This is a genomic window from Streptomyces sp. NPDC032745 (assembly GCF_055579465.1).
Map to the genome: position 1 here is coordinate 405,431 of NZ_JBVING010000004.1, position 109,655 is coordinate 515,085.

Annotated in this window: 107 protein-coding genes, 5 tRNA genes, 3 pseudogenes and 1 riboswitch (1 of these 116 cut by a window edge); of the genes and pseudogenes, 40 read left to right on the top strand and 75 right to left on the bottom strand. The window is 71.8% G+C overall.

Going from position 1 to position 109,655, the window contains the following annotated elements; all coding sequences use genetic code 11:
- On the bottom strand, window positions 1-648 hold the start of the coding sequence (locus tag ACZ5WG_RS13090; RefSeq protein WP_468722798.1) for a beta-N-acetylhexosaminidase. 930 nt of this gene lie to the left of the window's left edge; only the first 648 of its 1,578 coding nucleotides appear in the window; the start codon lies at window positions 646-648; the stop codon falls past the left edge of the window.
- Between the two features lie 51 nt (window positions 649-699).
- Here ACZ5WG_RS13090 and ACZ5WG_RS13095 point away from each other — a divergent pair, with 51 nt between their 5' ends.
- The 3 genes from ACZ5WG_RS13095 to glmS all read left to right on the top strand — a co-directional run bounded on the left by ACZ5WG_RS13095 (window position 700) and on the right by glmS (window position 3,884).
- Complete coding sequence (locus ACZ5WG_RS13095; RefSeq protein ID WP_468722800.1) at window positions 700-1,605, top strand: DUF4429 domain-containing protein; 906 nt, start codon at window positions 700-702, stop codon at window positions 1,603-1,605.
- A gap of 108 nt (window positions 1,606-1,713) precedes the next feature.
- Window positions 1,714-1,989 carry a hypothetical protein gene (locus ACZ5WG_RS13100; protein WP_030008735.1) on the top strand — a complete coding sequence of 92 codons (276 nt, stop codon included), beginning with the start codon at window positions 1,714-1,716 and terminating at the stop codon, window positions 1,987-1,989.
- 77 nt (window positions 1,990-2,066) lie between these two features.
- Window positions 2,067-3,884, top strand: a complete 1,818-nt coding sequence (gene glmS / locus ACZ5WG_RS13105; protein ID WP_468722802.1) for a glutamine--fructose-6-phosphate transaminase (isomerizing) — start codon at window positions 2,067-2,069, stop codon at window positions 3,882-3,884.
- A gap of 123 nt (window positions 3,885-4,007) precedes the next feature.
- Here glmS and ACZ5WG_RS13110 read toward each other — a convergent pair whose 3' ends face one another.
- A complete protein-coding gene (locus ACZ5WG_RS13110; protein ID WP_468722804.1) occupies window positions 4,008-4,577 on the bottom strand; it encodes a GPR1/FUN34/YaaH family transporter in 570 nt (189 codons plus the stop codon).
- Window positions 4,578-4,676: 99 nt separating this feature from the next.
- Window positions 4,677-5,207, bottom strand: a complete 531-nt coding sequence (locus tag ACZ5WG_RS13115; protein ID WP_366101580.1) for a universal stress protein — start codon at window positions 5,205-5,207, stop codon at window positions 4,677-4,679.
- 355 nt (window positions 5,208-5,562) lie between these two features.
- Between ACZ5WG_RS13115 and ACZ5WG_RS13120 the strand changes: the two genes are divergently transcribed.
- From ACZ5WG_RS13120 to ACZ5WG_RS13135, 4 genes are all read left to right on the top strand, one after another.
- Complete coding sequence (locus ACZ5WG_RS13120) at window positions 5,563-6,015, top strand: hypothetical protein (protein ID WP_468722805.1); 453 nt, start codon at window positions 5,563-5,565, stop codon at window positions 6,013-6,015.
- 374 nt (window positions 6,016-6,389) lie between these two features.
- Window positions 6,390-7,562 carry a helix-turn-helix domain-containing protein gene (locus ACZ5WG_RS13125; protein WP_468722806.1) on the top strand — a complete coding sequence of 391 codons (1,173 nt, stop codon included), beginning with the start codon at window positions 6,390-6,392 and terminating at the stop codon, window positions 7,560-7,562.
- A gap of 92 nt (window positions 7,563-7,654) precedes the next feature.
- Window positions 7,655-8,257, top strand: a complete 603-nt coding sequence (orn, locus tag ACZ5WG_RS13130) for an oligoribonuclease (RefSeq protein ID WP_468722808.1) — start codon at window positions 7,655-7,657, stop codon at window positions 8,255-8,257.
- A gap of 106 nt (window positions 8,258-8,363) precedes the next feature.
- Window positions 8,364-8,436: transfer RNA gene (locus ACZ5WG_RS13135), tRNA-His, on the top strand.
- A 67-nt stretch (window positions 8,437-8,503) separates the two neighbouring features.
- On the opposite strand, the gene ACZ5WG_RS13140 is transcribed toward ACZ5WG_RS13135, so the two are convergent.
- The 5 genes from ACZ5WG_RS13140 to ACZ5WG_RS13160 form a co-directional block, all read right to left on the bottom strand.
- Entirely contained in the window at window positions 8,504-11,038 is a 2,535-nt protein-coding gene (locus tag ACZ5WG_RS13140) for an FG-GAP-like repeat-containing protein (protein WP_468722810.1), read from the bottom strand.
- Between the two features lie 105 nt (window positions 11,039-11,143).
- Window positions 11,144-12,271: an FG-GAP-like repeat-containing protein gene (locus tag ACZ5WG_RS13145; RefSeq protein ID WP_468722812.1), complete on the bottom strand. Its 1,128-nt coding sequence runs from the start codon at window positions 12,269-12,271 to the stop codon at window positions 11,144-11,146.
- A 189-nt stretch (window positions 12,272-12,460) separates the two neighbouring features.
- The gene (locus ACZ5WG_RS13150; protein WP_468722814.1) at window positions 12,461-13,930 is read right to left on the bottom strand and encodes a C40 family peptidase; all 1,470 of its coding nucleotides are present in this window, start codon (window positions 13,928-13,930) and stop codon (window positions 12,461-12,463) included.
- Between the two features lie 128 nt (window positions 13,931-14,058).
- Entirely contained in the window at window positions 14,059-14,307 is a 249-nt protein-coding gene (locus ACZ5WG_RS13155) for a hypothetical protein (RefSeq protein ID WP_468722816.1), read from the bottom strand.
- 27 nt (window positions 14,308-14,334) lie between these two features.
- Window positions 14,335-14,535, bottom strand: a complete 201-nt coding sequence (locus ACZ5WG_RS13160; protein ID WP_468722817.1) for a hypothetical protein — start codon at window positions 14,533-14,535, stop codon at window positions 14,335-14,337.
- A 277-nt stretch (window positions 14,536-14,812) separates the two neighbouring features.
- Here ACZ5WG_RS13160 and ACZ5WG_RS13165 point away from each other — a divergent pair, with 277 nt between their 5' ends.
- Entirely contained in the window at window positions 14,813-15,799 is a 987-nt protein-coding gene (locus tag ACZ5WG_RS13165) for a helix-turn-helix transcriptional regulator (RefSeq protein WP_468722819.1), read from the top strand.
- A 112-nt stretch (window positions 15,800-15,911) separates the two neighbouring features.
- Here the strand turns inward: ACZ5WG_RS13165 and ACZ5WG_RS13170 are convergent, their stop codons facing one another.
- A complete protein-coding gene (locus tag ACZ5WG_RS13170; RefSeq protein WP_468722820.1) occupies window positions 15,912-16,733 on the bottom strand; it encodes an NAD(P)H-binding protein in 822 nt (273 codons plus the stop codon).
- A 117-nt stretch (window positions 16,734-16,850) separates the two neighbouring features.
- Here ACZ5WG_RS13170 and ACZ5WG_RS13175 point away from each other — a divergent pair, with 117 nt between their 5' ends.
- Window positions 16,851-17,354: a MarR family winged helix-turn-helix transcriptional regulator gene (locus ACZ5WG_RS13175; protein ID WP_468722822.1), complete on the top strand. Its 504-nt coding sequence runs from the start codon at window positions 16,851-16,853 to the stop codon at window positions 17,352-17,354.
- Between the two features lie 133 nt (window positions 17,355-17,487).
- On the top strand, window positions 17,488-18,786 hold the full coding sequence (locus tag ACZ5WG_RS13180; RefSeq protein ID WP_468722824.1) for an MFS transporter: 1,299 nt from the start codon (window positions 17,488-17,490) through the stop codon (window positions 18,784-18,786).
- Here the strand turns inward: ACZ5WG_RS13180 and ACZ5WG_RS13185 are convergent.
- The 4 genes from ACZ5WG_RS13185 to ACZ5WG_RS13200 form a co-directional block, all read right to left on the bottom strand.
- Entirely contained in the window at window positions 18,710-19,003 is a 294-nt protein-coding gene (locus tag ACZ5WG_RS13185) for a hypothetical protein (RefSeq protein WP_468722825.1), read from the bottom strand. The genes ACZ5WG_RS13180 and ACZ5WG_RS13185 overlap by 77 nt on opposite strands.
- Before the next feature lie 80 nt (window positions 19,004-19,083).
- Window positions 19,084-19,770: an NADPH-dependent F420 reductase gene (locus ACZ5WG_RS13190; protein ID WP_468722826.1), complete on the bottom strand. Its 687-nt coding sequence runs from the start codon at window positions 19,768-19,770 to the stop codon at window positions 19,084-19,086.
- A 119-nt stretch (window positions 19,771-19,889) separates the two neighbouring features.
- Complete coding sequence (locus ACZ5WG_RS13195) at window positions 19,890-21,275, bottom strand: sensor histidine kinase (RefSeq protein ID WP_468722828.1); 1,386 nt, start codon at window positions 21,273-21,275, stop codon at window positions 19,890-19,892.
- A gap of 43 nt (window positions 21,276-21,318) precedes the next feature.
- Window positions 21,319-22,008: a response regulator transcription factor gene (locus tag ACZ5WG_RS13200; RefSeq protein ID WP_362628139.1), complete on the bottom strand. Its 690-nt coding sequence runs from the start codon at window positions 22,006-22,008 to the stop codon at window positions 21,319-21,321.
- Window positions 22,009-22,087: 79 nt separating this feature from the next.
- Here ACZ5WG_RS13200 and ACZ5WG_RS13205 point away from each other — a divergent pair, with 79 nt between their 5' ends.
- Entirely contained in the window at window positions 22,088-22,630 is a 543-nt protein-coding gene (locus ACZ5WG_RS13205) for a hypothetical protein (RefSeq protein WP_468722830.1), read from the top strand.
- Between the two features lie 42 nt (window positions 22,631-22,672).
- Here the strand turns inward: ACZ5WG_RS13205 and ACZ5WG_RS13210 are convergent, their stop codons facing one another.
- From ACZ5WG_RS13210 to ACZ5WG_RS13220, 3 genes are all read right to left on the bottom strand, one after another.
- Window positions 22,673-22,879: a cold-shock protein gene (locus ACZ5WG_RS13210; protein WP_468722832.1), complete on the bottom strand. Its 207-nt coding sequence runs from the start codon at window positions 22,877-22,879 to the stop codon at window positions 22,673-22,675.
- 130 nt (window positions 22,880-23,009) lie between these two features.
- Window positions 23,010-23,915, bottom strand: a complete 906-nt coding sequence (locus ACZ5WG_RS13215; protein ID WP_468723055.1) for a spermidine synthase — start codon at window positions 23,913-23,915, stop codon at window positions 23,010-23,012.
- Complete coding sequence (locus ACZ5WG_RS13220) at window positions 23,906-24,367, bottom strand: hypothetical protein (RefSeq protein ID WP_468722834.1); 462 nt, start codon at window positions 24,365-24,367, stop codon at window positions 23,906-23,908. Before ACZ5WG_RS13220 ends, ACZ5WG_RS13215 begins: the two co-directional genes overlap by 10 nt.
- Before the next feature lie 275 nt (window positions 24,368-24,642).
- Here ACZ5WG_RS13220 and ACZ5WG_RS13225 point away from each other — a divergent pair, with 275 nt between their 5' ends.
- Window positions 24,643-25,938: a tetratricopeptide repeat protein gene (locus ACZ5WG_RS13225; protein ID WP_468722836.1), complete on the top strand. Its 1,296-nt coding sequence runs from the start codon at window positions 24,643-24,645 to the stop codon at window positions 25,936-25,938.
- A gap of 48 nt (window positions 25,939-25,986) precedes the next feature.
- On the opposite strand, the gene ACZ5WG_RS13230 is transcribed toward ACZ5WG_RS13225, so the two are convergent.
- Window positions 25,987-26,328, bottom strand: a complete 342-nt coding sequence (locus ACZ5WG_RS13230) for a VOC family protein (protein ID WP_468722838.1) — start codon at window positions 26,326-26,328, stop codon at window positions 25,987-25,989.
- A gap of 66 nt (window positions 26,329-26,394) precedes the next feature.
- The gene (locus ACZ5WG_RS13235) at window positions 26,395-26,991 is read right to left on the bottom strand and encodes a histidine phosphatase family protein (protein WP_468722840.1); all 597 of its coding nucleotides are present in this window, start codon (window positions 26,989-26,991) and stop codon (window positions 26,395-26,397) included.
- 143 nt (window positions 26,992-27,134) lie between these two features.
- Between ACZ5WG_RS13235 and ACZ5WG_RS13240 the strand changes: the two genes are divergently transcribed.
- From ACZ5WG_RS13240 to ACZ5WG_RS13255, 4 genes are read left to right on the top strand one after another with little or no spacing between them, the layout of a single operon-like run.
- On the top strand, window positions 27,135-27,971 hold the full coding sequence (locus ACZ5WG_RS13240) for a phosphatase PAP2 family protein (RefSeq protein ID WP_468722842.1): 837 nt from the start codon (window positions 27,135-27,137) through the stop codon (window positions 27,969-27,971).
- Entirely contained in the window at window positions 27,910-29,055 is a 1,146-nt protein-coding gene (locus tag ACZ5WG_RS13245) for a hypothetical protein (protein WP_468722844.1), read from the top strand. The genes ACZ5WG_RS13240 and ACZ5WG_RS13245 overlap by 62 nt, the downstream gene beginning before the upstream one ends.
- Window positions 29,043-30,620, top strand: coding sequence for a hypothetical protein (locus tag ACZ5WG_RS13250; RefSeq protein ID WP_468722845.1), 1,578 nt, complete (start codon window positions 29,043-29,045; stop codon window positions 30,618-30,620). The genes ACZ5WG_RS13245 and ACZ5WG_RS13250 overlap by 13 nt, the downstream gene beginning before the upstream one ends.
- Complete coding sequence (locus ACZ5WG_RS13255; protein ID WP_468722847.1) at window positions 30,617-31,948, top strand: AAA domain-containing protein; 1,332 nt, start codon at window positions 30,617-30,619, stop codon at window positions 31,946-31,948. Before ACZ5WG_RS13250 ends, ACZ5WG_RS13255 begins: the two co-directional genes overlap by 4 nt.
- Window positions 31,949-31,961: 13 nt before the next feature.
- On the opposite strand, the gene ACZ5WG_RS13260 is transcribed toward ACZ5WG_RS13255, so the two are convergent.
- Both ACZ5WG_RS13260 and ACZ5WG_RS13265 read right to left on the bottom strand, forming a co-directional pair.
- The gene (locus tag ACZ5WG_RS13260; protein ID WP_468722848.1) at window positions 31,962-32,327 is read right to left on the bottom strand and encodes a hypothetical protein; all 366 of its coding nucleotides are present in this window, start codon (window positions 32,325-32,327) and stop codon (window positions 31,962-31,964) included.
- Window positions 32,312-33,484 (bottom strand): recombinase family protein, encoded by a 1,173-nt coding sequence (locus tag ACZ5WG_RS13265; protein ID WP_468722849.1) that lies wholly within the window; start codon window positions 33,482-33,484, stop codon window positions 32,312-32,314. Before ACZ5WG_RS13265 ends, ACZ5WG_RS13260 begins: the two co-directional genes overlap by 16 nt.
- A 196-nt stretch (window positions 33,485-33,680) precedes the next feature.
- On the opposite strand from ACZ5WG_RS13265, the gene ACZ5WG_RS13270 reads away from it, so the two are divergent.
- On the top strand, window positions 33,681-34,031 hold the full coding sequence (locus tag ACZ5WG_RS13270; RefSeq protein WP_468306945.1) for a hypothetical protein: 351 nt from the start codon (window positions 33,681-33,683) through the stop codon (window positions 34,029-34,031).
- 48 nt (window positions 34,032-34,079) lie between these two features.
- Here ACZ5WG_RS13270 and ACZ5WG_RS13275 read toward each other — a convergent pair whose 3' ends face one another.
- Window positions 34,080-34,346 (bottom strand): hypothetical protein, encoded by a 267-nt coding sequence (locus ACZ5WG_RS13275; protein WP_468722851.1) that lies wholly within the window; start codon window positions 34,344-34,346, stop codon window positions 34,080-34,082.
- A gap of 395 nt (window positions 34,347-34,741) precedes the next feature.
- Between ACZ5WG_RS13275 and ACZ5WG_RS13280 the strand changes: the two are divergent.
- Window positions 34,742-35,321 (top strand): annotated as a pseudogene (locus tag ACZ5WG_RS13280) (bifunctional DNA primase/polymerase).
- Window positions 35,312-35,385 (top strand) — tRNA-Lys (locus ACZ5WG_RS13285). Before ACZ5WG_RS13280 ends, ACZ5WG_RS13285 begins: the two are co-directional and overlap by 10 nt.
- Window positions 35,386-35,444: 59 nt before the next feature.
- Here ACZ5WG_RS13285 and ACZ5WG_RS13290 read toward each other — a convergent pair.
- The gene (locus ACZ5WG_RS13290; protein ID WP_468722853.1) at window positions 35,445-36,638 is read right to left on the bottom strand and encodes a M6 family metalloprotease domain-containing protein; all 1,194 of its coding nucleotides are present in this window, start codon (window positions 36,636-36,638) and stop codon (window positions 35,445-35,447) included.
- Window positions 36,639-37,026: 388 nt separating this feature from the next.
- On the opposite strand from ACZ5WG_RS13290, the gene ACZ5WG_RS13295 reads away from it, so the two are divergent.
- A complete protein-coding gene (locus tag ACZ5WG_RS13295; protein WP_468722855.1) occupies window positions 37,027-38,856 on the top strand; it encodes a putative bifunctional diguanylate cyclase/phosphodiesterase in 1,830 nt (609 codons plus the stop codon).
- Window positions 38,857-38,942: 86 nt separating this feature from the next.
- Here ACZ5WG_RS13295 and ACZ5WG_RS13300 read toward each other — a convergent pair whose 3' ends face one another.
- From ACZ5WG_RS13300 to ACZ5WG_RS13315, 4 genes are all read right to left on the bottom strand, one after another.
- On the bottom strand, window positions 38,943-39,203 hold the full coding sequence (locus ACZ5WG_RS13300) for a DUF397 domain-containing protein (protein WP_468722857.1): 261 nt from the start codon (window positions 39,201-39,203) through the stop codon (window positions 38,943-38,945).
- Window positions 39,163-40,011, bottom strand: coding sequence for a helix-turn-helix domain-containing protein (locus ACZ5WG_RS13305; protein ID WP_468722859.1), 849 nt, complete (start codon window positions 40,009-40,011; stop codon window positions 39,163-39,165). Before ACZ5WG_RS13305 ends, ACZ5WG_RS13300 begins: the two co-directional genes overlap by 41 nt.
- Window positions 40,012-40,179: 168 nt before the next feature.
- Complete coding sequence (locus ACZ5WG_RS13310) at window positions 40,180-41,865, bottom strand: glycosyl hydrolase family 18 protein (RefSeq protein WP_468722861.1); 1,686 nt, start codon at window positions 41,863-41,865, stop codon at window positions 40,180-40,182.
- Window positions 41,866-42,119: 254 nt separating this feature from the next.
- Window positions 42,120-43,244, bottom strand: coding sequence for an LLM class flavin-dependent oxidoreductase (locus ACZ5WG_RS13315; RefSeq protein WP_468722862.1), 1,125 nt, complete (start codon window positions 43,242-43,244; stop codon window positions 42,120-42,122).
- A 230-nt stretch (window positions 43,245-43,474) separates the two neighbouring features.
- On the opposite strand from ACZ5WG_RS13315, the gene ACZ5WG_RS13320 reads away from it, so the two are divergent.
- On the top strand, window positions 43,475-44,233 hold the full coding sequence (locus ACZ5WG_RS13320; RefSeq protein ID WP_468722864.1) for an IclR family transcriptional regulator: 759 nt from the start codon (window positions 43,475-43,477) through the stop codon (window positions 44,231-44,233).
- A gap of 129 nt (window positions 44,234-44,362) precedes the next feature.
- On the opposite strand, the gene ACZ5WG_RS13325 is transcribed toward ACZ5WG_RS13320, so the two are convergent.
- The 5 genes from ACZ5WG_RS13325 to ACZ5WG_RS13345 form a co-directional block, all read right to left on the bottom strand.
- Window positions 44,363-44,436 (bottom strand) — tRNA-Lys (locus ACZ5WG_RS13325).
- A 63-nt stretch (window positions 44,437-44,499) separates the two neighbouring features.
- Complete coding sequence (locus ACZ5WG_RS13330) at window positions 44,500-46,179, bottom strand: AMP-binding protein (RefSeq protein ID WP_468722866.1); 1,680 nt, start codon at window positions 46,177-46,179, stop codon at window positions 44,500-44,502.
- Between the two features lie 39 nt (window positions 46,180-46,218).
- On the bottom strand, window positions 46,219-46,839 hold the full coding sequence (locus tag ACZ5WG_RS13335) for a lytic polysaccharide monooxygenase auxiliary activity family 9 protein (protein ID WP_468722868.1): 621 nt from the start codon (window positions 46,837-46,839) through the stop codon (window positions 46,219-46,221).
- Between the two features lie 184 nt (window positions 46,840-47,023).
- The gene (locus tag ACZ5WG_RS13340) at window positions 47,024-49,852 is read right to left on the bottom strand and encodes an SPFH domain-containing protein (protein ID WP_468722869.1); all 2,829 of its coding nucleotides are present in this window, start codon (window positions 49,850-49,852) and stop codon (window positions 47,024-47,026) included.
- The gene (locus tag ACZ5WG_RS13345; protein WP_468722871.1) at window positions 49,849-51,177 is read right to left on the bottom strand and encodes a peptidoglycan-binding protein; all 1,329 of its coding nucleotides are present in this window, start codon (window positions 51,175-51,177) and stop codon (window positions 49,849-49,851) included. The genes ACZ5WG_RS13340 and ACZ5WG_RS13345 overlap by 4 nt, the downstream gene beginning before the upstream one ends.
- Window positions 51,178-51,405: 228 nt before the next feature.
- Here ACZ5WG_RS13345 and ACZ5WG_RS13350 point away from each other — a divergent pair.
- Window positions 51,406-51,479 (top strand) — tRNA-Lys (locus ACZ5WG_RS13350).
- Between the two features lie 64 nt (window positions 51,480-51,543).
- Here the strand turns inward: ACZ5WG_RS13350 and ACZ5WG_RS13355 are convergent.
- The 13 genes from ACZ5WG_RS13355 to ACZ5WG_RS13415 all read right to left on the bottom strand — a co-directional run bounded on the left by ACZ5WG_RS13355 (window position 51,544) and on the right by ACZ5WG_RS13415 (window position 64,987).
- Entirely contained in the window at window positions 51,544-52,257 is a 714-nt protein-coding gene (locus ACZ5WG_RS13355; protein WP_468722873.1) for a class F sortase, read from the bottom strand.
- Between the two features lie 10 nt (window positions 52,258-52,267).
- Window positions 52,268-52,921: a hypothetical protein gene (locus ACZ5WG_RS13360; protein WP_468722874.1), complete on the bottom strand. Its 654-nt coding sequence runs from the start codon at window positions 52,919-52,921 to the stop codon at window positions 52,268-52,270.
- Between the two features lie 79 nt (window positions 52,922-53,000).
- Window positions 53,001-53,780, bottom strand: a complete 780-nt coding sequence (locus ACZ5WG_RS13365) for an HAD-IIA family hydrolase (protein ID WP_468722875.1) — start codon at window positions 53,778-53,780, stop codon at window positions 53,001-53,003.
- Window positions 53,781-53,914: 134 nt separating this feature from the next.
- On the bottom strand, window positions 53,915-55,450 hold the full coding sequence (locus ACZ5WG_RS13370; RefSeq protein ID WP_468722876.1) for an alkaline phosphatase family protein: 1,536 nt from the start codon (window positions 55,448-55,450) through the stop codon (window positions 53,915-53,917).
- 182 nt (window positions 55,451-55,632) lie between these two features.
- Window positions 55,633-56,733, bottom strand: coding sequence for a 2-aminoethylphosphonate ABC transporter substrate-binding protein (locus tag ACZ5WG_RS13375; protein WP_468722877.1), 1,101 nt, complete (start codon window positions 56,731-56,733; stop codon window positions 55,633-55,635).
- Between the two features lie 26 nt (window positions 56,734-56,759).
- On the bottom strand, window positions 56,760-57,557 hold the full coding sequence (locus ACZ5WG_RS13380; RefSeq protein ID WP_468722878.1) for an ABC transporter permease: 798 nt from the start codon (window positions 57,555-57,557) through the stop codon (window positions 56,760-56,762).
- Window positions 57,544-58,629 carry a 2-aminoethylphosphonate ABC transporter permease subunit gene (locus tag ACZ5WG_RS13385; RefSeq protein WP_468722880.1) on the bottom strand — a complete coding sequence of 362 codons (1,086 nt, stop codon included), beginning with the start codon at window positions 58,627-58,629 and terminating at the stop codon, window positions 57,544-57,546. The genes ACZ5WG_RS13380 and ACZ5WG_RS13385 overlap by 14 nt, the downstream gene beginning before the upstream one ends.
- Window positions 58,626-59,699: an ABC transporter ATP-binding protein gene (locus ACZ5WG_RS13390; RefSeq protein WP_468722881.1), complete on the bottom strand. Its 1,074-nt coding sequence runs from the start codon at window positions 59,697-59,699 to the stop codon at window positions 58,626-58,628. The genes ACZ5WG_RS13385 and ACZ5WG_RS13390 overlap by 4 nt, the downstream gene beginning before the upstream one ends.
- Entirely contained in the window at window positions 59,696-60,397 is a 702-nt protein-coding gene (locus ACZ5WG_RS13395) for a phosphonatase-like hydrolase (protein ID WP_468722882.1), read from the bottom strand. The genes ACZ5WG_RS13390 and ACZ5WG_RS13395 overlap by 4 nt, the downstream gene beginning before the upstream one ends.
- A gap of 5 nt (window positions 60,398-60,402) precedes the next feature.
- The gene (locus tag ACZ5WG_RS13400; RefSeq protein ID WP_468722884.1) at window positions 60,403-61,524 is read right to left on the bottom strand and encodes a TIGR03364 family FAD-dependent oxidoreductase; all 1,122 of its coding nucleotides are present in this window, start codon (window positions 61,522-61,524) and stop codon (window positions 60,403-60,405) included.
- Between the two features lie 159 nt (window positions 61,525-61,683).
- Window positions 61,684-62,448, bottom strand: coding sequence for a GntR family transcriptional regulator (locus tag ACZ5WG_RS13405; RefSeq protein ID WP_468722885.1), 765 nt, complete (start codon window positions 62,446-62,448; stop codon window positions 61,684-61,686).
- A gap of 267 nt (window positions 62,449-62,715) precedes the next feature.
- Window positions 62,716-63,456, bottom strand: a complete 741-nt coding sequence (locus tag ACZ5WG_RS13410; RefSeq protein ID WP_468722886.1) for a hypothetical protein — start codon at window positions 63,454-63,456, stop codon at window positions 62,716-62,718.
- Between the two features lie 385 nt (window positions 63,457-63,841).
- Window positions 63,842-64,987: an ROK family transcriptional regulator gene (locus ACZ5WG_RS13415; protein WP_468722888.1), complete on the bottom strand. Its 1,146-nt coding sequence runs from the start codon at window positions 64,985-64,987 to the stop codon at window positions 63,842-63,844.
- On the opposite strand from ACZ5WG_RS13415, the gene ACZ5WG_RS13420 reads away from it, so the two are divergent.
- Window positions 64,986-66,119 (top strand): Gfo/Idh/MocA family oxidoreductase, encoded by a 1,134-nt coding sequence (locus tag ACZ5WG_RS13420; RefSeq protein ID WP_468722890.1) that lies wholly within the window; start codon window positions 64,986-64,988, stop codon window positions 66,117-66,119. The genes ACZ5WG_RS13415 and ACZ5WG_RS13420 overlap by 2 nt on opposite strands.
- Window positions 66,120-66,200: 81 nt before the next feature.
- Complete coding sequence (locus ACZ5WG_RS13425; RefSeq protein WP_468722892.1) at window positions 66,201-67,427, top strand: ALF repeat-containing protein; 1,227 nt, start codon at window positions 66,201-66,203, stop codon at window positions 67,425-67,427.
- A gap of 130 nt (window positions 67,428-67,557) precedes the next feature.
- Here ACZ5WG_RS13425 and ACZ5WG_RS13430 read toward each other — a convergent pair whose 3' ends face one another.
- The 4 genes from ACZ5WG_RS13430 to ACZ5WG_RS13445 form a co-directional block, all read right to left on the bottom strand.
- Entirely contained in the window at window positions 67,558-68,415 is an 858-nt protein-coding gene (locus ACZ5WG_RS13430) for a fumarylacetoacetate hydrolase family protein (RefSeq protein WP_468722893.1), read from the bottom strand.
- A 121-nt stretch (window positions 68,416-68,536) separates the two neighbouring features.
- Window positions 68,537-69,217 (bottom strand): YidC/Oxa1 family membrane protein insertase, encoded by a 681-nt coding sequence (locus ACZ5WG_RS13435; protein ID WP_468722894.1) that lies wholly within the window; start codon window positions 69,215-69,217, stop codon window positions 68,537-68,539.
- 108 nt (window positions 69,218-69,325) lie between these two features.
- The gene (locus ACZ5WG_RS13440) at window positions 69,326-69,652 is read right to left on the bottom strand and encodes a DUF6412 domain-containing protein (protein WP_468722896.1); all 327 of its coding nucleotides are present in this window, start codon (window positions 69,650-69,652) and stop codon (window positions 69,326-69,328) included.
- Between the two features lie 51 nt (window positions 69,653-69,703).
- A complete protein-coding gene (locus ACZ5WG_RS13445) occupies window positions 69,704-70,492 on the bottom strand; it encodes a class E sortase (protein WP_468723057.1) in 789 nt (262 codons plus the stop codon).
- Window positions 70,493-70,560: 68 nt separating this feature from the next.
- Between ACZ5WG_RS13445 and ACZ5WG_RS13450 the strand changes: the two genes are divergently transcribed.
- Entirely contained in the window at window positions 70,561-71,562 is a 1,002-nt protein-coding gene (locus ACZ5WG_RS13450) for a tetratricopeptide repeat protein (protein ID WP_468722898.1), read from the top strand.
- A 126-nt stretch (window positions 71,563-71,688) separates the two neighbouring features.
- Complete coding sequence (locus tag ACZ5WG_RS13455; RefSeq protein WP_468722900.1) at window positions 71,689-74,832, top strand: DEAD/DEAH box helicase; 3,144 nt, start codon at window positions 71,689-71,691, stop codon at window positions 74,830-74,832.
- An 89-nt stretch (window positions 74,833-74,921) separates the two neighbouring features.
- Here ACZ5WG_RS13455 and ACZ5WG_RS13460 read toward each other — a convergent pair whose 3' ends face one another.
- Both ACZ5WG_RS13460 and ACZ5WG_RS13465 read right to left on the bottom strand, forming a co-directional pair.
- Window positions 74,922-76,052: a hypothetical protein gene (locus tag ACZ5WG_RS13460; protein WP_468722902.1), complete on the bottom strand. Its 1,131-nt coding sequence runs from the start codon at window positions 76,050-76,052 to the stop codon at window positions 74,922-74,924.
- Between the two features lie 50 nt (window positions 76,053-76,102).
- On the bottom strand, window positions 76,103-76,639 hold the full coding sequence (locus ACZ5WG_RS13465) for a GNAT family N-acetyltransferase (RefSeq protein ID WP_468722904.1): 537 nt from the start codon (window positions 76,637-76,639) through the stop codon (window positions 76,103-76,105).
- A 154-nt stretch (window positions 76,640-76,793) separates the two neighbouring features.
- Here ACZ5WG_RS13465 and ACZ5WG_RS13470 point away from each other — a divergent pair, with 154 nt between their 5' ends.
- Entirely contained in the window at window positions 76,794-76,970 is a 177-nt protein-coding gene (locus ACZ5WG_RS13470; protein WP_468722906.1) for a hypothetical protein, read from the top strand.
- Window positions 76,971-77,055: 85 nt separating this feature from the next.
- The gene (locus ACZ5WG_RS13475; RefSeq protein WP_030297991.1) at window positions 77,056-77,355 is read left to right on the top strand and encodes a hypothetical protein; all 300 of its coding nucleotides are present in this window, start codon (window positions 77,056-77,058) and stop codon (window positions 77,353-77,355) included.
- A gap of 522 nt (window positions 77,356-77,877) precedes the next feature.
- On the opposite strand, the gene ACZ5WG_RS13480 is transcribed toward ACZ5WG_RS13475, so the two are convergent.
- The 5 genes and pseudogenes from ACZ5WG_RS13480 to ACZ5WG_RS13500 form a co-directional block, all read right to left on the bottom strand.
- Window positions 77,878-79,242: a DUF445 domain-containing protein gene (locus ACZ5WG_RS13480; protein ID WP_468722907.1), complete on the bottom strand. Its 1,365-nt coding sequence runs from the start codon at window positions 79,240-79,242 to the stop codon at window positions 77,878-77,880.
- Window positions 79,243-79,341: 99 nt separating this feature from the next.
- A complete protein-coding gene (locus ACZ5WG_RS13485; protein WP_468723058.1) occupies window positions 79,342-80,235 on the bottom strand; it encodes a DUF1707 SHOCT-like domain-containing protein in 894 nt (297 codons plus the stop codon).
- A pseudogene (locus tag ACZ5WG_RS13490) lies at window positions 80,212-81,183 on the bottom strand (ABC transporter ATP-binding protein); the annotation flags it as partial. The gene ACZ5WG_RS13485 and the pseudogene ACZ5WG_RS13490, both read right to left, overlap by 24 nt.
- Window positions 81,184-81,189: 6 nt before the next feature.
- Window positions 81,190-82,062, bottom strand: coding sequence for an ABC transporter permease (locus tag ACZ5WG_RS13495; protein ID WP_468722909.1), 873 nt, complete (start codon window positions 82,060-82,062; stop codon window positions 81,190-81,192).
- Entirely contained in the window at window positions 82,055-82,882 is an 828-nt protein-coding gene (locus ACZ5WG_RS13500) for an ABC transporter permease (RefSeq protein WP_468722910.1), read from the bottom strand. Before ACZ5WG_RS13500 ends, ACZ5WG_RS13495 begins: the two co-directional genes overlap by 8 nt.
- Before the next feature lie 175 nt (window positions 82,883-83,057).
- On the opposite strand from ACZ5WG_RS13500, the gene ACZ5WG_RS13505 reads away from it, so the two are divergent.
- Window positions 83,058-85,478 carry a transglycosylase domain-containing protein gene (locus tag ACZ5WG_RS13505; RefSeq protein ID WP_468722911.1) on the top strand — a complete coding sequence of 807 codons (2,421 nt, stop codon included), beginning with the start codon at window positions 83,058-83,060 and terminating at the stop codon, window positions 85,476-85,478.
- A gap of 38 nt (window positions 85,479-85,516) precedes the next feature.
- Here the strand turns inward: ACZ5WG_RS13505 and ACZ5WG_RS13510 are convergent, their stop codons facing one another.
- The 3 genes from ACZ5WG_RS13510 to ACZ5WG_RS13520 all read right to left on the bottom strand — a co-directional run bounded on the left by ACZ5WG_RS13510 (window position 85,517) and on the right by ACZ5WG_RS13520 (window position 86,732).
- Window positions 85,517-85,837 (bottom strand): DMT family transporter, encoded by a 321-nt coding sequence (locus ACZ5WG_RS13510; RefSeq protein ID WP_030158619.1) that lies wholly within the window; start codon window positions 85,835-85,837, stop codon window positions 85,517-85,519.
- A gap of 30 nt (window positions 85,838-85,867) precedes the next feature.
- Window positions 85,868-85,938, bottom strand: a riboswitch (guanidine-III (ykkC-III) riboswitch).
- A gap of 82 nt (window positions 85,939-86,020) precedes the next feature.
- On the bottom strand, window positions 86,021-86,323 hold the full coding sequence (locus ACZ5WG_RS13515; protein ID WP_048475576.1) for a GroES family chaperonin: 303 nt from the start codon (window positions 86,321-86,323) through the stop codon (window positions 86,021-86,023).
- A gap of 88 nt (window positions 86,324-86,411) precedes the next feature.
- Complete coding sequence (locus ACZ5WG_RS13520) at window positions 86,412-86,732, bottom strand: DUF3618 domain-containing protein (protein ID WP_468723059.1); 321 nt, start codon at window positions 86,730-86,732, stop codon at window positions 86,412-86,414.
- 110 nt (window positions 86,733-86,842) lie between these two features.
- Between ACZ5WG_RS13520 and bcp the strand changes: the two genes are divergently transcribed.
- The 4 genes from bcp to ACZ5WG_RS13540 all read left to right on the top strand — a co-directional run bounded on the left by bcp (window position 86,843) and on the right by ACZ5WG_RS13540 (window position 88,897).
- The gene (gene bcp, locus ACZ5WG_RS13525; RefSeq protein WP_053784832.1) at window positions 86,843-87,310 is read left to right on the top strand and encodes a thioredoxin-dependent thiol peroxidase; all 468 of its coding nucleotides are present in this window, start codon (window positions 86,843-86,845) and stop codon (window positions 87,308-87,310) included.
- 142 nt (window positions 87,311-87,452) lie between these two features.
- On the top strand, window positions 87,453-88,091 hold the full coding sequence (locus tag ACZ5WG_RS13530) for an HNH endonuclease signature motif containing protein (RefSeq protein ID WP_468722912.1): 639 nt from the start codon (window positions 87,453-87,455) through the stop codon (window positions 88,089-88,091).
- A complete protein-coding gene (locus ACZ5WG_RS13535) occupies window positions 88,088-88,771 on the top strand; it encodes an HNH endonuclease (protein ID WP_468722914.1) in 684 nt (227 codons plus the stop codon). Before ACZ5WG_RS13530 ends, ACZ5WG_RS13535 begins: the two co-directional genes overlap by 4 nt.
- Before the next feature lie 42 nt (window positions 88,772-88,813).
- Window positions 88,814-88,897, top strand: a tRNA-Leu gene (locus ACZ5WG_RS13540).
- 64 nt (window positions 88,898-88,961) lie between these two features.
- On the opposite strand, the gene rdgB is transcribed toward ACZ5WG_RS13540, so the two are convergent.
- From rdgB to ACZ5WG_RS13560, 4 genes are all read right to left on the bottom strand, one after another.
- On the bottom strand, window positions 88,962-89,567 hold the full coding sequence (gene rdgB / locus ACZ5WG_RS13545; RefSeq protein ID WP_468722915.1) for an RdgB/HAM1 family non-canonical purine NTP pyrophosphatase: 606 nt from the start codon (window positions 89,565-89,567) through the stop codon (window positions 88,962-88,964).
- A 38-nt stretch (window positions 89,568-89,605) separates the two neighbouring features.
- Window positions 89,606-89,992: a hypothetical protein gene (locus ACZ5WG_RS13550; RefSeq protein WP_266666685.1), complete on the bottom strand. Its 387-nt coding sequence runs from the start codon at window positions 89,990-89,992 to the stop codon at window positions 89,606-89,608.
- A 118-nt stretch (window positions 89,993-90,110) separates the two neighbouring features.
- Window positions 90,111-90,836, bottom strand: coding sequence for a ribonuclease PH (gene rph, locus ACZ5WG_RS13555; RefSeq protein WP_030299875.1), 726 nt, complete (start codon window positions 90,834-90,836; stop codon window positions 90,111-90,113).
- Window positions 90,837-90,939: 103 nt separating this feature from the next.
- Window positions 90,940-91,224, bottom strand: coding sequence for a PTS sugar transporter subunit IIB (locus ACZ5WG_RS13560; RefSeq protein WP_078987119.1), 285 nt, complete (start codon window positions 91,222-91,224; stop codon window positions 90,940-90,942).
- Window positions 91,225-91,418: 194 nt separating this feature from the next.
- Between ACZ5WG_RS13560 and ACZ5WG_RS13565 the strand changes: the two genes are divergently transcribed.
- Together ACZ5WG_RS13565 and ACZ5WG_RS13570 are read left to right on the top strand one after the other, a co-directional pair.
- Entirely contained in the window at window positions 91,419-92,720 is a 1,302-nt protein-coding gene (locus tag ACZ5WG_RS13565) for a PTS transporter subunit EIIC (RefSeq protein ID WP_468722917.1), read from the top strand.
- A 298-nt stretch (window positions 92,721-93,018) separates the two neighbouring features.
- Window positions 93,019-94,275, top strand: coding sequence for a PTS transporter subunit EIIC (locus ACZ5WG_RS13570; RefSeq protein WP_383513470.1), 1,257 nt, complete (start codon window positions 93,019-93,021; stop codon window positions 94,273-94,275).
- A gap of 69 nt (window positions 94,276-94,344) precedes the next feature.
- Here ACZ5WG_RS13570 and ACZ5WG_RS13575 read toward each other — a convergent pair whose 3' ends face one another.
- Entirely contained in the window at window positions 94,345-95,097 is a 753-nt protein-coding gene (locus ACZ5WG_RS13575; protein ID WP_468722919.1) for an MBL fold metallo-hydrolase, read from the bottom strand.
- 205 nt (window positions 95,098-95,302) lie between these two features.
- On the opposite strand from ACZ5WG_RS13575, the gene ACZ5WG_RS13580 reads away from it, so the two are divergent.
- Together ACZ5WG_RS13580 and ACZ5WG_RS13585 are read left to right on the top strand one after the other, a co-directional pair.
- Window positions 95,303-95,722 (top strand): hypothetical protein, encoded by a 420-nt coding sequence (locus tag ACZ5WG_RS13580; RefSeq protein WP_266628930.1) that lies wholly within the window; start codon window positions 95,303-95,305, stop codon window positions 95,720-95,722.
- Window positions 95,722-96,081 carry a DUF488 domain-containing protein gene (locus ACZ5WG_RS13585; protein ID WP_468722920.1) on the top strand — a complete coding sequence of 120 codons (360 nt, stop codon included), beginning with the start codon at window positions 95,722-95,724 and terminating at the stop codon, window positions 96,079-96,081. The genes ACZ5WG_RS13580 and ACZ5WG_RS13585 overlap by 1 nt, the downstream gene beginning before the upstream one ends.
- Window positions 96,082-96,293: 212 nt before the next feature.
- Here ACZ5WG_RS13585 and ACZ5WG_RS13590 read toward each other — a convergent pair whose 3' ends face one another.
- The 8 genes and pseudogenes from ACZ5WG_RS13590 to clpS all read right to left on the bottom strand — a co-directional run bounded on the left by ACZ5WG_RS13590 (window position 96,294) and on the right by clpS (window position 101,055).
- Entirely contained in the window at window positions 96,294-97,244 is a 951-nt protein-coding gene (locus ACZ5WG_RS13590) for a PLP-dependent cysteine synthase family protein (RefSeq protein WP_468722921.1), read from the bottom strand.
- On the bottom strand, window positions 97,244-97,522 hold the full coding sequence (locus ACZ5WG_RS13595; RefSeq protein WP_136225447.1) for a MoaD/ThiS family protein: 279 nt from the start codon (window positions 97,520-97,522) through the stop codon (window positions 97,244-97,246). The genes ACZ5WG_RS13590 and ACZ5WG_RS13595 overlap by 1 nt, the downstream gene beginning before the upstream one ends.
- Before the next feature lie 81 nt (window positions 97,523-97,603).
- Window positions 97,604-97,711 carry a putative leader peptide gene (locus ACZ5WG_RS13600; RefSeq protein WP_311318620.1) on the bottom strand — a complete coding sequence of 36 codons (108 nt, stop codon included), beginning with the start codon at window positions 97,709-97,711 and terminating at the stop codon, window positions 97,604-97,606.
- Between the two features lie 77 nt (window positions 97,712-97,788).
- Entirely contained in the window at window positions 97,789-98,211 is a 423-nt protein-coding gene (locus tag ACZ5WG_RS13605; RefSeq protein ID WP_468722922.1) for a M67 family metallopeptidase, read from the bottom strand.
- Window positions 98,212-98,313: 102 nt separating this feature from the next.
- On the bottom strand, window positions 98,314-99,774 hold the full coding sequence (locus ACZ5WG_RS13610) for an amino acid permease (RefSeq protein WP_468722923.1): 1,461 nt from the start codon (window positions 99,772-99,774) through the stop codon (window positions 98,314-98,316).
- A gap of 105 nt (window positions 99,775-99,879) precedes the next feature.
- Window positions 99,880-100,083 (bottom strand): annotated as a pseudogene (locus tag ACZ5WG_RS13615) (hypothetical protein); the annotation flags it as partial.
- 40 nt (window positions 100,084-100,123) lie between these two features.
- A complete protein-coding gene (locus tag ACZ5WG_RS13620; RefSeq protein ID WP_468722925.1) occupies window positions 100,124-100,741 on the bottom strand; it encodes a DUF2017 domain-containing protein in 618 nt (205 codons plus the stop codon).
- Window positions 100,741-101,055, bottom strand: coding sequence for an ATP-dependent Clp protease adapter ClpS (gene clpS, locus ACZ5WG_RS13625; RefSeq protein WP_030866534.1), 315 nt, complete (start codon window positions 101,053-101,055; stop codon window positions 100,741-100,743). The genes ACZ5WG_RS13620 and clpS overlap by 1 nt, the downstream gene beginning before the upstream one ends.
- Window positions 101,056-101,136: 81 nt before the next feature.
- Here clpS and ACZ5WG_RS13630 point away from each other — a divergent pair, with 81 nt between their 5' ends.
- Both ACZ5WG_RS13630 and ACZ5WG_RS13635 read left to right on the top strand, forming a co-directional pair.
- Window positions 101,137-102,465, top strand: a complete 1,329-nt coding sequence (locus ACZ5WG_RS13630; protein ID WP_468722927.1) for a nicotinate phosphoribosyltransferase — start codon at window positions 101,137-101,139, stop codon at window positions 102,463-102,465.
- Between the two features lie 152 nt (window positions 102,466-102,617).
- The gene (locus ACZ5WG_RS13635; protein ID WP_468722928.1) at window positions 102,618-103,220 is read left to right on the top strand and encodes an isochorismatase family protein; all 603 of its coding nucleotides are present in this window, start codon (window positions 102,618-102,620) and stop codon (window positions 103,218-103,220) included.
- 67 nt (window positions 103,221-103,287) lie between these two features.
- Here the strand turns inward: ACZ5WG_RS13635 and ACZ5WG_RS13640 are convergent, their stop codons facing one another.
- Both ACZ5WG_RS13640 and ACZ5WG_RS13645 read right to left on the bottom strand, forming a co-directional pair.
- Entirely contained in the window at window positions 103,288-103,590 is a 303-nt protein-coding gene (locus ACZ5WG_RS13640; protein ID WP_132754886.1) for a hypothetical protein, read from the bottom strand.
- Between the two features lie 112 nt (window positions 103,591-103,702).
- A complete protein-coding gene (locus tag ACZ5WG_RS13645; RefSeq protein WP_468722929.1) occupies window positions 103,703-106,114 on the bottom strand; it encodes an immune inhibitor A domain-containing protein in 2,412 nt (803 codons plus the stop codon).
- Window positions 106,115-106,498: 384 nt separating this feature from the next.
- On the opposite strand from ACZ5WG_RS13645, the gene ACZ5WG_RS13650 reads away from it, so the two are divergent.
- Entirely contained in the window at window positions 106,499-106,846 is a 348-nt protein-coding gene (locus ACZ5WG_RS13650) for a hypothetical protein (protein ID WP_468722931.1), read from the top strand.
- Between the two features lie 39 nt (window positions 106,847-106,885).
- Here the strand turns inward: ACZ5WG_RS13650 and ACZ5WG_RS13655 are convergent, their stop codons facing one another.
- Entirely contained in the window at window positions 106,886-107,635 is a 750-nt protein-coding gene (locus ACZ5WG_RS13655) for an RDD family protein (protein ID WP_468722933.1), read from the bottom strand.
- 343 nt (window positions 107,636-107,978) lie between these two features.
- Complete coding sequence (locus ACZ5WG_RS13660; RefSeq protein WP_468722934.1) at window positions 107,979-109,568, bottom strand: RDD family protein; 1,590 nt, start codon at window positions 109,566-109,568, stop codon at window positions 107,979-107,981.
- Window positions 109,569-109,655 lie beyond the last annotated feature (87 nt).

Consider the following 109,655-nt stretch of genomic DNA (forward strand, 5'->3'; position numbering starts at 1 on the left):
CCGCCAGCCCTGGTCGTCGGTCAGGTGCAGGTGCAGCGTGTTGACCTTGTACTGGGCGAGCTGGTCGACGTACCGCTTGACCTGCTCGGCCGTGAAGTGGTGGCGGGCGATGTCGAGCATGGCGCCCCGGTACGCGAAGCGGGGCGCGTCGGTGATCTCGCCGCCGGGCACCGTGCCCGGGCCGGCCACCGGCAGCAGCTGGCGCAGCGTCTGCCCCGCGTGGAAGAGCCCCGCCGGGGTCCGGGCGGTCAGCGTGACCCCGCTCGGGCCGGACTCCAGCCGGTACCCCTCGGCGCCGACGCCCTCGGCCTGCTCGTCCAGGCGCAGCCGGATCCCGTCGCCGCCGGCCCCGTCGACCACCGGCAGCGGGAGCCCGCTGGGGCCCCGGAGCTGCTGCGCGAGGAGCTCGCCGACCCGGCGGACCTCCTCGCCGCCGCTCGCGCCGGTACGGATGACCGTGCCCGCCCCGACGCCGTACCCGGGGCCTTCGGCGCGTACGGATGCGGGCGCCGGCAGGAGCTGTTCGTAGGGGGCGAGGACGGCGGGGCGCTCGTCCCCGGGTCTGGCGTCGTCGCCGGGGGACGTGGCGCAGGAGGCGGCTGCGCCGAGGAAGAGGAGGGTGCCGAGCGTGCGTCGCAGGACTCTCATAAGGCAGGTATAGGCCAACTGGCCTGCTGTGGCCGGTGCGAGAATCGGTGGATGGCGGAAATCATCCAGAAGGACGGCACATGGACCTTCGACGGGGACGCGGTGCGTATCGTGCCCGGCCGCGACAAGGGGGTGGGGCTGCTGCGCCAGACGCTGGGCGAAGTGGTCGTACCGCTGCGCGCGCTCGCCGGGGTCAGTTACGAACCGGGCCGCAAGACGGGCCGGTTGAGGCTGAAGCTGCGTGACGGCGCCGACCCGCTGCTCCAGGTGACGGGCGGGCGGCTGCCGGAGGCCTCCGACCCGTACCGGCTGACCGTGGAGGCGGACCGGACGGGGGTGGCGGAGTACTTCGTGGACGAGGTCCGCAATGCGCTGCTGCTGGACCAGGTGGACCCCGGCCCGGCGGACGTGTACCTGCTGCCGGGGCCGGCCGTACCGATCACGGTGGCCGCGGGGGACGGGACCGTGGCCTTCGACGGGGACCGGGTGGCGCTGGACTGGAACTGGACGACGGAGGAGGCCAAGAGTTCCGGCGGTCCGCGCGAGTTCCGGGTCGCGGACCTGCGGGTGGTGGAGTGGTCCCCCTCGAAGGGGCTGGACAACGGGTGGATCCGGTTCACGCTGGCGGGCGCCCCGGCGGCTCCGGCGCCCAAGTACGACCCGTACACGGTGGAGCTGTTCGGTTTCAAGAAGGATCCGCTGATGGCGCTGGTCGCGGCGGCCGTGGCGGTGCGGATGCCCCATCCCCGCGGTGCCTCGGCGCCGGCCGAGGCCCCCACGGTCCGGTCCGCGGCGCCGGTGCCGGAGCTCGCGGCCTCGGCCCCCGAGCCGACGGCCCCCGAGGACCACGACGCCCTGCTGCGCCGGCTGCGCGAGCTCGGCGATCTGCATCAGGGGGGCATCCTCACGGCCGAGGAGTTCGCCGCAGCCAAGCAGGCCATTTTGCGCCGTTTCTAACCGCTTCATGAGTGGATTTACGCATTCCGCTGGTCTGGACCAGATGGATCCTGCCCGGTTTCGGGCAGGATCTTTGCGTTCGCGGCCGCAGCCCGTCAGTATCTACGAGTGCTCGACCGCCGCCCGTCTCATGACGATCTTGTCGACCACCTGGTGCGCAGCACCGCGCTGCAGCGCGGCGAGGCCGCCCGGGTGGTGCTCGACGTCCTCGCGTACTTCGACGAGACGACCGAGGAATTCGTGCGCCGCCGCCACCGGGAGCTCCAGTCCGGCGGTGCGGTCAACGCGGAGATCTTCGAACGGATCGCGGCCGAGCTGCCGCACCGCGCCGTGGCGCCACCGGAGCTCTCGCTCCGGCAGCTGCGCCGCATCGTCTACGGCTGAGCGACAGGGCCTGCCGACGGCAGGGCGCGGCGACAACAGCGGCAAGAGCAACCGAACTTCAGGAGGGGCAAGACTTTATGTGCGGAATCGTGGGTTACATCGGCAAGCGTGACGTGGCACCGCTGCTGCTGGAAGGCCTGCAGCGACTGGAGTACCGCGGATACGACTCCGCGGGCATCGTCGTCAACAGCCCGAAGTCCCCCGCTCTGAAGGTGGTCAAGGCCAAGGGTCGCGTCCGCGAGCTGGAGTCCCGGGTACCCAAGCGCTTCACCGGCACCACCGGTATCGCCCACACCCGCTGGGCCACCCACGGCGCGCCGAGCGACATCAACTCGCACCCGCACCTGGACGCCGAGAGCAAGGTCGCGGTCGTCCACAACGGCATCGTCGACAACGCCGACGAGCTCCGCGCCAAGCTGGAGTCCGAGGGCGTCGTCTTCGTCTCGGAGACCGACACCGAGGTGATCGTCCACCTCGTCGCCCGCTCCCAGGCCGACACCCTCGAGGAGAAGGTCCGCGAGGCCGTCAAGGCCCTCGAGGGCACCTACGGCATCGCCGTCATGCACGCCGACTTCGCCGACCGCATCGTCGTGGCCCGCAACGGCTCGCCGGTCGTCCTCGGCATCGGCGAGAAGGAGATGTTCGTCGCCTCGGACGTCGCCGCGCTCGTCGCCCACACCCGCCAGGTCGTCACCCTCGACGACGGCGAGATGGCGACCCTCAAGGCCGACGACTTCCGCACCTACACCACCAGCGGTGCCACCACCACGGCCACGCCGGAGACCGTGGAGTGGGAGGCCGCCTCGTACGACATGGGCGGCCACGACACGTACATGCACAAGGAGATCTCCGAGCAGCCCGACGCGGTCGACCGCGTGCTGCGCGGCCGGATCGACGACCGCTTCAACACCGTGCACCTGGGCGGCCTGAACCTGGACCCGCGCGAGGCGCGCGGCATCCGCCGGGTCAAGATCCTGGGCTGCGGCACCTCGTACCACGCGGGCCTCATCGGCGCCGGCCTCATCGAGAGCCTGGCCCGCATCCCCGCCGACGCCGAGCCGGCCTCCGAGTTCCGCTACCGCAACCCGGTCGTGGACCCCGACACCCTCTACATCGCCGTCTCGCAGTCCGGTGAGACGTACGACGTGCTCGCCGCCGTGCAGGAGCTCAAGCGCAAGGGCGCCCGCGTCCTCGGCGTCGTCAACGTGGTGGGCTCCGCGATCGCCCGCGAGGCCGACGGCGGTGTGTACGTGCACGCCGGTCCCGAGGTCTGCGTCGTCTCCACCAAGTGCTTCACCAACACGGTCGTGGCCTTCGCGCTGCTCGCCGTGCACCTGGGCCGGATCCGGGACCTGTCGGTCACCGACGGCAAGCGGATCATCGAGGGCCTGCGCAAGCTGCCCGCGCAGATCCAGGAGATCCTCGAGGGCGAAGAGGACATCAAGAAGCTCGCGGCCGAGTACGCCGAGGCCAAGTCGATGATGTTCATCGGCCGGGTCCGCGGCTACCCGGTGGCCCTGGAGGCCTCCCTCAAGCTGAAGGAGATCTCCTACATCCACGCCGAGGCCTACCCGGCCTCCGAGCTCAAGCACGGTCCGCTCGCGCTCATCGAGCCGGCGATGCCGACGGTCGCGATCGTCCCGGACGACGACCTGCTGGAGAAGAACCGCGCGGCGCTCGAGGAGATCAAGGCCCGCAGCGGCCGGATCCTCGCGGTCGCCCACCGCGAGCAGGAGAAGGCCGACCACACCATCCTCGTGCCCAAGAACGAGGACGAGCTGGACCCGATCCTGATGGGCATCCCGCTCCAGCTGCTGGCGTACCACACGGCCCTGGCCCTGGGCCGGGACATCGACAAGCCGCGCAACCTGGCGAAGTCGGTCACCGTCGAGTAGTCGCACCGAGCACGCGGAACGGCCCCCGGGGGATCCCCCGGGGGCCGTTCTGCGTGCTTCCGCTTCCGTGCTTCCGCTCCCGTGCTTCCGCTCCCGTACGCCGGCCGCCCCGGCCGGCCGCGCTCAGCCCGCGGCGACCGCGCCGCTGCCGGAGGCCTTGCCCAGTGCGGTGGGCCAGTGGGCCAGCGCCGCGGTGGCGCCGTACCAGAACAGCAGCCCGGAGACCGCGGCCACCCAGCCGGCGGCCTTGGCGAGCCCGCCGCTGTCGGCGAAGGAGCCGACTGCGAGGAGCAGCAGGGAGAGGGTGAGCAGGGCGTACGTGCCCTGACCGAACAGTCCGCCCGAGGCACTGACCGTGAGGGTCAGCGCGAGCAGGGCGAAGAGGACCAGGAACAGTCCGGCGGCGTGTGCCGAAACCTTTCCGTCCGCCCCCGAGGCCCAGGTGAACCAGAAGGCGCCGAGGCCCGCGTACGCCGTGCCGTTGAAGCCGTTGCCGCCGCGGAACTCGAGGATTCCGAGGACGAACAGGGCGAGACCGCCGACGTAGGTCGCGAGTGACACGGAGTTGGCCGCGGACACGCCGCTGACGATGCCCGTGTGGCCGATACCGAATGCGAGAAGGGTGAGACCCAGGGCTATGTTCCCGAGGGTCGAAGTCGAGGCCGTGCTTCCCGCAGAGACACCATTGTCCACGGCGGGCTCCCTTCGATCTGCAGTTGTTTGCTGCGTCCCAGCAGCATTTATCTACCCTTTACATGCGGGTTCACAACCGCACAACCGACGTACAGTGGGTTACGGAATGACAACGACCGGTCGCTGTGCGCGCTTGGCCAGCCGGCCCGCCACCGACCCGAAGATCCGGCCCACGATCCCGTGCGTGGAGCCGACCACGATGGCGTCCGCCGAGTACTCCCGGCCGACCTCCTCCAGCTCGTGGCAGATGTCCCCGCCCCGCTCGACCAGGATCCAGGGCACCTCGGCCAGGTAGTCCGCGCAGGCGAGCTCCAGCCCCAGCACCTCGGTGCGGTGGTCCGGTACGTCCACGAAGACGGGCGGCTCGCAGCCGGCCCACACGGTGGTGGGCAGCCGGTTGGCCACGTGCACGATGATCAGACCGGATCCGGACCTGCGCGCCATCCCGATCGCGTACGCCAGGGCGCGCTCACTGGACGTGGAGCCGTCGAACCCCACCACGACCCCGTGCCGGAAGGCCGGGTCGCAGGGATGACGTGTCTGTTCCGCCGCGCGCAGGTCGCTCGACGCGTGATCGGCGAGGGGTTTGCGCTTGCGGTCCGCGGGTTCGGGGAATTCGTGACCGGCCATGGATGTCTCGGCGAAGGGGTCCTCGGGGGAAGGGACAGGGCGACGGGGCGACATTGGGCGGAAGCGACGATTGAAAAATCGACGACTCAGGGTGACGGAGCTCTGTCCGGGAAGTATCTTCCCAAGCCCATACCCACCAGGGTACGGCGACACTCCTGTCCTGCACAGGGCATGCCGCCCTTGAAGAGCGTCCCAGGGAGCATGCCGGAGCGAGGGCTCCTTGGCAATGGCCGCTGCCCCCTACAGCCAGTGACGAGCGGCAGCGCGCGCCACCCGTGCGCGCAGTGACCGAGCGCAGCCGCGCACCGTTGGACAGGCGTCCGACCGTCCAGGAAGAGCCCGCAGGGAGCACGCCGTGCCCGGCCATCCGGTCCACCCCGTCCAGCCCGCTCAGCCGACCCAGTCCGTCCGCTCCGTCCGGACCGCGCAGCACGCCGGCACCACCCCGCATTTCACCCCCGCCGCCGTTCACCCGTCCGTGCGCCCCGGCAGACGCCCCCATGACGACCCCGCGGGTGACGTGGTGCGCTGGGCCGCCTTCAGCTGCCTGCTCGTCCCCGTGGTCCTCGTCGTCTACGGGACCTCCTTCGGCGGGGCCGCCGTCGCGACCCTCGGGCTGGTCGCCGTCACGGCCGCGTGCCGGGCGATGCTGCGGTACTCGGAGAAGGCGGAGCGGACCTCCCCGGTCCTCGCGGAGGACCGGCTGCCGCCGGGCGGACACCGCCGGCGTTCGCGCGCCGGGGCCGGCTCCGGGGGCCGTGCGCGCCGCGGCTGTCACTCCTCTGGTGGAATCTCCCCTGAGGACTGACTGATTCGCACACCCACACCCGCATGTTTTCAGCCAACTTCCCGGCACAGTGGGGTTCTTGCCGGAATGCCCCATCAACCCCCCTACCACCAGCGACTACACCGCCAAGGGGGCTCCGAGACCCTACGGGTACTGGCCATGGCCGGACGGCGAGCTTCCCACTCCGGTAGCGGAGTGGAACGCTTCCTGATCGAATGCTTTTCGCCAAGTTGCCAAGTCGACATAGCGCTGCGTGCTGAACTTGTCACGCCGACACCACGGGACGCAGTAGATTCGATCATGTATTTACGGCGGGGGATCCACGTGCAAGGCCGAGGGGAAACGTGCAGGTGCGACCAGACCAAGGAGTCGCGACACCCAAGGGGGGCTTAGCCATGAGCCAGGATTCCACCGCCGTCGTCGCGGACGCCGGCAGGAAGCTCGCGGGGCGTCGCCGCAGGGAGATCGTCGCGGTGCTGCTGTTCAGCGGCGGGCCGATCTTCGAGAGCTCCATTCCACTTTCCGTGTTCGGCATCGACCGGCAGGACGCGGGAGTTCCACGCTATCGACTGCTCGTGTGCGCCGGGGAGGACGGTCCTCTGCGGACCACCGGCGGACTCGAGCTCACCGCGCCGTACGGGTTGGAGGCGATCGCCCGGGCAGGCACGGTCGTCGTTCCCGCCTGGCGCTCGATCACTTCACCGCCGCCTCCGGAAGCGCTCGACGCACTGCGTCTGGCGCACGAGGAGGGCGCCCGGATCGTCGGACTGTGCACGGGAGCCTTCGTGCTCGCCGCCGCCGGTCTGCTGGACGGCCGGCCCGCGACGACGCACTGGATGTACGCGCCGACGCTGGCCAAGCGGTACCCGTCCGTCCATGTCGATCCGCGCGAGCTGTTCGTCGACGACGGCGACGTGCTGACGTCCGCGGGCACCGCGGCCGGAATCGACCTGTGCCTGCACATCGTGCGCACGGACCACGGCAGCGAGGCGGCCGGGGCACTGGCCCGCCGGCTCGTCGTCCCGCCGCGCCGCACGGGCGGCCAGGAGCGCTATCTCGACCGGTCGCTGCCGGAGGAGATCGGCGCCGACCCGCTGGCCGAGGTCGTCGCATGGGCGCTGGAGCACCTCCACGAGCAGTTCGACGTGGAGACCCTCGCCGCCCGGGCGTACATGAGCCGGCGCACGTTCGACCGGCGCTTCCGCTCGCTGACCGGCAGCGCGCCGCTGCAGTGGCTGATCACCCAGCGGGTGCTCCAGGCACAGCGGCTGCTGGAGACCTCCGACTACTCGGTCGACGAGGTCGCCGGGCGCTGCGGGTTCCGCTCGCCGGTCGCCCTGCGCGGGCACTTCCGGCGGCAGCTGGGGTCCTCCCCGGCCGCCTACCGCTCGGCCTACCGGGCGCGCCGGCCGCAGGCCGACGTGTCCCAGGTGGCCGAGATCCAGGGGAACCCGGTACCGCACCAGCGCACTCCGCAGCCCCAGCGGGCCGCGGCGGCCCTGGCCGCGGCCGGCCCGACGGTGACCGAGCTGTACGCCCCGAGCCGGGCCCTGCGCGAGCACGCGTAGCTCCCGCGACGGGCACTGCCTGACGAAGGTCCCCCTCATCGGTCGTCACCGATGCGGGGGACCTTCCGCGTAATCCGCATAAGCTGGGCCGCATGAACGATCGCATGGTGTGGATCGACTGCGAGATGACCGGGCTCTCGTTGACGGACGACGCACTTATCGAGGTGGCCGCACTGGTCACCGACTCGGAGCTCAACGTGCTCGGCGAAGGCGTGGACCTCGTGATCCGCCCGCCGGACGCGGCCCTGGAGACCATGCCCGACGTGGTGCGCGAGATGCACACCGCCTCCGGACTGCTCGAGGAGCTGGCCGGCGGGATCACCCTTGCGGACGCCGAGGCGCAGGTCCTGGCGTACGTACGGGAACACGTGAAGGAGCCCCGCAAGGCTCCGCTCTGCGGGAACTCGGTCGGCACCGACCGCGGCTTCCTGCTGCGTGACATGCCCGCGCTGGAAAGCCACCTGCACTACCGGATCGTGGACGTGTCCTCGGTCAAGGAGCTGGCCCGCCGCTGGTACCCGCGGGCCTACTTCAACAGTCCGCCGAAGACCGGCAACCACCGGGCGCTCGCGGACATCAAGGAATCCATCGCCGAGCTGCGCTACTACCGGGAGGCGGTCTTCGTGCCGCAGCCCGGGCCCGACTCGGACACCGCCCGGGCCATCGCCGCCAAGCACACCCTGTCCGCCGAATAGGACCCGGCAGGACCCTCCGGAGACGGGTCGGGGAAAAGGGGGGCGCGAGCACCCTCCCGGACCCTGTACCCTTTTCTTCGGCCGGTCGGTTTTCCGACCGGACATGGTGGGTGTAGCTCAGCTGGTAGAGCACCTGGTTGTGGTCCAGGTGGCCGCGGGTTCAAGTCCCGTCACTCACCCTGCGAGAGGGCCCCGGTCCGCGAAAGCGGACCGGGGCCCTCTGCGTTTCCGGGCAGCCCTGACCGGTTACCAGCCGCCGGTCAGGGTCGTGGAGCCGGCGAACGAGGCGTCGCCGCGACCGGCCCAGCTGCGGAGCTCGCCGGTGCTGTCGTCGCGGGCGATCAGGTCGCTCCTGCCGTCGCCGGTGAAGTCGGCCGCCACGGTCTGGGTGAAGTTCCAGCCGCCGGTGACGGTGACCGGGGCGTTGAAGTAGCCGCCGGCGTTGTGGGTCCACATCTTGAGGTTGCCGGAGCCGTCACGGGCGATGATGTCGGCCTGGTGGTCGCCGTTGAAGTCGGCCGCGGCGGTCTGGGTGAAGTTCCATCCGGCGGTCAGGACCACACCGGCGCCGAAGGTGCCGTCGCCGTGGCCGGCCCAGATCTTCAGGTTCCCGGAGGCATCCCGGGCGATCAGGTCGGTCCTGCCGTCGCCGTCGAAGTCGGCGGCCGCGGTCTGCGTGAAGTCCCAGCCGCCCGTCACCGTGGTGCCCGAGCCGAACGTGCCGTCGCCACGGCCGTTCCAGAGCTTCAGGTCGCCGGAGGAATCGCGGGCGATGAGGTCGGCCTTGCCGTCGCCGGTGAAGTCGGCCGCCACGGTCTGGGAGAACGGGCGCCAGCCGCCCGTCACGTCGACGGCGGAGGCGAAGGTGCCGTTGCCGCGCCCGAGCCACATCTTGAGGTTGCCCGTGGAGTCCTGGCGCGCCACGAGGTCCCGGACCCCGTCGCCGTTGAAGTCCGCCGCCGCGGTCTGGGACATGTTCACGCTGGGGCCGTCAGCCCCCCGGAGCAGTGTGTCGGCAAGGACCTTGGTGCCCGCGTCGCCGAAGTGGAGATGGTCGTCGCCGCCCGGCTTGAGCATGCTCGCCAGGAGCTGGGAGGGCATGTCGGGGTCCCGGGTGGCGAGGTCGAAGTCGGTGCGGGCGTCGGCCTCGCTCGTCGTCCTGATGAAGGCGTTGACCTGCTGGCGGGCGTTCTCCTTGGCGTCGCTGTAGGCCGAGTACCCGCCGAATGCAGGGATGGTGGCGACGACCACCCGGATGCCGCGCGCCTTCGCCTGGGCGCAGATGCGGCGGATGGCGTCCTTCACGGACTCCGCGGACGCGCTGTCGTGGGCGAGGTCGTTGATGCCTTCGTAGAGGACGAGCGTACGGACGTTGCTCTGGGCGAAGACGTCGCGGTCCAGCCTGCTCAGTGCGCCGGGTCCCGCGGTGTCCGCGCGGTCGCCCAGCAGACGGTTCGCGCTGATGCCGGCGTTGACGACGCCGGCCGTCTGGGAGGTGCTGTTCAGGGCCGCCGCATAGTGGTCGGGCCAGCGCTGGTTCCTGTCCGGGGTGGAGTGCGCCCCGTCGGTCTGGGAGTCGCCCAGGGCGACGACCGTTCCGATGTTCTCGGCCGCGGCGACGTCGACACCGCTGACCAGGGTCCCGTACGAGAGGGTGCCGGGGAACGCGGTCGCGCCCGTGTCCGCGGTGTGGTCGCCCGCCTGGCGGCCGCTGACGAAGGAGGTCGTCAGGGCGTAGTCGTGCGTGGGGACCACGGTGACCGGGTCGGGGAGGTAGATGCTGACCAGGAGGTTCTTCCCGGCGGTGACGGGGAAGGCGACGGGGTCGCTGTAGATTTCGCCGCCGGCCGGGAGGAGCGTCTCCTGGTCACCTGCGAACGTCAGGGAGACGGGTGCCTGGGCTGCGGCCGCGCCGCCGGCCTGGACCTGGGAGGCCACGGTCACGTGGCCGAGCCGGATCGGCTGCGGCGAGAAGGTGTTGGCGAACCGGATCCGGGCCGTGCCGCCGCTGGTGTGCGGGTTCACGACCATGCGCAGGGTCTGCTGTGCCCAGCCCTGCGGGGCCGGCGGCTGGGCCGAGCCGAAGGCCGTGCCCCAGCTGCCCGCCCAGAACTTTCCGCCCGGCGCGGCGGGTGTGCTACGTACCGCGATGTCGAACACGTGCAGGGCGGCGGCCCCCGGGGCGGCGGCGCTGCCGGTCTTGGGCAGGGTCACCGACGTGACGGTCTTCTTCGGGTCGAGCGGCACGGTGACCGCGTAGAGGCGGGCCGGGGCCGCCTGCTGTCCGGATGCGGTGTTGCGGTGGTCCAGGCTGAGTGCCGCGGTCGCCGTTCCTCCCGCGCTCCAGTCGCCGACCTCCAGGGTCTGCTGCGCCGAAGTGCCGTCGCTGTAGGTCACGGTGACGGGGGCGGCGACGGCGCCTGAGGTCGCCGATGCCAGAAATCCGAGGGCGTTGCCGGACCCCCGTACCGCGAGGGTCTGGCCCGTCGCCAGCACGTTGTCCGGCCGGCCGGGGGCGACGTCCGCCCGGGTGTAGGTCGTTCCGTTGAGCGTGACGCGCGTGCCCCGCAGCCAGCCTGCCTTGTCCAGGTCGGTGGCCGACAGGCTGTGCCCCGCGGCGTCGAAGTCGGCCGCGCCGGGTTCGCCCTCCGGGCTGATCGCCGTGTTGTTGAACGCCTCGCGCACCGTGCTGTACGTCGCGGCCTGGGCAGGGGCGGCGGTGGCCGTGACCAGCCCGCCGGCAGCCAGGGAGAGAGCCAGTGGCAGGGCCGTGGTCCGCATCCGGCGGAGTGTGCGTCTCGGAAAGGGCATCGGAGGGTTCCTCGGGTCGGGGACGGCGCTGCCGCCCGGGCGTCGTGGCGCCGGGCGGCAGCGTGGGGCGGAGAGTTACCAGCCGCCGGTGAGCTTGGCGGCGGAGCCGAAGGTGGCGTCGCCGCGGCCGGCCCAGATGTTGAGGTTGCCGGTTGCGGTGTCGCGGCCGATCAGGTCCGCCTTGCCGTTGCCGTCGAAGTCGGCCGCGGTCGTCTGGGTGAAGTCCCAGCCTGCGGTGACGGTGACCGGGGCGTTGAAGTAACCGCCGGCGTTGTGCGTCCACATCTTCAGGTTCCCCGACCCGTCCCGCGCCACGATGTCGGCCTGGTGGTCGCCGTTGAAGTCGGCCGCAGCGGTCTGGGTGAAGTCCCAGCCGGAGCTCAGCTGCGCGCCGGAGCCGAAGGTGCCGTCACCGTGACCGGCCCAGATCTTCAGATTCCCCGAACCGTCACGGGCGATCAGATCCGCCTTCCCGTCACCGTCGAAGTCCGCAGCAGCGGTCTGCGTGAAGTCCCAGCCACCCGTCACCTGGACCGCCGCACCGAACGTGCCGTCACCACGACCGCTCCACCGCTTCAGATTCCCCGAACCGTCACGGGCGACCAGATCCGCCTTCCCGTCACCGTCGAAGTCCGCAGCCACCGTCTGCGTGAAACTCCACCCACCCGTCACCTGGACCGGGGCGTTGAAGTAACCGCCCGCATTGTGCGTCCACATCCTCAGGTTCCCCGACCCGTCCCGCGCCACGATGTCGGCCTGACCGTCACCGTTGAAATCGGCCGCGGACGTCTGGGAGTTGACCGGGGCGGGCAGGCTGTCCTCCGGGTACGGATCGGCGTGGTCCGCTGCGAGACCGGCCGCCGGCCCGCAGTTCGGCCAGGCCCCCTGGCCCTGGACCTTCAGGACCTTCTCGGCTATGAGGATCTGCTGCTTCTTCGTGGCCAGATCGGCCCGGGCAGCGTACGTGGTGCCCCCGAAGGCCTGCCAGGTGGACTGCGTGAACTGCACTCCGCCGTAGAAGCCGTTGCCGGTGTTGATGGCCCAGTTCCCGCCCGACTCGCACTGGGCGACCTTGTCCCAGGTGCTGACGGCGGCGGCCTGGGCGGTGCCGGCCGTGGCGACGAGGCCGAGGACGGTGGTGCAGGTGGCGAGCGCGGCGGCGGATGCCACTGCCATGCGGGAGGAGAACGGTCGGAGCGACATGCTGGAAGTCCCCTTGAGGGCAGATGCGGTGGGATCGGGCTGATGTGCGCACGGGAGCAGCGCGGCTCGCTCGAGGCCGTGAGCGGTGTCACGGCGAAGGGGCTCTGGCTCAGGAGCTGCTCAGGTGCGAGGCGTTTCGGGGCTGCCGCCCGGGTGTCGTGGCGCCGGGCGGCAGCGTGGGGCGGAGAGTTACCAGCCGCCGGTGAGCTTGGCGGCGGAGCCGAAGGTGGCGTCGCCGCGGCCGGCCCAGATGTTGAGGTTGCCGGTGTTGTCGTCCCGGCCGATCAGGTCCGCCTTGCCGTTGCCGTCGAAGTCGGCCGCGGTCGTCTGCGAGAAGTCCCAGCCGCCCGTCACCTGGACCGGGGCGTTGAAGTAGCCGCCGGCGTTGTGCGTCCACATCTTCAGGTTCCCGGAGCCGTCACGGGCGATGATGTCGGCCTGGTGGTCGCCGTTGAAGTCGGCCGCAGCGGTCTGGGTGAAGTCCCAGCCGGAGCTCAGCTGCGCGCCGGAGCCGAAGGTGCCGTCACCGTGACCGGCCCAGATCTTCAGATTCCCCGAACCGTCACGGGCGATCAGATCCGCCTTCCCGTCACCGTCGAAGTCCGCAGCAGCGGTCTGCGTGAAGTCCCAGCCACCCGTCACCTGGACCGCCGCACCGAACGTGCCGTCACCACGACCGCTCCACCGCTTCAGATTCCCCGAACCGTCACGGGCGATCAGATCCGCCTTCCCGTCACCGTCGAAGTCCGCAGCCACCGTCTGCGTGAAACTCCACCCACCCGTCACCTGGACCGGGGCGTTGAAGTAACCGCCCGCATTGTGCGTCCACATCCTCAGGTTCCCCGACCCGTCCCGCGCCACGATGTCGGCCTGACCGTCACCGTTGAAATCGGCCGCGGACGTCTGGGAGTTGTTCAGCTGCACGTCCTCGACGATCTTGTCGTAGCGGCGGGGGCTGAAGGTGCCGTGCCCGGAGAAGTACGGGTAGGGGATCTCGCGGTGGACCGCACCCACGCTGCCCGCCTGCTCGTACGCGTCGTACCGGGTGTGCTCGGCGTTGGCCCAGCCGTTGAAGATGACCACATGGCCGCTGGCACCCGGGTCCGGGTTGAGCATGATGTCGCCCGGCTTGAGGGAGTCCTTGCTGATGGAGGACGTGAAGTCCAGCAGGGTGCCCGTCGTCTCCCCGTAGTTGTTGGCCGAGGAGGAGGCGAGGTGCCAGGCCATGGAGACGAAGCCGGAGCAGTCGGTGCGGTAGCGGCCGTTCGCGTCGGTGCGATAGCTGGTCATGCTGTAGGGGACACCCGCGTCCACCCAGGTCTTGGCCCGCGCTATGACCTCGCTCCGGCTGATCTGGCCGCCCACGCTCGAGTCGGCGGCGGTCTGTGCCTGCGGGGCCAGGAACAGCCGGCCGGTCTTGGCGGTCTTGGCCGCCTTGGCGGCGGCCGCGTCCAGCTCGGCCTTGGTGGCGGTGGTCGGGTTGGGCACCGTCGGGGTGAACGGCGTGATCGTGCCGGTGTCGGCCTGAGCCGACTGCACACCGGCCGGCGCCGCGGGAACGTCTGCGGCCTGCGCCGGGACCGTGGTGGTCAGGACGACGGAGGCGAGGCCCGCGGCGAGCAGAGCGGCGGCGGACGAACGGCGCAGGGAGCGAGACATCGAAGAACTCCAGTGAGGTTGGTGAATCGAAGAAGGCGGTGGGCCGCGAGCGAGGGCGCGTCGGGGCAGCCCCGAGCGGCTCGGCGGCGAAGTGGCGTTTTCGGCACGCCTGGTGAAAGACCGTCGGCTCAGGGGGCGGCGACGGTGTAGCCGTGCGCGGCGATGGGTGTGTCCGCCCGGGTGAGCAGGGTGCGCATCTGCTCGAGGGCCGAGGCGTCGCAATGGGCCCGTACGAAGAGGAAGAGGTCCAGACCGTGCTCGGTGGGGCGGGGCCGGATGTGCTCCAGGCCCTCTGCCTGCGTGGCGTGCGCCCAGAGCAGGTCGTGGATGAGGTGGGAGGCGCCCTGGGGAGCCGGTCCGGGGAGGGTTCGGTGCAACGAGGCCTGGATCACCCGCACGTTTCGTCAGTCCCAGCCGATCACGTGCTTGTCGGCGGCCGCGGAGTCCCATCCGATGACGGAGGAGTTGGCGGAGACCGAGTGGTACGAGTCCCAGCCGATCACGCCGGTGCCTGCGGCGGGTGCGGCGACGGCGGCGGAGGCGGCGCCGATGGAGAACAGAGCGGTGAGGCCGGCGGCAGCGATGAAGTGCGTGGTGCGAGACATGACGTTCCCCCGAGTAAGGCGATGGCGGTTGCGGTGCAGGTGGTGCGCGCTGCTCCGGTACGACCTTTCGGCCCTGGCCTCGGGTGGGGCTTCCGTGCCCCGCCGTCCCGGTGATCAATATCTTGCTGCCCAGGTCAGGGGCCCGGAAGGGGTTCAGGCTGGCACCGAGCTGCCTGGCAGCTTGGTGTCGCCCGCCCCGAATACCGGTCGCCCGGCTTAAGATCATCTACAGACGGACCGACGTGCCCGTCTGTACGAAACAGCTGGGGGGCTGCGCATGCTGGAAGCGTTGGGACTCGACGGGGACGTGGAGTCCGTGTACCGGGGGATGCTGGAGGACCCGTCGGGCGGGCTGGCCGAATTGGGGGCACGCCTCGCCCTCCCGGAGGCCCGTATACGGGGCGCGCTGGACCGGCTCGTCGACCTGAACCTCCTGGCCTCCTCGCGCGAGAGCTCCGGTGGACTGCGCGCTGTGAGCCCCGAGGTGGGCCTGGAGCTGATCCTGCGCCGCCAGGAGGAAGATCTGGCGCGGCGCCAGCAGCAGCTCGCCGCGAGCAAGGCCGCGGCGGCGCAGGCCATCGCCGAGTACGCCGGCCTGCGGCCGAACACGGAGACCGACGGCACCGAGCGGCTGGTGGGGATCGACGCCATACAGGCCCGGCTGGAGGTCCTGACCCACGAACTCGCCGAGGAATGCCTCGCGATCATCCCGGGCGGCGCCCAGTCGCAGGCCAGCCTCGACGCCTCGCGCCCGCTGGACGAACGGGCGATGGCCCAGGGCGTCCAGTTGCGGGCCGTCTACCAGGACAGCGTCCGCAACGACCCGCCCACGCTGGGCTACGCCCAGTGGACCACCGAGCGCGGCGGCCAGGTGCGTACCAGCCCTGTGCTGCCGCCGCGGCTGCTGGTCTTCGACCGTACGACGGCCATCGTCCCGATCGACCCGGCCAACTCCCGGCTCGGGGCGCTGTGCACGACCGCGCCGGGCATCGTCACCTCGCTGATCACGCTGTTCGAGCAGACCTGGGAGACCGCGGTACCGCTCGGCGCGGACCGCAAGCAGCCGACGGAGGACGGGATCAGCGCGGGCGAACGGGAGCTGCTGAAGCTGCTGGCGTCCGGGCTGACGGACGAGGTCGCGGGCAAGCGCCTGGGTGTCTCGCTGCGCACCGTACGTCGCCAGATGGCCGGGCTGATGGAACGCCTGCACGCCACCAGCCGGTTCGAGGCCGGCCTCAAGGCGGCGCAGCGCGGCTGGCTCTGACCGTATCGCCTGAGCCACCCCGCCGCCGCGGCCGGCCGGGCTGCTCAGGCCCTCCGTGGCGGGGTGAACTCCAGCTCAGGGCACCGCCGTTGGCCCCGGGCATCGCGGCGGTTCAGGCGCGGAAGGCGTCCGCGTGGTCCTCGGCCCAGGTTTCGAAGGAGCGGGCCGGGTGGCCGGTGAGGCGCTCGACGGCATCGGTGATCTCGACCGGGAGCCCGTCGCTCGCGGCCCAGTAGTCGAGGAGCGCATCGGCGTAGGGGCCGGGTATGTAGCCCTCGACCCCGGACTTCCACTGCTCGGCGGTGACGGACTCGAAGGGAACCGGGGCACCGAGTACCCCGCCGAGCACGGCCAGTTGGGTCGCGAAGGTCAGGGAGTGCGGGCCGGTCAGGTGGTACGCGCGGCCGCCGAGGGCGGGGTCGGTGAGGACGGCGAAGGCGGCCTCGGCGAGGTCGGTCTCATGGACCGGGTCGCAGTAGGCGCCCGGGTAGGGCAGCTGGACCGCGCGGCCGGACTTCAGCGACCAGGCCCAGCCGAGGGCGTTGCTCGCGAAGGAGCCGGGGCGCAGCAGGGTGGTGCGCAGCGGGGAGGCCAGCAGGGCCTCCTCGACGGCGAGATGGGAGGCGGACAGCGGGCTGTCGGCGGCGCCCGGCCCGAGCACCGACGAGGAGGACAGGAGCACGACGTGCTCGACTCCGGCGGTGACGGCCTCCTTGACGAAGCCGCCGATGGCGGCGGCCTCGGCGTAGAGGAAGACGGACCGGACGCCGGCCAGGGCGCCGGGGAAGGTCGAGGGATCGGTGAGGTCGCAGTGGACGGCATCGGGGGTGTCCGGCTCGCGGGAGGCGAGGCGGTGAGGGATGCCGTGGGCGGCGAGGAGGGAGACGAGGCCGCGGGCGACGGCGCCGCGGGCACCGGTGACGAGGATCGACATGGCAGGTTCCTGCTTCCTGTTCTGGAGCGCGGTTCACGCTAGGATGGATACGCGACACAGATTCTGCGCGATCAATATTCTGCGTCACACAGATAAATTTCAGGCATGGAGAAGCCGATGTCAACCGATTCCCCTCGTTCGAGTGCGGCCCGCGCCGAGTGGAGCCGCGCCGAGCTGCTCACGCGCATCGTCACCGAGAGCCAGCGGCACTACGCCGACTACTCGCTCTTCAACCAGGCCATGGCCGACCATGTCGGGCTGCACCCCACCGACATGCAGTGCGTCGCCCTCCTCGACATGGAGCCCGGCCCGGTCAGCACCGGCGACATCGCCCGCCTCACCGGCCTGACCTCCGGCTCCGCCACCCGCCTCGTCGACCGGCTGGTCAAGGCCGGCATCGTCGAGCGGCACGCCGACCCCCACGACCGCCGCCGCTCCCTCGTCTCCCTCGCCCCCGAGGCCCGCCGCCGGATCGGCGAGGCCTGGGACACCCCCGGCCGGGCCTTCGGCGCGGTCCTGGAGAGCTACTCCGACTCCGAACTCGCCGTCATCGCCGACTACCTGCACCGCGCCGCCGAGGTCGGCCGGGCCCAGGCCCAGCGCCTCAACTCCGGCGGCTGACCTCCGGGCCCCGCCTCCCCCGGGCGGACGCGCGGGTCTGCCGAAGCCCGCATTCCGCGGCTACGGTCCTGCCCGACGGGCAACGGTGCGCGCCGGAGACACGGGAGGGTCGGCGTGCGGATGGAGGTTGTCCGTGTCCGGATCCGACGCCGCCCCGGGCGGCTTCCGCGGAGTGTTCGCACTCGGCGGCAGCGCCCTGCCCGTCTACGCGTTCCTTGCGCGGCTGCCCGCCGCGCTGTGCCCCATCGGGACGCTCCTGCTCATCAACGAACGCGACGGCATCGGCGACGCCGGCACCGTCGCGGCCGCCCTCTGGCTCGGCCAGGCCCTCGGCGGTCCGGTCATCGGCCGGCTCGCCGACCGGCACGGCCACCGCCCGGTGCTCCTCGTCGCCTGCGTCGCGAACGCCGCCGTCCTGGCCGCCCTCGTCGCGGCCGTCCTCGGCGGGCTGCCGCTGCCCGCCCGGCTGGCCCTCGCCGTGGCCGCCGGGCTCACCGTGCCGCAGGTCGGCCCGCTGGCCCGGGCCCGCTGGGCGCACCTGGCGGGCGAGGACAAGGCCCTCGTCGGTACGGCCCTGTCCCTCGACACCACCCTCGACGAGGTCGGGTTCGTGGTCGGGCCCGCGCTCGCCGGGATCCTGGCCGTGACCGTGCACCCGGCCTCCGCGCTCGTGCTCGCCGCCGGGCTGATCCTGCTCTTCGGGACCCTGTTCGCCGTCCACCCGACCGCGCCCGGCCCCGTCGGCGCACCGGATGCCGATGCACGTGCCGACGTACGACTGTGGTCGCCGGACCTCGTGCTGCTGTGCGCGATGGCCGTGCTGCAGGGCGCCGCGTGGAGCGGGGCCAACACCGGGGTCAACGCGCTCGCCGAGTCACTGGGCGAGCCGGGAACGGCCGGGCTGGTGTGGGCGGCCATGGCCGTGACCAGCTCGATCGCCGGGTTCGTGACGGTCGCCCGCCCCGGGACCGCGGACCTGGCCGTACGGCTGCGCTGGAGCATCGGCGTACAGGCGCTGCTCACGCTGCCGCTGCTCGCCGTGTCGGGGCTGCCCGGCGCCGCCCTGGCCGTCGCCGGGATCGGGCTGGCCGTGGCCCCGCACCTGATCGCGCTGTTCGGGCTCGTCGAGCGGGCGGGCCCGGCGCAGCGGCGGGGCGAGGCCATGACCGTGGTGGGCAGCGGCCTGATCGTCGGTCAGGCGCTGGCCGCGGCGGCCGCCGGACCGCTGGCGGGGGCGTACGGCCACCGGGCCGCGTTCGCCGTGTCGTGCACGGCGGCGGCCGCCTCCGCGGTGCTCGCGTGGGCGGCCGCCGGCCGGGGGCGGGGCGGGGTACGGGGGCTGCCGCCCCGCCCTACTAGGACTTCATCGCCCCGAGACCCTTCGCCAGGTCCTCGGCGTTCATCACCGGACCGACCTCGATCTCGGCGTTGAACTGCAGGAACAGGTCCTCCAGCAGCGGCGGCAGCTGCGAGCTGTCCTGGAGGTCGAAGACCATCCAGCACGACCTGACGCCCTCGTGGAGCCCGAAGTAGGCGGCCTCCGGCTTGATGGCGTCCGTGAGCTTCTTCATGGACTGCTGCAGGGCGCCGCTCTTGATGCCCTCGTTCGTGGCCGCCGTGTCCAAGTGGGCCCGGAGCATGACTCTCATGCCTGACTCCTTCCGTCAGGCCCACACTCGGCGCACCCCTGGCGACCGGCAACATCTCGGCGCCCATCCGGGACGGCCCCTCAGCCGCCCTGCTGCGTACTCTGCCGCGCGCCCTGGATGTGGAAATTGAAGTCGGTGTGGCCGAGGGTCCCCATCAGGCGGAGCCAGATGGGCAGGAGCATCTCGGTGCCGCGGGCCGTCTCGATGCCGCCGAGGTCCAGGACGCTCGCCTCCGGCCAGCCGAAGGAGTACAGCAGCTCGCGTACGGACTTCTTGGCGTCGGCGTCCTCGCCCGAGAGGAACACGGTGTGCTCGCCCGGCACGCGCGCCGGGTCGACCATGATCTGGCAGTTCATCGTGTTCAGCGTCTTGACCACCCGCAGCCGCGGGAAGGTCCGCTGCAGCAGCTCGCCCAGGCTGTCGTCGTCCACCGGGTCCAGGGTGGGCGGGAACCCCTGCGAGAAGTCCAGCGGGTTGGCGATGTCGATCAGCACCTTGCCGTCCAGGTGCGCGGCGTCCGCCTCCGTCAGGGCGTCGACGCTGACCTGCCCGCCGGTGGCGTTGACCAGGACCTCGCCCTGCCGGGCGGCTTCCGGGAAGGGGGCGAGGCCGGCCTGCGGGTGGGCCTCCTGCCATTCGGCGTACTCAGTACGGGCGAGGGTGGCCCGGGGGTCCCGGGTGCCGATGACCACCTCGTGTCCGAGCGAGACGAGGCGGCCGGCCACCGTACGGCCGACGATCCCGGTGCCGAGGACTGCGTAGCGCATGACCAGTTCCATTCCGTTCGGGGGAAGGACAACCAACCACCCCGTACGGTATGCCGCCCGCGCCCGCCGTGGGCGAAGGCCGGCGAACCGGGCGCAGCGGCGAACCGGAGGACCGCCCGTCAGCCGCCGCGGCGCTTGCGGCGGCCGCGGCGCGTCCGCACACCGCCCGTACCGCCCCGCGCCCGGTCGTCCAGGGCGATCCACACCCTGACCTCGGTCCCGCCGAGCATCGACCGGCCGATCCGCACGTCGCCGCCCGTCGATTCCGCGACCCGGCGCACGATGTCCAGGCCGAGGCCCGTCGAGCCGTCCCGGCCGCCGTCGTTGCCGCGGCGCAGCGCCGCGTCCGGATCGGCGATGCCGGGCCCTGCGTCCGAGACGAGCACGATGACCGCGTCCCCCGCGTCGTGGACGTCCACCGCGAACGGGGTGCCCTCGGGGGTGTGCCGGAACACGTTGCCGAGCAGGGCGTCGAGGGCGGCCGCGAGCTCCGGCCGGGCGACCGGGAGCCGTACCGTACGGTCCACTCCCGCGAGCCGCACCTCGCGGCCCTCGTCCTCCGCCAGCGCCGACCAGAAGTCCATCCGGTCGCGGATCACCTCCGAGGCGTCGCAGCCCGCCCCGGCCCCGCCCGCGGCGGCCACGGGTGCGCGCTGTTCACGGGCCGTACGGATGATCGTGTCGACCTCCCGTTCCAGCTGTTCCACCGCCGCCCGGGTCTGCTCCGCGGCCGGCCCGTCGCCGAGCGAGGCCGTGTTGAGCCGCAGCACCGTCAGCGGCGTCCGCAGCCGGTGCGAGAGGTCCGCGGCCAGCTCCCGCTCGTTGGCGAGGAGTTCCACCACCTGGTCCGCCATCGAGTTGAACGCGACGGCCGCCGAGCGGAGTTCCTTCGGCCCGGCTTCCGGCACCCGCGCCCCCAGCCGCCCCTCCCCCAGCTGGTGCGCGGCGTCCGCGAGCCGCTCGGCCGGCCGCACCAGCCGGGCGCCGAGCCGGTCGGCGACCGCCACCGAACCCACGATCAGCGCCAGGCCGACGCCCGCGAGGACCACCCAGGCCGTCGCGACGCCGTTGCTGACCTCGCTCTCCGGTACGAAGATCTCCACGACGGCGATGTCCCCCGACCCGAGGGCGGTCGGCTGGAGCAGCGCCGAACCGCCGCCGGCCAGCGGGGCCGTCATCGCCCGGCCCATCCGCCGGGTCTCCGCCACGGCGTGCGCCCCGGCCCGGCCGGTGCCGATCTCCACCGGCGCGCTGCCGCCGATCGCGGGCACGTGGACCGCCATCCGCTGGGCCGCGCCCATCTGCGTGGACTCCACGGCCTTGCGCAGCTGCACCGGATCGGTGGTGATGGACAGGGTCGGCCCGATGGTGGCCGCCTGCCGCTCGGCATTGGAGAAGGCCCGGTCGCTGGCCATCTCCTGGACGACCAGCCCGAGCGGCACGGCGAAGGCCACGACCACCATGGCCGTGACCGCGAGGCACACCTTGACCAGCGCCCATCTCATCGCGCGCCCACCGCGCCCACCGCGTTCACGGCGTTCACCGCGCTCACCGGGGCGGTTCCAGCTTGACGCCGACCCCCCGCAGGGTGTGCAGATAGCGGGGACTGGCGGCTGTTTCACCCAGTTTGCGGCGCAGCCAGGACAGGTGCACGTCGATGGTCTGGTCGTCCCCGTAAGACTGCTGCCAGACCTCGGCGAGCAGCTCTCGCCGGGCCACGACCACCCCGGGCCGCCCGGCCAGGAAGGCCAGCAGGTCGAACTCCCGCCGGGTCAGGTCCAGTACGGCCCCGTCCAGCTCGGCCTGCCGCCGCAGCGGGTCGATGGCCAGCCCGCCCACCCGCAGGACCCGCGAGGGCGGCTCGGCCCCGGCGGCTGCGCGGGCGCGGCGCAGGACGGCGGACATCCGGGCGGAGAGGTGCTCCACGGAGAAGGGTTTGGTCAGGTAGTCGTCGGCGCCGTCGTTGAGGAGCCGGACGATCTCGGCCTCGTCATCGCGCGCGGTGGCGATGATCACCGGTACGTCGGTGATGCCGCGCAGCATCTTGAGCGCCTCCGACCCGTCGAGGTCGGGCAGCCCGAGGTCGAGGATGACCACGTCGAACCGGTGGTGGGCGACCTCGCGCAGCGCCTCGAGGGCCGTGCCGACGCTCCGCACGGTGTGCGAGGCCTCGGTCAGGTGCCGGATCAGGGCGGAACGTACGAACTGGTCGTCCTCGACCACGAGCACACTTGCCATGGGCGGCACCGTAGTCCATTCGGGGGACCACGCGGGGTGTCGGGACACCTCTGGGGCGAGTGGTGCAGTATGTGCCCTGATGCACCGAGGACTTGTTCATGCTCTCGCCTGGACGCTGGCGACCGGGGCGGCGGTGACGCTGTCCTGGTGGGGCGTGCACACGGTCATGTCCGGAACGGCCTACGATCCGCCGCTGGCGGTGCCGCTGACCACGCAGCCGCTGTCCTCCTCGACGCACCGCGCGGTGGCGCCGTCGCCCGAACCGGCCCCGGACTCACCGTCCCCCTCCCCCTCTCCCTCGGAGTCGCCCTCCGCCGCCGCCTCCTCCGCGAAGCCCGCGCAGAAGGCGGCCCCGCCGAGCCCGCGCCCGGAGGAGCAGCAGGGCGACGGCGGGGATCCGGGCAGGGTGAAGGCCTACCCGGTCACGGGTGGCCGGGTGGTCTTCGACCTGGGGACGTCCTCGGCCGAGCTGGTCTCGGCGACGCCGGACGCAGGCTGGCAGATGCAGGTGTGGAAGCAGCCGTACTGGATCCGGGTCACCTTCACCAAGGCGGGCCGGGAGATGTCGGTCTTCTGCACCTGGAACGGCCACCCGCCGCTGGTGGAGACGTACGAGGGCTAGCGACTTCCCGGAGGCCGCCCAGTCGGCGTCAGTCGGAGCAGGTCATGAGACGACTTGGATGTTCGTCGCCTGCGGCCCCTTCGTGCCCTGGCCGACGTCGAACGAGACCTTCTGGTTCTCCTCCAGCGCCCTGAATCCGCCCGACTGGATCTCGCTGTAGTGGGCGAAGAGGTCCGCGCTTCCGTCCGCGGGCGAGATGAACCCGTACCCCTTCTCCGAGTTGAACCACTTGACGGTGCCCTGAGCCATGCCGCTGTCTCCCTGCTGTTCGTACCCGCTCGCCCCGACGGGGCGTTCGAGACGAAGACCTACCCGCCCCCGCGGCGTTCGGAGCGCAAGGTCATCCGAACGAGGGCGTGTCGCGGCCGGTCACGGCCCCTCAGCGGAAGACGGACGGCGGGGGCTCGGGCGAGGCCACCGCCGAGGCGTCGGCGACCGGGGCCGCGCCGCCGGCGAAGTCGGCGAGGGCCCGGCCGTGCTCGACCCGGCCGGGATGCGGGTCGCTCGCCACCCGGCGGGTGAACTCGGCGACCGGCAGCTCCCGGTCGGCGGCCGCCAGTACCGCATTGCCGAACCGTTTCCCCCGCCACACCACCGGGTCGGCGGCCAGCGCCAGGTGCTCGAAGCGGGACGCGGCCGTCGCGATCTGGCCCTTCAGGTGCGCGAGCGGCGGCCCGTCCGCGAGGTTGGCCACGTACCACCCGCCGGGCGCGAGGGCACGGCGTACGTCGTCCAGGAACTCGGCGCTGGTCAGGTGCGCCGGGGTGCGCGCGCCGCTGAACACGTCCGCGATCACCAGGTCCGCCCAGCCGTCCGGGACCTTGGCCAGGCCCGCCCGCGCGTCCACCGCCCGGACCCGGACCCGCGCCTGCGGGTCCAGCGGCAGGTGTTCCCGTACGAAGGCCACCAGCGCGGCGTCGATCTCCACGACCTGCTGGGTCGAGCGGGGGCGGGCGGCGGCCGTGTAGCGCGCGAGGGTGAACGCGCCGCCGCCCAGGTGCACCACGTTCAAGGGCTGCCGGGCGGGCGCGACGAGGTCGATGAGGTGGCCGATCCGCCGCTGGTACGCGAAGTCCAGGTACCCCGGATCGGCCAGGTCCACATGCGACTGCGGGGCTCCGTCGATGAGCAGGGTCCAGGCGTCCGCGCGCTCGCGGTCGGGAGCCAGCTCCGCCGTACCGCCGGCCACCTGCCCGACGACCGCCTCGGAGGTACCGCGTCCGCGCTGTCTGCTGCTGCCTCTGCCCTTGCCTGCCACCACCCCATTGTCGCCGGTCAGCGGCAGTTGTCCGCCGCCTCGATGAGGCGGGCCGCCTCGCCGAGCGCGGCGCGCAGCACCTCCGGGTCGGTGACCGGACCGACGGCCTCCGGGGGGAGCAGCCAGCCGGTGTCCCCGGCGGTCGGGGAGACGTCGTCGAAGCGCATGCCGCGCCCGTTGGTCTGGGTGCACGCGCTGCCCGGCAGGTCCCAGGCGTCGGCGGTGCCGGGCGGGACGAGGAAGCCGAGGGTGTCGCCGGACCCGTCGTGCAGCACCGGGCCGACCCCGCCGGCCAGGCTGGCGGCGCGGCGGATGATGTCCACGGCCTCCAGGCCCTGCCTGGTGGGCACGGTCACCAGGTCCGGCGCCTCCGCCGGGGCGGCGACCGCGACGGCCACGACGCCCGGGGCGACCGCGACGGCCGGGACGGGGGTCGCACCCGAAGACGCGGGCGCGGTGTTCATTCCAGTGCTCTCCATGCCGCCCTCCACCAAGGGAACCCCTCCTCGATCCGCGTACGAGCGGGGCGGGAGTCAGCCCACACCCCGCATGGGCTCAACGCGCGAAAACGTCAACGGGTGCGGCGGCAAGACGCTGCAAAGGATGGCAGTTCATGGCGGATCGCGGGTGAGATATCCCTTTTGTAGCCAAACACCGTGTGAGCCGTCCGCCGCTGGCGGTACGTTCATGCGCGCCGGGCCCGGCTCCATCCCGCGGAACCGGCGGTGCGTCCCTTGCCAGAGAGGCCACGTCCATGGCGGCGTTCCCCCACTCACCCAATCAGACGTTCCGGCGGCTGCGCGGGCAGCACTCCCCGGCCGAGTTCGCGGCCATGGTGCGCCGGGCCGCGAAGGAGATCGGAGAAACGGTTTCCTGCGACGCCCGCTACATCGGCCGGGTCGAGTCCGGCGAGATCCGCTGCCCCAACTACGCGTACGAGCGGGTCTTCCTCCACATGTTCCCCGGCCGGACCCTGGCCGACCTGGGCTTCTCCCCGCGCGAGGCGGTGCGCGGCCGGTCGGCGCAGCGCACCGGCCCCTTCACCCACAAGGAGAGCGACGTGCTGCGTCGCGCGTTCATGGCGGGCGGCTCCGCGACCGTGGCGGCCGCGACGATCGGCCTCCCCCTGCTCGGCGACACCCGCCGGCCGCCCTCCCGGGCCGGCGAGTCCGAGGCGGCGGCGGTCGAGGAAGCCGTGCGCCAGATCCGGCTGCTGGACGACCGGCACGGGGCCGACGCCCTGTACCGCAGGGCCGCCGAACCCCTGCGCGCCGCCTACGCGCTGCTGGATGCGGGAGCCGCGCGGCAGTCCACCGAAGACCGGTTGCACGCGGGCGCCGGCGAACTGGCCATCTCGGTGGGCTGGCTGGCCCACGACTCCGGCCGCTTCGAGGACGCCCGCTCGCACTACGCGGAGGCCCTGGCGACGGCCCGGGTCTCGGGGGACGCGGGCCTGGAGGCGCACGCGTTCAGCAACATGGCCTTCCTGGCCCGGGACTGCGGCCGGCCGCGGGAGTCGGTACGGGCGGCCCAGGCGGGCCGCCGCGCCGCCCGCTCCCTCGGTTCCCCCCGGCTGCTCTCGCTGCTCGCCCTGCGCGAGGCGGGCGGCTGGGCGGGCCTGGCGGACCGCAAGGCCTGCGAGGAGGCGCTGACCCGGGCCCACACGGAGTTCTCCCGCGGCGGGGCGGCCGCCGACCCGGAGTGGATGTCCTTCTTCGGCGAGGCCGAGCTGGAGTCCCTGGAATCGCGGTGCTGGGCGGCCCTCGGGGAGCACGCCCGCGCGGCCCGGCACGCCCGCCGCGCGGCGGACCTCCAGGATCCGCATTTCGCCCGCAACGTGGCCCTCTACACCGCCGAGCTGGCCGACGACCTGGCCCGGGCCGGCGCACCGGACGAGGCGGCCTGGGCGGGCGGGCGGGTCCTGGACCTGCTCACCGAGGTCCAGTCCACCCGGATCCGCTCCATGCTGTCGGGGACGGCCCGCACCCTCGTCCCGCACCAGCGCAGCCCCCGCGTGGCGGACTTCCTGACCCGACACGCCACGGTCTGACCGGCCGCGCCACAGCCTCACCGGCCCCGGCCCGGCCGCCCGGCCCGGTCAGCCGCTGACGTACTCGTACACCGCGCCGTCGGCGTGCCGCAGCGCTGCCCGCCGCCCGTTCGGCGTGTCGGCGGGCGCCGCGACGACCTCGGCCCCGGCCGCCTCGCCCTGCGCGACGACCGCGTCGAGGTCCGCAACGCCCAGGGTCGCCGCCACCCCCGCGAACCGCTCCGCGACCGCGTCCGGTCCGCTGAAGAGGAGGAAGGGCCCGACGGCCGCCAGCTCCAGGCCCGCGAACGCGAACCGGTTCGCCTGCTCGCCGGTCAGCTCTTCGTAGAAGACCGATGCCGCGTCGAGGTCGGCCACGCGTCGCCGCAGCACCACGGAAGTGATCGTCATGACCCCATCCTCGCAGCCACGCCGACCACTCAACCACCCATCCCTGTACGGGACTTCGGGCTGCGGTCAGACGTCCAGGTGGCCCGTGTCGTTCCAGCGCTCCAGGGCGGGGGCCCCGTACGCCCAGCCCAGGACCGAGAGGGACGTGGGCTCCAGGCGGATGCGGGCGCCGAAGGAGGCCTCGAGGCCGAGCCAGCGGGCCGCCAGGGTGCGCAGGACGTGGCCGTGGGCGAAGACCAGCACGTCGCGCTCCGATGAACGGGCCCAGGCGACCACCTCGTCCGCGCGGGCCGCGACGTCGGCGACGGACTCGCCGCCCGGGACGCCGTCGCGCCAGATCAGCCAGCCCGGGCGGACCGCCTGGATCTCGGCCGGGGTCATGCCCTCGTAGTCGCCGTAGTCCCACTCCATCAGTGCGTCCCACGACTCCGCCCGGACGCCGAAGCCCGCCAGGTCGCAGCTCTCGCTCGCGCGGACCAGCGGGCTGGTGCGGACCTCCACGCCGGGCAGGCCGTTCCACGGGGCGCGGGCCAGCCGCTCGCCGAGCAGCTTCGCGCCCCGCCTGCCTTCCTCGAGCATGGGCACGTCCGTGCGTCCGGTGTGCTTGCCGAGCTGGGACCACGCCGTCTGGCCGTGACGGGCCAGGAGGATTCGGGGGGCCATAGGAGATTCTCCCGGTACGTGAGGGCGTAAGGGCGTTAGGGTTCGCGTGCTTATGTGGCGGTTCGGGCGATTGCGTCGTCCGTCCATCATCCATCACGTGAACACCAGGCAACCCACCCCGTCGCACAAGCGTCCTACACCGTATGACTGATCGGCAGAAGCCCACCCGCTGGTGGGCCGAACTGCTGCTCCTGGGGCTCGTCTACGGCGCGTACACCGGTGGCAGACTCCTCGCCCGGGGCGACGTGCACCTCGCCGTCGGCCACGGCCTCTCGATACTCCGGGCGGAGGAGCTGCTCGGGATCGACTTCGAACGGCCGCTCAACCGGCTGTTCTCCCACGAGGGACTGCTCGGCATACCCGCCGACTTCGTCTACGCCTCCCTGCACTACCTCGTCACCCCGGCCGTGCTGGTCTGGCTGTACCTGCGCCGGCCGCAGCACTACCGCAGCGCCCGCACGTGGCTGGTGGTCTCCACCCTCCTCGGGCTCGTCGGCTTCACCCTGATGCCCACCTGCCCGCCCCGGCTGCTGGACGCCGCGTACGGGTTCACCGACACGATGGCCCAGTACAGCGCGTACGGCTGGTGGGGCGCCGAGGCCAGTGCGCCGCGCGGGCTCGGGGGCCTGACCAACCAGTACGCGGCCATGCCGAGCCTGCACGTCGGCTGGGCCCTGTGGTGCGGGGTCCTGCTGTGGCGGCACGGGCGCCACCCGCTGCTGCGAGCGCTCGGCATCGCCTATCCGGCCGTCACCACGCTCGTGGTCATGGGCACGGCCAACCACTACTTCCTGGACGCGGCCGCCGGGGCCGCAGTGATGGCCGCCGGGTACGCCGTCTCGCGCCGGCTGTCCGCCCGTAGGGCCGGTTTCCGCGGTAAGACCACGATTGTCAGTGGCGGATGGGACACTTCCGCCCGTGAGCTCCTACCCGCCCAGCGGCCCGCCCCGGAAGACGACTCTGCGGCAGCGGCTCGCTGACCTGCGCGGCCCCGCCGTGCCGCCCCGCCCGCTCGACGCCCGCGCGCTGGCGGCGCTCGCCGCCAACCCCGGATGCGGCAGACGAGCCCTGCTCGACGGCGCCGGCGTGGACAAGACCGCCCTGGCCGCGGCCCTCGGCTCGCCCGCCGCCTTCGGCCAGTCGCAGTTCGCCATCGTCCGCGGGAACTCCTTCGAGGCCAGGGTCAAGGGCGACGGCGGGGCCACCCTGCTGGAGCTGGTCCACCGGCACCTGGGCGCCGGAGCCGAGCCGCCCGGCCCGGGCGCCCGCGTCCCCGACCTGACCGCAGCCGGCCCCGAGGGCCGCGCCGCGCGCACCGCACTCGCCCTGCGCGAGGCCACCGCCGCCGGGGCCGCCTCCGGGGCCTGGACCCTGCTGGACCACCCGATGCTGGCCCTGGAGGTGGCGGGCACCCCCGCCTATCTGGAGCCGGACGCCGTCGTGGTGCACCCCGACGGCCATTGGACCGTCGTGGAGATCAAGTCGTTCCCGCTGATCGACGGGGCGGCCGATCCCGCGAAGGTGGGCGCCGCCGCCCGGCAGGCCGCCGTGTACGTCCTGGCCCTGGAGAACACCGCCGAGAAGCTGGCCTCCGCCGTGGTCGGGCACACCGTGCTGCTCGTCTGCCCGAAGGACTTCTCCAACCTGCCGACCGCCGCGCCCGTCGACGTCCGCCGGGAGCGCGCCGTGACCCGGCGCCAGCTGGACCGGCTGACACGGGTGGAGGAGCTGGCCGCGGCCCTGCCCGAGGGGCTCAGCTTCGACCCGGCGCGGCCCGCCGAGGAGCTGACCGAGGCGGTCTCGGCCGTCTCCGCCGCCTACGCCCCCGAGTGCCTGGCCGCCTGCGAACTGGCCTTCCACTGCCGGGAGCGGGCCCGCGCCGACGCCGAGGTGACCGCCCTCGGCCGCTCCGTACGGGGCGAGCTCGGCGCGCTCACCACCGTCGGGGAGGCACTCGCGGCCGCAGCCGGCGGCGGGTGCCCCGACGATCCGACCGCGGCCGCCCTGCACCGGGCGGCCCGGCTGCGCGCCGAGGCCCTGGAGGCGGCCGCATGTCCCTCCTGAACACCCTCGCGCGCCTCGAAGCCGTCCGGGCGGGCCGGGCCCGGGCGCTGGCGACCGTACGGCACCGGCATCTGAGCGAGCGCCCGCTGGTCCTCGTACCCCTGACGACGGCGGGCGAGGCCGGGGCCCCGCTCGGCGCGCTGATCGGCACCGATCCCGGGGAGCCGCGGCTGCTGGTGGTGCCGCAGCCGCGCGACCGGGAACTGCGCTGGGCGTTCCTCGCGGAGCTGGCGGACGTGGTCCTGCCGTACGTGGACGGGTACGCGGACGACGTCGAGTACGTGGAGCGGACCGAGACCGATCCGGAGACCGGCGCGAAGAGCAAGGTCTCCGCCGAGCTGTGCCTGGACGCGCCCCAGGTGATCGTGCCGAGCCGGGCGGGCATCGAGTACGTCCGGCTGCTGGGGCGGTCGATGCGGTTCCGGCGGACGGCCGAGGAGGATCCGGAGAACCCGTATCCGGCGCCCACCCGGGTCCCGCTGCTGGGGCGCTGGTTCACGCACCTCGGCGAGCGCTCCCGGGTCCCGGGGGCCTCGATGCTGCTGTCCGCGACGGAGCTGCTGGGGCGGCACTGGGCCACCGGCCAGAGCAACCTGGAGGACCAGCACCTGGGCGCGCTGCTGTCGTGGTTGGCCCCGCCGGAGGGGGAATCGGGCGCGGAGGCCGCCCTGCGGGCCGAACTGGGCCGCGACCGGGACGGGCAGCTGCTGGTCCCGCCCGCCGGACCGGCCACCGACCCGGCCTTCGACAACAAGCTGCTCGCCCCGGCGATGGCCCGCTACGACGCGGCGCGCACCGCGGGCGACGGGCCGGCCCTGGACCGCGCCGAGGCGGCCGTCCGGGAGCTCGTCGCGCAGCAGATGCGGCCGACCTGGCGGGCGGTGTGGCAGTCGCTGGAGCTGCTGCGCGCGCTGCCGCCCGGGGAGCGGGCCGAGGAGCGCTGGACCCGTGACCGCTGGTCGTACACCGGCCACCGGGACCGGGTCCGGGCGGGCGAGCCCCCGCAGCCGCGCCGCGACGACGCGGTGACGGCGGCCCGGAAGCTGGCGACGCGGGAGACCGAGCAGGTGCGGCTCGACGCCCAGGAGGCGCTGGACGATCCGCTGGTGATGGCGGGCCGGCGGCTGTCGGGCGAGGCGTTCTCGGGCGAGGTCACCGAGGTGGTGATGGAATGGACCGAGTCGAAGCGGCCGAGTCCGCGCCCGCTGGTGACGGTGGCCACGGAGGACCGTCCGCAGCTCGCGGAGGGCGGCGGGGGCAAGGTGTTCCGCTCGCTGGAGGGGCGCCCGCAGGCGGCGCAGTTCGTCCGCTTCGAGGAGGACGGCCGGCTCGTGCTGCGGCTGCTGGACAAGATGGGCCGCGGCCGGGAGCCGGAGCCGGGCTCGGTGCCGGAGAAGGGCGACCGGGTCTGCTGGACGCTGTTCGAGCACGACGCGCGCGGCGGTCCGAAGCTGCCGGAGCCGGAGCAGACCCCGTGGACGCACGGCGGACCGCCGGGGTCCGCGACCGCCGCCGTGCTGCCCGACGCCGCGCCCGACCCGGTAACCGCTGAGGACATCCTGTGAGCGCTTTCGATCCGGGCGCGGCCGCCGCCGAGGCGACCGCCGCCATCCTGCGCGACACACTGCACGGGAGCGAGCGCGGCGTGGTCGTCGACTCCCCGCCGGGGGCCGGCAAGTCCACGCTCGTGGTGCGGGCCGCCCGGGAGCTGGCCGCGGCCGGGCGCCGGCTGATGGTGGTCGCGCAGACCAACGCGCAGGTCGACGACCTGGTGCTGCGGCTCGCCGACAAGGACCCGGAGCTGAAGGTCGGCCGGCTGCACAGCAGCGACGGCGATGCGTACGACCCGGCGCTGCGCGAGCTGCCCTCGGTCACCCTCTCGGCCAAGCCGGGGGATCTGGCCGAGCTGCCGATCACCATCTCGACGGCGGCGAAGTGGGCGTACGTGAAGGACACGGAGCCCTGGGAGCACGCGATCGTCGACGAGGCGTACCAGATGCGCTCGGACGCGCTGCTGGCCGTGGCCGGGCTGTTCGAGCGGGCGCTGTTCGTCGGCGACCCGGGGCAGCTGGACCCGTTCAGCGTGGTCGGCGCCGAGCAGTGGGCGGGGCTGTCGTACGACCCGTCGGCGTCGGCGGTCACCACCCTGCTGGCCCACAACCCGCAGCTGCCGCAGCACCGGCTGCCCGTGTCCTGGCGGCTCCCGGCGACGGCGGCGCCGCTGGTCTCGCAGGCGTTCTACCCGTACACGCAGTTCCGCAGCGGTACGGGTCCGGGCGAGCGGCGGCTGTCGTACGGGGTCGCGGGCGACGGCTCGGGCCCGGACCGGGTGCTGGACGAGGCCGCCGAGTCGGGCTGGGGCCTGCTGGAGCTGCCCGCGCGGCACACCCCGCGCACCGACCCGGAGGCGGTCCGGGCGGTGGCCCTGGTGGTCCGCCGGGCGCTGGACCGGGGGGCGGTGACGGCGGACGAGCAGTCCGAGGTGCCGGCCCCGCTGACCGCGGACCGGATCGCGGTCGGCACGGCGCACCGCGATCAGGCGGCGGCGGTCAGCGCCGCCCTGGCGGAACTGGGCGTCGCCGGGGTCACGGTGGACACCGCGAACCGGCTCCAGGGGCGGGAGTACGACCTCACGGTGGTGCTGCACCCGCTGTCGGGCCGCCCGGACGCGACGGCGTTCCACCTGGAGACGGGCCGCCTGTGCGTCCTGGCCTCGCGGCACCGGCACGCGTGCGTGGTCGTGGCCCGCGCGGGGATAGCGGAGCTGCTGGACGATCATCCGTCCACGGAACCGGTCCAGTTGGGGGTGACGGTGAAGTTCCCGGACGGCTGGGAGGCAATGATGTCCACGTGGGATTTCTGGTCCAACCATCGCGTCTCGTGGCGGCCGTAGCTCTGCACCGGCCTCAGGATTCCGCCTCCAGGGCCTCCTTGAAGATCTTCAAAGCTTCAAGGTTCCATGCTTCTTCGTCACTCGGCTCAACAGATCCAGCCAAAGCACCACTCGCCCTCTCGGCGACGTCATTCGGAGAAATGACGTAGACAGCCATGCCTTTCCCCTTCACCCCGGGGCTGCCGCAGATGAAGAGCCGAAAGCCCGCTTGACGAAGGAAGGGCCCCTGCTCCTTCCATCCCGTCATTGCAGACCACTTCTCGGCGTACGTCCGGCCGGTGCCGGTGACCTCCCACCGACCAGGAACGAAAGGTTCGGCCATCAACTCCTCAAGGTTGCCCGCATGCCGCTCCATTGCGCCGGTCAGAGAGGAGACCACCACCGGAGAGGCGGCCAAGGCGATCGATTGCGCTCCGCAGTCGCATACACCTGATTCTGAGACCAGGAAACGGAGAAGTCACACGCCTTGCCGTTGGACCAGGAAGAACAGCGGAAGTACTTGTGGTGCCGGATCTCTCCCGTGTTCAGCTTCCCGATCGAGCCGTTCTCGTACATCTTCCTGCCGCACGGACAGTAGAGCACGCCCGCCATGGGAGATGCGTTGGACTTGATTCCGGCACGATGCCGACCCAGCGCTGCTACCGCCGCCTGCAACTTGTCGAATTCCTCATCGCTGAGTATGGGATCAGCCCATCGAACAGGAACTCCGTCACGAAGAAGCGGCTCACCTTTGTGCATGGCGATCCCCTTGAGGATCGGCTTCTTCAGCATCTTTCCCAAGGTGGACGTGGTCCACTTGGATCCCTTGACGGCCGTCTTGACCCCGGCCTTCCTCTCGGCTCCGTTGACGCTCCGCTGATAGTCCTGCGACGTGAGGACACCGCGCTCGTTCCAGTCCTGACAGACACGGCTCATGGACCACGCCTGCTCCGCGATTCGCTCGTACGCCTCACGGACCAGCGGGCCCGTCACGCAGTCGATGAGCAGTTTGTAGCGCTGCCGACCCTGATAGTCCGTGAGGACCGGTCGATAGCCGAAGGGCCAAGTGCCGCCGCCCCAAAGGCATTCGTCACGGTAGTACTGCGTCTGGCTCCGACGCTTCTGCACGATGGCTTCCCGGTACTCCTGCGCTTGTGTCGCCTTGATGTAAGCGATCATCCGGCCATTGCCAGGAGTGATGTCCAGGGCCGGGTCATCAAGGCAGATGACGTCCTTGCCGCCCCGGTAGCACTTGTCGGCGAACATCTCCCAGTGCGTCTGGTTCCGAGTGATCCGGTCCAGGGAGGTGACCATGATTGCGTCCCACTCGTACCAGAGTGGCTCACGCATCCATCTGCCAAGGCCAGGCCGCTCCTCGGGGCGGACGGCACCCGAAATGAACGAGTCCTCTACGTCCCCCACCACATCGAACCGGCCCCCAACGGCTGCGCCGTCCAGAGCTTCAGCCTGCCGCGCCAGAGCAGAACTGTCCTCAGAGTCTCGGCTGATGCGCCGCATCTTCAGGACACGAGTACCCGGTGACGGCCTGTACGACATGCCATTACCCCCCTTGTGTAGCCCCCTCTACACACAACGACATCACATGGTGCTCCTGTTTCCTGAGGAATGGGAGGCGAACCACTCGTTCCGGGCACCGCGTGGCCCGGAAGCCCTGAGGGGCGGCGCTCTTGCGCGGCGTTGGACAATGGAGGGTGGCCCGGAAGGATCCCGAACGCGCAGCAGGAGGACACGCATGGCAGAGCCCGAGCGGACGACCGAGCGGAAGCTGCGGCCCGCGCCGCTGCTCTTCGAGCCCTCGGAGGCCGCCACGGACCCGGAGCACTTCTTCGACCTGGAGTCGATCGAGGACCCGCGGGAGCTGCTGGCCCGCGCCACCGAGCTGACGCTCGCGTTCCGGGCGGCCCAGGACCGGGCGGTGGAGTTCCAGGCCCTGGCCGCCGCGCAGCTCGCCGATCCGCGCCGGTTCGACCGGCTCCCGCCGGCGGCGATCGCCGCGCAGGCGGAGTGGACCGAGGACTACGCGCGCAAGATGATCGAGTTCGGCGAATCCCTGCAGCGCGAGGCAGGCCCGGAGGCCTCGTAGGCCTCCGGGGACCGGGGAGGGGCTCGGGGCGGCTCGGGACGGGCTCGGCTACTGGGGGGCCTCCCGGCACGCCGCGGTCGCGACGATCCCCTCCACGCCGGCCTGGGTCAGCCCCTTGGTGCAGCCGTCCTCGTCTCCCACGAGACCCACGTAGCACGCGATCCGGATGGCGTCCGTGACCTCGGCACCCTGCAGCTGGACGATGCCCTGGCAGGCGTCGATGTCGGCGTGGGCCGCCGGAGCGGCGGCGGCGACGCCGCCCAGGGCGAGGACCAGGGCGGCGAGGACACCGGGGATACGAGCCGGACGACGCATCGGAATGCACCTGCTCTCGGTCGGGACCGCGGTCCCGGGTGTCCCGGACCGCGCGGGGGCGGCGGCCGGGCCGGCGCCCGAGGGCGGAGGGCGGATTCCCCGGTGCCGGAGAGCGGGCTCACCGGCGGGCCGGGCCGCGCGTGCGAACCCCCGCTCATACGACGCTAGAACAGTTCCGGAACGCACGCACTCGCGATCGCCGGGGCCCGGCCGCAGGCCCGGTGGTGCGCCGGTCCCGCTCCGCGCTCGCGCCGGATGCGGAGCAGGCTGCGGCGTACGCGGCGCACGACGCAGCTGGCATATGCGGGGCGCAACATAGCCCACCATCCCCCACCCTGTCCCGGTTTTCCGTAACTCCTGGAAACCAGATCGCTACGCCCGGTAGACCGGTCCGCATGACGACGCTGACGACGGCACCCGCCCGCCCCGCCCCCGACGCACGCACCGCCACCCACGTCACCCCCCAGGGCGCCGCCTGGCTCGCCTCCGCGTCCGCACAGCCGCACAGCACCCTCGCCCTGTGGCAGGCCCGGGCCGCCGCCCCCGCCACGCTGCCCTGCGGAACCGCCTTCGACGTCGTCAACGTCCCGCTCGTCCTCGGACGCCGCATGCTCGACCTGCTCCGGGCCGAAGGCCCCGGCTCCGGCCCCGTCGCCGTGCACCGCGGGCGGATGCTGCTCTTCGCCGCCACCGGGACCGCCCACCGGCTCCCCGCGCTGCTCGCCTGGGAAGAGTGGGGCAGCTCGGCGCCCGCGCCCCTGTGCCACGGCCGCGGCGACGCCGTCACCGTGCCGCCGCTCGCCGCCACCCCCGGGCCGTCGCGCTGGCTCGTCGCCCCCGACACCCGCACCCCCTGGCTCCCCGGACCCGAGGCCCTCCTGTGGGCGTACGTCCGCGCCGCCCGAGCTGCGGATATCGATTTTTCCTTCCGGCCATCTCCCTGCTAATGTCTTCCTCGTCAGCAAGCGCCGCTAGCTCAGTTGGTTAGAGCAGCTGACTCTTAATCAGCGGGTCCGGGGTTCGAGTCCCTGGCGGCGCACAGACGGAAGAAGGCCCCCACGCAAGTGGGGGCCTTCTTCGTGTTCCGGCAGAACTGCGCTACGTGGTGATCTTGACCGTGTACGCGCCCGACGGTGTGCGGTCCGCCACCTCGATCCTGATCCGCTCCCCCGGCACCGTGAACGCCTGCCCCACCTCCAGCGGAGCGTCCGCCAGCGGCGGGTACACCGAGCGGTCCCAGCACGCCTCCGTGTCCGGATGCCCGTCGAGCACCTCGATCGGCCCGCCGCCCGATGCCGCCTCGTTGCGCACCCGGTAGACCAGGACCCCCTCCGTGCAGGTGTCCCCGTCGTTGCCGGCGGACCCCCGCGCCTCGACGGCGATCGCACTGCCGGTGCCCGTACGGATCACCGCGAGCCTGGTCCCGCCCGTGGCGCCCGCGACCGGGGCCTGGGCGAGCGGCAGCAGGGTGTGCAGCGAGGAGCCCGACTGCACGCAGTCCACCTGGGACACGTCCAGCCAGCCGAGCTTCCACTTGTGCCAGGCGAACAGGTCCGGGGCCATCCCGAACTGGCTGCCCATGACGTCCCAGTCCCCGACGTGCGTGTCCCAGTCACCCTTGCCGTCCGTCGGCCGGTGGTAGAGGTCGGGCAGGTCGAAGACGTGCCCGGTCTCGTGCGCCAGTACGTTCCGGTCCGGCGGGTGCCGCTCGAAGACCGTCACGATCCGCCGCAGGTCCGTCCCGTCCGCCCTGATCGGCCGTTCGAAGTTGACGACCTTGGTGGCGTCCGAGTCCACTCCGGGCGCGTCCGGGTCGGCGACGAAGTACACGACGTCGTACCGGGAGAAGTCCACCTCCCGGTCGGCGGCGGCGACCGCGTCCCGCAGGTACGCGGCCCGGTCCTCGGCCGCCCAGTCGCGCTGTATCCCGTACGCCGTGGACGGCTTGGGCATCTGGATCCACTGCTTCTGCGGGTGCGGGACCAGGTGGAACCTCCCGTACGAGGCCCGCTCGAAGAAGTCGGCGGTCGCGGGGAAGTAGTCGCCGGTCAGCTGCTCGGTCGTCAGGGTGGTCCGGTGGTCGGGGAAGGAGAGGAAGACCATGACCGCGTCGAGGGTGCGCTCCGGCTTGGGGTAGGCGCGGTTCCAGGTGTCCAGGCCGAGGGAGTGGTGCGCGGACGTACGGGTCAGGGCGCACGGCACTGCCCCCGGAACCGCGACCGCGGGACCCGCGACGAGCGACATGGCGGCGAGCGCCGTCAGGGAAGTGAGCGCAGCCGCCGTGCTTCTCATGCGGGAGCGTTCCACTCCCCCGGGTGTCTGCTGTCGCGGCACATCGACCTCCGGTGGTGGATTCGTACCATCTCGTTCCACCTTGGAGGGATTGTCTTACTAATGCCCTGTTCCGCTGCCCCACAAGAGTGAGGACTACGGCAAGCCGGTGACCCTGGGGGTTCACCCACATGCCTACAGAACGTCACGACCGATCACGGGAGATCAACTGGGACCTTCCGCTGCTCAGAGCTATGCAGAAACGATCACGCGGGATCCGGCCGGCGAGGCGTCAGCACGCCGAAGTCCCGTGCCCCGCACGGCGACGCCGCTGGATAGGGCCGTACGGTGCCTCTATGATCGGCACACTTTCCTGCACGGACACTCACGAGCACTGCGGGAGCCAACGGTGAGCGGAACCTCAGAGGGAACCGGTTCGGCGGCCGACAGCATCCGATCGGCCATTACGGAGCGTCACCAAGCAGTGCCGGCCGTGCCGACGTCGCCGCCCCGCACCGACTCCGAGCTGCGCGATTACCGGGCCGCCTTCAACGCGGCCCACCTGGCGATGGCCGTCGTCGACCGTTCCGGCTACGTCGTCGCCGCCAACGCGGCGCTGGCCGGGCTCCTCGGCACCGAGCCGCACGCGCTCGTCGAGCAGTGCGCGGCCGACCTGGTCGACCTGGGCGCCGAGGCCCGCACCTGGCAGGCCTACCAGGAGGTGCTGCGCGGCCGGCAGGCCAGACTGCGCTGCACCCGCCGGCTCAAACATCCGGACGGGCACTCGCTGTGGACCGAGGTCACCCTCGGGCCCGTGCCCGGCACCCGGGACGTGCTGCTGTCCGTCGCCGACATCAGCGACCGCCGCGACCTCCAGGCCCGGCTGCGGCACCTCCAGATGCACGACCCGGTGACCCGGCTGCCCAACCGGGCACTCTTCTTCGAGCGGCTCTCCGCCGCCCTGGAGGCCTCCTCGTACGAGCAGGGCGGCACCGGCCGGATCGGCCTGTGCTACCTCGACCTCGACGGGTTCAAGGCCGTCAACGACACCCTGGGCCACCGGGTCGGGGACCGGCTGCTGACCGCCGTCGCGGCCCGGCTGACCCAGTGCGCCGACCAGTCCGGGTACGGGCGCACCGGCGGGCACCTGGTGGCGCGGCTCGGCGGCGACGAGTTCGCCCTGCTGGTCGAGGACTCCACCGGCACCGAGGAGCTCGCCGACCTGGCGCGCAGCGTACTGGCCGCCGTTCAGGAGCCGTTCGACCTGGCCGGGCAGCGGCTCTCGGTCTCGGCGTCGATCGGCGTCGTGGAGCGGGCCACGGAGGGGACCTCGGCAACCGGGCTGATGCAGGCCGCCGACACGACCCTGTACTGGGCGAAGGCGGACGGCAAGGCCCGCTGGACCCTGTTCGACCCGGAGCGCAACGCACACCGCATGACCCGCCAGGCGCTCAGCTCGACGCTGCGGCCGGCCGTGGAGCGGGGCGAGTTCGCGCTCGAGTACCAGCCGCTCGTGGACCTGGAGAGCGGTGCGGTGCGCGGGGTGGAGGCCCTGGTGCGCTGGAACCACCCGCAGTTCGGCACGCTGACGCCGAATCGGTTCATCGGAATTGCGGAAGAGGACGGCTCCATCGTCCAGTTGGGGCGGTGGGTGCTGCGGACCGCCTGCCGGCAGGCCCGGCGCTGGCAGATCGAGCAGCCGAGCGACTGCCCGGTCTTCGTCTCCGTCAACGTGGCGGTACGGCAGGTGTGGGACTCGGACCTGGTCGGCGACGTGGCGGGGATCCTGGCCGAGACCGGGCTGGCCCCGCAGCTGCTCCAGCTGGAGCTGACCGAGTCGGCGGTGATGGGCTCCGCGGGCCGCCCGCTGCAGGCCCTCCAGGCGCTGAGCGACATGGGGGTGCGGATCGCCATCGACGACTTCGGCACCGGGTACTCGAACCTGGCGTACCTGAGCCGGCTGCCGGTGTCGGTTCTGAAGCTGGACGGCTCCTTCGTACGGGGCTTCCGCTACGACGAGGGCACCCACCCGAACCCGGCCGACGAGACCATCGTCGAGGCCCTGGTGCAGCTCGCGCACCGGCTCGGGCTGACCGTGACGGCGGAGTGCGTGGAGACGGCCGGCCAGGCGGCCCGGCTGCGCCGCGTCGGCTGCGACACCGGCCAGGGCTGGCTGTACTCGCGGGCGGTGGCCCCGGAGCTGATCGCCGAGATGATCGGCACCCGCCCCGGGGCGTAGCCGTGCCGGGGCGGTGTGCGGGGCCGCTGCGCGGAGCTTTCTCCCCGCCCCGCCCTTCCTCCGTTCCCCGGGCTCCGCCCGGACCCTCAGAGGCTGCTCACGAAGGTGGCGAACGCCTCCGGGGCGACGGTGAAGGCGGGGCCTTCGGGGTCCTTGGAGTCCCGGACGGCCACGAGGCAGGGCTGGGGGGCGACTTCGACGCAGTCGCCGCCGGTAGGACCGCTGTACGAGGCCTTGCGCCAAGCGGCGGTGCCGAGGGGGGCGCACTCGACACACTCGCCACCGCTGGAGCCGCTGTAGGACGACTTACGCCACCGCGCGCCCGTCAGGTTCTGGATGCTTCCCATAGCGTTCCTCCATTACGCGAGCGATCAGCTCTGCCGATGCCCGGGGAGAGAGGGCCTCGGCCTGCAGCCGAGCGTAGCCGACCGAACGCTCTTTGATCACTTGCGGGTTGGCGGTCATATGGCCGGAGTCGTAGCTCTCGCAGTAGTGGATATCCGGGTCGTCGCCGAAGCGCAGGAGGGTAAACGAGCCCATCATTCCCGTGTGCTGGCCTGCGCTGAAGGGCAGCACCTGGATCTCCAGCCACTGCTGGCCCTGGAGGCTCAACAGGTGGGCGAGTTGGTTGCGCATGACCTCGCGACCTCCGATCTCCCGGTGGAGAGCAGCCTCGTCCAGGACCACCCACAGAATCGGCGGATTCTCGCGGGCCAGTATGCGCTGGCGATCCATGCGGGCTGCCACGGCGGCGTCCAGCGTGTCCGGGTTCTCGACGCCCAGCACCGCTCGCGCGTAGGCCTCCGTCTGGAGGAGCCCGTAAACCAACTGGCACTGGAACGTGGAGATGTACGTCGCCCGGGCCTCCATCTCCGCGTACGCCTGGAACCATGTCGGCAGGATGCTCCGCAGCACCAGCCCCACCAGGCGGGAGAAGTGCCCGTCCGTGCCCAGCGCCGCGTCCACCCGCTCCGAGAAGTCCCGGGTCGGCACCCGCTTCGTGCACTCCACCTGGCCGATCAGCGAGCCCGTGCAGTAGATGATGTCGCCCAACTGCGCCTGTTTCAGCCCGGCGGCCTCTCTCAGCCGGCGCAGTTCGTAGCCGTAGTAGTCCAGCGGCGAGGCGCTGGGATCGAGGTCGCGGGCCAGGACCAAGGGACGGTCACCCCCATGGAGACGCGGGTCGGATTCACCTGTGGCCGAGCGTAGCGAGACCGACACGGAGCGGTGTCCGGAATCCGGTAACCATGTGACACACCTCCGCCCCGCACCCGGGATGCGGGGTGCGGGGCGGGGCGTCGCTCGGCGCGGGGTGGGGGGAGATCAGCAGGCGCCGAGGTCCTTCCAGACACCCCACTCACCCGTGGTGCCCGGGGTCTCGTTCTGCGTCCACCACTGGGCCTTGTACTTGCGGCCGTTGTAGGAGACCTCCTGGCCACCGGTGTAGACGGTGCCCGCGACGTACGCCGGGGTCGAGCCGCAGCCCGTGGTCGGCGGCGTCGTGGGCGGGGTGGTCGGCGGAGTCGTCGGAGGCGTGGTGGGCGGAGTCGTCGGGGGCTGCGTGGTGCCGCCGAGGGCGCCCGAGATCTGGTTCAGCAGCGTGGTGTTGTCGTCCAGGCCGAGCAGGGAGTACATCATCGCGCCGGCCAGGCCGCGCTGCTTGCCGTAGTCGACCCGGGCCTGGACGGACCGCTGGTTCAGGCCGGTGAAGAACTCGCCGTCCTTGTAGAAGTACGAGGCCTTGGCCTGGTCGTCCCAGAAGGTGGTCGCCGGGTTGTCGACGATCCCGCCGAGCTCCTTGTAGTTGGCGATGCCGGCCTGCTGGCTGGTGGGCCGGGCGCCGGAGGCGCCGGTCGCGGACTGCGCGAGGCCGTTGTTCGCCCCGGCGGGGACGCCCTTCCAGCCGCGGTAGTAGAACTCGTAGCCCAGCGTCAGCTTGCCGGCCGGGAAGCCGCCGGCGATGCCGTAGGCCGGCTTGCCGTCGATCCAGGAGTCGATGGCGTTGTCGATGCTGTACTTCTCGGTGCCCGGGGCGATCGGGTCCGTCGGGTCGTTGGCACCGGAGTACAGCGGGGACTGGTGGTACGTCGGGCCGTCGCCGTCCCAGGCGCCGTGCATGTCGTACGTCATGATGTTCGCGTAGTCGAGGTACGAACCGATCTTGTCCGTCTCGATGTACTTGATCTTGTCCTGGCCGGCCGGGAGGGCCGCGGTCAGCAGGTACTTCTTGCCGCCGTTGGCCGCGCCGTACGCGTCGAGCTGCTCGCGGAACTCCTTGAGCAGGAGCGTGAAGTTCTGCTTGTCCTCGGGGGCGTAGTGGTTGCCCAGGTGGCCGCCGGAGGAGCCGGGGTACTCCCAGTCGATGTCGATGCCATCGAAGATGCCGGCCGCCGTGCCCGCGCCGCCGTAGCCGCCCTCGGCCGGCAGGTTGCCCTTGATGTACTGGTCGATGCAGGAGGAGACCAGCTTCTTGCGGGAGGCGTCGGTCTTCGCCGCGTCGCTGAAGTACTTCGAGTAGGTCCAGCCGCCGATCGAAATGTTGATCTTGAGGTTCGGGTACTTGGCCTTCAGCTGCTTGAACTGGTTGAAGACGCCGACGATCGGCTGGTCCCACTTGTCGGCGACGCCGCTGACGCTGTCCGCCGCGCTGAAGGACTTCTGGTAGTCGGCGTACGAGTCTCCCGCGCCGTCACCGGCGCTGGGGTTGTTGTCGTCGCCCGCCGCCTTGTTCGCCTCGAAACAGGTGAGGTTCGTGGGGTGGATGTTGCCGAACGAGTAGTTGATGACGTCCAGCTTGCCCGCTATGCCGCGGGTGTCGAGGTGCTTGGGGTAGAAGGCGTTCCCGTACACGCTCCACTGGTCGTAGTACGCGATCTTGACGTTGCCGCTGCCCGCAGCGGTGGCCGCGCCGGCGGCCTGTGCGGTGCCGAGCCCCGCGAAGCCGGCCAGCGCTCCGGCTGCCAGCGCGGCCGTGGCGGCGGCCGCGATGAGGGGTTTACGGATGTGCATGAACTGCCTCCGGGGGGTGGGAGGGGGAAGCAAGAGGTTCGGGTGTGAGAAGTGATAGCGATCACCCGAGGGTCGCGTCAATGGTTTGGACCAAAGAAGGACTAGACCACTCGCCTGGCAAATCCCCTTGTCAGAGGCCTGGAAGCACAGCAGAAACCGCCCGCCACCCCGGGTGACGAGCGGTTTAAGGGTGCCTTAGGACACCCTCGCGCAAGGTTTCGGCAACAAACCAGCCGAACTCCGTTCGCACGCGATCAATCAGCTCGCGGCGCCTCCACGGGCATCCCGTACACATCTGCGACGAGCTCGTAGGAGCGCAACCGGGCTGCGCCGCTGTGCGCGTTGGAGGTCAGCATCAGCTCGTCGGCGCCCGTGCGCTTGGCCAGGTCGTCGAGCCCGGCGCGGACCTCGTCGGCGGTGCCGTGCACGACGTTCGCGAGCCAGCCGTCCACGAACTCCCGCTCCAGCGGGGAGAAGTCGTACGCCGCCGCCTCCTCGGGCGTCGGGATCAGCCCGGGCCGGCCACTGCGCAGCCGCAGCATCGACAGCGCCCCCGTGAGCACCTGGGCGCGGGCCTGCCCGTCGGTGTCGGCGGCGAGCGCCGAGACGCCGATCGCGGCGTACGGGGCGTCCAGTACGGCCGAGGGGCGGAAGGCCTGCCGGTAGAGCTCCAGCGCGGGCAGCGTGCCGGCCGCCGAGAAGTGGTGGGCGTACGCGAAGGGCAGGCCGAGCTCGGCGGCGAGGCGGGCGCTGAACCCGGAGGACCCGAGCAGCCACAGCGGCGGCCGCCCGGCGGGGCCCTGCACGGGGCCGGGCACCGCGTGCACGCGGGCGTACGGATGCCCGTCGGGGAAGTCGTCGTCGAGGAAGCGGGTCAGCTCCACGAGCTGCCGGGGGAACTCCTGCGCGGCCTCGTCGAGGCGCCCGGTCCCGCGCAGGGCCGCGGCCGTGCGGCCGTCGGTGCCGGGTGCGCGGCCGAGCCCGAGGTCGATCCGCCCGGGGGCGAGCGCCTCCAGGGTGCCGAACTGCTCGGCGACGGCGAGCGGGGCGTGGTTGGGCAGCATGACCCCGCCCGAGCCGAGCCGGATGCGGGAGGTGTGGGCGGCGAGGTGGGCCAGGATCACCGCCGGGGAGGAACTGGCCACCCCGGGCATGGAGTGGTGCTCGGCGACCCAGTGGCGGTGGTAGCCGCGGGACTCGGCGAGCCGGGCGATCGCGACGCTGGTGCGCAGGGAGTCGTGGGCGGTGCTGCCGCTGCCGACCGTGACGAGGTCGAGCACCGAGAGCGGCACCGGCGCGCGGCCGCGTATCGCGCCCCGGACCGGATCTCCGCGGCCGTCCCCGTCCGCACCCCGACCCGCGTCCCCGGTGTCACTCATAGTCGCTCCCGTCTCGGTTCGCCGTCCGTACGAAGAACTCGAACCATCGGCGGCCTGCGGCCATTCCCGGCATCCCGGGACAGCAGGCGTGACCTTGGCATATGCCACCGGATTAGACACAGGCGAGGGGACATGATTGAGCCATCAATCTCATCAACAGGCGCTCCACGTGGGCCTCTTGATGGCTATCGTGGTAGGGCAAGCGGTAACAACCTGCTAGGGGGAAAACCGTGGCGCTGAAGCCCGAGCCGACCGCGCCGTTCCACTCGGTGCAGTACGCCCTGCGCGTACTCGAAACGATCGCCCGCCATACCGGCGGTGTGACCGATGTACAGATCGCGCGCGAGACCGGACTGCCCTCGGTCCATCTCGCCCCGATGCTCCTCATGCTGCGCCGTGAGGGCTACGTCCTCCAGGTGGCGGACGGCGCCTATGCCATAGGGGACTCACTGGTCCTGCTCGGATCCGGCATAGACAGGCAGCAGGCCCTCCAGAACAAGCTGCAGGACACTCTGGACCGGCTGCGGGACTCGGTGGGCGCGGCGGTCTACATCAGCCGGTACGTGGACGGCGAAGTGAAGATCACGCAGTTCGCGGACAGTCCGCGCACCCCGAAGGTGCACGAGTGGGTCGACTTCCGCTCCGCGGCTCACGCCAGCGCGGTCGGCAAGTGCCTGCTGACCCAGCTCGACCAGAACGGGCGGCGCGACCACCTCTCGCGGCACAAGATCGCCCGGCTCACGTCGAAGACGATCGTGAACGAGCGGATCCTCTTCTCCAAGCTGGACAGCCAGCCGGCCACGGTTCCGGTGCTGGACCTGCAGGAGTACGCGGTGGGCACCGTCTGCGCCGCGGTACCGATCACGGCCGGGGCCTCGGTGGGCTGCCTGGCCCTGTCGATGCCCGTCGAGCACGCACACCGGCTGCGGGCCGCCGCGGACGCACTGAACCGGAAGGCCGCGCCGCTGCTCCTGTCGCTCACCCTGTGACACCCGTCACGGACGGGCGTTGCGGAGGGTCTTGCGGGCGGGTCTTGCAGGTTGGCGGGGCAGCGGGAGAGGAGCCCCGGAAACACTTCGGGCGGTTCCCGGTGAACCGGGAACCGCCCGAAGTACAGGTGCGCCGCCAGGGACTCGAACCCCGGACCCGCTGATTAAGAGTCAGCTGCTCTAACCAACTGAGCTAGCGGCGCCTGACAGAGAAAATACTACCTGCTCCTCAGGGGTGCTCAAAACCAATACCCGCGGCCCGTGGATCAGCGGTCCAGGAGCTCGCCGCGACCGTGGGCCTCGTACGCCGCCAGCAGACCGGAGAGGTCCGCCGGGCCCAGGAGGCGGTAGCCGGTGGTGCCCGGCGGGGACCACCAGACCGGGTCCGGGCAGCGGAAGCCGGAGCGGCGCAGGGCGACCCGGTGGACCTTGTTCGTCGCCGTGGTCGGCATGGACTCCACGATCCGGACGTAGCGCGGGGACATCTTCGTGCCCAGGTCCGGCTGGGCGGCCAGGAACGCGGAGAAGGCCTCCGGCGAGAACCGCTGCCCCTCCTCGAGGGCGACCGCCGCCATCACCTGGTCCCCGGCCGCCTCGTCCGGCACCGCGTACACGGCGACCGCGGCCGCCGGGGACCAGCGCGCCAGGATGTTCTCGATCACCGCCGCGGCGAGGTTCTCGCTGTCGACCCGCAGCCGGTCGTCGGTGCGGCCCGCGAAGTAGAGGAACCCGTCCGCATCCCGGAAGAAGAGGTCGCCGGTCCAGTACCAGCCCTCCCGGGTCCGGGCGGCCTCCGCCTCGGGGTTGCGCCAGTAGCCCTCGAACAGGCTCCGGCCGCGGTTGACCAGCTCGCCGATCGCCGCGGAGCCGTTGACGAGGCGGCCCTGCGCGTCCAGGACGGCCGGCGGGCACTCCGCGCCGGTCTCCGGATCGATCACGGCCAGGTCGTCTCCGGCCCCCGCCCGCCCCAGGGCGCCCGGCGGGGTGTCCGGGGTCCGCTGTACGGAGGCTCCGCCCTCGGTGGCCCCGTACCCCTCGACCAGCCGGACCCCGAACCGCTCGGCGAAGCGGGCCGCGTCCACCGCACCGGCCTCCGTGCCGAAGCCGAGGCGCAGGCTGTGCGAGCGGTCGTCGGGGCGGGGCTCGGTCGCGAGCAGGTACTGGACGGCCCGGCCGACGTAGGTGAAGTACGTCGCCCCGTACGCACGGACATCGGCCAGGAACGCGGAGGCGGAGAACCGGGGGCGCAGCGCCACGGACGCGCCCCCGGCGAGGGCGGGCAGCCAGTCGGCGATGACCGCGTTGCCGTGGAAGAGCGGCATGCAGATGTAGTGGACGTCGTCCGGGGTGACCGAGAACTGCCGGGCCAGGGAGTCGCCGGCGGCGGCGATCCGGCCCTGGCTGCACAGGGCCGCCTTGGGGGCGCCGGTGGAGCCCGAGGTGAAGTAGAGCAGGAAGCGGGAGCCGGGACCGGGGGCGGCGATCACCGCCTCGCCCGGCTTCGCGGCCGCGTACGGGGCGAGCAGCTCCGCGTACTCCTCGGTGCCGGTCACCAGGATCCGTACGCCCGGCAGGTCGAGCCCGCGCAGCAGCGGCAGGTGGGCGCGCTCGGTGACGAGGATCCGGCAGTCGGTGTGCAGGACGTCGCGCGCCAGCTCCGGGCCGCGCCGGGTGGGATTGATCCCGGCGACGGCGGCCCCGGCGAGGGCCGCCGCGCCGAGCCAGAACGGGAACTCGGGGGTGTTGTCGAGCAGCACCCCGATGTGCGGTTCGGCGTCCGCCGGCAGCAGGTCGACGAGCAGCGCGGCGCGCGCGGCGGCCTCCTGGGCGGTCCGGTGCCGGCTGAGGACGGCGGTGTGCGTGCTGCCGCCGTACTGCAGCCCGGGCCGGTGGTCGCCCCATTGGCGTGCGATGAGCTCCGCGACGGTTTCGGGTGTCGTCCGCATGCCGCCGGAGATTAGCTGACGTGCCGTCAGAATTGAAGGTCAGAACTGGACGTCGGAGCAGGCGTAGAAGGCCATGGGGGTGTCGTTGACCGTCCAGACGGCGAGGATCATGTGCCGGCCGGTCTTGCCGCCCGGCATGGCGCCCTGGTGGACGGTGGTCATGGCGGGCCGGGCGCCGTTGTAGGCGACGGTGAGGAAGGGCTGGGACTCGAGGGCGGCGCGGGTGAGGGGCTTGGTGGAGTCCCAGCCGTTCTTGGTGACGTAGTACTTGAAGTCGGTGGTGGAGTGGTTGGCGGTGAACTGCCACCGGAAGCCGTAGCTCTGCCCGCTGGTCACCTTGGTGGTGGGCCAGGCCCCGCCGCGCGGGTCGTCGAGCTGCGCGAACTCGCTGTGTCCGCCCGCGCATATCTGGCCGTCGGCCGGACCGGCGGCCGGGAAGCCCTTGTAGCCCTCGACGCTCTGCGGCTCCCACTGGATCGGGCCGCAGTCGGAGACCGTCTTGTTGGCGCAGAGCTTCTGGCGGCTGATGGGGGTGTCCGTGTAACCGTGACTGCTCGCGGTGGGGGCGGTGAGGAGCGCCAGGGAGGCGACGACGCCGAGGCCGAGCGCACCGGCGCCGGCTCGTCTGGGCAGGTGAACGGGCATGCGGATGGGACGCATGATGCTCCTTGAACGTGGGGGGAGTTCGGCGAGAGCGTGCGCACGCGTAGGGATTTAGGTCTAGACCAAGTACCAGACTATTGACGGGAGTTGGCCATGTCCAGACCAATGGGGGAACGGGTGGTCCGGTCGATTCCGGCCACCCGTTCCGTGCGCGCTGCGTCTCTTGCTCCGTTGCTCCGCCCTACTCCGGACGTCCCGTGTAGAAGGCGACGGTGAGGTCCTTCACGAGGGCCTTGCGCTCGTAGTCGTCGAGCTCGACCAGCCCGCGCGAGGTCAGCCGGTGGACGGTGTCGTCGACCGCGTCCACGATCGAGGTCAGCACCGTGTCCCGGTGCTTGGCGTCGATGGCCGCGACCCGGCGACGCCGCATGGCCTCGGCGACGTCGGGGGCGTACTCGATCCGGGTCGGCTGGGCCGAGTACACCTCGATCCCGACCGCCTCGGTCTCGGTCGCCAGCATCCGGGTCAGCGCGTCGCCGACGGCCTCGGCGTCGCGCAGCGTCGGGGCGTCCTCGTGGAAGGCGTCGGCGGGCAGCTGGGACAGGACCCGGGCCATCGCCGATTCGACCTGCTCGGCGAGGTAGTCGGTGTGGTCCTCGACGGCGAGGGTGGCCCGGGCGGTGTCCTTGACCTGCCAGACGACCTGGACGACGACCCGCAGGGCCAGGCCGCCGGAGTCCACGGCCGGCATGGGCTCGCTGCGCCAGTGCCGCAGCCGTACGTCGACGCGGCGGCGCAGCAGGAGGGGGCTGACCCAGGTGAGGCCGGTACGGCGGACCGTGCCGCGGTAGCGGCCGAAGAGGGTGAGCACCCAGGCGTGGCCGGCCTTGGCGCGGCCCAGTCCGCCGAGCGCGAGCAGCGCGACGATGCCGAGGAAGGCGAGCGGCGGCCAGTGCGTGGCGCGGAGCCCCTGGTAGGCGCGGGGCGTCGCACCGAACGCGGCCACGAAGGCGCCCGGGACCGCCCCGGCCCGCCAGAGCACCGCCAGGCAGCCCGCGAGGGCGAGCCCGCCGACGCCGACGCCGACCCAGCCGGGCAGCACCGGGCCACGGTGCTCCCGGAGCCGGTCGTCGCCGCGCGGGACCCGGCGGTCGGGGGCCGGGCGGGGGGCGCGGGGCCGCGGGGCCGCGGCGGGGGCCGGGGCCGCGGCTGGGGGCTGGGCCTGGGCCTGGGCTCGCCGGGACTCCCCGGCGAACGGCAGGTGCACCGGCACCTCGGTGACCGCGGCCCCGCGGACGGGCGCGATGCGGGGCAGGTCCTGCGTGCCGGGCTCCTCGCGCTCCGCCCCCATCCCGCGGGCCACGGCCTGCGCGACGATGTCCGCGACCGCGGGTCCGGGTACCCCGGCGCGGCCCGCCTCGGCCCCGGGCTCCGGCTCCGGGCCGTACGGCCCTGCGGGCCCTGCTTCGCCGTGCGCGTGCCCGTGGCCGTGCCCGTGCCCGTGCGCGTGCCCGTGCGCGGACTCGGAGGCGGTCTGGAGAGCGACTTGGCCGTACGCCGGAGCAGACTCGGGATCCGCCTCGTGGCCGGCCTGGCCGTGCGGGTGCGCGGGCTCGGCCTGGGGTCCGGCCACGCCGTACGCGTGCGCGCGGCCGTGCGCCGCGGGCCCGGGATCGGGCTCGGCCCTGGGGCCTGCGGGCGGCCGCGCCTCGCCGTACCGCTGCGCGGGGCTGTCCGTCACCGGCCCGGTCCCGGCGTCCGCCCCGGGACCGGCGGGCGGCCAGACCTGCCCGTGCGGGGGCAGGGGTTCGCCCCCGCCGTCGAAGACCCGCAGGCGCAGGGTGGCCACGCCCGTGTGCGCGGCCTCGTCCGGGCCGGGCCCCGCCGGGGCCGGTACGCAGACCAGCGGATCGGGTTCGAGGCCGTACGGGCCCCCGCCGGACTCGGCACGGTCGACGGCCCCGGCCAGTGCGGGCACCGGCTCGGCCCCGGCCCGGATCCGGGCCGCCGGGACCTCGCTCCGGGCGGCATCCGCCGCCGGGCGCCCGTGCGGCAGGGCCACCTCGCGGGGCACGGCCAGCAGCCTGGCCGGAGTACCGGCGACCCAGGCCCGGCCGCCGGACCGGTCCGGCCCGGCGGAATCCGCGACCACGGCGGCCACGCCCGCAAGCCCGGCCCCCGGACCGGCCTGGGCCGCGTACGGGAGCGGGTCGGCGGGCCGCGGAGGCTCGGCGGAAGGCTCGGCCCCCGGCACCGTCCCGGCCACGGCCGGAAGCCCGGCCGCCGGACCGGCCTGGGCCGCGTACGGGAGCGGGTCGGCGGGCCGCTGAGGCTCGGCGGAAGGCTCGGACCCCGGCACCGTCCCGGCCACGGCCGGAAGCCCGGCCGCCGGAGCGGCCTGGGCCGCGTACGGGAGCGGGTCGGCGAGCTGCGGGGCCTCGGCGCAGGGCTCGGCGCCCGCCCCCGCCGAGTACGGGGGCACGTTCGCCGCCGCGCCGGCCACCCGAGCGGCCTGCGCCGCGTAGGGCTGGACCGGATCCGCGGCCACGGCGGCTTCGGCCGAAGGCCCGGCTTCCGGACCGGCCTGCGCCGCGTATGGGAGCGGGTCGGCGGGCCGCGCAGGCAGGACGGAAGGCTCGGACCCCGGCACCGTCCCGGCCACGGCCGGAAGCCCGGCCCCCGGAGCGGCCTGCGCCGCGTACGGGAGCGGGTCGGCGGGCCGCGGAGGCTCGGCGGAAGGCTCGGACCCCGGCACCGTCCCGGCCACGGCCGGAAGCCCGGCCGCCGGAGCGGCCTGGGCCGCGTACGGGAACGCGGGCGGCGGGGGCTCGGCGGGAGCCCCCGCCGCAGCCGGATACGGGGGCGGGTTCGCCGCCGCGCCGGCCACCCGAGCGGCCTGCGCCGCGGGCGGCACCGGGTCCGTGGGGCGGGTGGGGTGGGGCGGGGTCGGGTACAGGTCGCCCGTGCCGCGCAGGGCCGGGGCGGTCGGGGGCGCGGCTGCCGCAGACGGTACGCGGAAGGTGCCCGTCGTCGAGGTGGTGTGCGTGGGGTACATCGTTGCCTCCGTCATGCGAACAGCCGGCGCCAGGTTTCCGGGCCCGGGTAGCCGTCGGCCGCGGCGCCGCGCCAGCCCTGGGCGCGCTGGAAGGCCTCGACGCTGCGGCGGTCGGCCTCGCTCCAGCGGGACCCGGGGCCGGACGGGTAGTTCTTGCCGAAGCCCTTCTTCACCAGCTGGCGGCCGAGAACGGCGATGAACGGGTGGGAGGACCCGGGGCGGAAGGCCGACGGGCCCGGATAGGCCGGCACCCCGGCGGGGCCCGGCGCGGCGTCCACCGTCGGCCGGATGTCGTTGCCCGTGTGTTCGACGAGCAGTTGCCAGGTGTGCGCGCCCGGGATCCCGTCGGCGTCCGTGCCCGTCCAGCCCTGCGCGCTCTGGAAGGCCTGGGTGGCCAGCCGGTCGGCGTCGCTCCACGCCGTGCTCGCGCCCTTGGGGTAGAAGCGACGGCCGCCCCGCTCGATCAGCATCCGGCCCAGCTGGGCGACGTACTCGTTGTTCGCGCCCGGGCCGAACTGCGTGGCGCCGGGGAAGACCGTGGGGACCGCCGGCTTCGGGTCGGTCGCCGGGTCCGGCTCCGTGATGCCGCCCGTCACCCCGTTGAACCGGTACGGCAGGTACTTCGTCGCGTTGCTCCAGTAGCCGTACGGGGTGGCCCCCTTCCGCGTGTTCGGGCGGGTCTGCTCGTACGCGACGTAGTGCGTGCGCGTCTCGTCGACCCACCCGCCGAACAGCACCACGTGCGAGCCGTTGGTCGGGTCCGACGGGTTGTGGAAGAGCAGCATGTCGCCCGGCAGCAGCTCCTCCTTGGTGATCTTGGTGGCGAATTTGTCGAGGCTGCCGGTCCACTCGTTCGTACCAAGGTTCCAGGCCATCGAGACGAAGCCGGAGCAGTCCTGCCGGTAGCCGTCGGACCAGTACGTGGACATGCTGTACGGGACCTTCGCGTCCAGCCACAGCTTCGCCCGCGTGATGATCGACGTCCGGTCGATGCGCTTGACCGCCGACGGCGCCCCGGGCGTGCCCGCCGGCTTCGCCGGGGCCGGGCGCCCGTGCAGCGGGGACCGGCCGCCCTGCGGGGAGCCGGGGGTGTCGAGGGAGACCGGCCCCGGGCCGGGCACCGGGGTGGCCGCCGCCAGTGCGGCCGAGCCGCCACCGCTCAGGACCACGCCCGCCGCGGTGGCCAGCACCAGCGCCCGGCGGGTCCCGCGGGCGGCCGGGTGGCCGCCGTCACGGAGCGGTATGGCCCGCGCGCGGGCGAGGGCGCGACGGCGCTGCGTACAGCCGGGGCAGGCGCAGTCGCCTGTGGGCTCGTACTCGTCGAAAACGGGCATCGGCATCGGTGCAGGCATCTGCACATGCGTCGGCGACTGGATCGTCATGCGGTTCCGTCCACTCCCCTGCTCGTCGCTGGTCCGGCGGGCCACACATCTGTCGGGGCATCAGATGCGGCTCGGCCCAGACATATCGTGCACGATAAACCCCTCAAACATGGGTTAATCGGACAAGGCGGGCGCGGCTGGTCACGAGCACCACTCGAGGTGGGGTAGAGTTTTCCCTGTCAGCAAGCGCCGCTAGCTCAGTTGGTTAGAGCAGCTGACTCTTAATCAGCGGGTCCGGGGTTCGAGTCCCTGGCGGCGCACAGACAAGGGAAAGCCCCTCGCAGCGAAAGCTGCGAGGGGCTTTTTCGTCGTGTCGCCCGGCCCTCACACGCCGGTCCCCGCACCTGCGCGCGTACCCGTACCCGTACCCGGCTTCGCGGGCGGGGTCGTGCCCGTCAGGTAGGCCGAGACGACCACGTTCGCCGTGTACTCCTTGGCCGCCTTGTCGTACGTTCCCCCGCAGGTCACCAGGCGCAGCTCGGCCCGGCCCGGGACCCGTGGGCCGTAGGCCCGGTGCGCGTCGAAGCGGGCCCGCTCGTAGACCCGTACGTCCTCGATCGTGAACTCGGCGACCGACCCGTCCATCCGCACCACCCGCACCGTGCCGCCCGGGCGCGCCGAGCTCAGGCCGTAGAACACCGCCGGCTTGGACGCCGTGTCCACGTGCCCGACCAGCAGCGCGGTCCCGGCCTCGCCCGGCTTGGCGCCGCCGCCCCACCAGCCGACCGTGCCGGGGCGGTCGAACGGCGGCGGCTCGATGGCGCCCTGGGCGTCGAGGCGCCGGGAGATCACGGGGGCCTGGATGCCCATCGCCGGCACGTCGACCCGCGCGGGTACGGACGCCGCCAGCGGTGTGTGCGCGACGGGCAGCCCCGGGGCCGGGATCGACGAGCCGCCGGCCAGTCCGGCGGACGGGCTCGGCGGGACGCCGGTGATCTCGCGGCCCCACAGCCACAGGCCGAGCACCAGCACGGACCACGCGGCGAAGGTCAGCAGCCGCCCGCCGCCGGAGGACCTGGGCTCCCCCGGGCCCGTCACCGGCGGGCCCTCACTCGCCGCTGCGGCGCCGGCGCAGCGTCAGCGCCCGGAACGCGACGGCCAGGGTGGCCGCGGCGGCGAGCACGGCACCGATCACGGTGTGCGGGAGGCCGGGGCCGTCGCCCCCGTGGTTCTTCTTGGCCGCCGCGGCCTGGTCCTGCGCCTGCGCCGCGAGCTCGGCGGACATGCCGCCGCCGCCCGCGTGGACCGGCCAGACGGGAGACTGGTGGGGGTTCGGCCGGTCGCGGTCCTTCTCACGGTCCTTCTCGCGGTCCTTCTCGCGGTCGTCGCGGCGGCGGACGACCTCGATGGAGCCCCGGACGCGGTCCTCGCCTCCGTCGCACTTCACCCGGATGTCGTGCCATCCGGGCTGGGCCTGGGAGCTGACCATCGCATCGCCCGTCAGCGTCTTGTCGCCGTCGCGGCCGGAGGACAGGTGGACTTCGGACACGAAGACGGCGGACTTGGCGGACGCCCATTTGTCCTCACACCCGCGGACGCGCAGCTTGACCTGCGCCCCCGGCTCGGCCTGGTGCGGATCGACCGAGACGCTGCCGCGGTTCTCCTCGCCCGCCGCGAGGGCGGTGGGCGAGGACACGGCGGTGAGCGCCGTCAGGGCGACGGCCACCCCGGTGGCACGGAGAGCGATCAGAGCACTGCGCATGGTGAACCTCCTCAACAAGGAGGTTCACGCGCTGCGCGGCGCTCCGCATCCGGAGCGCCGCGGGCTTGACCCGTTCGGATCAGACGAGATCGACCAGGTCGGCGATGGAAGCGACGGTCTTGGTCGGGCGGTACGGGAACTTCTCGGTGTCCTCGGCGGAGGTCAGTCCGGTCAGCACGAGGAAGGTCTGCATCCCGGCCTCGAGCCCGGCCAGGACGTCGGTGTCCATCCGGTCGCCGATCATCGCGCTGCTCTCGGAGTGCGCGCCGATGGCGTTCAGGCCGGTCCGCATCATCAGCGGGTTGGGCTTGCCGGCGAAGTACGGCTGCTTGCCGGTCGCCTTGGTGATCAGCGCGGCGACGGCGCCGGTGGCGGGCAGCGGTCCCTCGGTGGAGGGGCCGGTCTCGTCGGGGTTGGTGCAGATGAAGCGGGCGCCCGCGTTGATCAGCCGGACCGCCTTCGTCATCGCCTCGAAGCTGTACGTCCGGGTCTCGCCCAGGACGACGTAGTCGGGCTCGTGATCGGTCAGGATGTAGCCGATGTCGTGCAGGGCGGTGGTGAGGCCGGCTTCGCCGATGACGTACGCGGTGCCGCCCGGGCGCTGGTCGTCGAGGAACTTGGCGGTGGCCAGCGCCGAGGTCCAGATGTTCTCGACGGGGACGTCGAGGCCCATGCGGGACAGCCGGGCCTGGAGGTCGCGCGGGGTGTAGATGGAGTTGTTGGTCAGGACCAGGAAGGGCTTGCCGGAGTCGCGCAGCCGCTTGATGAAGGCATCGGCGCCCGGGATCGGGGTGCCTTCGTGGATGAGGACCCCGTCCATGTCGGTGAGCCAGGATTCGATCGGCTTGCGCTCTGCCACTGGACTGTTCTCCGCTCTCGGTGGCCGTACCTCTGACCTGTGACCGCCGACCTGTGGCCTGTGGTCTCTACCACCCTATCGGGGCCGGGCTGTGGACGACGAGGCCGTCCACAGCCCGGACCGCGGGGCCCGGATCAGCCGAGCTTGACGTTGTCGACGGTCCAGTACCAGTTGTTGGTGCCGGCGTAGCGGAAGCGGATCTGGACGTCGGTGGCGCCGGCCGGGACCTGGAGGGCCAGGGACTCCGCCCTGGCGACCGCGTCGGCGGTGTAGCTCTTGACGACCGTCGGCGTACCGCCGTTGTAGGAGACCAGGACCTGGGCGGTCTGGCCGGCCTCGTGGTGGTAGTGCGTCTGGAAGGTCAGGTTCTTCGTCGTGCCGCCGGTCACGGCCCACTTGGGGGTGATCAGGGTGGAGTCGTAGGAGCCGGTGTGGGACTTGTCGTCCCACTCGTCGGAGTCGGCGACGGCGAACACGTCACGGGAGCGGACGTTCAGCTCGCGCCACTGGTCGCGCTGGGCCTGGCTCCAGAACTCGTCGGTCGCGAAGGCCCAGCCGGCCCACTCGGTGACGCCGCCGGTGCCCATCTTGGAGTTGTCGACGGCCCAGCCGGCCGGCGGGGTGTGCGTGAAGCCCTTCACGCCCGCAGGGATGCCCGTCTCGTCCACGCGGCCCTGGAGGTTCGGCCGCAGGGTGTCGAACGGGTCGTTGTCGTCGGGGGCGTTCAGCGGGATGCCGTCGATCGCGGAGCCGGGGTTGACGCCGACCTGCGCGAGGGCGGTGGCCGCCACGTCGACGAGCTTGACGTCGGTGCGGACCGAACCGGCCGGGATGCCTGCGCCCTTGGCGATGACGAAGGTGCCGCGCTCCTGGATGGTGGAGCCGCCGTGGCCGCCCGCGTCGGTGTGCCCGTGGTCGGTGGTGACCAGGATCTTCCAGTTCTCCTGGGCGTACGTGGGCCGGTTCTGGACTGCGGTGAGCAGCTGGCCGACCATCACGTCGACGCGGCCGATCGCGTCGAGGTACTGCTGGCTGGCGGCTCCGTAGGAGTGCCCGGCGGAGTCGACCTGGCCGAAGTAGACGAAGGAGGCGTCCGGGTTCTGGCCCTGCAGCTCGGCGGAGGCCGCGGCGGCGATCTTCGGGTCCTCGGTGCCGTAGCCGTCGCGGTCGCCCTTGAGGCTGAGGCGCTTGTCGACCTTGGCGGAGAAGATCGGGCCGCCCGCGTCGGTGGAGGTGATGGGCTCCCAGTCGGCGGCCGCGTACGTGTTGAGCGTCGGCTTGGCGTTCTCGATGCGGGTCAGGAAGTCCGGGTAGGCCGTGTAGTTCTTGCCGGTGAAGGAGTTGTCCTTCACGCCGTGCTTGTCGGGCCAGACGCCGGTGGCGATGGTGGACCAGCCGGGGCCCGAGGAGGTGGCGGCCATCGGGTTCGCGTACAGGGTGCTCTTGGCGGTCAGCCCCTGGGCCATCAGGCCGTTCAGGTTCGGGGCGTTGGCGGCCTTGGCGCGGTCGAGGACCACGCCGTCGATGCCGATGACGAGCACCTTGTCGGTGGTGGCCGCCGTGGCCGCGGCCGTTTCGGCGGTGGCGGTGTGCGTACCGAGGGCGGTGGCGAGCAGGGCCGTGGCGGTGGCGGTCACGGCGAGGGCGCGTCCTGACAGGACAGTGGGCACGTACTCCTCCGGGAGTAATCGTGGGGAAGGCGCAGGTGGACTTGCATGGGGGCGTACCTGAGGGCGTACGCCGGGACGTGCGCGTGGACGTGCGCCGGGCCCGGACCGAAGGTGCGGTCTTCGGTCCAGACCCGTTATGCAAGCGTCACTTTCCTGGTCGTGGGTGACCAGGAGGCAACCAGTCAGCTTCCGGTTGCCGACTTCCACGCGTCCACGTAGCCCGCGAGGTTCTTGTCGATGTCGGCCCAGTCCGGCTCGAAGACCTCGACACCGCTCATCAGCTTGGTGAGTTCGACGGCGTTGGCGTCGGTCGGCTTGACGTCGGTGCGCGCGGGGAAGCCGCCGCCGACCTCGCTGACCAGCTTCTGGGCGTCCTCGCTGAGCAGGTAGTCGAGGAGCTTCTTGCCGTTCTCGGTGTGCGGGGCCTTGTCCACCAGGCCGGCCGCGTACGGGAGGGCGAAGGTGGTCGGCTTGCCGCCGTCCTTGGCGGGGAACCAGATGCCCAGGTTCGGCATGGACTTGGACTGCGCGAAGTTCATCTGGACGTCGCCGTTGGCGACGAGCAGCTCGCCCTTGTCGGTCTTCGGCGCGAGCTTGCTGGTGGAGGAGGACGGGCCGACGTTGTTGGCCTGGAGCTTCTTCAGGTACTCCAGCGCCGGCTCCTTGCCGCCGAAGTCGTGCATCGCCTTGATGAGGACGGCGGTGCCGTCGCCCGCGACCCCCGGGGTGGAGTACTGGAGCTTGCCCTTGTACTTGCCGTCCAGCAGCTCCTCCCAGGTCTTGGGCGCCTCGGCGAGCTCCTTCTTGTTGTAGACGAAGCCGAAGTAGTTGTTGACGACCGAGGTCCACTTGCCGTCGGCGGCCTTGTTCGCCCCGTTGACCTTCTCGGACCCCTGCGGCTTGTAGGCCTGGAGCAGGCCCTTGCCGTCCGCCTGCTGGATGAACGGCGGCAGGGTGACCAGTACGTCGGCCTGGGTGTTGGTCTTCTCCCGGACGGCGCGCTGCACCATCTCGCCCGAGCCGCCCTCGACGTACTTGACCTCGATGCCGGTCTTCTTCGTGAACTCGGCGAAGACCTTGTCGTACCAGCCGTCGCCCTTGTCGCTCTTGAGACCGTCGGCGCTGTAAACGGTGACGATCTTCTCGCCGCCGCCCTTGGACCCGTCGGAGGACGAGCCGCCGCAGGCGGTGAGGCCGGCGGCGAGGGCGAGGCTGCCGGTGACGGAGGCGGTGATGCGCAGGACGCGGCGGCGGTTGCTGGCGGTTCTGAGGTAGCTGGACATGGAACTTCCTTACCGGGAAAAGGGAGTCAGCGGTACGTGGCTCTGGTGCGTATGCGGGAGACGGCCAGGAGGACCAACAGGGTGGCGGCCATCAGGACCACGGCGACGGCGGAGCCGCCGAAGAGCGAACCGCGGTCGGTGGCGGTGAAGATCCGGACCGGGAGGGGCATCCAGTCCGGCGGGTAGAGCATCATCGTGGCGCTCAGCTCGCCCATGGACAGGGCGAAGCAGAGTCCGGCGGCCGCCGTCAGGGACGGCAGCAGGAGGGGGAGTTTGACCCGCCACAGCACGTACGCGGGACGGGCGCCCAGGGAGGCCGCCGCCTGTTCGTACGCGGGGTCGAGACGAACGATGGCGGCCGAAACCGACTGATAGGCAAACGCCGTGACAAGAATCGTGTGCGCCAGGATCACGATTGAGCTGGTGCCGTTGAGCAGCAGCGGGGGCTTGCTGAAGGCGACCAGGACGGCAAGGCCGACGACCACGGACGGCACGGCGACCGGCAGCATGAACAGGGCGTCCAGGGACCGCTTTCCGCGTCGCTTCAACCCGGCGGCGGCCAGCGCGGCCCAGGTGCCGACGGTGAGCGCGAGCAGGCTGGCGACGAGGGCGGTCACCAGCGAGGTGGTCAGCGCCTGGAGGGATTCGCCCTGTACGGCGGAGGCGTAGTTCCCGGTGGTCGGGCCGGAGGGGAAGGCGCCGGACCAGTGGGTGGAGAAGGACGCGGCCACCACGACGAGCAGCGGCAGCGCGAAGAGGGGGAGGAAGAGGAGCCCGAACAGGCACCACGCGGCCCAGCGGCCGGTCCTGCTATGCACCAGCACGCTTGCTCACCACCCGGTAGAGGCCGAACAGGCCGACGGAGATCGCGATGTTGACGACGGCGACCACGCATGCGGCCGAGTAGTCGGATTCGAGTATCGCCTTGCCGTAGATGAGCATCGGCAGCGTGGTGACGTCCTTGGCTCCGGTGAACAGGACGATCCCGAACTCGTTGAGGCACATGACCAGGACGAGGCTGCCGCCGGCGGCGAGCGCCGGAAGGGCCTCGGGGAGGATCACCCGCCGGATGATCCGGGCGGGCTTCGCCCCGAGCGAGGAGGCCACTTCGAGCTGGGCCGTGTCGAGTTGGGAGAAGGCGGCGAGCAGCGGGCGCATCACGAAGGGCGTGAAGTACGTGATCTCCGCGAGCAGTACGCCCCAGGGGGTGGTGAGGAAGTGGAACGGACCGTCGGCGGCACCGGTCACGTCGGTCCAGAGCCCGTTGGCCATGCCGACGGTGCCGTAGATGAAGAGCAGGGCGAGGGTGATGAGGAAGGAGGGGAAGGAGAGGAAGACGTCGATGAACTTCGCGACGCCGCGCGCCCCGGGGAACGGGACGAAGGCGATGATCAACGCGAGCGCGAAGCCGAGGACGAGGCAGCCGACGGTGGCACCGGCGGCCAGCCAGACCGTGGTTCCGAGCGCCTCGCGGAAGGCGTGGGAGCGGAAGACGGAGGCGTAGGCGTCGAAGGCGCCGCCGCCGTTCTCGGGGGTGAGGGACTGCTGGACGACCAGCGCGAGGGGGTAGAGGAAGACCAGCGCGAGCACGGCCACGGGCGGTACGGACCAGAGCCAGCGCGGGACGCCACGCGGCCCCCGCCCGGCGCCGTTCCCCAGCGGGGCGCCGTTCCCCTGCGGGGCGCCGTTCCCCTGCGGGGTGCGGGAGCCTGACGGGGTGGTGCCGTGGCCGGCCGTGGTGCCGTTCTGCGGGCGGCGGCCGGACAGCGCGGGCGCTTGCGGCGCCGCCGCGGGAGCGCCCTGCGGGATGCCCGGCGTGGCCTCGGTGTGCTCCGGGGTCCGGGTGCCCGGTGGATGCGCTGTTCGCCGCCCGTCCAGGCGCGGGGCCTCAGTCATCCGACACCCTCCCCCTGGCTACCGCCGGGGGGACCCCCAGCTGCCAGCAGCACCGCGTCCCGCGGTTCGAAGTGCAGCGTCACCGTGTCGCCCAGCGCGGGCGTCTCGCGCAGCTCCGGCAGGTCCGCCTTGACGCGGTGGCCGTCGACGTCGACGTACAGCCGGTGCGTCGAGCCCCGCCACTGCACCTCGGCGATCGTGCCGGTCAGCGCGTTGGGCCCGGCCCCGAGGCCGAGCAGGTGCGGCCGTACGCACAGCGTCGCGCTCGCGCCCGGCGCGGCCTGTCCGCGGTCCAGCTGCAGCGCCCGCCCCGCGAAGAGCGCCCCCGAGTCCGCGACGGTGACCGGCAGCAGGTTGGCGTTGCCGACGAACGACGCGGTGAACTCGGTGCGCGGCGCCCGGTACAGCTCCTGCGGAGTGCCGCAGTCCTGCAGCCGCGCCTTGTCCATGACCGCGATCCGGTCGGCGAGGGTCAGCGCCTCCACCTGGTCGTGCGTGACGTACAGAATCGATACGTCGGGCAGTTCGCGGTGCAGCCGGGCAAGTTCGGCGAGCATCCCGGAGCGCAGCTGCGCGTCGAGCGCGGACAGCGGCTCGTCGAGCAGGAGCACCCCGGGCCGGATCGCCAGCGCGCGGGCGATCGCCACGCGCTGCTGCTGTCCGCCGGAGAGCTCGCGCGGGTAGCGCTTGGCGTACGCCGCCATCCCGGTCATCTCCAGCGCCTCGGCGACGCGCCCCGGGATCTCGGCCTTGGGGGCCTTCTGCGCCTTGAGGCCGAACGCCACGTTGTCCTCCACCCGCATGTGCGGGAAGAGCGCGTACTGCTGGACGACCATGCCGATGCCGCGCTTGTGCGGCGGGAGCGCGGTGACGTCCCGGCCGCCGATCAGCACCCGGCCGGCGGCGGGCCGTACGAAACCGGCGACCGCGCGCAGCGCCGTGGTCTTGCCCGAACCGGAGGGGCCGAGCAGCGCCATGACCTCGCCCTGCTCGACGGTCAGGTCGAGCCGGTCCAGCACGGTGGCGGCGCCGTAGGCGACGCTGACCCCCTCGAAGCGGATGCCGCTCACGCCGACTCCAGCAAGGTCGTGGGCAGTTCGGCGATCGAGTCGAGGACGTGGGTCGCGCCGTGCTCGGTGAGCGCGGCGAGGTCGTGGGCGCCGGTGAGGACGCCGGCCACGATCCCGGCGCCGGAGCGGCGGCCGCTGAGCATGTCGTACGCGGTGTCGCCGGCGACCACGACCTCCCGTACGTCGTCGGCGGCGCCGGTGCGCAGGAACGCGGCGAGCACCATGTCGGGGTAGGGCCGGCCGCGGCCGCCCGCGTCGGCGGGGCAGAGGGTGAGGTCGGCCAGGCCCTGCCAGCCGAGGGCGTCGAGGATGGCGTCCTGGGTGACGCGGGCGAAGCCGGTGGTCAGGACGACGGTGCGGCCGTCGGCCCGGAGCTTCTCGATGGCCTGGCGGGCGCCGGGGATCGGGGCGATGAGCCCGCCGTCGACGAGCTCGCCGTACGCCTCCTCGAAGGCGGAGTTGGCGCGCTGGGCCATCTCCTCCGTGCCGAAGAGGTGGCGGAAGACGGAGATCTTCGACTCGCCCATGGTGTCGCGGACGTACTGGAGCTTGGCCGCGTGGTCGGCGGTGCCGGGCTCGACGCCGAGGCGTTCGGCGGCGCGCTCGAAGGCGCGCTCGACGAGGCCGCCGTCGGCGACGGTGGTGCCGGCCATGTCGAGGACGACCAGGCCGTGGGACGTGTGATTCGCGTTGCTCATGTTCTCTACCAGCCCAGTTCGTTCGCGGTGGTCTCGGCTATGGCGGGCGAGCAGGTCATCCCGCGGCCGCCGGGTCCGGTCACCAGCCATACGCCGTCGGCCACCTGCTGGCGGTGGACGACGCGGGTGGTGTCGGTGCACTGCGCGTACACGCCCGCCCAGCGGCGCCGGATCTCGGGCAGCGGGCGGCCCAGGAAGGACTCGACGACCTCGGTGAGGTACGCGTACGGGTCCTCGAGGGTGTCGAACGCGAAGGGGTGCTCGTACTCGTGGGTGTCGCCGATGGTCAGTCCGCCGTCCTGGCGCTGGACCATCAGCAGCTGCATCTTGTGCGCGGCGGCGATCGGCGCCTGCGCCTGCCCGGCGTTGAGGGCGTCGAGCGCGTCGCTCTTGTACGCGGGGTAGTAGCGGAAGCTGTCGGCGTCCGCGATGGAGGTGGTGAGCTTCTCGCCGAGCGGGGCGGTCTGCATCATCTGGAGCCGGACGCGGCGCACGGGCAGGTCGGGGACCAGCTCGCGGACGAGTCCGGACAGCCAGGCTCCGGTGGCGAGGACGACGGCGTCGCCCTGGTGGACGTCGCCGTGGTCGTCGCGGACGGCGCCGTTGCCGACGACCTCGCGCACCTCCCGTCCGGGCAGGAAGGTGTACCGGCCGCTCGCCCGGAGGGCCTCGCGCAGGTGGAGCTGGGCGGTGCGCGGTTCGACGGCCGCGTCCCGCTCGCACCACAGGGCGGCCTCGAAGGCGCCGCGCAGGGCGGGGTTGATCTCCCGCGCCTCTTCGGCGGTGACCAGTTCGTAGCCCCGGGCGGCGGCGTCGGGGCGGGCGGCGGCCGCCTCGGCGACCGCGTACTCGCGGGCGTTGCGGACCGGGGTGAGGGAGCCGATCGCGCGGAAGCCCAGGCCGGGCACCTCCGCGCCGATCCGCTCCCAGAGCTCGCGGGCCCGCAGGGCGGTCTCGAGCTCCTCGCCCCCGGCCCGTCCGCTGACCCAGATCTGGCCGAAATTGCGCAGTGACGCGCCTCTGGCCTCCGCCTCTCGCTCGATCTGGACGACCTCGTGGCCGCGTTCGACTGCTTGCCAGGCGTGCATGGTGCCGACCACGCCGCCTCCGACGACTATGACTCTCACGCGCTCCACGGTGGTCGCGGCCCGTGGACCGGGGGGATCGCGGTGGCAACGGGACGGTGAACAGCCCTCGACGCTTGGACTAGACCCGTTACCGTCTCGTGATCTGCATGGGGCTTGAATACGCCCCTTTTCGGCGCCTTGGCGGTGATCCGCTGGCGGCTACTCGGGGCGCAGGTGGGTCGTGAAGCTGAACCGGTCACCACGGTAGAGCGAACGCACCCGCTCCAGCGGACGCCCGTCCTGGTCCCGGGAGAACCGGTGGATGAGCAGCATGGGGAGGGCCGGCGGGGTGCCGATCAGCAGGGCCTCGCGGGGGGTCGCGAGGACGGTCTCCAGCTTCTCGTCGGCGTCCCCGAACGAGATCCCGAGCCGGTCGAGGAGGTACCCGTAGAAGGAGGAGTCCGGCTGGAATTCGGTGTCGAGGCGGGGCGCCCGCGCCACTCGGATGTACGTGCTCTCCAGGCCCACCCGCTCGTCGTCGGCGAGCAGGACGCGCTCGAGGTGCCAGACGGGCTCGCCGGGCTCGGCGCCGATGCCGGGGGCCAGCTCGGGCGGGCAGGGGAACTGCTCGAGCCCGATGAGGTTACGGCCGGGCCTGCGGCCCTGGCGCCGTACGCCCTCGGTGTAGCTCGCGAGGGAGAGGGGCTGTTCGAGCTTCGGACCGGCGACGACGGTACCGCGGCCGGAGCGGCGGAGCCGGCCCTCCAGGAGCAGCTCGCGCAGGGCCTGCCGCACGGTCTCGCGGGACACCTCGTACCGCTCGGCGAGATCCCGCTCGGTGGGCAGCAGCCCGCCCTCGCCGAGGTCGTTGAGGAGGTCGGCGATGAGGGCCTTGACGGCGTAGTACTTGGGGATGCGGCCGTGCTCCGGAATCCCGGACCGAACGGCCGAGCCGGGTCGGTGATGCAGGTTCTGTTCTTCCACCCTCGGACTGTACGCGGACGGGGTGTACGCAGATCAGCGCGACGGGATACGGGGGGGTGGGCGGGGCGCGGGTGCCGGTGATACCCGGCGAGCCGGGGCCGGGGGTCCCGGCGGGCCCGGGGTGCCGGCGGGCCCGGGGTCCCGGCGGGCCCGGGGTACCAGCGGGCCCAGGGTGCCGGGGCCGGGGGTACCAGCGGGCCCAGGGTGCCGGGGATACCCGGCAGGCCCAGGACACCCGGCAAGCCCGGGGTATCCGCGGCGGCCGGGCTACGCGGGGGTTCGCAGGCGGCGGGCCGTCAGCAGGAGGCCGCCGCCCGCGGCGAAGGCGGCCGCCGCGCCCGCGGCGAACGCCCAGTCGCGGGGGCCGGTGTGGGCGAGGGAGCCCGCCGCGCCCGTCTCCTCCTCCGGGCCCTCGACGGAGAACCGGTAGCCGCCCGCCTCCCCGACCCAGTCGCCGTCGTCGGCCCGGCGCTGGACGAGGGCGGCGTCGGCCACGACCTCGCCGGCGGGGGTGCCGGGCGCGAACGCCAGGCGGACCGTGACGGTCACGGAGCCTCCGCCGCGGACGGCGAAGCCGGAGAAGGCCTCGCCCCCGTCGAAGACGGCGATGATCTCGTCGCGGTCACTCCGCTCGAGGCTGACGGGGAGGGTCCCGCCGGGGGTCTCGAACTCCATGCGGAAGTGGGCGGGGAGCAGGGCGCGGGCCGTGTCCGTGAACACCACGACGGGGTGGATGGCGGTGCACTCGGAGTCCGTCGTGTTCGTGAGGTCCAGGAACCAGGTCTGCGGCCCGCCGCCGGCCCGGTACACGGCCGGCCCGCCGCGGATCCGCGCGCCGATGGGAAAGGCGGTGCTCTTCCCGTCGCCGCAGGTGGCCTCGATCCGGGACGGCAGCGCGGGCGCGGGCCGCGCGCCGCCGCCGTTGCCGATGTCCGCGGCGGCGTTCGGCACGGAGAGGGCGACGGCGACCAGGGCGGCGGAGAGGGCAAGGGCTTTGCGCAGTCGCATGGAAGACCTTCGCTTCGCTGCTCGCCGGACGGGAGGATGGTCGGACGAGGCGACAATCACCCCGGCCTCCCCGCACCCTGCCACGCGCGCGAGACCGCCAGGCCAGTGCCGCGCCCGCGTCCTGCGCTTTACGCCTGATCGGCGCACCGGACCGGGCCCGCTGCCCCGCCGCCGCACCGGCGCGCGCCTCCCGTCCCGCCCCGGCCCGACCCGCCCCGCCCAGGCCCGCCCAGGCCCGCCCCGGCCCGGCCCGCCCCGGCCCGACCCGCCCCGCCCAGGCCCGCCCCGGCCCGACCCGCCCCGGCCCGGCCCGACCCGACCCGCCCCGGCCCGCCCCGGCCCGCCCCGTCCGGCCGGTCTGCGGGCCGTGCCCCCGGGCGCGGTCTCAGCCCACGCGGCCGAAGAGCGGGGCCAGGGCCAGTTCCGCCGCGCCCTCGGCGACACCGTCCTCGGACGCGGCGACCTCCGGAACCGGGCCGCCCAGGTTGCGGGCCTCCAGGACGCGGCGGACGCCCGTCGCGAAGACCTCCGGTGCGGAGTCCACCACCCGTCCCCCCAGCCACACCCGGTCCGCGTCCAGGAGCGCGACCACGTTCGCGGCGCCCTCGCCCAGGATCCGCGCCGCCTCCTGGAGGTCCCCGCGGGCCACCGCCGCCAGGCACAGCACCTCCGCGCACCCGCGGCCTCCGCACCGGCACGGCGGGCCGTCCAGCATCAGAACCTGGTGCCCGAACTCCCCCGCCGCGGACCGTTCCCCGCGGAAGACCTCGCCGCGCAGCCGGAGCCCGGCTCCCAGGCCGGTGCTCAGGTGCAGGTACAGGGAGGTTCCGACGGCCCGGCGGCCGGGGACCGCGACCCCCGCGTTGGTGTCCTTGTCCAGCACCACCGGCGGGGCGTCGGGCCCGAGCCGGTCCACCACCGCCTGCCGCAGCGGGAACCCCTCCCATTCGGGATATCCCGTCACCCGGCCCAGTACGCCGGCCCGCCAGTCGAGCGGTCCCGGCGCGGCGACGCCCACGCCCAGCAGGGACCCTGCGCCAGCCGCCCCGCACAGCCCGTTCACGGCCCGTACGACCTCGTCCGCGACGGCCTCCGGTCCGGCCGCGAAGTCCAGGGGGCCGCGGAACCGGTCGACAACGGTGCCCAGCATGTCCACCCGTACCGCCCGCAGCTGGTCGCGGTCGGCGTGCACCCCGACGGCGTGCCGGGCGCCGGCGGTCAGCTGGAGGAGCGTCCGCGGCTTGCCCCCGGTGGACGCGCCGCGGCCGGCTTCGGCGATGAGCCCCTCCGCACGCAGCCGCGCCGTGATCTTGCTGACGGCCTGCGGGGTGAGGCGCGTGAGGGCGGCGAGGTCGGTGCGGCCGAGGCCCTCGAAGCCCGCTTCGCGCAGCAGGGCGAGTACGAGCGCGTCGTTGTGGCCGCGCAGCGCCGGTAGGTTCGCGCCGCTTCCGTTGCTCCTGCTAGCCCAGTCCACCTCTCCATTGTCCACCCTCCTTGCACTTAAGCAACACTGTTGCCAAAGTGGATGCATGAACGCCTCCCCTTCCGCTTCCCCCACGCGGTCGAACGCCCCCCTCCGCGTCGGCCTCGTCGGCTACGGGCTCGCCGGTTCCGTCTTCCACGCGCCGCTCGTCTCGGCCACGGACGGGCTCGTCCTCGACACGGTCGTCACCTCCGACCCCGGCCGGCAGGCCCAGGCGCGCGAGGCGTACCCCGACGTCCGGATCGCCGGCTCCGCGCAGGAGCTCTGGGACCTCACCCCCACCCTGGACCTGATCGTCGTCGCCTCCCCCAACAAGACCCACGTGCCGCTCGCCACCGCCGCGCTGGGCGCCGGCATCCCGGTCGTCGTGGACAAGCCGCTCGCCGCCACCGCCGCCGAGGCCCGCGAACTCGCCGCCCTCGCCGACAAGACCGGCACGTTCCTGTCCGTGTTCCAGAACCGCCGTTGGGACAACGACTTCCTCACCCTGCGCCGCCTCCTCGCCGACGGCGAACTCGGCGAGATCCAGCGCTTCGAGTCCCGGTTCGAGCGGTGGCGTCCGCAGCTCAAGGGCGGCTGGCGCGAGTCCGGGGCCCCGGAGGAGATCGGCGGCCTGCTGTACGACCTCGGCAGCCATGTCGTCGACCAGGCGCTGGTGCTGTTCGGCCCGGCCGTGCGCGTGTACGCGGAGACCGACGTACGCCGCCCCGGCGCCGAGGCGGACGACGACACCTTCATCGCCGTCACGCATGCGAACGGGGTCCGCTCCCACTTGTACGTCAGCGCCACCACCGCGCAGCTGGGTCCGCGCTTCCGCGTGCTGGGCTCCCGCGCGGGCTACGTGAAGTACGGACTGGACCCGCAGGAGGCGGCCCTGCGCGACGGGCAGCGGCCGGGCGTCGGGGAGAGCCCGTGGGGCGAGGAGCCCGAGCACCTGTGGGGCCGGGTGGGCTCCGGCGAGTCCCCGCTGACCGGCGGCGGGGCCCCGGTGCCGACCGTGCCGGGCGACTACCCCGCGTACTACGCGGCGGTGGCGGCGGCCCTGCGCGAGGGCGGCCCGGCGCCGGTCACCGCGCACGAGGCGGCGCAGTGCCTGGCCGTGCTGGAGGCCGCGCGGACGTCGTCCCGGGACGGGGTGACCGTCGAACTGAGCACAGGCACGGGCACTGCCTTGTCCTGAAAATGGACAGTTTGCGGGTCGCGGGCGATCTATCCTGCACAAGTTGAAGATCGTCACGCATGTGAAGAATGGAATCCGTCTGTGAAGCTGCCCCGGATCGCATCGGTCGTCGCCACCGCCGCGATAGCCCCGGCCGTCCTGCTCGCCTCGCCGGCCTTCGCCGCCGACAGCTCGTCGCCGGCCACGCCGGCTGCTCCGAGCGTGCCGGACCGGGGGGCCGAGGACCGGGGGGCCGAGGGCCAGGATCAGGCCGGGAAGCCTGCGGACCCGGCGGCGGACAAGCCGGCGGAGAAGCAGGCGGACAAGCCCGCGGACAAGCCGGCCGAGAACCCGGCCGAGGACCCCGCAGCCGCGAAGGACCGGAGCGCCATCCAGGCGATCCTCGCGGACCCGGCGAGCGGGCCGGGCGTACGCGAGGCCGCCGAGAAGGCGCTCAAGGGATCGGCCGCGGCCATGCGGAAGTTCCTCGAGGTGGAGTGGGCCCGGGAGCAGCTCACCGACGACCGGGTTCGGGTCTCGCAGATCATCAGCGTCGGCGGTCCGGCCGTGCAGAAGGCCGGCAAGGCCGCTCTGAAGACGGACACCCAGGCCGCGCTGACCGAGTTCCTCGAGAACGGGCAGCACACGGCCCGCTTCGAGGACGACAGGGTCGAGCTGGCGCGGATGCTCGACGGGGCGGGCCGCGGGATCACCGAGGCGGTCAACCGGTTGCTGGACAGCGGGACGCGCGAGCAGGTCCGCGAGTTCATCGTGACGGGGCAGCACAAGATCCGGGCGGTGGACGACCGGGTGGCGCTGCTGACCATGCTCGACGGCGCCGGCCCGGGCCTGAAGGAGGGCATCCTCGCGCTCCTGAAGGGGAACCCGAGCCCGGCGGAGCTGCGCACGTTCGTGACGACCACGCAGTACGAGCTGCGCGACGACGACAACATGGTCCTGATCTGGGCGATGCTCAACAAGGCCGGCCCGGAGCTGAAGAAGGCCGCGATCATCGCGATCAACGGCACGCCCGCGGACCGCGTCGAGTTCCTGAAGACCGGGCAGTTCACGGCACGCGACAAGGACAAGGCCGCCGACGCGCAGACCGGCAAGCCGGACGCGGGCAAGGACGGCGGCGTCCAGCAGACGGTGGCCACCGGCACGACCTCGGGCGGCAACACCCACCTGACCGCGACGGGCGGGTCGGGCACGCTCGCGAGCACGGGCACCCAGACCGCCCTGATCGCGGGCGGCGGCGCCGCGGCGCTCGGCGCGGGCGCCGGCCTGGTCTTCGCCGGCCGCCGTCGCCGCGGGTCCGCGAAGGGCTGACCGACCGGCACGGCCTACGCACGCACGCATCCGCATGTGACCGGACAGGAGGGGGACCGCCGAAGGCGGCCCCCCTCCTTCGCTTCGCTCGCCTGCTCGCCCGCTCGCCTGGTCGCCTGCTCGCTCGCGGCTACGCGCTCTTGAACTCCTGGCGCTGACGCCCGAGGCCCTCGATCTCCAGCTCCACGACGTCACCGGCCCGCAGGTACGGCTTCGGCTCCGGCTGGCCCATGGCCACGCCGGCCGGGGTGCCGGTGACGATGACGTCGCCCGGGTAGAGGGTCATGAACTGGCTCAGGTACCGGACGACCTCGCCGACCGGGAAGATCTGGTCGGCGGTGTTGCCGTCCTGCTTGAGCTCGCCGTTGACCCACAGCTTCACGTCCAGGACCTGCGGGTCCTCGACCTCGTCGGCGGTGACCAGCCACGGGCCCAGCGGGGTGAACGTCTCGCAGTTCTTCCCCTTGTCCCAGGTGCCGCCGCGCTCGATCTGGAACTCGCGCTCCGAGACGTCGTTGACCAGCGTGTATCCGCCCACGTGCGCCAGGCCCTCCGCAGCGGAGGACAGGTAGCGGGCGGTGCTGCCGATGACGACGCCGAGCTCGGCCTCCCAGTCGGTCTTCACGCTGCCGCGCGGGATCAGCACGGTGTCGTCCGGGCCGACCACGGTGTCCGCGGCCTTGAGGAACAGGATGGGCTCGGCCGGCGGCTCCGCACCGATCTCGGCCGCGTGCCCGAAGTAGTTCAGCCCGATGCCCACGATCTTGCCGATCCTGCCGACCGGCGCACCGATCCGCAGGCCCTCCGCGGCCAGCACGGGGAGCTCCCCGGCCGCCGCCGCGTCCCGTACCCGGGACAGCACGGAGTCGTCGGCGAGCAGGGCGCCGTCCACATCCGTGATCAGGCCGGACAGGTCGCGCAGGGTCCCGTCCTGGTCGAGCAGCGCGGGACGCTCCGCTCCGACCGGTCCGACACGCAGCAGCTTCATGGGCATTCTCCCGTGGTCGTGGGTGGTCGGCCCATGGGCAAGCCCGGGCCTGCCGATGGGTTGCGGCCATCGGAGAATTGGTTGATCCTCCAAGATGGCCGCCCAATCCGCAAGACCCTGTTCACAGACTGGAACGCTCGCGCCCTTCGGCCGCCTCCTTGCGGTACTGGAGCCAGGCCCGCTCCGCCACGGACCACGCAGTGGTGGTCACCAGGTACAGCCCGGCGGCCAGCGGCACCAGTCCCGCCGTGATCAGCGTCCCGAAAGACAGCAGCGGCAGTACGCCGCCCAGCTTGCGCAGCATCGCCTGCTGCTCGGCGCTCACCTCGGCCGCGACCCCGGACTTGCCCTTCGCGCGGGAGACGGCCGCCACGGGAGCCGAAGCGGCCGCTGCAGCAGCCAAGGCGGCAGCCCGCCGCCCCCGTACGGCGCTCCACGCGGCGACCGCCGCAATCGCCGCGAACAGCCCGAGGAAGACCAGCCCCTGGGCCCCGAGGAAGCCGCCGTCCCCGAGGGCATCGCTCCACCGGGCCCCGAGCGGGGCGGCGAACAGCTGGTGGTCCAGCAGCTCGCCGGGCGAGGAGAAGGCCCGGTACATGAGGAAGAACACCGGCAGCTGGAGCAGCACGGGCAGACAGCCGGCCACCGGAGTGGCACCGCGGAACGCGGCCCGGTTCAGCGGATGCAGGGCGAGCCGTACGAGCACGGTGAACAGCACGATCGCGGCAGCGGTCGCGGACTCGGCCAGTACCGGCTCCAGGAACCGGCCCAGCTCGACAACAAGAGAGGTGAAAACGGACACGCAGGCCCTCCGAGGGGTCTCGTCAACGTCGAAAAACTGCATTTCGGCGCGACGACCACGAGGGGCACGACAGCGAACAGAGCAAGAATGGAGCAGGTGCAGGTGCCCCTACGTGGCCGTCAGGACGAGACGGCCGGGCGCCCTGGGCCGTGACCTGCCCGAGGCATCGGGGTCACGCTGCGGCAGGAACGCGGTGCGCTGCTCGCGGTCACGTATCGCGGTGCGTATGCGGTGGGGCGGCACAGGCCGTACCAGCCGGGCGGCGAGGGCTGCGGCACCCGCGGTGACGGTGGCGGCCAGGGCGACCACGACGGCACCCAGCCCGCCCAGCCCGCCCTCCCCGGCGAACAACCCGAAGAACCCGAGAATCCCGGCGAACAGGAGCAGGGACATCAGCAGCGGCATCACCAGCCGCCCACGATCATGCCGAGCCATGCAAGCCCCCTCCCAAGATCCGTCCGTACCCACCGAATACAAGAACGCGGGCTATTGCCGCAAGGTTCCCCACACCACGAGCCGATATTTGGACGTGTACTCGGGCGTGCAGGTGGTGAGCGTGATGTACGCGCCGGGCTCGCCGTACCCGTACTCCGGCCGGACCGTACTGCGCGGCACGGGCGCGAGCACCCCGGTGTCCCGCTCGCTGGTCTCCGCCAGGACCTTCCCCACCACGTACGTGTACCGCCGGCCCCGTACGTCGACGATCAGCTCGTCCCCGGCCCGCAGCCGGTTGATGTACCGGAACGGCTCGCCGTGGGTGTTGCGGTGCCCGGCGAGCGCGAAGTTCCCCTCCGCCCCCGGCTGCGCGGTCCCCGGGTAGTGCCCGACGTACCCCTTGTCCAGCACGGCCCGCTTGTCGACCCCCTGCGCGACGGGCGCGACGACACCGAGCCGCGGGATGCGCAGCACCCCGTACGCCGACTCCTGCGCCGGCGCCGGCGCGGGCCTGGCGGCGGGCGGGACGGCAGGGCTCTCGGAGGAGGCCGGAGAAGGAGCCGAGGAGGGACCGGCAGCATCAGAGGAAGGGGAAGGGGAAGAGGAAGAAGAAGACGGCGAGGGTGAGGCCGAAGGAGAGGAGTTCCACTCCTTCTCCAAGTCCCGGACCTGCTGGTGGGCGGCGGCCAGGGCCTGCCGGTTGGTCCACCACACCTGGTGCACCACCAGCAACAACACCACCACACCCACGGTGACGGCCAGTTCGGCGGCGCCCCACAGCACCCCGGCGAGACCGGCCCGCCGCCCGCCCCGGCCGCCGCCCTGCACCACCACACGCATGTGATCCCGCACGGGCCGCACCTTAAGACCTCCCCCGTCAACAGACCAGCCGCAGTACGGTGTGAACCATGCGCCCTGACACGCCTGCCGAGCACATCGCCGAAGCCGAGCGCCTCATCCGCACGGCGACCCGTTACCCCGAGGACCAGGAGCCTTTGCTCCTCCAGGCCGCGGCCCACCTCGAACTGGGTGACGCCCGGGACCGCGCCAGCGCGCTGTACGACCAACTCCTCGCCGGCTCCCCGGCCGACCCCCACCTGATCAAGGCGCTCCAGGCCGCGAACCTGTGGGAGTACGGCCACGAGCCCGAGGCCCGCGCCCTCATCCAGGGCATCCGCGCGGCGGCGCCCACGGACCCGGCCCCCTGGGAGGTCATCGCGGAAGCCCTCGAGGCCCACGACGAGTTGACCACCTCGGAGGAGTGCTTCACCCAGGCGGCCACCCTCCTGATCACGGAGAGCGCACCCCTGACCCCGGCCACCACGGCCCTCCTGACGGGACGTCACCGGGTCCGCCGTCTCCTCGGGCTCCCGCACGACGACTGGGACATGGTCGCCGACACCCGCCACATCGGCCCGATCCCCCTGGACGAGCTCCACGACCCGAAGCGCATCTGGGCCCTCGGCTCCGACGACCCGGCCGAGCTCCGCGCCGAGATCGCCCGCCTCCGCGCGGAACTGGGCGACCGCCGCGCCGCCCTCTCCCGCCCGTTCCCGGTGGCCATCCTCCACTGGCCCCAGCGGGAACTGGCCGAGCTCCTGACCAGCTACCCGACCCTCACGGCGGAATACCCCTCGCACGAGGCCCACCTGCGGGAGATCGAGACGTCCCTGCGCGCCCTGGCGGCCTCGGGCACGACGAACCTCGGCATCGTGACGGCGAGCGTCCCTTCGTACGAGGCGTTCGCGGCATCGGAGAAAACCTCCCCGGCCTCCCCGTCCCTCCTCCCGGAATACGCCACGACCCTGGCAGCCCGCGGCAAAGCCACCCCCTGGCCCCCCACCCCCACCTCCCCCTGCTGGTGCACCTCAGCCAAGCCGTACGCCGAGTGCCACGGCGCCGAGAACTGATCAAAACCGGCCATCATGTGACCGACGAGGAATCTCCTCGGTGCTACCGCGCCACATTCCGACAGGTGTTGTCAGCAGGCCTTGATAGAACCAAGGCATCGCTGATCAATCCATCGAGGAGATTCCGTGACGTCTGGTGCACACTCGAGTACTCCGAAACCAGTCGCCGGACTCCACGAGACACTGATCACGAGCGCACTCGAAGAGCAGCTCAAGGAGCTGATCGCTGCGGGATCAGTCGTCATAGACGGCCAGGTCAGCGGCGAGACCTCGCAGCATGTCCTGACCCGCCACATCGCTCATGTCGTCGGGCAGGTCCTGAAGAAGCTGCCGCCCAGCGACCAGGTCCATGCCGCGAACGAGATTCTCGATTCTCTGAGCTCCTTCGGAGGCACTGCCGACTGGGTTGGCCCTATTGCCGAGGGGCCTCGCCAGTTGCTTGCCGTGGCAGGCCCGACGGCTCCAGAGGCGTATGCCGTACGGCCTTCGACTCCGCTCTCGGAAACCGCGCTCATCACCAACTCCCCTGAAGATCCCAGCCTCGGATCCGAACTGCGGGCCGAGCTGGCCACGGCCGACCGCATCGACTTGCTGTGTGCCTTCGTGAAGTGGACCGGACTTCGCGTGCTGGAGCAGCCGTTGAAGGCGGCCGCCGCTCGCGGTGTACCGATCCGCGTCATCACCACCACCTACATCGGCGCCACTGAGCGTGCAGCGCTGGACCGCCTCGTGCGCGAGTTCAACGCCGAGGTAAAGGTGAACTACGAACTTCGCTCCACTCGTCTCCACGCCAAAGCCTGGCTCTTCCGCCGACACTCGCACTTCGATACCGCGTACGTCGGCAGCTCCAACCTGTCGAAGGCGGCGCTCCTCGATGGGCTGGAGTGGAACGTCCGGCTGTCGGGGATCGCCACCCCGGACGTGCTGCGGAAGTTTGAAGCAACCTTCGACTCGTACTGGAGCGAGAGGTCCTTCGAGTCATACGATCCCGACCGAGATGGCCAGCGGTTGGATGACGCGCTCAAGATCGCCGGGAACGCTGGCAGTAACAATGCCGCACGGGTCATCAGCCTGTCCGGCCTGGAAGTGCGCCCATACCCGCATCAGCGGGACATGCTGGAGCGCCTAGAGGTCGAGCGTACGGTGCACAACCTGCACCGAAACCTCCTGGTGGCCGCCACCGGAACCGGCAAGACCGTTATGGCCGCTCTTGACTTCAAGCAGCTCCAGCAGAGGCTGGGCCGCAAACTGCGTCTGCTGTTCGTCGCCCATCGCAAGGAAATCCTCGAGCAGTCCCTGCGTACGTACCAAGACGTGCTCGTCGATGCGAACTTCGGCGAGCTGCTCTACGGCGGCAAGACGCCCAGCCGCTGGGAGAACGTCTTCGCAAGCGTCCAGTCTCTGGACTCCCCCGCCTTGGACCGCCTCCCGGCCGATCACTTCGACGTCATCGTCATCGACGAATGCCACCACGGCACCTCCCCCACCTATCGCCGCATCTTGGACCACTTCGCACCGATAGAGCTGCTGGGGCTGACGGCCACACCTGAGCGCATGGACGGCGTGACCATCCAGGACGAGTTCTTCAAGGGACGAATCGCTGCCGAGATGCGCCTGTGGGAAGCCCTGGAGAACGATCTCCTCTGCCCCTTCCACTACTTCGGCATCACTGACAACACCGACATGAGCGCTGTTGCATGGAAGCGCGGAGCCTACGACTCCGCAGCCCTCAGCAACGTCCTCACCGGCAACGAGGCCAGGGCACGCCTGGTCATCCGCGCCCTTCAGGAGAAGCACAGCAACCCCGAGGGCATGCGCGCCCTCGGCTTCTGCGTGTCCGTAGCCCATGCCCACTTCATGGCCGAGTTCTTCAACCGCGCAGGCTTCAGCGCCGCTGCACTGTCCGGCGAAACCCCACAGGAGGAGCGCAAGGCGGCGCTCGAGGCGCTCAAGGCGGGACAGCTCAATGTCATCTTTTCCGTCGACCTCTTCAACGAGGGCCTCGATGTCCCCGACGTCGACACACTGCTTCTCCTGCGCCCCACGTCCAGCGCCACCGTATTTCTCCAGCAGCTGGGCCGCGGCCTGCGTCGGAGCGAGAACAAGCCGGTTCTGACCGTCCTCGATTTCATCGGGCAGCACCGCAAGGAGTTCCGGTTCGAGGAGCCGTTCCGCGCGCTGACCAACCTGACACGCAATCGGTTGCTCCACAGCATCGAGCACGACTTCCCCCAGCTGCCCTCCGGCTGCCAGATCATCCTTGAGACCAAGGCCAAGGAACTGATCATTGAGAACATCCGGAGCCAGATCAACGTCAACGTCACTCACCTCGCCCGCGAGGTCGCGGCCTATGCCGAACCGAAGCTCTCCGCGTACTTGAAGGAGAGCGGTCGCGAGATAAAGGAGCTGTACCGGGGCAACGGGAACTCGTGGACCGGCCTGCTGAGGCGAGCCAAGTTGCTCACCGCCCCGGCTCCCGAGGGCGAGGACGCATTGTTGAAGCGTGTCTCGGCGTTCCTCCACGTGGATGACCCTGCGCGCGTCGCCGCGTACACCGCTCTGCTCAAGGATGACGCGCCGGCCTACGAGGAACTGGACGCGCGCTGGCAAGCCTATGCCCGCATGCTCTTCTTCTCGCTCTGGCCGCTGGGGGGCGGATTCTCCGGGTACCAAGAGGCTTTTGATTCGCTTCGGCCGCAGCACGCCTTCCGCGACGAGCTCCGGCAAGTCCTCGCCCACGATTTGGAACAGGCCGATCACGTGCCCGTCCCGCTGGCAGGTGATCATGCTGAACTCCCGCTGACCGTCCACGCGTCCTACAGTCGGGAGGAGATCCTCCCGGCGCTCGGGCAGTCCGACATCGGCGGCTTCATGCCAGGGCATTTCCGGGAGGGTGTGAAGTGGTGCGAGAGCATGCGGACGGACGCTCTCCTGATCACCCTGGAGAAGGACGAGAAGGACTTCTCGCCTCAGACCCGGTACAAGGACTACGCGATGAGCGAGTCCCAGTTCCACTGGGAGTCGCAGAACCAGACTTCGGAGACTTCCCCGACCGGAGTCCGGTACCAGACACATGCGGAGAACGGATCGCACGTACTTCTCTTTGTGCGCCGCTACAAGAAGACTGACATCGGAGGGCCGCAGGCATGGATGCTCCTCGGCACGGCCGAGTACCTCCGTCACAAGGGCAGTAATCCGATGGGGATCGAGTGGCGACTGCACCACGAGATCCCCGCGGACGTCTGGTCATACTCCGCCATCGCGAACTAGGCGAAGCACCTCACCAGCCCCGACGGCCGTCGGCCCTCGGCCCTCGGCCCCGAATCCAGTGTGCGCGGTCCCCCGACACCCGCTACCACTCACGGATCACGCGGGAAGAGGTGCAGCTGTTGGTGGCCGCGGGCTTGGGCTGTGGGTGGGGTGGGGCGGGTCTTGCCCAGGGTGAGGAGGGTGCGGAGGGCGGCGATGACCTGGGGCGGGGTGTCGCGGATCATCGACGGGGTTGCGCTGACCACCAGGATGCCGTGGGACTCCAGGCGCAGGCGGCGCAGGAGGGTGGCGTGCCAGGCGTCGCGGGTGTAGTGGTACTCCGCCGAGTCGATCTCCAGGGCGACGCCCTCGTCGGGCCAGTACGCGTCCGGGCTGGCCAGGAACGCGCCGTCCGGGGTGTACAGGCGGGCGTTCCACAGCGGGGTCGGGAGGTCCGTCGCCGTGAGGGTGTCCCGGGCCAGGGCCTCGGCGATCGAGCGGACCCCGGCGACGAGTTCCGACGCGGCGGCGCGGATCGCCGGGCGGGTGAGGAGGCGGGCCGCGCGGAGCTCGGCGTGCAGGTCCTGCGGGTGGCACCAGCCGGACTGGACCACGTGGGCCAGGGTCGAGCGGATGCGGTCGGGGTCCTCGGCGCGGGCGGCGAAGTCGGCCGCCGCGCGCACCGGGCGGGTGCTCGGGATACCGGAGACCGCGATGGTGCGCGGCCAGCGCGAGGTGGTCAGCGGGCGGACCTCGGGGGTCCCGGTGAGCCGGCGCGGGGCGCGGACCAGGACGTCGGCCGGGGCGTACGGGACGTCGCGGATGCCGAGGAGGGCCAGGGCGGCGCCGCCGGTGAGGACGGCCGTGTCGCCGGACAGCGGGTCCGCGGCGGGATCGGCGGCGTACAGGACGGCGGCGAGGGCGCGTTGGCGGTGGTCCGGGGGGCCGGTCTGCAGGAGGTAGACCCGGGGGAGCAAGCGCTGCCAGGGCCCGCCCGGGCGGGTGCGCGAGGTGATCGTGCCGTCGGGCACCCCTGCGCTGATGAGCTGGTGGCGGGTGGCCAGGTTGAACTGCCGGCGGGCCGCGTGGGCGGCGGCCGTCTGCCCGGTCGCCTTCCCGGGCCTGCGGTCATTCGTCGTCTGCCCGGCCGACTGCGCGGGCCTTCGGCTGGTTGTCGTCCGGCCGGGGGGCCGGTGGGTCGGTGGCCGGGTGTGGTCTGGCGTCTGCTGCGTTGTGATCATGCCGGCGGTATGCCCGGCTCCGGGCCGGGGACACCTGGGGGGGGGCACCCCTAGCGGCCCGGGTGGTCCGGGGACAGGAAGACGATCACCCCCGTCTGCGTGCCCGGCCGGGCGGTGACCTCGTGCCAGCCCAGGCGCCGGTACGTGGCCACCGTGTCGGTGGCCAGGCGGGAGGTCAGCAGCCAGGCCCGCCGGTCCGGGGCGTCGGCGGTGATCTCGGTGAGCAGGGCCCGGCCCGTGCCGTGGCCGCGCGCGTAGGGGCGTACGGCGAGCTCGTCTATCTCCAGCGCACCTGTCAGGAGTTCCCGCACCCGCTCCGGGCCGAGCTGCGCCGCGACCTGGGCGTACCCGCGGGCCTTGGGGAAGGACGCCGGGGTGAGCCAGCCGGTGGCGAAGCCGTCGATGCCGGCCGCGGACTGGGCGAGCGCCGTACGGAAACCGCGGCGCCGGGCGTCGACCGGAAGGCGGGCCGCGAACTGGCGAATGGTTTCTTCGTCTTCGTTCCACGGCGGGGCGGAGAAGACGTCGGCATAGGCGTCGACCAGTTCGTCCGCGAGGTCGAGGACGGCCTGTCCGTAGCAGATCACGATGTCCGAGCTCCTCTTTTTCCCGTTTGGGATGGGAGAGTCAATTTATGCCGGTCCGGTTCCTGGAGCACGTATCGCACGGATCCGGCGAGTGTGCGACAAATCCCCTCCCCGCACTCCGTGTCGGGGGGACCCGCGGCGCGTTGAGCAGCCCGTGGACAGACTGCTTCGGGCCACCGGCCGGTGCGTACTCGCCTTTCTTCTCGTCCTGGGTGTGGTGGCACTGCTGCCGCGCGCCGTCAAGGACGCCTTGCCGGACGGTGTGATCGGCGGGGCCGTGCTCGTACTGGGGGCGCTGGGGGCCCGCCGGGTGGTCAAGCCCCCGCGTTAGCCTCGTAGCACTCGCACTCGCAGTAGCAGTAGCAGTACAAGTGAGATCAGTCAGATCAGACGACTTGAGGAGTGGGCAAGTGGGCATGGCGCGCGTACCGAGTTCCGCAGTGGCGGCCGCCGGACTGGTCGGCGGGTACGCCGTCGCCCGGTGGACGAAGAAGCGTCCGCTGGGCGGTGTCGTGCTCGGTGCCGCCGGGCTCGCCGCCGGGCGGGAATGGCACCGGCGCGGCGGCACCCCCGCGGCGGCCGGGCTCGGCGCGCTGTACCTCGCCGGCTTCGCGGGCGCGCACCCGCTGGCCAAGAAGGTCGGGGCCTGGCCGGCCGTCCTCGGGGCCGCGGCCGTCGTGGCGACCGCGTCCTGGGTCGTCGCCGACCGCGGCTGAACCGCGCCGGGCCGAACCGGCTGGGCCGAATCCGGCTGGGCGCCGGGCCCCGCCCTGCGAACCGGACCCCCGTACGGGCGCCGAGTCGGGCTCCGCGCCGGACCGGCGTGCGCGGGCCGTACCGGACCGGCCCCGCACCGCACCGGCCCCGGACCAGGCCGGCCTCGCGCCGCACCGGACCGGCCCCGCACCGGGCCGGACCCGCGCCGCACCGGCCCCACACCAGGCCGGCCTCGCACCGCACCGGACCGGCCCCACACCGGGCCGGACCCGCGCCGCACCGGCCCCACACCAGGCCGGCCTCGCCCCGCACCGGCCCCGTACCAGGCCGGCCTCGCGCCGCACCGGCCCCGTACCGGACCGGGCCTCGCGCCGCACCGGCCCCGTACTGCACCGGCCCCGCGCCCGGCCGGCCCGCCGGCCCGGCCGGCCCGGAGGCGGGCGCGGCTCTCCGCGCTGGCCTGGCGCGGCTCTCCGCGCCGGGCCGGCCCGCCGCCCGGCCGGTCCGCCTGCCGGGCCGGCCTACGCGCCGAACGCCTGCGACACCGCGTAGATCAGCAGCCCGGCCAGGGCGCCGACCACCGTGCCGTTGATGCGGATGAACTGCAGGTCGCGGCCGATGTGGGCCTCGATCTTCCGCGACGTGTGCTCGGCGTCCCACCCGGCCACGGTGTCCGTGATCAGCGAGGTGATCTCGGCCCGGTAGGTGGTCACCACGTACACCACCGCGCCCTCGATCCAGCCCTCCACCTTGTCCTGCAGCCGGCCGTCCGTCGCCAGCCGCGCCCCCAGCGACAGCAGCGAGGACCGGACCCGCAGCCGCAGCTCGCTCCGCTCGTCCTCCGCCGCCGAGATGATCATCGACCGGATCGCGGTCCAGGCGGAGGCGATCACGTCCTGGACCTCCTCGCGCTGCAGGATCTCGGACTTCAGTCGCTCCACCCTGGCCCGGGTGTCCGTGTCCGACTGGAGGTCGGCCGCGAAGTCCGTCAGGAACCGGTCCACCGCCCCGCGCGCCGGGTGCTCCGGCATGTCCCGCATCTCCGTCAGGAAACGGAGCAGTTCCTTGTACACGCGCTCGCCGACCTTGCGGTCCACGAACCGCGGCGTCCAGCCGGGTGCGCCGCCCTGGACGGCGCCCATCACCGAGTCCCCGTGCGTCACCAGCCAGTCGTGGGCCTTGACGCAGACGAGGTCGACGACGCGGCGGTGCCCGCCGTCCGCCACGATCTTCTCGAGCGTCTTGCCGATCCCCGGCGCGATCTCGGCGGTCTCGGCCCGCCGGGTGATGGCCTCGCCCACGACGGCCTGCACATCGGAATCGCGCAGTACGGTCAGGGCTCCGCGCAGCGCGGTGGCCAGCTCGGCCGTGACCCGGTCGGCGTGCGCGGGCTCGGCCAGCCAGGCTCCGAGGCGGCTGCCGATGCGGAGGGCGTGGAGGCGGGCGCGGACCACGTCCGGGGAGAGGAAGTTCTCGCCGACGAACTCCCCGAGGGAGATGCCGAGCTGGTCCTTCTTGGTCGGGATGATCGCGGTGTGCGGGATGGGCAGGCCGAGCGGGCGCCGGAACAGCGCGGTGACGGCGAACCAGTCCGCGAGAGCGCCGACCATGCCGGCCTCGGCGGCGGCCCGGACGTAGCCGGCCCAGCCGCCGGCACCGGAGTGCTCGGCCCAGGTGGTCAGTACGTAGACCAGCGCGACCAGGATCAGCAGGCCGGTCGCGGTGGTCTTCATGCGGCGGACGCCGCGGCTGCGCTCCTCGTCGGCCTTGCTGAACACGAACGAGCCCCCGGTGGGCGGTGTGCCCGCCCGTGCCCGGTCGGTGGCGGCTTCCACGTCTTTCACGTACGACTCCTGCCTTCCCCCGGTGGCCGGTTTTGTCTGCATAGCATCCGACTCCCGGGAGGTCCGCAGAGTTCCCGGCGCGCCGTGACCCGGGGTCCGGCCCGGCTAGGGGCTGTCCGGCGGATCAGTGCCGGACACCCCCTAGAGCTCCTTGCGTACCGCCCCGTCGTCCAGCCGCTTCGCGCCCTTCGCGCCCTTCGGAGCCTTCGCTCCCTTCGGCGGCTTGACCTTGACCGCGACCCCGCCCCAGAAGGCGAGGCCGTTCACGATCACCCGCGGAGCGCCCGGTTCCGGCCGGTTCTCCAGGGCCTTGCCCTGGTCGAAGGCGCCCATGATGCCGATGCCCCGTACGTCGACCTCCACGCCGGGCGGGACCGTGATCTCGATACCGCCCATGACGGCCACGCAGGTGATCACGACCTCGCGCGCCGCGAAGTCGGCCTCGCGCAGGTCGAGCTCGCCGCCGCCCCAGAACGCCACCGCGTTGAACCGGCCGGGCACCGTCCAGCGGCCCTTGCGCTGGAACCCCGACATGACCGCGACCGCCGACGAGGAGGTCGCCGTGCCGCCGATCCGCGCCGGCCAGGACGAGTCCGGGGAAGCGGCCGGGGCCATGGGCCGGTCCACGGACCCGGCCACGGCCGGCAGGTCCCGGGTCAGGGGTTCGAGCTCCGCGTACGTACGGGACGTGTACGCCGCCTCCAGCCGCTCCTCGAACTCCTCCATGTCGATCCGGCCCTCGGCGACGGCGTCCCGCAGCCGGTCCACCACCCGCTCGCGGTCGGCGTCGGACGCCCGCATGGCCGGGAGCAGCGCGGGGCCCGCACTTTCCGGAACCGCCTTCTCCAGCGATGTCTTCTCCGGCAACGGCTTCTCCGGCCGCTCGTCACTCATGTGGGTCAGCCTATGCACAGAAGCGCCCCGGTTGAACGGCTCCGTCCCCGACCCGCACCCGGGGTCCGCCCCTGATTTCCCCCTACCCCCGCCCCGGCCAGGGCCCTCGTCCCCACCCCTTCGCCCCCGCCCCGCGTACATCCGCGCGATCACGTCCTCGATGTCCGGCTCCCGGACCGACAGGTCCAGCAGCGGGTACCGCGCCGCCACTTCCGCCACCAGTGGCGCCGCCGAGGTCCCCGCCGGGAACGCCAGCCACTGCCGCGGGCCGTCCACCTTCACCACCCGCGCCCCCGCCACGCTGATCTCCGGAAGCTCCCGCTCCAGGTCCACCACCAGCGTCCGCTCGCCGCCGCCCTCCCCCATCGAGTGCAGACCGCCCAGCGGCCCGTCGTACATCAGCCGCCCGTGGTCGATCACCATCACCCGCTCGCACAACTGCTCGATGTCCTGCAGGTCATGGGTCGTGAGCAGCACGGTCGTGCCGAGCTCCGCGTTCAACTGCCGCAGGAATCCCCGCACCTTCGCCTTGCTCACCACATCGAGCCCGATCGTCGGCTCGTCCAGGTACAGCACGTCCGGATCGTGCAGCAGCGCCGCCGCGATGTCCCCGCGCATCCGCTGCCCCAGCGACAGCTGCCGTACCGGTACGTCCATCAGCTCGGCCAGATCGAGCCGGTCCACGCAGCGCTCCAGGTTCTCCTTGAACCGCGCCGCCGGGATCCGGTACATCCGCCGCATCAGCCCGTACGAGTCCTTCAGCGGCAGGTCCCACCACAGCGTGGTCCGCTGCCCGAACACCACCCCGATCCGGTGGGCCAGCCGCATCCGCTCCCGCGCCGGGTCGATGCCCGCGACCCGCAGCCGGCCGCCGCTCGGGGTGAGGATGCCGGTCAGCATCTTGATCGTGGTCGACTTCCCGGCGCCGTTGGGCCCGATGTAGCCGACCACCTCGCCCCGCGCCACCTCGAAGCTGATCCCGTCAACCGCTCTGACCTGCCGCTTCTCCCGCCGCATCAGACCCACCCGGCGCCGTACGCCGAAGACCTTCTCGACCCCGTCCAGCTCGATCAGCACATCCGTGCCCACAGCCGCTCAGCTCCCCGTACTCCGGTACGAACGAAGACCCGCACGCCATGCCAGCGACGCGGGTACGAACACCACCACCGCCACCAGCGGGCTCAGGAACGCCACCCACCCCGGCAGCCCCAGCGGATCGGGCCGCCCCAGCACGTACAGGGCGGGCAGCCAGTTCACGAAGGCCAGCGGCACGACGAAGGTGACCCCGCGCAACAGGTCCTTCCCGAACACCGTCGGCGGGTACTGGAGCATCGTGTTGCCGCCGTACGTGAAGGAGTTCTGCACCTCCGCCGCGTCCCCGGCGACGAACTGGAACGCCGCCCCGGCCACCATCACCGCCCCGAAGATCGCTGCCCCGGCCACGACCATCACCGGCATCAGCAGCACCTTCCCGGCCGTCCAGTCCACGTCCAGCGCGGAGACCGCCCAGACCAGCACCGCCAGGCCCTGCACGATCCGCCCCACCCGCCGCAGCGCGAAGCGGTCCGCCGCGACCTGCGCGAGCACCGGGACTGGGCGCACCAGCATGGTGTCGAGCGAGCCGTCGCGGATCCGGACGCCGATCCGGTCCGTATTGCCGAGGAGCAGGTCCGCGAGCCCCAGGGAGGCCGAGGCGGACCCGTACAGCAGGGCGATCTCCGGCAGCGCGAAACCGCCGAGCACGTCCACGTGCGAGAACATGATCCAGATCGCGAGGAAGTCGAGGAGCGTGATCGCCGCGTTCCCGAAGGCGGAGAGCAGGAAGGACGTCCGGTACGTCATCGTCGACCGGACCCACATCGCCACGATCAGCCCGTAGCCGCGCAGCCCCTCCACGGCCCGGCTCCGCGGCGGCACGTCCGCGAGTTCTCCGGGCCGCCGCGCCGCAGCCACCACCGCCTCAGCCACCCTGGACCACCGCCTTCCGCGTCGCCGCCGACTGCAACAGCCGCCCTGCGCCCAGCAGTACGAGCGCCCACCCCGCCTGGAAGCCCAGCGCCCGCACCGCGCCCCCGGCGCCGGCGTGCACACCCATCAGCACGTCCAGCGGCACCTGGATCATCGCCGCCCACGGCAGGACGCGGACGACCTCGCCGAAGCCGCCCGGGAACACCGTCAGCGGCAGCAGCATCCCGGAGCAGAAGATCGTGACGACGACGGCCATCAGGTTGATCCCGGTCCCGTCCATCAGCCAGAACGCGGCCAGCCCCAGCAGGTACCGGATCCCGAAGCTGACGACCAGCGCGAGCAGTACGGACACCAGGAACAGCAGCCAGCGCACCGGATCGGCGGGCAGCGCCAGCTCGAACGCCAGCGCCCCCACGAGCAACGGCACCACCCCGCGCCCGAGCAACTGGAAGCCCGCGCGCCCCAGATCGGCCGCGAGCCACCACATCTGCAGATCGGCCGGCCGGTACAGGTCGACGGCGATGTCACCCGTACGGATGCGCTCCTGCATCTCGTCCTGGAAGCCGCCGCCGATGAGGGCGCCCGCGGCGAGCAGCGACTGGCTCACCCAGACGAAGGTCAGGGCCTGCGCCCGGTCGTAGCCGCCGAGTCCGGGCCGCTCGTCCCACAGCGCGACGTACGTGTACGCGAGGATGAAGCCGAAGACGGTGTTGGTGAACACCCCTGCCGCCGTCGCCGTTCCGTACGTGGCGTAGCGCCGGAACCCGCCGGCCGCGACGGCCGGATAGAGCCACGCTCTGCGAGCCGTTGCCTGGCGCACCGTATCCCTCCGTTTTCCCCGGTCGTTCCTACGTCGGCCAAAGCGCGCGAGCTTAGTGCGGAGGGGCGATCCATGCGACCGGTTTACGCCCGTCCGAAGCGGAATGAGCGGTCATCGGGTAGACAGCACGGAGTACAGATGTGGATGTTTCGTACGGCGTCGAGGAGTCCTGGCGATGAGCGACCAGTCACCACCACCGGGCTGGACCCCTCGTGACCCGGACACCCCCGCACGCCCGCCCGCGCAACAGCCGTCAGCACAGCAGCCGCAGAAGCCGTCCGGCGGGAAGCAGTCGCGCAGAGCCGCCGAGAAGGCCGTGCGGAAGCGGACCGGCTGGCGCCGCCTCGTCCCCACCTGGCGCATGGTGCTCGCCGCCGTCCTGCTGCTCGCCCTGCTGGTCATCGGCGCCCTCGTCGCCGGCTACCTGCTGGTCCGCATCCCGCCCGCCAACGCCGCCGCCACCGCCCAGTCCAACCTCTACCTCTACGCCGACGGCTCCCAGCTGGCCCGCGACGGCGAGGTCAACCGCGTCAACGTCCCGCTCTCGCAGATCCCCCGCACGGTCCAGGAAGCCGTACTGGCCGCGGAGGACCGGGACTTCTACTCCGAACGGGCGGTGGATCCCAAGGCGATGATCCGCGCCGCCTGGAACACCGCGACCGGCAAGGGCACTCAGTCCGGCTCGACCATCACCCAGCAGTACGTCAAGAACTACTACCTGGGCCAGGAACAGACGATCAAGCGCAAGGTCAAGGAGTTCTTCATCGCGATCAAACTCGGCCGCGAGAAATCGAAGGACTACATCCTCGAGGGCTACCTCAACACCAGCTACTTCGGCCGCAACGCCTACGGCATCCAGGCCGCCGCCCAGGCCTACTACGGCAAGGACGTCGGCAAACTCACCACCGCCGAAGGCGCCTACCTCGCCACGCTCCTCAACTCCCCCAGCGCCTTCGACGTCGTCGCGCACCCCCAGAGCCGCGACCGCGCGCTCGCCCGCTGGAACTACGTACTCGACGGCATGGTCAAGAAGCAGTGGCTGCCCGCGGCCGAGCGGACCACGACGCAGTTCCCCGAACCCGGCAAGGTCCGTCCGGCCGCCGGCCTCTCCGGGCAGCGCGGCTACCTCGTCGAGGCCGTCAAGGACTACATCGTCGATCACAAGATCCTCGACGAGAAGACCCTCGCCGAGGGCGGCTACCGCGTCACCACCACCATCGACAAACGCCGCCAGAACGCCTTCGTCGACGCCGTCGACGAGAAGATGGCCAGCGATCTCGACCCGCAGACGCGCAAGGCCGACCGCGTCGTACGGGCCGGCGGGGTCTCCATCGACCCGGCCACCGGCAAGGTCGTCGCCATGTACGGCGGCATCGACTACACCAAGCAGTACGTCAACAACGCGACCCGCCACGACTACCAAGTGGCCTCCACCTTCAAGCCGTTCGTGTTCGCCGCCGCCGTCGAGAACGACTCCCGCACCCAGGACGGCCGCCTGATCACCCCCAACACCGTCTACAACGGCGACAACAAACGCCGCGTCGTCGGCACCCGGACCCCCTACGCCCCCGAGAACGAGGGCCAGTTGTCGTACGGGAACATCACCGTCACCACCGCCACCGACCTCTCCGTCAACGCCGTCTTCGCCCAGATGGTCGTCGACGTCGGCACCGCCAAGGTCAAGCAGACCGCCATCGACCTCGGCATCCCCGAGAACACCCCGAACCTCGTCGCGAGCCCGGCCATGGCCCTCGGCACCATGCAGGCCAGCGTCCTGGACATGACCCAGGCCTACGCGACCCTCGCCGACCACGGCCGCCACACCCCGTACACGTTCGTCGAGAAGATCACCAAGGGCAGCGAAAGAATCCACCTGCCCGATCGCACCCCGAAGCAGGCCATCAGCCGCGAAGCCGCCGACACCACCACGTCCATGCTGGTCAGCGTCGTCGACAACGGCACCGGTACGGCCGCCCTCGCGGCCGGGCACCCGGCCGCCGGCAAGACGGGCACCGGCGAACTGGACCGCTCCGCCTGGTTCGCGGCGTATACCCCGGACCTGGTCACGGTCGTCTCGATGATGGGCCAGGACCCCGACACGGGCGCCCTGGAATCCCTGTACGGAGCACTCGGCGAGGCCCGCATCGGGGGCGGCGGCTACCCGGCCAGGATCTGGGCGCAGTACACGAAGACCGCCCTGGAGGGCAGCGACCCGCTGGACTTCGACCTCGAACTCCAGCCGGGCGCCGCCCCGTCCCCGCCGCCGTTCATCCCGAGCAGCCCCGAGCCGACGCCGGACGAGAGCGCCCCCGAATCCCCGGCGCCGCCGAGCCGGCCGAACCGCCCGAACCGGCCGACGCCGTCGGACCGCGGACAGGACCAGGGTGGCCGGAACCAGGGGCAGGACACCGAGGGCGGGACCACGGAAGGCGACACGACCGCAGGCCAGAGCAACGAGGGCACCACCACCGGGACCAGCACCGGGACCACCGGCGCAGCGACATCGGGCACCACGACCGGCACCACCGCCGGCGCCCTGGGCGGCATCACCGGCGGCCGCCTGCGCAGCCGCCCCCCGTCGGAATACCTGGAATAGCCAAAATCGCGGAAGTAGCCCGAACGGGGGGCGAGGGATCAGTGACCGGAGGTCGCCTTCAGCCCCACCACGGCGACCAGCAGCAGGCAGATGAAGAAGATCCGGGCGGCGGTGACGGGCTCACCCAGCACCGCCATGCCCAGCACCGCGGCCCCGGCCGCACCGATGCCCACCCACACGCCGTACGCGGTACCGATGGGCAGGGTCTTGGCGGCGTACGAGAGCAGCACCATGCTGGCGACGATCCCGGCACCGGTGAACACGCTCGGCCACAGCCGGGTGAACCCCTCCGTGAACTTCATGCCGATCGACCAGCCGACCTCGAGCAGACCGGCGACGAGAAGCAGAACCCAGGCCATGACAGGCACCTCCGGAACGAGAGCGAACGGGGTGCGTCGTCTTGTCGTACAGCCACGGCTACCCGGTACGGCGCGTCTCGTCGGGGGTTCCCCACCACCGTAGCAAAGGCCAGGCAAAAGGGCCGGTGACTCCGGTCACCGGCCCTTCGACGATCGATCCACTACCGATCCGCTACCGATCCACTACAGGTACAGCCCCGTGGAGTCCTTGGACCCCTCCAGCCGCTCCGCGGCCACGGCGTGCAGGTCCCGCTCGCGCATCAGCACGTACGTCGCCCCCCGCACCTCGACCTCGGCCCGGTCCTCGGGGTCGTACAGCACCCGGTCGCCCGGCTCCACACTGCGTACGTTCTGCCCGACCGCGACCACCTCGGCCCAGGCCAGCCGCTTGCCCACGGCAGCGGTCGCCGGAATCAGGATGCCGCCGCCCGAGCGCCGCTCGCCCTCCGGCGAGTCGGACTTCACGAGCACGCGGTCGTGCAGCATGCGGATGGGCAGCTTGTCGTGGGTGGTGTTGGTGTTGTCGCTCACGCCACGAACCTACCCGTCCGCGCCCGGCCCGTGCGCCGCAGGGTCATCGGCGCTTGCGCCGCGCCGACGCCACGAGCAGGCCGATCACACCGACCGCGACCAGTGCGACGGGCGCGATCCGCTCGAAGCGCGGGGCGCCGTCCTCGTGGCGCAGGCCGTCCCGTACATCCGTCAGGAGACGGTTCACGGCGACGACGGCACGCCCGGCGGTGTGGTCCACGGTCGAGGCGACCCTGGCCTTCGCGTCCCCGATGATCGTCTTCGGGTGCACGCGCACGCCGATCTCGTCGAGCGTCTCGGCGAGCTGCTCGCGGCGGCGGACGATGTCCGCCTCGATCTGTGCGGGGGTCCTGGCTTCCGGCACCGCGCTGCCTCCGTCGTCGTCGGGTTCGAGTAGGGGGCCGTAGCCCACCGTGAACAGTCTGTCAGCTTAGTCTCGGACCGTACCGATCCCCTCCCGAGGAGACTGTTGACATGAGCGAGCGACTCCAGCCGGGCGACACCGCCCCCGCCTTCACCCTGCCCGACGCGGACGGCAACGAGGTCTCGCTCGCCGACCACAAGGGCCGCAAGGTGATCGTGTACTTCTACCCCGCGGCGCTGACGCCGGGCTGCACGAAGCAGGCCTGCGATTTCACGGACAACCTGGCGGTGCTGGCCGAGGCCGGCTACGACGTGATCGGGGTGTCCCCGGACAAGCCCGAGAAGCTGGCGAAGTTCCGCGAGAAGGAGCACCTGAAGGTCACCCTGGTCGGCGACCCCGAGAAGAAGGTCCTCGAGTCCTACGGCGCGTTCGGCGAGAAGAAGCTGTACGGGAAGACGGTGACCGGGGTGATCCGCTCCACGGTGATCGTCGACGAGGAGGGCAAGGTCGAGCGCGCCCTCTACAACGTCAAGGCCACGGGCCACGTAGCCAAGATCATCAAGGACCTGGGCATCTAGCCCCCGCCGCACCCCGGAGTGGCCCGCACCAACCGGTGCGGGCTACTCCGTTTATCGGACGAAAAATCCCGTAACCGTCCGACTATCGGTCCGTTACTCCGTACGAGGGTCGCACGCGCGGCCGGGAACGGAGGGGGCAGGGATGCCGATCAGCCCGTACACGGAGGAGCGACTGGCGGAGGCGGCGAGGACGTCGCGGACGCTGACGGAAGCGCTGGAAAAACTGGGGGTGGACCCGAAGGGCGGCTCGCGCCGCTACCTCCACGATCGGATGCGGCGACTGGGGGTGGACGTCTCGCACTTCGAGCAGGAGGGCGCGAAGTGGACGAAGGAGGTCCTCCAGGAGGCGGTGTCCGCTTCGACGAACATGTGCGAGGTGCTGCGGCGGCTGGGGCTGGAGAACGTGGGCGGCCACCACACGCACATCAGCCGCAAGGTGAAGGGCCTGGCGATGGACACCTCGCACTTCACGACGGCTTCCGGAGCGGGCCGGTACCACCCCCGCAGGAAACCGGAGTCGCTCCTCGTGGAACAGCCACCTGAGCGAGCGCGCCGGATCCCCGGCGAACGGCTCAAGCGGGCCATGGTCGCACTCGGCGCCGAAGAGCGTTGCGCCGACTGCGGCACCGAGCCCGTCTGGCTGGGCGAGCCGCTCCCACTGGAGGTGGACCACATCAACGGCGACTGGCGCGACAACCGCCCGGAAAACCTGCGCCTCCTGTGTCCCAACTGCCACTCCACGACGGACTCGTACCGGGGTCGCGGGAAGGTCGGCCGATGAACCGCAGCAGTAGCTACACGCGGGAGGTGCTGGCCGGTGCCGCCGCACGATGCGGCGGCATCGACGAGGTGATCGAGTACCTCGGCACACCGCCGTACGGGCACCTCGGGCGATACCTGATGAAGCGCTTCGCCCACTTCGGCATAGACGTCTCCCATTTCCGGCCGTCGGGTGGTCGCGACCGCCCTTCCAAGGAGCTGCTCCGACAGGCGGTGGCCGAGTCCCTGAGCATCGCCGGAACTCTTCGACGACTTGACCGGCCGGACACCAGCCGACAACGCGCACGCTTGCACGGTTGGGTCATGGACGACGGCCTGGACACCTCGCACTTCCTGGGGCAGGCACACCAGCGCGGAAGGCCCGGCCCCACACCGGTCAAAACGGCGGAAGCCATTCTCGTCAGGCATGAGGGCGAGCAGCGCACGAAGACGCGACTGCTGCGCCGGGCTCTCCACGAGGCCGGCGTCCCTGAGCTGTGCGACCGGTGCGGCACGGCTCCGGAATGGCGGGGGCGCCCCATGACCCTGGAGGTGGACCACATCAACGGCGACTGGAGGGACGACCGTCGCGAGAACCTGCGACTGCTCTGCCCCAACTGCCACGCCATCACCACCACATGGTGCCGGGGAGGCCGGCGGCGCGATGATGTCGACCGTCAGACCTCAGCAGTCGTAGACTAACCACAGCCAGCCTGACCAGATATCCGAATTGGTCAGATATGGGCGGCCGTGGTGGAATTGGCCTACACGCAACTTTTAGGTAGTTGTGGGAGAAATCCCTTGAGGGTTCGAGTCCCTCCGGCCGCACCCTGAACGAAGGCCCCGTGCGCGAGTACCGCGTACGGGGCCTTCGGCGTGGTCAGGCCCGGCCTCAGCCCAGCAGGGCGCGGATGAAGGGGGTCAGGGCTCGGAAGGCCTGGCCGCGGTGGGAGATGGCGTTCTTCTCCGCCGGGGTGAGTTCCGCGCAGGTGCGGGTGTCGCCCTCGGGCTGGAGGATCGGGTCGTAGCCGAAGCCGCCGGTGCCCGAGGGGGCGTGGCGGAGGGTGCCGAGGAGGCGGCCCTCCACGACGCGTTCGGTGCCGTCCGGCAGGGCCAGGGCCGCCGCGCACGCGAAGTGGGCTCCGCGGTGTTCGTCGGCGATGTCCCCGAGCTGGGCCAGCAGCAGGTCCAGGTTCGCCTTGTCGTCGCCGTGCGTGCCGGCCCACCGCGCCGAGAAGATGCCGGGGGCGCCGTTCAGGACGTCCACGCAGAGGCCGGAGTCGTCGGCGATCGCCGGCAGGCCGGTGGCCTGCGCCAGGGCGTGGGCCTTGAGGAGGGCGTTCTCCGCGAAGGTGACGCCCGTCTCCTTGACGTCCGGGATCTCCGGGTACGCGTCCGCGCCGACCAGCTCGTGCGGCAGGCCGGCGTCGGACAGGATGGCGTGGAGCTCGGCGATTTTGCCCGCGTTGCGGGTGGCGAGGATCAGGCGGCTGGTCATGCCGCCCATTATCCGGGCCCGTCCGAGCGGGTGGCGGCTCAGCCCGGGGTGCAGACCTTCGACAGTTCCTTCGCCGCGTCGGCGACCGGCTGGATGTCCGGGGTCGGGTTGCCGTTCTCGATGGCCGTGCGGACGTTCTTCACCGCCGTGGTCATGGAGGAGACGGCCTTGCTCAGGTCGGCGTTGTCCGTCTGGTCGCCGACCTTCTTGAGGTTCGTCTCGATCTGGTTCAGCGCGTTCTGGGCGTCCTGCGGGCTGTTGCCGGCCTGGGAGACCGCCTGCTGGAGGTCGTTCGCGCCGTCCGTGATGGCCACCGCCGTGTTCGCGCAGTCCATGGCCGTCGAGATCGCGTCACAGGACGTCAGCGCCGGGACGGCGAGAGCCGCAGCCAGGACGACCGCCGCTATGCGGTGCTTCGGGTTCATGTTCGGGTCTCCCAAGTGCAAGAAGGGCCGGCAGGACGTGGGTGCGAGGACGGGCGCACGGCTTTGACACCGTGCGCCCGTACCCAGGGGGACGCCGCAGCGGCCCCTGTGGTTCTGTCTAGAGCTGGAGCGCGCCGAGCTGGATGGCCTCGAGGTCGGCGCAGCCGCCGGCGGCCAGGTCCAGGAGGGCGTTGAGTTCCTTGCGGTCGAAGGGCTCGCCCTCGGCGGTGCCCTGGACCTCGACGAAGCGGCCGTCGCCGGTGCAGACCACGTTCATGTCGGTCTCGGCGCGCACGTCCTCCTCGTAGCAGAGGTCGAGCAGCGGGACGCCGTCGACGATGCCGACGCTGACGGCGGCGACGGTGCCGGTGAGCGGCTTGCGGCCGGCCTTGATCAGCTTCTTCTGCTGGCCCCAGGCGACGGCGTCGGCGAGGGCGACGTAGGCGCCGGTGATGGCGGCGGTGCGGGTGCCGCCGTCGGCCTGGAGGACGTCGCAGTCCAGGACGATGGTGTTCTCGCCGAGGGCCTTGTAGTCGATGACGGCGCGCAGGGAGCGGCCGATGAGGCGGGAGATCTCGTGGGTGCGGCCGCCGATCTTGCCGCGTACGGATTCGCGGTCGCCGCGGGTGTTGGTGGAGCGGGGCAGCATCGAGTACTCGGAGGTGACCCAGCCTTCGCCGCTGCCCTTGCGCCAGCGGGGGACGCCTTCGGTGAAGGAGGCGGTGCAGAAGACCTTGGTGTCGCCGAAGGAGATGAGGACGGAGCCCTCGGCGTGCTTGCTCCATCCGCGTTCGATGGTGACCGGGCGGAGCTGTTCGGGCGTGCGGCCGTCGATGCGAGACATGCGTCCGAGCCTAGTCGGTGCGCAGATACGCGAAGACCCCGTCCGGGTGCGTCCGGTACGGGGCCTGGCGGAGGTGCGAGCGGGAGCTCAGCTCACACCGTGCTCACATCATGTCTTCGATGTCGGCGGCGATCGGGTCGGCGTCGGTGCCGATGACGACCTGGATCGCGGTGCCCATCTTGACGACGCCGTGGGCGCCGGCGGCCTTCAGGGCGGCCTCGTCGACCTTGCTGGGGTCGATGACCTCGGTGCGCAGGCGGGTGATGCAGCCCTCGACCTCTTCGATGTTGTCGATGCCGCCGAGCCCGGCGACGATCTTCTCAGCCTTGGTGGCCATGTGTTTCTCCCTGAGTTCTACGAAGAACGAGTCTCGGCGGCCCTGTTCCAGCCAGCGCGGTCCGCTTTGTCACGGTAGCCCACTGTTGGCCCAGCTACGCGAGCGCGGGTCCAGCTTCTGCCCAATGATGACGATCAGCAGCAACCTGCCCTTCGGGCGGGTGAGTGCGACCGCATCATAAGTGGTCTACACCAGTGTGCCGCACCGGACGCACGTGCCCAAACGGGCCCGCCAGGAGGACGCCGATGAGCGCGAGCAGCGCCGAAGCAGCACCGCAGCCGAAGTGGTGGAGCGGCCTGTACCCGGGGCTGCAGAAGATGGGGCGCAGTCTTCAGCTGCCGATCGCGGTGCTGCCCGCGGCCGGGCTCCTCAACGGGCTGGGGCAGCCCGGCGTGTTGGGTGAGGAAGGCCTGAAGTGGACGATCGTGTCCAAGGTGATGGTGGCCGCGGGCGGCGCGCTGCTGAACGCGGACATCGGCCTGCCGCTGCTCTTCTGCATCGGTGTCGCGATCGGCATGGCCAAGAAGGCGGACGGTTCGACGGCCCTCGCGGCGGTGGCGGGCTTCCTCGTCTACCGGGGCGTACTGCACGCCTTCCCCAACATCTGCCCGACCGGCACCGCGGACATCGGCCCCGGCTGCCTGGGGCCGAACAACACCTTCGTGGAGTTCACGTACCAGAACCCCGGCGTGTTCGGCGGCATCATCATGGGCCTGCTGGCCGCCTGGTTCTGGCAGCGCTTCCACCGGGTGAAGCTGGTCGACTGGCTGGGCTTCTTCAACGGCCGCCGGCTGGTGCCGATCATCATGTCGTTCGTGGCGATCGGGTTCGCCGCGCTCTGCCTGTGGGTCTGGCCGCCGGTCGGCAGCGCGCTGGAGAGCTTCTCCGACTGGCTGGTGGGGCTGGGCTCCTGGGGCGCCGGCATCTTCGGCGTGGCCAACCGCGCGCTGCTGGTGATCGGCTTGCACCAGTTCCTGAACGTGCCGGTGTGGTTCCAGTTCGGCAGCTACACCAAGCCGGACGGGACGACGGTGCACGGTGACATCAACATGTTCCTGGCGGGCGACCCGGACGCCGGGCAGTTCCTGTCCGGCTTCTTCCCGATCATGATGTTCGCGCTCCCTGCGGCGGCGCTGGCGATCACCCATTGCGCGAAGCCGCAGCGGCGCAAGGAGGTCGGCGGTCTGATGCTGTCGGTCGGCCTGACCTCGTTCGTCACGGGCATCACGGAGCCGATCGAGTACTCCTTCCTCTTCGTCGCACCGGTGCTGTACGCGATCCATGCGGTGCTGACGGGCGTGTCGATGGCGGTGACGTGGGCGCTGGGCGTCCACGACGGCTTCAGCTTCTCGGCGGGCCTGATCGACTACCTCATCAACTTCGGCCTGGCGACGAAGCCCTTGTTGATCATTCCGATCGGCCTGTGCTTCGCGGCGGTGTACTACGCCGTATTCCGCTTCGCGATCACGAAGTTCGACATCCCGACCCCGGGCCGGGAGTCGGACGAGGAGATCGCCGCGATGCAGGCGGACAACACCAAGGCGTAGAGCACGAAGGGGTAACGGACCCCGCGCTGCGGAAGGCCCTCGGATCCACGGATCCGGGGGCCTTCCGCTTGTCCTCCGCTTGTTGCGGACTCCCGGCCGGCCCGGCGAGCGGAGTGTGGCGCAGGCCACAGGAAATCGAAGGTTCCTTATCTATCCCCGACCATGCTACAACTGGTCTACACCACGGATTGGTGTAGACCACGCAAGCCCGGTTCGGAGCTCGCGTACCCCCGTTCTGAGACGCCGCCATCCCCCGTTCGCACCCCCTGGGCGGCGCCTTGCCTTCTGGAGGAAGCTCATGTCCACAGCCACCGCTGCGGAAAAGAAGAAGGGCGCGGGCGTGATGGCTGTCATGCAGCGCATCGGCCGGAGCCTCATGCTCCCCGTTGCAGTGCTGCCCGCCGGTGCACTGCTGATCCGCCTCGGCCAGGACGACATGCTCGGCGACAAGTCGCTGCCCGGCTTCGTCACCAAGATCGCAAGCTACATGGCCGCCGGCGGTGACGCGATCATCGGCAACATGGCGCTCCTGTTCGCCGTCGGCATCGCGATCGGCTTCGCCAAGAAGTCCGACGGTTCGACCGCGCTCGCCGCCGTCACCGGCTACCTCGTCTTCGCCAAGGTCCTGGGCACCTTCACGGACCCGAACCTGCCGCAGGTCGAGAAGGTCGTCGACCACAAGGTCGCCCTCGTGGACGCGCCCGTCGACGCGAAGGTCCTCGGCGGTGTCGTGATGGGCATCGTCGTCGCGCTGCTCTACCAGCGCTTCCACCGGACCAAGCTGCCCGACTGGGCCGGCTTCTTCGGCGGCCGCCGCCTGGTCCCGATCCTCTCGGCCTTCGCGGGTCTGCTGATCGGCATCCTCTTCGGCCTCATCTGGCCGGTCCTCGGCACGGGTCTGCACAGCTTCGGTGAGTGGCTCGTCGGCTCCGGCGCCGTCGGCGCGGGCATCTTCGGTGTCGCCAACCGTGCGCTGATCCCGGTCGGCATGCACCACCTGCTGAACTCCTTCCCGTGGTTCCAGGCGGGCGAGTACAACGGCAAGAGCGGCGACATCGCCCGCTTCCTCGCCGGCGACCCGAGCGCCGGACAGTTCATGACCGGCTTCTTCCCGATCATGATGTTCGCCCTTCCGGCCGCCTGCCTCGCGATCGTCCACTGTGCGCGCCCCGAGCGCCGCAAGGTCGTCGGCGGCATGATGTTCTCCCTCGCGCTCACCTCGTTCGTCACCGGCGTGACCGAGCCGATCGAGTTCACGTTCATGTTCATCGCCCCGGTGCTGTACGCGGTCCACGCGGTGCTGACCGGTGTCTCGATGGCACTGACCTGGTCGCTGGGCATGCGGGACGGCTTCGGCTTCTCGGCCGGTCTGGTCGACTACGGCCTGAACTTCGGCATCGCCTCCAACCCGTGGGGCCTGGCCGGCATCGGCCTCTGCTTCGCGGTGGTCTACTACTTCGTCTTCCGCTTCGCGATCACGAAGTTCAACCTCCCGACGCCGGGCCGCGAGTCCGACGAGGAGCTCGCCGAGCTGGCGAAGGCCGAGGCCAAGTAAGCACGGCGCTGCGTACGGCGAAGCCCCCGCTCTCCCGGAAGGGAGGGCGGGGGCTTCGCCGTAGGCGTGTCAGACCTGGTAGACGGCGCCCGCGTACGCGAGGTCGACCGGGCCGTCGTAGGCCGCGCGGGCGTCGGCGAGGTTCTGGCGGGCGTCGGTCCACGGCGGGATGTGCGTCAGGACGAGCCGGCCGACCTTGCCGCCGCGCGCGAACTCCCCGGCCTCGCGGCCGTTGAGGTGGAGGTCCGGGATGTCTTCCTTGCCGTGCGTGAAGGAGGCCTCGCACAGGAACAGGTCCGTGCCCTCGGCGAGCATCCCCAGCTCGGGGCAGACGCCCGTGTCGCCGGAGTACGTGAGGGAGCGGCCGCCGTGCTCGACGCGGATGCCGTAGGCCTCGACGGGGTGGCTGACCCGCTCGGTGCGGACCGTGAACGGGCCGATCTCGAAGCTGCCGGACTTCAGGGTCCGGAAGTCGAAGACCTCGCTCATGGAGCGCTCGTCGGGGACGTCCTCGTAGGCGGTCGTCAGGCGCTTCTCGGTGCCCTCGGGGCCGTAGACGGGGATGGTGCCGCAGCGGCCGCCCTCGTGCCGGTAGTAGCGGGCGACGAAGTACGCGCACATGTCGATGCAGTGGTCGGCGTGCAGATGGCTCAGGAAGATCGCGTCGAGGTCGTAGAGACCGACATGGCGCTGCAGCTCACCGAGGGCGCCGTTGCCCATGTCGAGGAGCAGCCGGAAGCCGTCGGCCTCGACGAGGTAGCTCGAGCAGGCCGATTCCGCGGACGGGAACGACCCCGAGCAGCCGACGACGGTGAGCTTCATGGAGCGAGAACCTCCGGGGACGGTCCGTGGACGGAATGCGGGCCGTGCGTGGGTCGAGCGTAAGGCGCGAAACGTCAGGTCGCTCCTCCGCGGCAGGCCGTTGTGGGGGGAATCACCTGTGCTGTCACCCGGGGGAGCGACGGTGGGCACGGGCGTGCCGGTGCACTGTCGTGCTGAGGTGTCCGGGCGCGGCTACCTTCGGAATATGGACACGTCCTGGTGGCCCGCGGCGGCCGCGGTGGTGGCCGTGGTGCTGGTGGTGCTGGTCGCGGGGCGGCGGCCGGGGATGCCCCGGCGGGCCCCGCCGCCGCACGGGCCGGGTGCGCCGCCGCGGCCGCGGGCGGGTGAGCTCTGGTGTCTGGCGGACGGGCGGCTGTGCCTGGTGCTGGCGGTGTCGTCCGTACGGGCCCACCGGGCGCGGGTCGCGTGGATCACCGGGAAGTACGACGACCGGCGGGCCGGGGTGATCCCGCTGCCCCCGGGGACGGTGGGGGCGCAGGGCCGGGCGAGCTTCCTGGAGGCGGACCGGCCTGCGGAGGTGTGGGTGTGGGAGTTCCGGAGCCGGCTGGGGGTACTGGATCCTGCGGTGTGGGACGAGGTCAAGGGACTCGGAGGCGGCGGCTGATGGTGCGGGTGGTGCGGGTGCGGCGGGTGTACGACCCTCCGGAGCCGGAGGAGGACGGTGTACGGGTGCTCGTGGACCGGCTGTGGCCGCGGGGCCTGGCGAAGGCGGCGGCGGGGGTGGCCGAATGGCCCAAGGCGGTGACGCCGTCCGGGGAACTGCGGAAGTGGTACCACGGGGGCGGGGGCACGGCGGAGGAGTTCCGGGCCCGCTACGAGGCGGAGCTGGCGGCGCCGGAGGCGGTGGCGGAGCTTCAGCGGCTGCGCGGCTTGGCCGAAGCGGGTCCGGTGACCCTCCTGACCGCGGTCAGGGACCCCGCATCCAGCCATGCCGCCGTCCTGGCGGAGCTGCTGTCCGGCTGACTCCCTGGCCCCCGACGCGGGGCCGGGGTGCCCGAGCCGCTGCGCGGTGCCTTCTCCCCGCCCCGCCCTTCACCGTTTCTCCCCCGGCCACCGCTGGGAGGTGCCACCAGGGCTCCGCCCGGACCCGTTGCGGGGAGGGCGCTGCCCCTGCGCCCCCGCGCCCCCGCGCCCCAAACGCCGGCGGGGCTGAATTGCCGCCGGCAGGGCTGGACCTACGCCCAGAGCTGGCCCTGGAGGGTTTCGATCGCTTCCTCCGTCGTTGCGGCCGTGTAGACGCCCGTCGAGAGGTACTTCCAGCCGCCGTCGGCCACGACGAAGACGATGTCCGCGGTTTCTCCGGCGGCCATCGCCTTGCGGGCCACGCCGATCGCCGCGTGCAGGGCGGCGCCCGTGGAGACGCCCGCGAAGATGCCCTCCTGCTGGAGGAGTTCCCGGGTCCGGGTCACCGCGTCCGCCGAGCCCACCGAGAAGCGGGTCGTCAGGACCGAGGCGTCGTACAGCTCCGGGACGAAGCCCTCGTCCAGGTTGCGCAGGCCGTAGACGAGGTCGTCGTAGCGCGGCTCCGCCGCGACGATCCGCACCCCGGGCACGTGCTCGCGCAGGTAGCGGCCGACGCCCATCAGGGTGCCCGTCGTGCCGAGGCCCGCCACGAAGTGGGTGATCGAGGGGAGGTCCCGCAGGATCTCGGGGCCGGTCGTCGCGTAGTGGGCGCCCGCGTTGTCCGGGTTCCCGTACTGGTAGAGCATCACCCAGTCGGGGTGCTCCGCCGCCAGCTCCTTCGCCACCCGGACCGCGGTGTTCGATCCGCCCGCCGCCGGCGACGAGATGATCTCGGCTCCCCACATGGCCAGGAGGTCACGCCGCTCCTGCGACGTGTTCTCCGGCATGACGCACACGATCCGGTAGCCCTTGAGCTTGGCCGCCATCGCGAGCGAGATGCCGGTGTTGCCCGAGGTGGGCTCCAGGATCGTGCAGCCCGGGGTCAGCCTGCCGTCCTTCTCGGCCTGCTCGACCATGTGGAGCGCGGGGCGGTCCTTGATCGAGCCGGTCGGGTTCCGGTCCTCCAGCTTGGCCCAGATGCGGACGTCGTCCGAGGGCGACAGGCGGGGCAGCCGGACCAGCGGCGTGTTGCCGACCGCGGCCAGCGGGGAGTCGTAGCGCATCAGACGGAGCCGCCGGCGACCGCCGGGAGGATGGTGACGCTGTCGCCGTCCTTGAGGGCGGTGGAGATGCCGTCGAGGAAGCGGACGTCCTCGTCGTTGAGGTAGACGTTCACGAAGCGGCGCAGCTTGCCGCCGTCGACGATGCGCTCCTCGATGCCCTTGTGGCGCGTCTCGAGGTCCGCGAAGAGCTCGGACAGCGTGGCGCCCTCACCGTTGACGGCCTTCTCGCCGTCGGTGTAGGTACGGAGGATGGTCGGGATGCGGACCTCGATGGCCATGGCAGGCTCCAGTTGTGAAGTAATGCGGGAGGGGCTTAAGGGCGCGCGGCGCATGGGCCCCCGCGCGAGGGCCTGTGGTGCTCAGGCGGCAGGACAGATGCTGCTGGCGAGGCGGCACAGGTCGACGTGCAGCCGCGCCACAAGCAGCAGCCTGCTGGGCGTCTCGATGCTCACGTCGTGGGGAACCATGCGGTCATGTTAACGATTCCCGGTCCCCCGTTTGGAGTGTGATCCCGCATCGTGGACGGAATCCGCTCACATCGTGGTCAGTAGGCCTCGACGACCCGTACTTCCTCCTCGGTGACGACGCCGTCGACGATCCGGTACGAGCGGAACTGGAACTCCCCGAGGCCGTCGGTGTCCGCCGTCGAGACCAGCACGTAGTGCGCGCCCGGCTCGTTCGCGTACGTGATGTCCGTGCGGGAGGGGTAGGCCTCCGTCGCGGTGTGCGAGTGGTAGACGATCACGGGCTCCTCGTCCCGGTCGTCGAGCTCGCGGTACAGCTTCAGCAGATCCTTCGAGTCGAACTCGTAGAACGTGGGCGAGCGGGCCGCGTTGAGCATCGGGATGAACCGCTCGGGGCGGTCGGTGCCCGCCGGTCCGGCCACGGCGCCGCACGCCTCGTCCGGGTGGTCCTTGCGGGCGTGCGCGACGATCTGGTCGTACAGCGCCTGGGTAAGGGTCAGCATGAGCGACAGGATAAGCAGACGGGCCCTCCCGTACCGAGGTGTGGTACGGGAGGGCCCGGATGCTGGACACGGGGCCCGTGAGGACCCGGGTGGGGCCGCCGGCTAGGCGGCCGGCCCGGAGACCCTGTCGGCCTTGTTGAAGGCGGCTCCGGCCGGGTTGCGCTTCTTGAGCACCAGGTACGAGACGCCCAGGATCAGGCCCCACAGCGGCGCGCAGTACAGCGAGACGCGGGAGTCCTTGTCGATGCCCATCATCACGATGACCATGCCGATGAACAGCAGCGCGAACCAGCTGCTCCACGGGGCGCCGGGAGCGCGGAAGGGGGACTGCGGCAGCTCGCCGCGGTCGGCCTTGGCGCGGTAGCGGATCTGGCAGACGAGGATCATGATCCAGGCCCACATGCCGGAGATGGTGGCGAAGGAGACGACGTAGTCGAAGGCCTTGCCCGGGGCGACGTAGTTGATCCAGACGCCCACCAGCATCAGCGCGGCGGAGAACGTGGTGCCCACGAGCGGGGTGCCGCTCTTGGTGAGCTTGGTGAAGAACTTCGGGCCCTGCCCGTTGAGGGCGAGGTCGCGCAGCATGCGGCCGGTGGAGTACATGCCCGAGTTGCAGGAGGACAGCGCGGCCGTCAGGACGACGAAGTTGACGATCGCGGCGCCGACGCCGAGGCCCATCTTCTCGAAGGCCAGCACGAACGGGCTCTCGCCCGCCTTGAAGTTGGACCACGGGATGACCGACATGATCATGATGAGGGCGCCGACGTAGAAGACGGCGATGCGCCACGGCACGGTGTTGATGGCCTTGGGCAGGGTCTTCTCGGGGTCCTTGGACTCGCCGGCGGTGACGCCGACCAGCTCGACCGCGAGGAAGGCGAACATGACGATCTGCAGCGTCATCAGCGTCTCGCCGATGCCGTTGGGGAAGAAGCCGCGGTCGTTCCACAGGTTGGAGACGGAGGCGGTGGCGGCGGCGTCGGAGAAGCCGACGGTGAGGATGCCGGCGCAGATCAGGATCATGCCGACGATGGCGGTGACCTTGACCATCGAGAACCAGAACTCGAGCTCGCCGAAGAGCTTCACCGAGATCAGGTTGGCGGCGTAGAGGATGACCGTGAAGATCAGCGCGTAGGCCCACTGCGGGAAGCTGTCATGGGTCCAGTACGACATGTACTTGGCCGCCGCGGTCACCTCGGTGATACCGGTGACCACCCAGAAGAGCCAGTACGTCCAACCGGTCGCGTACCCCCAGAAGGGGCCGAGGAACTCTCGGGCGTAGTCCGAGAAGGAGCCCGAGACCGGGCGGTACATCAGCAGCTCGCCCAGGGCGCGCATGATGAAGAAGATGACCAGGCCCGCGATGGCGTAGGCCAGGATCAGGCTCGGGCCGGCCTTCGAGATGGCCTTGCCGGCGCCCAGGAAGAGGCCGGTGCCGATGGCTCCGCCGATCGCGATCATCTGGATCTGGCGGGCTCCGAGTGCGCGGTGGTAACCCTCGCCGCCCTCGGCCGCGGCGCCCTCGCCGGGCGTCCTGTCGTGCTGCTCGACCTGCACAGAGGTCATGTCTTGGTGCGCCTTTCTCCACGCCGACCCGCGCCTTCTAAGGCAGCGGATCGGGTCCTCGATCCCCCCGGATACGGATGGAGTTGCACCCGGCGGTCAGCCGGTTCAAGCAGGCCGGGGGGCATGGGTGGCGCCCCGTCGGCGGTCGTGAAGATTTATCACGGGCTTACGGGTGGCCGAGGCGCTGAAAAGTGATCCGGGCCACATCGAATTCAGGACATAGGTCCTGAAATGAATCAGATCACCGCATCGCGGTGATCTGATCGTTATCCGGATTTGAGCGTCCGCTGAGCGAACGCTGCGCGAACAGTGTTCGTACTTGAGGCTTTCCTGAGGGTTCCGAGGGTTCTCAGAGGGTTTCGATGAGCGTTTCCTGGAGGCCGCCGAGCCAGAGGTAGGCCATCACCATCGGCTTGCGCGGGTCGTCGTCCGGCAGCCGGAAGAGCATCGCGCCCTCGTCGTCCTCGGTGATGTCGAGGCGGGCCGCGATGGTCAGGCGCAGGTCGTTGAGCGCCCCCAGCCAGCGCAGCGGGAGTTCCCCGGTGAGCTCGAGCACGGCCGCCCCGTCCCCGCCGGGGGTGAGCGCGTCCAGGCTGCGTACGACGGCCAGCGCGTCCTCCCGCTTGCGGCTGCGCAGGTCGTTCTCGGTGAACCGGCGGAATTCCGCCGACCGGGCGGCGAGCTCCTCCGGGTCCACCTTCTGGTCCTCGGGGCCGGGGCCGCCGTAGGCGTCGGGGAAGAGCCGGATGAGCGCGGGGTCGGAGGGGCGCTCGGTGGGCCCCTCGTTGCCTTCGGCGAACAGCACGGCCAGCGGGTCGGCGTCCTCGTCCGGCTCGGGCGCGCCCGGGCCGATGAGCTCGAGCAGCTGGACGGCGAGGGAGCGCAGGATGGAGATCTCGATCTCGTCCAGCGTGACGGCGGCGCCGCCGCCCTTGAGGGCTTCGAACATCCCGGCGGACCGCCCCATCAGATGCGGTCCTGGGAGAGGGTCGCCCACAGGCCGTAGCCGTGCATGGCCTGCACGTCGCGCTCCATTTCCTCGCGGGTGCCGCTGGACACGATCGCCCGCCCCTTGTGGTGGACGTCGAGCATCAGCTTGTGCGCCTTGTCCTTGGAATAGCCGAAGTACGCCTGGAACACGTACGTCACGTAGCTCATGAGGTTGACCGGGTCGTTGTGCACCAGGGTCACCCAGGGAACGTCGGGTTCGGGGACCGCGAAGGTCTCTTCGGCCGACTCGGTGCGTTCGATCTCAATGGGAGCAACACTCACTTGTCCCATGCTGCCACTGCGACCGGCCGGTCGCACAAACGGGTCCCGAGATCTCGTCACTTTGACGAAATGTGCGCTAGCATCCGTGACATGAACCCTGCGGACCTGGGCCTGCCGGTGGACGTGCCGTCGACAGCGCTCTTCACGGATCATTACGAGCTCACGATGCTGCAGGCCGCCCTGGCGAACGGCACCGCCGATCGCCGCTCGGTCTTCGAGGTCTTCACCCGGCGGCTGCCCGAGGGGCGCCGCTACGGGGTGGTGGCCGGCACCGGCCGCGTCCTGGACGCGGTGGAGAACTTCCGCTTCGACAGCGCGGTGCTGGAGTTCCTGCGCGAGCGGGCCGTCGTCGACATGCGGACCCTGGACTGGCTGTCCTCGTACCGCTTCTCGGGAGACATCTGGGGCTACCCGGAGGGCGAGGTCTACTTCCCCGGCTCCCCGGTGCTCCGGGTCGAGGGCAGCTTCGCCGAATGCGTGCTGCTGGAGACGGTCATCCTGTCGATCCTCAACCACGACTCGGCGATCGCGGCCGCGGCCTCGCGCATGGCGTCGGCGGCCGGTGACCGGCCGCTGATCGAGATGGGCGCGCGGCGCACCCACGAGCTGGCGGCCGTGGCGGCCTCGCGGGCCGCGTACGTCGGCGGCTTCACCTCCACCTCGGACCTGGCGGCCGGCTTCCGGTACGGGATCCCGACGGTCGGGACCTCTGCGCACGCCTTCACCCTGGTGCACGACACCGAGCGCGACGCCTTCCAGGCCCAGGTGGCCTCGCTGGGCAGCGGGACGACCCTGCTGGTGGACACGTACGACGTGGCGGAGGCCGTGCGGACGGCCGTCGAGGTCGCCGGTACGGGGCTGGGGGCGGTCCGGATCGACTCCGGCGACCTGCTGCTGGTCGCGCACCGGGTGCGGCAGCAGCTGGACGAGCTGGGCGCGACGGCCACGAAGATCGTGGTCACCTCCGACCTGGACGAGTACGCCATCGCCTCGCTGGCGGCGGCTCCGGTGGACGCGTACGGGGTCGGCACACAGCTGGTGACGGGCAGCGGGCACCCGACGTGCTCGATGGTCTACAAGCTGGTGGCGCGGGCCACGTCGGCGGACCCCAAGGCTCCGCTGGTGCCGGTGGCGAAGAAGTCCTTGGGCGGCAAGACCTCGATCGGCGGCCGCAAGTGGGCCGCGCGGCGGGTGGACGCGGACGGGGTCGCGGAGGCGGAGGTGGTCGGGACCGGGCCGGTGCCGGCGGCTCTGGCGGATACGCAGCTGCTGGTGCAGCTGGTCAAGGCGGGCGAGGTGGTCGCCCGCGAGCCCCTGGAGGCGCCGCGTGAGCGCCACCGCGAGGCCCGCGCCGGGCTCCCGCTCTCCGCGACGCAGCTGTCACGCGGCGAACCGGTGCTCCCGACCGAGTACGCCTAGCGGCCCCCTGGGGCCCCAGGGGGCCGGCCCGGCCCCTCTTCCCCCTCCCCCGTGCGCCTCCGGGTCCCAGGCGGGAGCCCAGGTTCGGGAAGGGGCGGGGTGGGGGAAGAGCCCCGCGCAGCGGCAAACACATCGACCTAAGGACACGCGACATGCACCGCGCACTGATCGTCGTCGACGTACAGAACGACTTCTGCGAAGGCGGCAGCCTCGCGGTCGCCGGAGGGGCCGACGTCGCCGCCGCGATCACCGAGCTGATCGGGCAGACCACGGCCGGCTACCGGCACGTCGTCGCCAGCCGCGATCGCCACATCGACCCCGGGTCGCACTTCGCCCGCCCTCCGGCGAAGCCGGACTACACGACCTCCTGGCCCGTGCACTGCGTCGCCGGCACCGAGGGCGTCGGGTTCCATCCGAACTTCGCTCCCGCCGTCGCCTCCGGAGCCGTTACGGCCGTCTTCGACAAGGGGGCCTACGAGGCCGCGTACAGCGGTTTCGAGGGGGCCGATGAGAACGGCACCCCGCTCACCCAGTGGCTGCGGGAGCAGCGCGTGAGCGAGGTGGACGTCGTCGGGATCGCCACCGACTACTGCGTGCGGGCCACGGCCCTCGACGCCATCCGTGCCGGCTTCGCCACCCGCGTGCTGCTGGACCTGTCGGTCGCCGTGGCCCCCCACACCGCCGCCCGGGCGGTGGAGGAGCTCCGGTCGGCCGGGGTCCGGATCGTCGGCGAGAGCCCCCGTCAGAGCCCCTGACGGCCCCGGCAGCCGCGCGGCCGCCCAGACCCCAGTGGCGGCCTGGCGGCCCGGCGGCCCGGCAGGGCTACTGGCCCAGCAGGGCGCGGATCGGGTGCCAGAGCTCCTGGGCCCGGTCCGGGGCGCCGCGCCACAGCAGCCCGTCCGGGTGGTGCAGGACGGCCGTGACCTCGTCCGGGGTCGGCGGCTGCGCGTTGCCGCGCAGGTACACCGCCCGCATCCCGAGGTTCCGCAGCCTGGTCAGGGCGCGGGCCCGGTTCGCGGCGTGTACCAGCACACGGACGTTTCCGCCCTCGCCGCACGGCCTCGGCAGCGTGAGCGCGACCACCACGCTGCCGCCTGGCAATCTGACGAAACCTCCACCGGGCATGATCTTCAGCTCCCCCGTCAATAAGAAAACTCGCACCCGCATCTAAACGCGATCGGCCGCCGCCCGCTAGAGGGCGACGGCCGATCATGCTTTGACCTGCAGGTTTGCCGAATTACTTGGCGGCGGGCCCGACCTCGATCGTCATCTGGAGACCGTCGTACGTCTCCTTCGCGATCTTGATCTTGGTGTTGGTGTCAGCGACCTTCACCGAACCGGTCGGGTTCTCGTCGTAGAAGTACTTGCCCTTGTGGTCGTCGAAGACCAGGTTCGCGGGCTTCGGCTTCAGGAACAGCGACTCACCGTTCTTGTGCAGGGTGAACGCGTCCGTCGAGTACGCGCTGAACGTCGCGTCGTACGGCTGGATCTTGTTCCGCAGCAGGGTGCCGTCCGCCCACTTCATCGGCTTGGCGTTGGCGTCGATCGGGAGGATCAGACCCTGGCCCGGGTGCTGGCTGGTGTTGTTGTCCTTCTGGGACTTGTCCCACAGCCAGATCAGCAGGCCGTCCTGGTACGGGTAGTGCTCGACCCAGCCCGGCTTGGAGTTGGCCCAGCCGAAGTTGTACGGGCCCACCTTGAGGGTGGAGTCGTACGAGACGTAGCGGCGGTTCTCCGCGATGTAGTACTGCGGGTACTCCTTGGTGAAACCGGCGCCGATGCGCGAGAAGCCCTTGCCGGTCCAGCCGTTGTCGCCGTTCTCGGCGCCGTCGGTGAACAGGTTCTGGCCGTCCGCGGTGATCGCGACGGCGTCTGCCGTGAAGCCCTTGCCGCCCGCGCCGCCGTCCGTCTGGTAGCGGAAGCGGAGGTCGATCTTCTTGCCGGCGTAGGCGTCGAGCGGGAACTTCAGGTCCTGCCAGCCGGCCGAGGCGTCGGTCAGACCGGCGTTGCCCGCGGCGTCGGCCGGGATGGCCTTGCCGTTGGCCGTGCCGTTCAGCACGGTCCAGGTGGCGCCGCCGTCGGTGGAGACCTCGGTGTAGAGGTAGTCGTAGTCCTTCTCGATGTCCCACCAGCCCTTGAGGGACAGTGCGGCGGAGGACTTGCCGGTCAGGTCGACCGAGCGCGACAGGGTGTTCTTGAGGTCGTCACCCATGTTGCTCCACCACTGCGAGGAGCCCTCGGCGGGAGCGACGATGTCGGTCTTGACCTGCTTCTTCGGCAGCTCGACGACCAGCGCCTGCTTGTCCTTGGTGTTGTACTCCGAGACGCCCAGCTTGTGGGTGGACTTCGTCGCGGCCTTGGCCGTGTCGTAGTTCAGCCAGCCCAGCTGGAGCTTGTCCCAGGCGGTCATGTCGCCCGGGAGGTCGCCTATGGAGTCCTTGCCGTTGCCGAGCCAGGAGCCGGCGGACATCAGGGACCAGAAGCCGACCGAGTTCTCGCCGCCACCGGAGGTGTCGTAGAGGTCCGGCAGGCCGAGGTCGTGGCCGTACTCGTGCGCGAAGACGCCGAGGCCGCCGTTCTCCGGCTGCATCGTGTAGTCGCCGACCCAGATGCCGGTGTTGCCGATCTGGGTGCCGCCGGCCTTGTTGCCGGCCGGGCCGGTCTTGCCCGCGTCGGTGCCGTAGGCGTACCAGCGGTGCGCCCACAGCGCGTTGGTGCCCTGGACACCGCCGCCGGCCGACTCGTCCTCGCCCGCGTGGACGATCTGGAAGTGGTCGATGTAGCCGTCGGGCTCGTTGAAGTTGCCGTCGCCGTCGAAGTCGTTGCGGTCCCACTGGTCGTACTGGGCCAGCGTGGCCTTGATCTCGGCGTCGGTCTTGCCGGCCTTCTTCTGGGCGTCGACCCATGCGTTGACACCGTCACGGACGGTGTCCCACACGTTGGCGCAGTTGGTCTGACCGCAGTAGTTCGAGCCGTAACGGGCCTCGTTGTACGGGATCTTGACCCAGTCGGCGACCTCGCCCTCGACCGAGTAGCGGCCCGAGGAGGTCTTCTCGTAGTAGGTCTTCAGCGAGTTCTTGCCCTGGCCGGTACCGAAGTACAGGTCCTGGAAGTACTCGCGGCTGAAGTCCTTGCGCCAGGCGGTGCTGTTGTTCGTGGCGCGGTCCGGCTGGGCGATCTGGTTGCGCGCCGGACCGGGGTTGCCCCCGTACTTCGGGGCGGCCGGCTTCGGGCCGTCCGGACCGTCCGGGTCGAACATGGTCGTGTTGTCGACCTGGTCCCCGAACTCGACGAGGATCGTGAAGATCTTGTCGGTCTTCTCGCGGCCGAGCTCGACGTACTTGCTGTCGTCGAGCTTGACGACCTTGGAGGCGCCCCGCTGCTCGACGGTCTTCTTGCCGGACAGCACCTGCTCCAGGGCGGCTTCCCGCGCCTGGGCCTGCTGGTCGCTGAACGGGCCCTTCAGGTTGTGCTGGACCGCCTCCTTCGCGGGAGCGGTCGGGTCCTGGCGGTCCGAGGCGGGCGCGGTCGACGGCGCCTCGGAGGCCTGGGCAGTGACGAGGAAGGCGCCGGAAGCCGCAGTCGCGGCCAGGGTCACGCCGATGGCTGCGGCACGCAGCGCTCGTCGACGGCTGGAATTGCTGGTCACTTGATGTCGTTCCCCTCCCGCGGCCGCGACACAGGTCGGAACGTCTCCGTAGGAGTGGGGGGTTCCGCGCGGCGCGCGTCTCAAGTGACGACATTTGACCGGAGAGTCTAAAGAAAAGACAGACCTTGACTTCTTCCTTACAACTGCACTATGCGGTCAGGGAGTTCCGGTATCCGGACGTTCCTCTGCCATATAGGACGAAGGGCGCGTCCTGACCACACTGTGGGACGGGTGGGTGAACCCGTGCGCCCCCCGTGCTCCGGGCACCGTGGGTTAGGTCACGCTTACCGGCGGTTCCGCTCGGGAATCCCCCGACGTAGAGTCGCTTGACGCGCGACCTAGTTGAGCAGACTCCCCCTCCCCGCCTTGAGGACGGATATCGCCATGCCGCGTCCTACTGCCGCCCAGCTTTTCTACGGGTCCGCCACCGTCGTCGTGTCGACGATCGCCATGCTGCTGCTCTCGCAGACGGGCACGGGGCGCGGGATCGCCGTCATCGCCACCGCCGCACTGGCCCTCGGACTGCTCGTCGCGCTCACCGCCGCGAGCCCCCGCCGGCGGGGCCGGCACGCCGCCCCCGCCGGAGCCCCCGCCCGTACCCCTGCCGTCCACCCCGGTGTTGCCGAAATCACGCCCGAACCGGTCCCCGTGGACGCGGTCCCCGCAGACGCGGCGGCCGCCCGGGTGCCTGAGCCCCGGGCGGCCGCCGTCGAACAGCCGGTGCACCACTGAGCCGTAGGCCGCCCAGCCGTACGCCGGTCCTCCTCGCCGCTACGCCGCACTCACCACCACGGTCTTGCCCACCTTGTCGTGCAGGCCCTGCTTGTACGGTTTGTCCACGAGGATCGACACGATCAGCACGATCTGCCACAGGCAGGGGCAGCACAGGAGCGCCGGCAGCCAGAGCATGGCGGCCCGCCCGAGGGCCGCGCCGGACTGCGGGACGCTGCCGTCGTTGAGCATCGCGACGCGCAGCCCGAGCAGCTTCTTGCCGACGGTCCTGCCGTCCTTCTTGGCGAACCACCAGTCGTAGCCGACGAACAGGACGATCGAGATCAGCGTCATGGCCAGCCCGCTGCCGCTGTACGACTTGGTGAAGACCTCGCTGACGTCCTCCCCCTTGTTCGTCTCGACCGAGTAGCGGTTGGTGCCGAACGCCAGCTGGATGAGGAACAGCGGGATGAGCACGATGATCACGTCGATGATGCGGGCCGCGAGCCGCTTGCCGAAGTCGGCCAGTGGGGGCATCCCCGCGAGCGGATCGGGCATGCCGTAGCCGCCACCACCGCCGTACGGGTCACCCGGGCCGCCGTACGGGGGCGGCGGTGGCGGGAATCCGCCGCCGCCCGCGCCGCCGTAGGGGCCTCCGGGCGGCGGAGGGGTGCCGCCCGGGGGCGGGGTCGGGCCTCCCGGTGGCGGGCCGTACGGCGAACCGCCCGACGGAGGCGTCGGTTCCTGGGGCTTCTTGAGGAACGGGTCGTCCTCGGGCTGCTGGCCCGGCGGCGGCTGATCGGTACTCATGGCCCGAGTCGAACCCGGGTCCGCGAACCCCGCAACGGGACGGCGTCCGTTCGGGGGAGGCGCCCCCGGCACCCCCGGCCGGGCCCTGTCCGCCCCTGATCCGCCGGGCTCCCCCTAGGTCGTGTCGTCAAAGTCCCTCCCCCAGCTACCGCTGGGAGGTACCCCCAGGCTGGCGGGGCCCGGCACGCACGCTCGCCGCGTTGTCGTCGGTCACCGACGTCCCCCAGCTACCGCTGGGAGGTGCCCCCACCGCGTCGCTTCCCTCCTCCGCCTTGCGAGCGCACGCACCAGACCCCGCCAGCCCCGCCCTTCCGGGCGGCCGACGCCACTTTGACGACACTCCCTAGCGGGCCACGTACGTCCTGGCCGCCCGGTCGTGCCAGCCCCGGCGGCGGGGCCGGTCCGCCAGGCACCAGAGGCTGCCGGGGAGCCCGAGGAACGCGTACACCAGCCAGCGGCGCAGGGCCGCGCCGAACGTGGGCGGGCGGAGCGTGGCGGCGGACAGCACCCGGACCCCGAGGAGCTTCTTGCCCGGGGTGCGGCCCCAGCGGGCGGTGGGCAGTGCCTCGTAGAACACCCCGAAGAGCAGTACGGCGCCCAGGACGAGGCCGAGGTATCCGGCCATGGTGGTGTCGAACAGCCACACGGTGGTGGTCCGGCCGCTGCCCTTCGCGGCGTCGACCTTGGCCTCGAGGTGGGCGGTGGCCGCGGGTGCGAGGGGCCAGGCGGTCCCCGCCGCGACCGCGCCGAGCACGAGGGTGTCCAGCGCGCGGGCCAGGGCCCGGCGGACGAGCCCGGCGGGGCGGACGGCCCGCTCCGCCATCCGCTCGAAGACGGCCCGCTCGGTGGGCCGGTCGGCCGGTCGGCCGGCCGCCGGCGCCTCGATGCCGTGATCCGCCTCGGCGGGGGTGGCCGCCGGGCGGGGGGCGGGGGCGGAAGCCGGGGCGGACCCTGCGGCTGGCCGGGACCCGGACGCGGGCCGTCGGGCCGCCGGGGACTGCGCGGCCGGCGAAGACGGCGCATGTACGGACCGGGCTGCCGAAGCGGCTGCCGGGTCGCGCCATACCGGCGGCTCGGGCTCGGGGCGCGCCACCGGGTCGCGGCGCAGCGGGGCCTCGGGCTCGGGCCGGGCAGCCGGGTCCCAGGCCACCGGGGCGTCCGGCTCGGGCCGGGCCACCACCGGCTCGGGCCGCGGTGCCGGGTCGCGGCGCAGCGGGGTCTGCGGCCAGGAGGAGGTGAGCCCGGACGGCCCGGCACTGCCCCCGGGGGCGGCGGGCCACTCGGGCTCGACGGGAGCCGGAGCGGGAGCCGCAGCAGGCACAGGAGCCGGAGCGGGCGCAGGGGCCTGGGCGGCCGGGGAGCGCGCGGACAGGATCCCCACGCCCTCGGCGGAGCCCCGCGCCGCGGCCTGCGCGGGGAACCGCTCCGCGGTCGCCGCCGCAGCGGCGGACGGCGTACGGGCGAAGGACACCCCCGGCCCGCGCTCCGGCCGTTCGGCCGCGTCCAGCGGCTCCGGGCGCGGCCCGCGCCCCAGCGAGACCCCCGCCGAAGGGGCGGGCGCGTGCCCCGCGTCGGGCTCCGGCGGCGGCGGGCTGCCCCAGGACACCCGGTGGTCGCGGGACCCGCCGAAGCCGGACTGGTGCAGCGGGTCGGCCTGCCAGGCGGGCCCGGGTGCCGCCACGGCGGGCCCGGCGACGGGTTCGGGCTCGGCCTCCCGCTCCGGCTCGGGCTCGGGCTCGGGCTCCGGCAGCGCCTCGGTCACGCCGGTCTCGTCCAGGAACACCGGGCCCGTCTCGTCGGACCGGGCGGCAGGGCGGCTCGTACCCGGGACCCAGTTGAGGCCGTTCCAGTACCGGACGAACCCGGGGATGGACGGATCGGGGTAGTAGCCCTCGCGGGCCGCGTGCTCGCCGTCACCAGGGGAGGCCGTCAATGTCCCCAACTCCGATCGTGGCTTGAGGCTTGTGCAGGGGAGGACCATAGCCAAGAACCGTGCCCCGACAGGTCCGGTAACGGGAGA

Coding starts and splice junctions, on each gene's coding strand:
- ACZ5WG_RS13095 (WP_468722800.1), top strand. CDS start 700: ATGGCGGAAATCATCCAGAAGGACGGCACATGGACCTTCGACGGGGAC.
- glmS (WP_468722802.1), top strand. CDS start 2,067: ATGTGCGGAATCGTGGGTTACATCGGCAAGCGTGACGTGGCACCGCTG.
- ACZ5WG_RS13115 (WP_366101580.1), bottom strand. CDS start 5,207: ATGGCCGGTCACGAATTCCCCGAACCCGCGGACCGCAAGCGCAAACCC.
- ACZ5WG_RS13125 (WP_468722806.1), top strand. CDS start 6,390: ATGAGCCAGGATTCCACCGCCGTCGTCGCGGACGCCGGCAGGAAGCTC.
- orn (WP_468722808.1), top strand. CDS start 7,655: ATGAACGATCGCATGGTGTGGATCGACTGCGAGATGACCGGGCTCTCG.
- ACZ5WG_RS13140 (WP_468722810.1), bottom strand. CDS start 11,038: ATGCGGACCACGGCCCTGCCACTGGCTCTCTCCCTGGCTGCCGGCGGG.
- ACZ5WG_RS13145 (WP_468722812.1), bottom strand. CDS start 12,271: ATGTCGCTCCGACCGTTCTCCTCCCGCATGGCAGTGGCATCCGCCGCC.
- ACZ5WG_RS13150 (WP_468722814.1), bottom strand. CDS start 13,930: ATGTCTCGCTCCCTGCGCCGTTCGTCCGCCGCCGCTCTGCTCGCCGCG.
- ACZ5WG_RS13160 (WP_468722817.1), bottom strand. CDS start 14,535: ATGTCTCGCACCACGCACTTCATCGCTGCCGCCGGCCTCACCGCTCTG.
- ACZ5WG_RS13165 (WP_468722819.1), top strand. CDS start 14,813: ATGCTGGAAGCGTTGGGACTCGACGGGGACGTGGAGTCCGTGTACCGG.
- ACZ5WG_RS13170 (WP_468722820.1), bottom strand. CDS start 16,733: ATGTCGATCCTCGTCACCGGTGCCCGCGGCGCCGTCGCCCGCGGCCTC.
- ACZ5WG_RS13175 (WP_468722822.1), top strand. CDS start 16,851: ATGTCAACCGATTCCCCTCGTTCGAGTGCGGCCCGCGCCGAGTGGAGC.
- ACZ5WG_RS13185 (WP_468722825.1), bottom strand. CDS start 19,003: ATGAGAGTCATGCTCCGGGCCCACTTGGACACGGCGGCCACGAACGAG.
- ACZ5WG_RS13190 (WP_468722826.1), bottom strand. CDS start 19,770: ATGCGCTACGCAGTCCTCGGCACCGGGATCGTCGGCCGTACGGTGGCC.
- ACZ5WG_RS13195 (WP_468722828.1), bottom strand. CDS start 21,275: ATGAGATGGGCGCTGGTCAAGGTGTGCCTCGCGGTCACGGCCATGGTG.
- ACZ5WG_RS13200 (WP_362628139.1), bottom strand. CDS start 22,008: ATGGCAAGTGTGCTCGTGGTCGAGGACGACCAGTTCGTACGTTCCGCC.
- ACZ5WG_RS13205 (WP_468722830.1), top strand. CDS start 22,088: ATGCACCGAGGACTTGTTCATGCTCTCGCCTGGACGCTGGCGACCGGG.
- ACZ5WG_RS13210 (WP_468722832.1), bottom strand. CDS start 22,879: ATGGCTCAGGGCACCGTCAAGTGGTTCAACTCGGAGAAGGGGTACGGG.
- ACZ5WG_RS13220 (WP_468722834.1), bottom strand. CDS start 24,367: ATGGAGAGCACTGGAATGAACACCGCGCCCGCGTCTTCGGGTGCGACC.
- ACZ5WG_RS13225 (WP_468722836.1), top strand. CDS start 24,643: ATGGCGGCGTTCCCCCACTCACCCAATCAGACGTTCCGGCGGCTGCGC.
- ACZ5WG_RS13230 (WP_468722838.1), bottom strand. CDS start 26,328: ATGACGATCACTTCCGTGGTGCTGCGGCGACGCGTGGCCGACCTCGAC.
- ACZ5WG_RS13235 (WP_468722840.1), bottom strand. CDS start 26,991: ATGGCCCCCCGAATCCTCCTGGCCCGTCACGGCCAGACGGCGTGGTCC.
- ACZ5WG_RS13240 (WP_468722842.1), top strand. CDS start 27,135: ATGACTGATCGGCAGAAGCCCACCCGCTGGTGGGCCGAACTGCTGCTC.
- ACZ5WG_RS13250 (WP_468722845.1), top strand. CDS start 29,043: ATGTCCCTCCTGAACACCCTCGCGCGCCTCGAAGCCGTCCGGGCGGGC.
- ACZ5WG_RS13265 (WP_468722849.1), bottom strand. CDS start 33,484: ATGTCGTACAGGCCGTCACCGGGTACTCGTGTCCTGAAGATGCGGCGC.
- ACZ5WG_RS13270 (WP_468306945.1), top strand. CDS start 33,681: ATGGCAGAGCCCGAGCGGACGACCGAGCGGAAGCTGCGGCCCGCGCCG.
- ACZ5WG_RS13275 (WP_468722851.1), bottom strand. CDS start 34,346: ATGCGTCGTCCGGCTCGTATCCCCGGTGTCCTCGCCGCCCTGGTCCTC.
- ACZ5WG_RS13290 (WP_468722853.1), bottom strand. CDS start 36,638: ATGAGAAGCACGGCGGCTGCGCTCACTTCCCTGACGGCGCTCGCCGCC.
- ACZ5WG_RS13300 (WP_468722857.1), bottom strand. CDS start 39,203: ATGGGAAGCATCCAGAACCTGACGGGCGCGCGGTGGCGTAAGTCGTCC.
- ACZ5WG_RS13310 (WP_468722861.1), bottom strand. CDS start 41,865: ATGCACATCCGTAAACCCCTCATCGCGGCCGCCGCCACGGCCGCGCTG.
- ACZ5WG_RS13315 (WP_468722862.1), bottom strand. CDS start 43,244: ATGAGTGACACCGGGGACGCGGGTCGGGGTGCGGACGGGGACGGCCGC.
- ACZ5WG_RS13330 (WP_468722866.1), bottom strand. CDS start 46,179: ATGCGGACGACACCCGAAACCGTCGCGGAGCTCATCGCACGCCAATGG.
- ACZ5WG_RS13335 (WP_468722868.1), bottom strand. CDS start 46,839: ATGCGTCCCATCCGCATGCCCGTTCACCTGCCCAGACGAGCCGGCGCC.
- ACZ5WG_RS13340 (WP_468722869.1), bottom strand. CDS start 49,852: ATGACGGAGGCAACGATGTACCCCACGCACACCACCTCGACGACGGGC.
- ACZ5WG_RS13345 (WP_468722871.1), bottom strand. CDS start 51,177: ATGCCGATGCCCGTTTTCGACGAGTACGAGCCCACAGGCGACTGCGCC.
- ACZ5WG_RS13360 (WP_468722874.1), bottom strand. CDS start 52,921: ATGCGCAGTGCTCTGATCGCTCTCCGTGCCACCGGGGTGGCCGTCGCC.
- ACZ5WG_RS13375 (WP_468722877.1), bottom strand. CDS start 56,733: ATGTCCAGCTACCTCAGAACCGCCAGCAACCGCCGCCGCGTCCTGCGC.
- ACZ5WG_RS13385 (WP_468722880.1), bottom strand. CDS start 58,629: ATGACTGAGGCCCCGCGCCTGGACGGGCGGCGAACAGCGCATCCACCG.
- ACZ5WG_RS13395 (WP_468722882.1), bottom strand. CDS start 60,397: ATGAGCAACGCGAATCACACGTCCCACGGCCTGGTCGTCCTCGACATG.
- ACZ5WG_RS13410 (WP_468722886.1), bottom strand. CDS start 63,456: ATGCGACTGCGCAAAGCCCTTGCCCTCTCCGCCGCCCTGGTCGCCGTC.
- ACZ5WG_RS13420 (WP_468722890.1), top strand. CDS start 64,986: ATGAACGCCTCCCCTTCCGCTTCCCCCACGCGGTCGAACGCCCCCCTC.
- ACZ5WG_RS13415 (WP_468722888.1), bottom strand. CDS start 64,987: ATGCATCCACTTTGGCAACAGTGTTGCTTAAGTGCAAGGAGGGTGGAC.
- ACZ5WG_RS13430 (WP_468722893.1), bottom strand. CDS start 68,415: ATGAAGCTGCTGCGTGTCGGACCGGTCGGAGCGGAGCGTCCCGCGCTG.
- ACZ5WG_RS13440 (WP_468722896.1), bottom strand. CDS start 69,652: ATGGCTCGGCATGATCGTGGGCGGCTGGTGATGCCGCTGCTGATGTCC.
- ACZ5WG_RS13445 (WP_468723057.1), bottom strand. CDS start 70,492: ATGCGTGTGGTGGTGCAGGGCGGCGGCCGGGGCGGGCGGCGGGCCGGT.
- ACZ5WG_RS13450 (WP_468722898.1), top strand. CDS start 70,561: ATGCGCCCTGACACGCCTGCCGAGCACATCGCCGAAGCCGAGCGCCTC.
- ACZ5WG_RS13460 (WP_468722902.1), bottom strand. CDS start 76,052: ATGATCACAACGCAGCAGACGCCAGACCACACCCGGCCACCGACCCAC.
- ACZ5WG_RS13475 (WP_030297991.1), top strand. CDS start 77,056: ATGGCGCGCGTACCGAGTTCCGCAGTGGCGGCCGCCGGACTGGTCGGC.
- ACZ5WG_RS13480 (WP_468722907.1), bottom strand. CDS start 79,242: ATGCAGACAAAACCGGCCACCGGGGGAAGGCAGGAGTCGTACGTGAAA.
- ACZ5WG_RS13485 (WP_468723058.1), bottom strand. CDS start 80,235: ATGTACGCGGGGCGGGGGCGAAGGGGTGGGGACGAGGGCCCTGGCCGG.
- ACZ5WG_RS13505 (WP_468722911.1), top strand. CDS start 83,058: ATGAGCGACCAGTCACCACCACCGGGCTGGACCCCTCGTGACCCGGAC.
- ACZ5WG_RS13510 (WP_030158619.1), bottom strand. CDS start 85,837: ATGGCCTGGGTTCTGCTTCTCGTCGCCGGTCTGCTCGAGGTCGGCTGG.
- ACZ5WG_RS13515 (WP_048475576.1), bottom strand. CDS start 86,323: ATGCTGCACGACCGCGTGCTCGTGAAGTCCGACTCGCCGGAGGGCGAG.
- bcp (WP_053784832.1), top strand. CDS start 86,843: ATGAGCGAGCGACTCCAGCCGGGCGACACCGCCCCCGCCTTCACCCTG.
- ACZ5WG_RS13530 (WP_468722912.1), top strand. CDS start 87,453: ATGCCGATCAGCCCGTACACGGAGGAGCGACTGGCGGAGGCGGCGAGG.
- ACZ5WG_RS13535 (WP_468722914.1), top strand. CDS start 88,088: ATGAACCGCAGCAGTAGCTACACGCGGGAGGTGCTGGCCGGTGCCGCC.
- rdgB (WP_468722915.1), bottom strand. CDS start 89,567: ATGACCAGCCGCCTGATCCTCGCCACCCGCAACGCGGGCAAAATCGCC.
- ACZ5WG_RS13550 (WP_266666685.1), bottom strand. CDS start 89,992: ATGAACCCGAAGCACCGCATAGCGGCGGTCGTCCTGGCTGCGGCTCTC.
- rph (WP_030299875.1), bottom strand. CDS start 90,836: ATGTCTCGCATCGACGGCCGCACGCCCGAACAGCTCCGCCCGGTCACC.
- ACZ5WG_RS13565 (WP_468722917.1), top strand. CDS start 91,419: ATGAGCGCGAGCAGCGCCGAAGCAGCACCGCAGCCGAAGTGGTGGAGC.
- ACZ5WG_RS13570 (WP_383513470.1), top strand. CDS start 93,019: ATGTCCACAGCCACCGCTGCGGAAAAGAAGAAGGGCGCGGGCGTGATG.
- ACZ5WG_RS13575 (WP_468722919.1), bottom strand. CDS start 95,097: ATGAAGCTCACCGTCGTCGGCTGCTCGGGGTCGTTCCCGTCCGCGGAA.
- ACZ5WG_RS13580 (WP_266628930.1), top strand. CDS start 95,303: ATGGACACGTCCTGGTGGCCCGCGGCGGCCGCGGTGGTGGCCGTGGTG.
- ACZ5WG_RS13585 (WP_468722920.1), top strand. CDS start 95,722: ATGGTGCGGGTGGTGCGGGTGCGGCGGGTGTACGACCCTCCGGAGCCG.
- ACZ5WG_RS13590 (WP_468722921.1), bottom strand. CDS start 97,244: ATGCGCTACGACTCCCCGCTGGCCGCGGTCGGCAACACGCCGCTGGTC.
- ACZ5WG_RS13595 (WP_136225447.1), bottom strand. CDS start 97,522: ATGGCCATCGAGGTCCGCATCCCGACCATCCTCCGTACCTACACCGAC.
- ACZ5WG_RS13600 (WP_311318620.1), bottom strand. CDS start 97,711: ATGGTTCCCCACGACGTGAGCATCGAGACGCCCAGCAGGCTGCTGCTT.
- ACZ5WG_RS13605 (WP_468722922.1), bottom strand. CDS start 98,211: ATGCTGACCCTTACCCAGGCGCTGTACGACCAGATCGTCGCGCACGCC.
- ACZ5WG_RS13610 (WP_468722923.1), bottom strand. CDS start 99,774: ATGACCTCTGTGCAGGTCGAGCAGCACGACAGGACGCCCGGCGAGGGC.
- ACZ5WG_RS13620 (WP_468722925.1), bottom strand. CDS start 100,741: ATGGGGCGGTCCGCCGGGATGTTCGAAGCCCTCAAGGGCGGCGGCGCC.
- clpS (WP_030866534.1), bottom strand. CDS start 101,055: ATGGGACAAGTGAGTGTTGCTCCCATTGAGATCGAACGCACCGAGTCG.
- ACZ5WG_RS13630 (WP_468722927.1), top strand. CDS start 101,137: ATGAACCCTGCGGACCTGGGCCTGCCGGTGGACGTGCCGTCGACAGCG.
- ACZ5WG_RS13635 (WP_468722928.1), top strand. CDS start 102,618: ATGCACCGCGCACTGATCGTCGTCGACGTACAGAACGACTTCTGCGAA.
- ACZ5WG_RS13640 (WP_132754886.1), bottom strand. CDS start 103,590: ATGCCCGGTGGAGGTTTCGTCAGATTGCCAGGCGGCAGCGTGGTGGTC.
- ACZ5WG_RS13650 (WP_468722931.1), top strand. CDS start 106,499: ATGCCGCGTCCTACTGCCGCCCAGCTTTTCTACGGGTCCGCCACCGTC.
- ACZ5WG_RS13655 (WP_468722933.1), bottom strand. CDS start 107,635: ATGAGTACCGATCAGCCGCCGCCGGGCCAGCAGCCCGAGGACGACCCG.